Genomic DNA, 115343 nt, shown 5'->3' with positions numbered 1-115343 from the left:
ATTTAAGTCTTTGCTTCTACTCTTTGGCTCGCTAATTTTGCTTAGTGGTTGTTCTAACGTAGAAGTTTTAAACCCAAAAGGGCCGATGGCAAGCGATACGAAGTTTTTGATTATGTATTCAATCATCTTCATGCTTGTTATTATTGCCGCTGTTGTTATTTTATTCACAGTTTTCCTATATAAATATAGAATAGGAAATACAAAAGAATCAGGAAAGATGCACCACAATTCTTTAATGGAAACAATTTGGTTTATTATTCCTGTAATTATTGTAATTGCTTTAGCTATCCCAACGGTTAATTCGCTTTACAATTATGAGGAAAAACCACAGAAAGAAGACGATCCACTTGTTGTTTATGCGACAAGCGCTGGTTATAAGTGGTTCTTTAGTTATCCTGAACAAAAAATCGAAACAGTTAATCATTTAACTATTCCGAAAGATCGCCCTGTTGTCTTCAAACTCCAATCAATGGATATGATGACAAGTTTCTGGATTCCACAATTAGGTGGCCAAAAATATGCGATGACAGGTATGACAATGGACTGGACATTAACAGCTAGTGAAGAAGGTACGTTCAGAGGACGTAACTCAAACTTCAATGGTGAAGGCTTCGAACGTCAAACATTTGACGTTAACTCTGTAAGCCAAAGTAAATTTGAGGATTGGGTAAAAGATGCGAAAAGCAAAAAAGTATTGGACCAAGATACATTTGATAAGCAACTTTTACCAACAACTGAAAATAAAAACTTAACTTTCAGTGGTACGCATTTAGCATTTGTTGATCCTGCAGCTGATCCAGAGTATATTTTCTATGCTTACGATCGTTACAATTATGTGCAGAAAGATCCAAACTTTAACACTAAAGACGAAATGAAAGCTGATGTGTTAGATAAACCAGATAAACCTGCACGTAAGCCACAAATCACAAATACAAACTATGAGCGTCATGGAATGAAAGCCATGATTCTAGGCAATAATGAACCATATGATAGTGAATTCAAAGATAATGAATCACATAATATGGACGAAATGGAAAAAATCTCTGAAGGTGTTAAAGATGAAAAAGCATCTAAAATAGAGAAAAAAGACCATGAAAATGGAGGTGGACATTAATGAATTTTCCATGGGATCAATTACTCGTTCAAGGTAACTGGATGATTACGATGGCACAAATTGGTGCACCATTTGCAGTCATTGCTGTGATCGCAGTAATTAGTTATTTTAAATTATGGAAATATCTATACAGAGAATGGTTCACATCTATTGACCATAAAAAAATTGGTGCGATGTACTTAATCTGTGCGGTATTAATGTTCGTACGTGGCGGTATCGATGCGTTAATGATGCGTACACAATTAGCAATTCCAGATAACACATTTTTAGAAGGAAACCATTACAATGAGGTCTTTAGTACACATGGTGTAATAATGATTATCTTTATGGCAATGCCTTTCATCTTTGGTTTATGGAATGTCGTAATACCATTACAAATTGGTGCACGCGATGTTGCATTCCCTGTATTAAATAACGTAAGTTTCTGGCTATTCTTCTCAGGTATGATTTTATTCAATCTTTCATTTATAGTCGGAGGTTCACCTGCAGCTGGTTGGACAAACTATGCACCACTTGCAGGAGAATTCAGCCCAGGACCTGGGGTTAACTATTACTTAATAGCAATACAAATTTCTGGTATCGGTACATTAATGACCGGTATTAACTTCTTTGTTACTATACTTAGATGTAAAACACCAACTATGAAATTCATGGAAATGCCAATGTTCACGGTTACTACTTTCATTACGTCATTAATCGTTATCTTGGCTTTCCCTGTATTAACAGTTGCATTAGCACTATTTACGACGGATAGAATATTCGACACTGCATTCTTCTCTGTCGCAAATGGTGGTATGCCGATGCTATGGGCTAACTTCTTCTGGGTATGGGGGCACCCTGAAGTGTATATCGTTATCTTGCCAGCATTTGGTATCTACTCTGAAATTATTCCGACATTTGCACGTAAACGTCTATTCGGTCATCAAAGCATGGTCTGGGCAACTGCAGGTATCGCATTCTTAAGTTTCTTAGTTTGGGTTCACCATTTCTTCACTATGGGTAATGGTGCATTAATCAACTCATTCTTCTCAATCTCAACCATGCTGATTGGTATACCAACTGGTGTTAAAATCTTTAACTGGTTGTTCACGCTTTATCAAGGCCGTATTACCTTTGAATCACCTATGCTATTTGCTTTAGGTTTCATACCTAACTTCTTAATAGGTGGTGTAACTGGTGTAATGCTTTCTATGGCAGCAGCAGATTACCAATACCATAATACGTACTTCTTAGTAGCGCATTTCCACTACACATTAGTGGCTGGTGTTGTATTTGCTTGTCTAGGTGCTTTAATTTTCTGGTGGCCTAAGATGACTGGATTTAAGTTAAACGAAACATTAAATAAATGGTGTTTCTGGTTATTCATAATCGGATTTAACGTTTGTTTCATACCACAATTCATTCTTGGTTTAGATGGTATGCCACGTCGTTTATATACTTATATGCCAGAAGATGGTTGGTGGTTACTAAACGTAATTTCAACTGTCGGTGCCCTAATGATGGCATTAGGCTTTATGTTCTTAGTTGCAAGTATCGTTTACAGCTTCTTCAAAGCACCACGTGAAGCTACTGGCGATAACTGGGATGGTTTAGGTCGTACTTTAGAATGGTCAACTGCAGCTGCAATGCCACCTAAATACAACTTCGCTATCACTCCAGATTGGAATGACTATGACACATTTGTTGATATGAAAGAACATGGTCGTCATTATTTAGACAACCATAACTATACTGATATCCATATGCCAAATAACACACCTGTTGGTTTCTGGATGGGAATTTTCTTCACTATCGGTGGATTCTTCCTTATCTTCGAAACAATTATTCCAGCAGTCATTTGTTTATTAGGTATCTTCGGTACAATGATTTATCGTAGTTTCCAAATAGACCATGGTTACCATATACCAGCGTCTGAAGTAGCAGAAACTGAAAAACGTTTACGTGATGCACGTATTAAAGAAAGGGAGGCTGTAAGTCATGAGTCATGATGCAAACACAATTGATCAACGTTCGCATGAAGGTAATTTAAATAGACTTGGCTTTTGGATTTTCCTTACAGCAGAATTCTCATTATTCGGTACGTTATTTGCAGCATTATTAACACTTCAACATGGTGGCGATTATGCCGGCAAAATGACTACTGAATTATTTGAATTACCACTTATATTAATAATGACATTTGCATTATTAATTAGTTCTTACACTTGTGGTATAGCAATATACTATATGAGAAAAGAAAAAGAAAAATTAATGATGATTTGGATGATTATCACAGTTCTTTTAGGTGCAGTATTCGTAGGCTTTGAAATATACGAGTTTGCGCATTACGTACACGAAGGTGTTAATCTAACTATTGGTTCTTATTGGTCTAGCTTCTTTATTCTATTAGGAACTCATGGTGCCCACGTATCATTAGGTATTGTTTGGATTATTTGTTTATTAATTCAAGTTGCAATGCGAGGATTAAATAAAGACAATGCTCCTAAATTATTTATAGTAAGTTTATATTGGCACTTTTTAGATGTTGTATGGATTTTCATCTTTACTGCCGTATATATGATAGGGATGGTGTTTAGCGGATGAATACAATTGTAAAACATACAGTAGGTTTCATTGCCTCAATCGTTCTAACAATCTTAGCAGTATTCGTAACCTTATACACATCTATGGCACTTAATGCTAAGATTACCATCATCTTTGGTTTCGCTTTTATACAAGCTGCAGTTCAATTATTAATGTTCATGCATTTAACTGAAGGTAAAGATGGGAATTTACAAGGATTCAAAGTTGTATTTGCGATTATCATTACTTTAATTACTGTCATCGGTACTTATTGGGTAATGCAAGGTGGACACTCAAGTCACTTATAATCTTAAAAAAGGCTTCTCTTCGGAGAAGTCTTTTTTTATTAATATCTTTAAAAGTTAAATTACATTACTCTCCCCTTTTCTTATTTCTATTATATTTAATACATTTTTTAAGCATTTAAACTACAAAAATTGTAAAATAAATATACACCCTATTTACTTAAAGGAGGTTAATTAATAATGAAACAACCTATAATTATAGACACTGATCCAGGTATCGATGATGCCGCGGCAATCAGTATAGCTTTAAATCACCCTGCATTTGATCTAAGAATGATTACTACTGTTAATGGAAACGTAGGAATTGAAAAAACAACAGCAAATGCATTAAAACTTAAGCAGTTTTTCTCAAGTAATGTCCCTATACATAGAGGTGCTTCCCAACCCTTACTTTCAAACATAGTAGATGCAAGTACAGTCCATGGAGAATCAGGCATGAACGGATATGACTTTCCCGAACCTAACTATAATGATTTAACTTCAGTGCATGCTGTGGAAGCCATGTATAAAGAATTAAAGACAAATGAGAAGCCCGTAACACTGATTCCTATTGGTCCGCTAACGAATATTGCGCTATTACTATCTACATATCCTAAAGCTAAAGATTATATTAAAGAAATTGTATTCATGGGTGGTTCCGCTGGTCGAGGTAACATAACGCCATCTGCAGAATTTAATATTTATTGTGATCCAGAAGCTGCACAAATTGTATTCAATTCAGGTTTGCCTTTGACTATGGTTGGCCTTGATGTTGCAAGAAGTTCCACATTAAGTCATAGTACAGTAAATGAACTTCAGGCATTAAACCAAACTGGATATATGCTACATCATCTTTTCAAACATTATAAAGGTGATGATTTTGAAAAAGGTATTAATGTTTATGATGTTTATACTGTACTGTATCTGCTTCATCCTGAAAAGTTTGAAGTAGAAGAAGCAGACGTTCAAGTTGAAACTAATGGCACATTGACGAAAGGCGCAACAGTTACAGATTTCAAATCCGCTTTCCCTAATTGTAGTGTAGTCATGTCTATTGAACCTAAAGTATTCAAAGAGATTTTTATAGATGCACTCAAGTATTGTAAATAACCCACTGTTTATTAGTATATAAAAAGACACTCCTTTTATGCTATTTAATCTATAAGTTTTAAACTTTGATTAAATAGTAAAGGAGTGCTTTTTTATATAAGTTTTACTTTAATATTTTTGACCGACAATATTATAAGGCCCGCCTTGTTTTAAGATGTCATAATAAATATGCTTGATTTTCTTTTCATTATTAGTCTGGCTATTTTCATAATTAGTGCCTAATACTATTATATATTTGTTGTTAAAATAAGCTGTGAATACTTGTCCAAAAAAGCCACCATTAATTCTATTTTTATCTGGAAGTGAATAAAAACCATATCTATATGGTTCAGGATACTGTGATGTTAAACTTTCATGTAAAAGTGGTTGAGTTATTTTATCATCAAAAATTTCGTTTTTTTGTAAGCTTAAAATTAATTGGCCCATATCGTATGGCGCCATAAAGAGGTTACCGGCACCATAATACTGGTCTAATATATTAGGTGTTTGCTTTACCGGATTACTAGATGCTTTATCTTTTTTATAACCAATTGCCATATTCTTTCGATAATCTTTATCATTGAAAAATGCTGTAAAATTCAAATTATATGGATTAGCTAGTCTATTTTCAAAGTTCTTTACATATGACTTACTAGTCGCCTCTTCAATAACACGTGATAATACTAAATAATTCGCATCGTTATATCTATTTTTATTATAATATTTGGGCTCTATTCCTTTTTCCTGTATAGCATGTACAGCTTCATCTAAACTCTTATATTGAGGTGAAGCACTATATTTATATAAACCACTTTTATGCTGCATCAATTGATTTAATGTGATAGGTTGAGCTGTTTTAAACCAAGGTAAGTATTTTGTGACTGGATCATTCATATTTAGTTTCTTTTCATTTACTAGTTGCTTTAGCATTAATCCGGTAGTGAATTTTTGAGAAGAACCAATTAAATATAAAGTATCCGCCCTATTCTTTTCATCTTCTTTAAAATTTTTCATACCGTAGCCTTTATTTAGTTTTAATTGTCCATTTTCAAATACAGCAGCTGTACCATTAAACTTGGTCTGCTCTAAATATCTATTAATTTCTTCTATGTCATGATTATTTGAATCAACAACGGTTTTTAATTCACCTATTTTTTTGTGATCTTTTGATGTCTCTTCATAAGTTTTAGTAGTATTATATTCTTGATTATAGCGTTGATAATGTTTATATATGATTAAAAATGTTATTGCAACAAGCAGTATGGTTAAAATAATCGTTACTCGTTTTAGTTTTTTCGTAGTCATCTTTTTTCCTTTGTTGTGCTCAGTCTATATGATTAATATAGTCTTTTTCAAATTGACCTGTTATGGCATCAATGTCATTTACATTAAGCGAGAAATATAGTTTGATTTTTGGTTCTGTTCCAGAAGGTCTTAGTGCAATAAAACCCTTGTCAAATATAAACCTAATTAAGTTAGTATTAGGCAATGATAATGATTCAGTTGTTCCCTCTTTCACATTCCTAATTTTACCAATTTGATAATCCTCAATTTGTTTGACATCCATACCACAAATTGAATCAATATCTTTATTTCTAAACTGGCTCATTATTTTAGAAATTTTTTCATTACCTTTTGAACCTTCAAAGCTTGGCGCGATTGTTCTATCTTTAAATTCACCAATATTTTGATAAATATCATTAATTGTATCTTTAAATGTTAAACCATTTTTGTTTAATAAATTTTTATATTTAATTAGAAGTGGTACCATTTGAATTGCATCTTTATCTCTGGATATTGGTTTTGCTAGGTATCCATGACTTTCTTCAAATGCTAACAACAATTGCTTATTAGATGTGTTATCATTTTTTTCAATTAAGTCCGAAATAAATTTAAACCCAGTTAATACATTCGCAACTTCAACGTCTAATGAGCTGGCTAATCTCTCGGCTAACTCACTCGTAACAATCGACTTTATAATATATTGAGGTTCATCAGATTCTACTAAATCTTGAAACCTCAATTTCATAAATAATAGCCCTATTTCATTGCCATTAAAATACCTATAATCGTTATCTCCATAACGTTCGATAAATCCTAATCTATCTGCATCTGGGTCTGTAGCAATAATGAGCTGTGCATCTGTTTCATCTGCCAATTTTTTCCCTAGTGCAAACGCATCTTCGTCTTCCGGATTAGCAATTGCTATAGTTGGAAAATGACCATCTGGTTTTGACTGATTTTCTTCTATTACATAATTATGATAATCCAACTCTGATAATATATCTGACATTAATGGTAAACTCGTACCATGTAAACTTGTGAGTATAACTTTTGCATCTTTTTCTTCGATTGTCCCTACTAATGATTTAACTTCAGCTTTGTATTTATCTGTCACTTCATTAGACATTAATTGAATTTTCTCTTCATTTAGCAATGTTTCAAAATCACCTTTTTCAATTAATAGTGGCGATTCAATTGAATTGATATAAGAACTTAACACTTCTGATGCTTCTGGTAATAGTTGTCCACCATGATCATCATAAATTTTTATACCATTATAGTTTTTAGGATTATGACTAGCAGTTATCATGACGCCAGCACTTACATTTAATTCTCTTACAGCAAAAGATAACTCTGGAGTAGACTTATAATTTTCTGATACTATTGTATTTACACCATTTTCAGCTAATACACTTGCCATTTCTCTAGAAAATTCCTTTGATAATAATCTAGTGTCAAAATGGATAACCACTGACGGCTCGATACTAACCTTATTTTTTAGAAATTGTGCTAACCCTAATGCAACTTTTCGGACTGTAAAAGCATTTAACCTTCCAGGTCCTAAACCAAACGTACTTCTTATACCTGCAGTACCAAAAGATAAAGTAGTTTCAAAACCTTCATTTTTTTCTTCTTCTGTTTGTAATTGATAAAATTCTTTAACTAAACTCTCATCAATTTTCTCTAACCAAGCTTGTTTCACGTTACTGTTTCCTCCTTATAGCTTTCAAAATAAAGACATATCTAATTTTTAAAAAGCTAATTCTTAATAAATCATCTCATACATTTTCTAACCAACTAAAACCTATTAATTATTCATTAAAATTGATATTGTCTACAAGTTTATATTTCCAATGTATATTATATCCTATGTTTTAAAATAAATCATTTTTAATCAAATGACATAAATGTAACGTCTATACCTAAACCTTATCTAATCAAGTCTTAACTATCACGAATATCTTTATATTTTACTTCAAATTTGTAAATAACATATTGATAGTTGATATTTTTTAATTATAGTAATAAAATTATAAGTTATAGTACATTTTCTTCTTTACAAATATTTAACAAAGTTAAAAAGTATAACAACTTCAAAAAAATGATAGTTATATGTACCAAATCTTATTACATGGGGAGCTCCAAACATGAATAAATTTTTAAAATATTTTTTAATATTCCTATCTTTACTTCTTGTGGTTGTTCCAGTGATATTTGCCGTTATACTATTAAAATCTTCTCAAGGTGCTTTTGAACATTCTTACAATGATCAAGATTCAGCGAGACAGTCTAACATTCGTGAATCAAAAGTTGATCCTTCAAAAGATCCTATCTCTATCTTATTCTTAGGTATTGATGATAATAGTGGTCGTGAAAAAAACGGGCAAAGTACTGAACAATCAAGATCAGATGCAATGATTTTCTCTACACTCAACACCGAGAAAGAACAAATAAGAATGTTAAGTATCCCACGTGATACTGTCAGTTATATCCCTAAAGTAGGTTATTACGATAAAATCGCTCATGCACATGCTTATGGAGGTCCAAAATCATCAATGGACTCTGTAGAAGCGACGTTAAATGTGCCTGTAGATTACTATGTAAGAATTAATATGGAAGCTTTTGTCGATGCTGTAAATGAACTTGGCGGTATCGAATACGATGTCCCTTATGACATTGACGAGCCAAATACTGATGATTCAGGGAAAATAAAAGTTAAAAAAGGTCACCAAAATTTAAATGGTGATGAAGCATTAGCCGTTGCGAGAACAAGACATCAAGATTCTGATTTAAAGCGTGGTCAACGTCAAATGGATTTAATAAAAAAACTATTTGCTAAAGCTCAAAAAGCAGATTCAATTAGTAAATTAGATGATGTTGTTGAAATTGTTGGTAAAAATGCCAAACACAATTTAAGTTACAAAGAAATTAAAGTACTTGCAACATCATATCTAAAAGATGATATTGATATTAAGAGTACGCAGCTAGAAGGTAAAGATGACTACTTAAATGGTATATACTATTACAATCCTGATATAAAAAATATTCAAGATACTTCAAATCTTTTGCGTGATGACCTAGAATTACCTAAAATAAAAGATAAGTTAGAATTTTTAAACCAACGTGTTATTGATTTTTATGGTACACTCATACCACAAACTGAGATAGATAGTTCATTGCTAAGAAAATCTCAGAACGACAGTACGAGTGATGATGATAATCAATCGTCAGATTCTAATGCTACTGATTCAAACAATCAAGAAAATAATAATAATAATGATAATAGCCAACAACCTGAAGCTAATCAATATGAAAATCAGCAAGATAATTCGAATCAACAAGACAATTCGAATCAACAAAATAGCGAACAAAACACACAACAACAGATTGATCCAAATCAGCAACAGCCTGATCCAAATCAACAACCAAATTCACAAGAAACACCTACAAATCAATATTAACTTTAGAGAGGAGCTCACTGTATGTCACGTAAAACATATGACAAACTTAACCAAATTAATGGTATGTTTAATGTATTAGAACAACAATTGATTCACAGCAAAGATATGGCACTTTTCAGGAATGAATTTTTCTACGTCAATCATGAACATCGGGAGAATTATGAAGCACTACGAATTTATTATAAAGATAGTGACAATAATCCAATTGTTGATGGTGCGTGTTATATTGTTGCGCTTCCAGAAATTTTTGAAAAAGTTGATGTTTTTGAATCAGAACTCCCCTTCACATGGGTTTATGACCAAAACGGCATTACAGAAACAATGAAACAAATTAGTGTGCCAATTCAATATCTAATTGCTGCTGCTTTAGAAGTAACTGATGTAAACTTGTTTAAACCCTCCGGCTTTGCCATGGGAATGAATAATTGGAACATCGCGCAAATGCGTATTTTTTGGCAATACACTGCAATTATTAGAAAAGAAGCGTTATAAATACATTACCCTACCATATAATTTATGGTAGGGTATTTTTAATAATAAAAAATTGAAATGAGGATTATTTATGTTTGAAATTGTTACAACTCAAAATATGATGGAAGAAGCTCACAATATACGAAAGAAAGTCTTTGTTGAAGAACAAGGTGTGCCTTTAGAAAACGAAATAGATCAATATGAAACTATTGCGACACATGTAATTGGCTATGACCAAAATAATGTGCCATTTGCTACTGGTAGACTACGTCCTATAGCTAATGGCGTAAAAGTAGAAAGAGTGGCTATTTTAGCTTCGCATCGTAATAAAGGTTACGGAAAATTGTTAATGGGATTTTTAGAAACTGTAGCAATAAATAAAGGTGATGAAAAGTTAATGCTCAATGCACAATGTCATGCACAATCATTTTATGAATCACTTGGGTATGAATCTTTTGGAGAAATTTTCATGGAAGAAAATATCAAACATATTGCAATGTCAAAAATAATATAATATTATTCGTCTTATTTTTACAGTAATATTTCATCTAAGTTTTGTAATATACTTCAGTGTGTATTTTTTCAATATATTGTGAATAAGGCGTTATAACGCTTTAAATAGTATGTTAAATCTTTCCCAAAACTTAATAAGATTAATTTTATATTACAAATCGGTAAAAACACGTCGCTCAATCCATAGTCGTATTATAATGAAATTAAATTTATAAAGTTAAAGGGGCAGTTTAATGGCTAAGAATAAAAACACTTATAAGGTACCTTCAATTATAGCACTTACATTAGCAGGTACAGCTTTGACAACTCATCACGCACAGGCGGCAGATAAAACACAAGATCAATCGCCTAACAAGAACTTTTTAAATGATGATAAAGCACTTAATCAAAGTGAAGAAATTAAGTCTGAAATCAGTAAATCAACAACAAATATTTCAGGAACACAAGTCTATCAAGACCCTACACAAATCAAACAGACATCTATAGATTTAGAATCAAACTATGATGCTCAAATTGATGAGTTAAACAGTCAAACCTCTAATCAAACGCCAACTCAAGATACATATAACCAAAATGGCGAAGATCAAGAAGCGCAACATGATGATAATCACAATGTAGAAACAAATCAAAACACTGTTGAAAGTGATGTTAATTCTGGTGAAATAACTAATAATGATAGCACGTCAGATAATATGACAGAACAAGATACTGATGCTAGTCAAAATAATAGCGCTGTTACTGATAAAGATGATGTTACTTCTGACGACAATCAAGATGTAGCTAAAGACAGCGACAATTCTGATACTACTTCTACTGTACAAGATACTGACGCTGTTCAAGAGGATAACACAGACACTTCTGATAAAGATGACGTTACTTCTAACGACGACAATCAAGATGTAGCTAAAGATAGTGACAATTCTGACGCTACTTCTAATGTACAAGATACTGACGCTAGTCAAGAGGATAACACAGACACTTCTGATAAAGATGATGTTACTTCTGACGACAATCAAGATGTAGCTAAAGATAGCGACAATTCTGACGCTACTTCTAATGTACAAGATACTGACGCTGTTCAAGAGGATAGCACAGACAATTCTGATACTACTTCTACTGTACAAGATACTGACGCTAGTCAAGAGGATAACACAGACACTTCTGATAAAGATGGCGTTACTTCTGACGACAAACAAGACGTAGCTAAAGTCAGCGACAATTCTGACGCTACTTCTACTGTACAAGATACTGACGCTGTTCAAGAGGATAGCACAGACACTTCTGAAGCAGCGAATGTTGCTTTCTATAGTGCACAAGCGACACCTAAACTTAGAATGGCTAGAAGTGCTGATTCAACAGTCGCAACACGTTCTGCAATTACACAAGAAGCAACAACACGTTCAACATTACCAAAATATTCGCCAAAAGTAAGTTCTTCAATTAACAATTACATCCGTAAGAACAACTTTAAAGCACCTAGTTACGAACAAGACATAGCATCATATTTACCAAAGTATAATTATCGCTATGGTAAGCCAGAAGGTATCGTTATGCATGATACTGCAAATGATAATTCAACAATTACTGGCGAAATCAATTATATGAAGAATAATTATCAAAATGCTTTCGTACATGCCTATGTAGATGGTAACCGTATTATTGAAACAGCAAATACTGATTACTTAGCTTGGGGTGGCGGAGCTGTAGCTAACCAACGTTTCATACATGTTGAATTAGTTCATACTCATGACTATGATTCATTTGCACGTTCAATAAATAACTATGCTGATTATGCAGCAACAAATTTACAGTATTATGGTTTAGTCCCTGATAGTGCTGAATATGATGGAGCTGGAACTGTTTGGACGCATAAAGCCGTGAGTACTTACTTAGGTGGAACTGACCATACTGATCCTCATGGTTACTTAGCTGCACATAATTATAGTTACGATGAATTATACGACCTTATTTATGAAAAATACTTAATTAAGACAGGTCAAGCAGCTGCATGGGGCACATCTTCTTCAGGTAGTACGAGTGGAAATAACTCAAATAATACAGGTTCAAGCAATACTGGTGTAACTTCCCCTACTAAAACAGGTAGCGTAAAAGTTACAGCGAACAATGGCGTTGGACGAATTAATACTACTAACGATGGTTTATATACTACTGTATACGACCAAAATGGTAAGAAAACTGATCGTACAAACCAAACACTTAAAGTTACAAAATCAGCTACTTTAGGCAATGAAAATTTCTATTTGGTTTCTGATTTTAATAAAGGTACATTAATTGGTTGGGTACATCAAGGCGATGTTAATTATAATACTGCTAAAACAGCAACTAGCATCAATAAAACTTATCAAATCAAACCTGGAGAAACGATTTATACTGTTCCTTGGGGTACAAGTTCTCAAAAAGCAGGTACAGTTTCAGGGAAATCTACACAAACGTTTAAAGCAACAAAACAACAACAGATTGGTAAGACTAACTATATTTATGGAACTGTTAACAATTTAACTGGTTGGGTAAGCTTAAGTAAGTTATCTTCAACTAGTAATACAGCTACATCCCCTACTACAAATTCAGGGAAATTAACTGTAAATACACTTACAAATCAACAAGGTACTGTTGCCAAAAACAATCACGGCGTATATACAACTGTATATGATAAACAAGGTGTCCAAAAACCATATGTTAGTGGCCAAACATATAAACTAAGTAAAAAAGCAACACTAGGAAATAATGCATTTTACTTAATTACTGATAATAAAACCAATACTAATTTAGGTTGGATGCAAACTGGTGACATTACAGTTAAAGAAGTAGCAAAAAAAGCGACTACTAACCCAACACAAAGTGTAAATAAAATTGGTCAGTTAAACACTAAAAACTCTGGCATTAAAGCGACAGTTTATGATCAAAAAGGTAAAGACGCAACAAAACTAGCCGGAAAAACTTATAACGTTACAAAACAACGAACTGAAGGAAATAACACTTATGTATTAATACAAAATGTTAATCAAAATACGCCAATAGGCTGGATTAATACAAAAGATATTAATACTCGTAATTTAAGTCAAACTAATGCTAAAAATGGTCAATATACTGTTAAAGCAACTAATAATGGTCTATACGCAGTGCCGTGGGGTACAAAATCACAACAACTTGATAAACTAAATAACCTTAAAAATAATCAATTCAATGCATCTAAATCTGTCTATGTTGATAAAGACGAATACGTTTATGGTATTGTAAATAACAAAACTGGTTGGATAGCTGCTAATGATTTGAATAAGGTACAACCATCTAATAATGCTAATGTTACAAATTCACAAAGTGTTACTAAATCAGCTGTAACACCGTATAAATACGATTATGTGATTATTAATAGAAATGGTAACTATTATTTAGATCCTACATCTAAGACTGCATCAGGTTCACTTAAAGATTTCTATGAAAGTATTTTCACAGTATATGAAACTCAAGTGATTAATGGTACTACTTGGTATCATGGTAAACTATCTAATGGTAAAGTCGTTTGGATTAAAGAAGCTGATTTACGTAAAGAATTAGTAAAATACTATGATTCAGGCATTACTTTAGATCAAGCTGTTGCTATCCAAAAAGGATTAACTGCTAAACCACAAATTCAACATACACCTGGAAAATGGGAAGATGCTACAGCAAATGAAATCAAAAATGCTATGGACTCAAGTAAGTTAATAAAAGATGAAACTCAAAAATATCAATTTTTACGTTTAGATAAAACTCAAAACATTGGTGCAACTGATTTAGATAAATTACTTATTGGCAAAGGTATTTTAGAAGGTCAAGGTGCGGCTTTTAGTGAAGCAGCTCAGACTTATGATATCAATGAAGTGTATTTAATCTCTCATGCACTACTTGAAACTGGTAATGGTACATCAAAACTTGCAAATGGTGGCGATGTTGTAGACGGTAAAGTTGTTACTGATGGTAAAAACAAATATTATAATATGTTTGGTATCGGCGCAGTTGATAGTGACGCTGTAAAACAAGGATTTATAACAGCTAAAAATAATGGCTGGGATACAGTTAAAAAAGCTATAGTTGGCGGTGCTAAATTTATATCTGAATCGTATATAGATAAAGGTCAAAACACACTTTATAAAATGCGTTGGAACCCTGAAAATCCAGGTGTTCACCAATATGCAACAGATGTAGCATGGGCCTCTCATAATGCTACTCGTATTAAAGGGTTCTACGATTCTATGGATAAACTAGGTAAATATTTCGACGTAGATACGTATAAATAGTATTAGTTTAAAATATTGAATCAATTAAAAGAAGCGTACTAATGACAATGCTTAACGCAAGTTATTGTCATTATGTACGCTTTTTTTTATTAATTATCTAATGCATATATACTTGATGTACATTTAACTTATATAATAATTGATTTAAATTTTCTATATCTTTAGATGTAAGGTTTTGACAACGCGCTTCAATCAAAGCTACTCTAACCTCATTAATTTGCTGTACTAATTCTTTCGCCTTATCTGTAACCATCAAATCCTTACATCTCATGTCTTTATTAGATTGCTTACTCGTTATATACCCCATATGACATAACTTTTTTATCCAACGTGAAACAATCGATTGTTCTTTATTAATTTTCATAGTCAAATCATACTGAGATAACACTTCATAGTTATATAATATTCTTAACATTTCTAATTGTTCAGAAGTCAAATCAGTTCTCTGACCAAATCTTCTACTTACTAAATTTAAATCATTACCTGTAAGTGTAATTAACTGTTCTAGTTGTTTGTACATGTTGCTCATCTCCACTATCATTAATTTAACTTAGATAAAACCATAAGTTTTTCACACAATTTTATTCCTTAATATTATAATAGCATCCGTCATTATATACAATAATAAAAGACAAATTGTACTCTTTTGTTGCATTTCTCATAGGTTTTATAATAGATTAGAACTAGTGTATATAAAATTTATCGTACTACTTAAAGGAGAAAACGAATGTCACAATTGAAAGAAAGAGATTACTTTTTCGATAATGCTAGAGCTGTGCTGATTTTTCTTGTAGTCTTTGGCCATCTATTACAGCCATATACAGAAGCCAGCCCTCATTTATCTTCATTGTATTTAACAATATACAGCTTTCATATGCCAGGATTTTTATTTATTTCAGGCTATTTTGCGAAAAAAGCAGGTCAAGCTGGGTATTTAGAAAAAGTATCAAAAAAACTATTAGTTCCATATGTTATATTCTTTGGCTTTTTCTCTGTTTACTATTACTTAACTGGTAAAGAAGATAGTGTTCAGTTTGATCCTTTTGATCCGGTGTTCGCGTTATGGTTTTTACTCACATTATTCTTTTTCCATGTCATATTAGTAATAGTTAAGGATTATAAACCGTATTATGTACTACCTATAGCAGTAATCATTTCAATATTCGCTGGCTATTCAGAGAATATTGACAATTACTTAAGCTTTTCTAGGACGATTATGTTTTTCCCAATATTCTATATAGGCTATTTATTTACAAATAAACATACACAGCTTTTAAGAAATAAAAAGTTTCTACCTATAGCTATCATCACTTTACTAGCCTTTTATGTTATATACACCTATCATCCGATTAACTCCAATTGGTTGTTAGGCGATTCGCCCTATATGTCACTTGAAGGAAAGCTAGATTTCTACAGCCCAATCAAGAGATTGTTATTATACTTCATCGTTTTAATTTCGATGTTTGCTTTCTTTAATTTAATACCTGAAAAAGAAAAGTTTTTTACGTATATAGGTCGTAGAACCATGCATGTATATTTGCTACATGGTTTATTCATTGGTTTTATCCGTGGTTTTGCGATATATCCATTTAAAGATCATATCAGTATCTTAACTTATCTTTATTTAGTTATCGTTACATCTATAATTGTGTATATATTAACAACCAGATTAGTATCTAAATGGACAAACCCAATTATAAATTTACAATCTCCTTATAAATTCAAAGGGTAAATAAGTATTAAACCGAATTGTATTGATTTTAAATATGTTATGATAAATATTGAAGTACTTCCAATCAATCTATACATACAATAAATACAATTCGGTATTTTTAATTTTTGAGGTGAAAATATAATGCAACTTTCATTAAATAACAATTCTAAACATTTAACAGCCCCTAGCATCCGTCAATTTTCAAATCGCATTAAAGGAATTGAAGATTGTATTAACCTAACTATAGGTCAGCCGGACTTCCCTATGCCTAAAGAAGTTAAAGCTGCTTACATAAATGCTATTAATGAAGATCAAACGAAATATTCACATAATAAAGGATTAATTGAAACAAGGCATGCTGTGAGCCAATATTTTGAGCAACGCTATGGCTTTACATATAATTCAGAAGAAATCATTATCACTAATGGTGCCAGTGAAGCCTTAGATACTGCTTTAAGAAGTATCATAGATGAAGGAGATGAAATATTAGTTCCTGGTCCAGTATATGCTGGCTACATTCCACTCATCAAGACACTTGGTGGTATACCAGTTTATATTGACACGACAATATCTGACTACAAAGTAACACCTGAAGCACTTGAAAAACATATAACCAAAAACACCAAAGCGATACTACTAAACTATCCTACTAATCCAACTGGTGTAATATTGTCTTACAATGAAGTACAAGCTATTGCTAATATATTGAAAGATAAAGAGATTTTTATTATTAGTGATGAAATCTATGCTGAAAATACTTTCACTGGTAAACATACTTCTTTTGCCGAATTTGAAGTAATTCGCGATCAATTATTACTTGTTGGCGGATTAAGTAAATCTCATTCTGCTACTGGCATACGCATTGGTTTTTTAATTGGACCAGAGTATTTAATTGAAAAATTAACTTTTATGCATGCTTATAACTGTATTTGCGCCAATGTTCCTGCTCAAATTGCATGTATCGCAGCTTTAAATGAAGGTTTAGAAGCGCCGCAATACATGAATGAAGCCTATATTGAGCGACGGGACTTTTTGATTAATAAATTAGAGTCAATGGGATTTGAACTAGATGCTAAACCTGAAGGTGCATTCTATATTTTTCCTAGTATCAAGAATTTTACTGACAATGACTTCGACTTTTGTGTAGATGTATTAGAAAATGCACATATCGCTATTGTTCCTGGTTCTGCTTTTACCGATCTTGGTAAAGGACACGTACGTATTTCTTATGCATATGAACTTGATGCATTAAAAGAAGCTATGAGAAGACTGGAACAATATTTAGCCCTAAATTATAATTCATAACAAAAACCACCAACTAAATGTAAGTTTGAAATATGCCCTTGAAATTTCTTTTTAATAATTGATCTGGTGTAGATAAACTTCAACATTGATGTTGGTGTTTTCATTTTTAAATCGATATAATTATTAATTTACTTTGTTGTACTTATTAAATATAACTTTCATTTCTAAAGTTGCTCACTCTCATCTTTAGTATAGATATTTTTCTCAGCAAACGTTCTTAATATTCGATAATAAGCTAATGAATCTTCTTTCTCCATATCAAATTGCTGAATCACTTCTTCTGAAATTTTAGAAAATTCTTCCTTTAACTTTATCCCTTTTGTAGTTAACATTACTTTCACTCTGCGTTCATCATCTTCTGTTCTAAGACGACGAATCAATTCTTTTTTCTCTAGCCTTTTAATGATTGGACTAATTGTTCCTGAATCTAAGTACAATTCATCACACAACGTTTTTATGTATACTGGAATTTCGTTTTCAATATACAGCAAAACAATATAGTTAGGAAAACTTATATCATATCGTTTCAAATACTTATTAAATCTATTTACAATATCTTTGCTTGTTATATAAAACAAGTAACACATTTCTTTTCTCATTTGATCATACATATCTGTTGTCATATTTTCCTCCTCATCCCTTCTCAATTATAATATTAATCTAGGTTTTAATTTTAGTCAAATACAATAATTAAGTGTAAAAAAGTTTTCACATTAAAAGTTTAACACTATATATTAGAGAGAGATTAGATTTATATTAACTTATCTATAATTTTTTGTATCTCTTATCATGTTACGTTGATAAAGTTAATAGTAAATAAATTTTTAACTTATATCACTTTTCTTAATAATATGTATCGTTTTACCTTTTTTACAAAAAAAACTAGGTGAGGGATAGCCTCACCTAGTTAATCGGAATCTCATTATTGATTTTTAATATTACTTTTCATTCAAATTCTATGGGAATTTTGGAAATTGGTCAAAGTCTGGATCGCGTTTTTCTTTAAACGCATCTCTGCCTTCTTTTGCTTCATCTGTTGTATAGTAAAGTAAAGTAGCATCACCAGCCATTTGTTGAAGTCCAGCTAAACCATCAGTGTCTGCATTCATAGCTGCTTTCAAGAATCTTAAAGCCGTTGGTGAATGTTGTTTCATTTCTTGACACCATTGTACTGTTTCATCTTCAACTTGATCTAATGGAACGACAGTATTTACTAAGCCCATGTCTAAAGCTTGTTGAGCATCATATTGACGACATAAGTACCAAATCTCGCGAGCTTTTTTGTGTCCTACTATACGAGCTAAATAACCTGAACCGTAACCAGCATCAAATGATCCAACTTTAGGGCCAGTTTGGCCAAAGATTGCATTGTCTGCTGCGATTGTTAAGTCACAAACGACGCTAAGTACATGCCCTCCGCCGATTGAATAACCTCTCACCATTGCAACTACAGGTTTAGGAATAACACGGATAAGTCTTTGTAAGTCTAATACATTTAAACGAGGAATTTGATCATCGCCTACGTAACCACCGTGGCCACGTACTTTTTGATCCCCTCCTGAACAAAATGCTTTGTCCCCTTCACCAGTTAAGATAATAACAGAAACACGTTGGTCATCACGCGCTCTTGTAAACGCGTCTATCATTTCTTGTACTGTATTTGGTGTAAATGCGTTACGAACCTCAGGACGATTAATCGTTACTTTTGCAATACCGTCATATATTTCATATTTAATTTCTTTATATTCTTTAATTGTTTCCCACTGTCTAGTCATTTTGCTCCTCCTTATGAATAAAACCTAATACTATTCTATCAAATTCTGCAAATTCTTCCACATGTACTGTATGACCACTTTGTTCTACTTCATTTAACTCCGAGTTATGAATCATAGTTTCCATTTGTTTAGCAATCTTACAGAATTTACCATCTAGAACACCTACTATAATACAAGTCGGTACTTTAATTTCCTTTAACTTTGGCCATAAATTAGGCATTTGTCCAGTACCGTAATCACGCAATGCCTTCGCTAAACGCAATGGATTTTGACGTAAGCGCATATCACGTATTTCTTTCTTAATAGATTTATCTAATTCATGCTGTGTATAGAAAAGCGGTAACTTTTCCCAATCATTAACAAAAATTTCTAAACCTGCAATTTCTAGTACTTTAGCTCTAGCCTGATCAACCAATTGCCTTTCATTACGGTCTTCTAATTCTTTAATTCCTGGTGATGTACTTTCTATAATCAATCCTGCTAAAGCGACTTGCCCTTCAATTCCATAATACAATGCAATTCTACCACCCATTGAATAACCGTGTAAAAACAATTGATAGCTTTGGAATGTTTTTAATAGCTCATCTAACTGGTCTGTAATAAATGGGAAATTCCATGTTTGATTTATATCTGAGTCATCTTGGCCGTGTCCAGGTAAATCTACAGTTAAAATATTCAACTTTTCTTGCAAGACATGCACATGTTTACTAAAAGCCTGTTGGTCACTGATAAACCCATGTAACATAACCAATAATTCATCTGTATCGCATTTTGATTGATAAAATTTATAATTTAACATTAACAATATCACTCAACTTTTTATAGAGTTTTAGATGCTGTTGTTTATTTTCTTCACGTTGTGTAATTATTTCGTAAATATGTGCACCAAATTTTGATAAATCAGCATATTTAAACGCTTCGATTGATTCATATCTATCAAATGCAAAATCATATAGCAAAGCTGTATGTTCAAAATTAAGTCCTGTTGGTGTACCAAACAAGCGTTCAAAATAATCTTCAGCTGATTCCTTTTGAGGTAAATATGAAAAAATGCCACCACCATCATTATTGAGTAGAACAATATTTAAATTAATATCATTCAATTTAGACATTAATAAGCCATTCATATCGTGATAAAACGCTAAATCTCCTATTAATAGAGTTACTTTTTTATGAACTGCCATGCCTAATGCTGTTGATATTACCCCATCGATACCGTTTGCGCCGCGGTTCGCAAATACTTCCGCATCACAATCGATAAAGAGATTATCAACATCACGGATTGGCATACTATTACTAACAAACAAGGCATCTGAAGTTGTTAATTTGTCTAATACATTCGCGACGTATGCAGCTTCATCTGTTGCCGTTCTTACATAATCTCTAATCTCAACAATAGCATGTTTCTCTAATGTCTGCCATTTCTCTAACCAACGCTTACGTTCGACAATTGGCGTTTCTGACAATTGTCTAAAGAAATCATTGGCTGACATTTCATAGGAAACATGTGGTGTGATTGGAAATGCATCCGGTTTATCATTATTTTGAATTAAAATTTGAAATGCTTCTGTTTCTTTTAACCATTGATTTAATTTTTTAGAAACAACTGGTTTACCAACTCTAATAATAAAATCAATATCTAACTGTAACCCTGCTCTAAATAATAAGTCATAGCTCGTCACAACATTAGGATGATGTTCACGTCTTAGTTGACTCAATGGATCAGCTAATATTGGTACATCATGTATCGTTGAAAAAGTTAGCACTTGATCAATATCTTGATGTTGCATGTCTCCAACGATAATCAAGCCCTTACTCTTTTTAATAATCGAACTAATTTCATTTAAACTAGTTGTTTTTTGATAATGTGGTAAGATTTTCATATCTGATGTTAACCATTCAACCTTCTCCATATTTGGAATTAATGGTTCTCTGAATGGTAAATTTAAATGAATTGGACCACGATGGGGTCCATATAAAAATTGACTCGCTTTTTGCAGTTGGAATTTGACGGTTTTCGTCATAAAATCTTCCGCTTCATTCGTATCAACTATTGGAAAATCAAATTGATATTGCACATAATTTTGAAACATATTCGTTTGGTTGATCGCTTGAGGCGCACCAATATTTCGGAGTTCATGTGGGCGATCACTTGTAAGCACTACTAAAGGTAAATGACTTAAACTACTCTCTGAAACAGCGGGTGTATAGTTTGCAGCAGCGCTACCTGAGGTACACAGAATAGCAACTGGACGTTCGCTTCCTTTCATTAATCCCATAGCAAAAAACGCAGCACTTCTTTCATCTGGATGAATCCAAGATTTTAATTTAGGATGTGCCTCAACTGCAATTGCCAATGGTGTTGACCGTGAACCTGGGCTTATTACTACTTCTCTTATGCCATAAGCATATAATTCTGAAACAAAAGTAAATACTTGTTTCGTTAGTGCATCTGTATGATTATTCATATTCCTCGACTCCTAAAGCTTTCATCATAGGGTTAAATTTAACTGCCGTCTCTTCTACTTCACTATCTGCATCAGAATCACTCACAATACCACAGCCGGCATACAATGTGGCTTGGTTGTTTTTAATCAACATCGAACGAATTGCCACAATAAACTCACAGTTGTCATACATATCAATATAACCGACTGGTGCGCCATAAAGTCCGCGTGTACCGAATTCATTTTGTTCAATATATTCTAATGCTTCAACTTTCGGATAACCTCCTAATGCTGGTGTCGGGTGCAGATTATCCAATAAGCCTATATAAGATTCATATTTTAATTGACCTTTTATTTTTGTATATAAATGATATAAATGGTCATTTGTTAATATTTGTGGTTCTTCGTTATAAGCAACGTCTTCTACATAAGGTGATATATCATTTAATATACTTTCAACAACAAAGCGATGTTCATTCAAATTCTTTTCATCATTTAAAAAAGCTTGGATATTTTCATTATCTAATTCACCTTGATGTGTGCGTTTTATCGTCCCCGCCACTGCTTTCGTCGATAGTATTTCATCATTTATTTCCATTAATTGTTCTGGTGTCTGTGAAAAGAAAACACTATCTTGTGACTCTAAAATAAATAAATAACTATTATGTTCTCCTTGAGAAGCCTTTTTCAAAATATAAGGTATTTTAATCTGTTTATCAAAGATTATTAAACGTTTTCTCGCTAATACAATTTTTTTATTTTCATCTAATATGTCAATCGTATCTTTTACTAAATCACGCCACTCATCTTTATATATGTCTTCAATACGCTTAATATCCCCTATTTCAAAGTCAGGATAAATATTTGTTTGAGTTAATTTATCTATAATCGATACAAACGTACCAATTTCAAATTGATCTGCTTTCACTGTATAAGTTATATAGGTATATCCTTGCTCCATTGTTACTAATACTTCAGGTAAGATAAAATGATTAATACCAAATTCGCGCCATTCATCACCAGATTTATGCGTAGAGAACTGGAAGCCTCCACATATTTTCAAATGATGTTTATCAGAATTTGGATGAATTAATTCAATGTCATTTTTATATTTTTCCCATTCACGGAAAATAGATTGTTTATTTTCAAAATCATTTTTAAATCTTGTAATAGCATGATAGCCAAAGAATGAAGTTTCGTTGTCATTTTTCTTAAAATAAAAACGGTCTCCCGCACAATCTTCCGTTATATGAAATAATATTGTAGGATCTAATTCATAATTCAATTTTGCTTCTACAGAGACCCAAGTATGATTACTTTCGTATACCGCTTCGACAATTTCACTTTCCTTGACGTCAAAAGTCATCTATTTCACTTCTTTCATTTATCAGTTTGTACTCATTATGATATTGTACCACTTTTCACAATGTGTGTATGGTTTCTAGCTTATTTCATTCATACATTTTTACGTAATTTGACCTTTCTAACTTCTTCCATTAAAATATATTTGATAAAAAATATTATAAATTAAAAGAATACGAGGTAAATCATTATGGCATCTCAATATCAACAATATTCTACTGTCAAAAAATACTGGCAGTTAATGCGACCACATACTTTAACTGCTGCAGTGGTGCCTGTACTTGTCGGTACTGCTACTTCAAAAATCTTTATCCTTGGTAGTGAAAACCAACTAAATCTTAGTGTTTTTCTAGCAATGTTAATCGCATGCTTACTCATTCAAGCTGCAACAAATATGTTTAATGAATATTATGATTTTAAGAAAGGACTCGACGATCACACTTCTGTAGGTATTGGTGGTGCAATCGTTAGAAATGGCATGAGTCCTAAGTTAGTCTTGAACTTAGCCATTGCATTTTATATCATAGCTGCAATACTAGGCATATTTATTGCCATACAAAGTTCATTTTGGTTATTACCTATTGGTCTTGTGTGCATGGCTGTTGGATATTTATATACTGGTGGTCCATTCCCCATTTCATGGACTCCTTTTGGCGAATTATTTTCGGGCGTATTCATGGGTATGATTATCATTTTAATTTCTTTTTTCATTCAAACAGGTAATTTACAAAGCTTAGTTGTTTGGATAAGCATCCCAATCGTTATTACTATCGGGTTAATTAATATGGCGAACAATATCCGTGACCGTGTTAAAGATAAAGAAAGTGGTCGTAAAACGCTACCTATCTTACTTGGCAAAAATAATTCTATTCGTTTCTTAGCACTAATGTATATTGTCGCTTATATACTAGTTATATATATCACTTTCTTCCAACCTGGTGGTTCAATCTTTTATTTACTAGCATTGTTATCATTCCCTATGCCTATTAAAGCAGTGCGTAGGTTCAAGAAAAATGACACACCACAAACAATGATGCCTGCCATGGCCGCAACTGGTAAAACTAACACGTTCTTCGGTTTATTATATGCGCTAGGTATTTATATCAGTGCAATATTAGGCGGTATTTAATAAAGTACGTTTTATGTTAAATCCCTATTAAATATACTTTATTATCGACCTTCATTAAATGAAGGTCGATTTTTTATTGTTTTTTATCACTGATTGGTAAGATCATGTGATAATGCATATGACCATATAAGTCAAACTCGCTAACAATTTGGAATCCTAGTTTTTTATAAACGTAAAGTGCCCCATCATTATGAACATCACAATTTAAACTCCACTTTTTATCACTGTATGCCTCTATAACATGTTGTACTAACTGCGTTGCTACACCTCGACCGCGATATTGAGGGAAAGTCGCAACAGTTTCGATATACCATTCATCATCATTCGCTTCTTTCATCGGCATAGGAGTTCCGTATGCACGAATATCATCATCTAGATCCATATCCAACCATGCCTGTTCAAGCGCAATTTCTTTGTCCCCAGGATATGCGATTAAGCAACCAGCTACCTCGCCTTCTATTTCATAGACCCACGTGTTACTATAATGTCCTCTATAAGGTACTTCAATCATACTCTGTTCCATAATTTTAAGCAGTCGTGATTTATCTATATCTTCAACCATTTGTATATCAAGTTCACTCCAAATGATATAACATAGTTCAGCAATTTTCGGTGTATCACTTGGTTTTGCTTTTCTAATCATCAGTAACGCTCCCCTTATTCATAAGTTCTTTGATTCTATTATATACGAATCAACTGAAAAATTCGAAGTAATCATGATACTACATACTGATTTTTATAGGAACAATAGTTTTTTATTGTTGTAAACTTAGATTTAAGAGATAATTAAAGCAATTAATTTAATACGAAAGGATATGGGCACATGAAAGTAAACAAAGTAATCTATGTTGTACTCGCATTCATATTAGGTTGGTGCGGAATCCATAAGTTTTACTCTAATCAACTTTTACAAGGCATTATCCATCTCATTTTCTTCTGGACGGGGATTCCATATATTATTGCAATAATAAGTGGAATTATTACTATTTTCTTTCATAAGGCTGATGAAGATGGTTTAATTACTTTTGAAAAATAATACGCATTGTAGAAAATAATTCATAAATTTACAAAAACATCTATATTTCACTTAGAACAGGGTAAAGAAAATATAATCCAAATTAAAATTTCGAAATGTAACTTAGGAGGTTTAAAATGAAAAATATAATTCAACGCATATTTAGAGCATTAGCTGTAGGCTATATTGTTAGAGCGATTAGAAATCTAATAAGTAAAAAATAAAAATTATCTCATTATATAATTAGCCACTTAATAAAAGTGCAGTATACAAATTATCAAAATAGAAGGGAGTGAGACATTATTTAAAGTCTCACTCCCTTCTTTAATTTGCGTGTAATAAGTCTCTCATAAAATTAATCCTAAAATCGCCATATAAACAATCATTACTTTTTTGAATTAAAATACTCCTCTAAAGGTAGTTTACTTTTGCATTTGAAGTAACTACCCTTAGAGGAGTTTAATATTTATATAAAAGTTCTAAGACATGTACTAAAAAATGTTTGTCATTAAGTAAAACAGTGACCTATCAGCACCTCGATTTACTATTTAAAGAAGCTTACTACAATAAAAAACACTAATAGAGTAGTTTTTAACTATTAATTTGCGCTCTATATACGTGTCCTTTATCTACAAAAAATTGAACAGTTTTATTGCCTACTTTATATTTATAAACTTTACCTACAGCAGTTTCAACGGGTTTCTCTACTGGTTGACCATAAACATTTATTAATTTTTGTGGCGTTACAGTTCGTCCATCTAGGTTAAATGCGACTTGATCTGCTTTATGATTACTCACTTTGTAAAAAATTTGATCATACACTTTTACTTCATTAGATGCGTCTGACTTATTGCTAGTAAGTTTATAACCATTAATCTTTACATTATCGTATTTCAATGCTGTTTTAAAATTCTTATCTAATACAAAATTACTACTTGGAGCTGTGTAACCGTTATAATTATACCATGGTGTTTGTGCAGCTTCTGCTTGCTTCTCTATACCTTCTCCATTTACAACATTAGCACCTAAGACAGTCCCAAAAACAATACTACTTGCTAAAACAATTTTTGATAATTTCTTCATTTCAAAGTTACCTCCTCAGTTTTTGTTTTAAATCTTTAACTCACACTATTATATTACGATAGCATTACAAATATTACAACTATTTTTATAATATTTATCACAATATTTTAGAATTTCTAATATAAATTTTTAAACTGAATACTTACAGACTTCTTTATTTTATTGTTGTGAAATTTACTTTTATTTAAATTATCAATATCTTAACTTAAAAATCCATAAAAACATAGCACAATATATAGTAATGACTGATAAATTAGGGATTATCGTACTTAAAGATATCTTAAATGCTATTATCACTACCATTAATATTATTATTGATGCTATCTCTAAGTAACAAATCTAATTAGTTCTTTTCATTTCAAAAAGGCTAAATCAGAAATCACTCTGATTTAGCCTTTTTATTTTTATACAATAACAATTATAATAAATAAGTAATTTCACCCTATTTTTTAAAATTTAGAAATAAAAAAACAAACCAAAGCTCCTATATTAGCTTTTAGTTTGTTTTGTTTTTGTAATATCAAGTAACAAAAACGTAACATTATAGTAATGTAATATTGCTACTTAACAGATATATGTAGATGTCTGAAGTCCACTTGCTATAGCTTATCACATTAATTATATTAACCAAATTAGGGAATCTCCTTATTTTTAAATAGAAAAACTCATCATATTAGTAAAAATCACTTTCAATAGTTATATAATACATGCTCATTGGCATATAATAAACAGTAGTAATGTCTTTAAAATACAAAAAAACCATCCCAAAGGATGGCTACGAAAAGATACTTTCAGGTGGTTAAGGGGGGACACCATATACACCCTACCACTAATACGAAAACTCTCATATTAGTATATTCCCTTAACTTTTTAACAATTAATAATATAAACTCATCAAAACAAAAAACTCCCGTTAAACCAACGCTTCATTTACGTCAATTTAACGAGAGTTCTTTTCTTACGGAAACGGAGGGATTCGAACCCTCGCGCCGCTTTCACGACCTACACCCTTAGCAGGGGCGCCTCTTCAGCCAACTTGAGTACGTTTCCAATGGCTCCACAGGTAGGACTCGAACCTACGACCGATCGGTTAACAGCCGATAGCTCTACCACTGAGCTACTGTGGAATAATCAATGCCTTTAATCAAGCACAAATACTATTATATCAACTATCTTTAATTTTTCAAGAGGTATACAAAAAAAATATGCGGAATATTTACACTAAATTAATATAATATTCCACATATGTCTTTTTTACATTTTTTATTTACTAATTTTTGCTATTTCGATTCAAACAACGAATATTTAGCCAACGCTTCATATATATTTAATTGTGGTTTAGTATAATCAATTGGCGAATCAGGATCAAATGTAGCGACTCTTGCTGCCCTATCCATCATGTAATAATAATATATACCATTTAAATATTGATGATGCATGCTATGAGCAGAAATGTTAGCTACAATACTTTGATTATCTACAAAAGTAACCTTACATTTCTTTTCTTTAAGTGGTCTAATATTATGTACATAATGGATATTAATCCAGGTATTATCTGCTTTACGATCAGAGTGTGTGGGAAAGAAATAAGTGGGAAATAATGGAGTGAATAGAATGGGTGGCTTACTGCTTATACCTGTAATACGCATGGTATCTTCTTTTTTAAATACATAACTGCTACCATAAAACCTACATGAACGGTCGATTATTTTTGATACTCGTTCTTTAATAATTTGACTGTCGGCTTTATACCTTAGCAAGTAACTACCTTCATAATGTCCAGTAGCTAAATTGCATGGTTGTAAAACCATATCACCTTTTTTAATAATATATGGTTGAATCATTGTTGTTACCTCCTTCATAACTTTTGGTGATACTCAAATAATATATCATCAACATCTTAAAATCAATAAATAATATAAATACTTTTATAAATTTCCTGCAATTAATTTTTAGTATAATGCTTTTTTCGATTTCTCATTTTCAGTAAACTTGCATGTAACACTATTTTTTCGGAAAAATCAGAATATTCATTGATTTAAAAATTAAAACCTTGTATACTATATGTAAATAAAGATAGAAAGGCTGTGACGTTTATGAAACACAATACACATGTAAAATACAATACTTTAGAATCATTTGTATCAACAATTAACGACTTAGGTATTGAATTAATCATCGATGAATCTTTACGCAATGTTCGCAAGCAAGAGTTGGAACGACTTATCGATAATGCGCTTAAAAATAAAAACGAGAATGATTTCAAACGTTATACTGAAGAATATAGAAACTTGGAGGAATTCCTCGTTGGTTAATTTAAAGGCTTGTTATTTAAAATAAGGTCTATTCCCTACTTATCAATTAAGTTAGTGAATAGACCTTTTACATTTTCAAAATTATTTTTATCTAAAGTTTTATGACATGAGTCTAATTAGTTCATGCCGATCGATATCTCCAAAATAATGATAAATATCATAATTTGAAAGCGCCTCTTCAATACTATCAAATTCATGCATTGTACCTTCTAACGCATTTTCTAATTCCGTAATATCACCTTCACCAAAGAAATCACCGAAAATTTTTGCGTGTTCAATACGTCCTTTCTTTACATCTAATTTAATCTGTACGAAACCTTTTTCAAATTTTTCTTCTCTTTCAAAGTTATATTTCGGGTTTCTTCCATAATTCCATTCCCAGGTACGATATTTTTCATTGCTTAGCTTTTCTATTTTTTGCCAATCTTCATCTGTAAGTTTATATTCTTCTACTTGAGTTTCGCCAAAAATACTTTTTAGAATTATTTCTTTGAATTCATCTATATCTATTGGCTCATCTAAGAATTCAGAAATATTTGCAACTCTACTTCTTACAGATTTAATACCTTTAGACTTAATTTTTGCTGGGTTCACTTTTAAAGCATTCTGAACTTCATCTAGTTCACTATTCAACATTAAAGTACCATGACTAAACATACGATCTTTTACTTTTACCATAGCATTTCCTGATATTTTAGCTTCACCAACTTGTATATCATTTCTTCCACTTAATTTTGCATCAACACCAAGCGATTTCAACGCTTCAACAATTGGTTCAGTAAATTTTTGGAAATTATGGAAGCTATTGCCATCATCATCCGTAACAAAACTAAAATTTAAATTCCCTGTATCATGATAAACTGCGCCCCCACCAGATATACGTCTTACAACATCGATACCTTGTTCATCAATATATGATTGGTTCACTTCTTCAATAGTATTTTGATTTTTGCCAATAATAATGGATGGTCTATTTATATAAAATAAAAAATAACTATCATCTTTAGGCATGTTTTTTAATACATACTCCTCCATTGCTAAATTAAGCGTTGGATCTGTAATATTATTGTTACTAATAAACTTCATTTACTACACTCCTTTTCCATATTATATACCCTTACCTTATTTATGCTATATTTTCACAAAAATTGCCAATCATTCACTTTGAGAATAAAGTAAAATTTATAAATTGTCTTATATCAAGCAATTTAATGGTTATTTGTTTATTTGTAAGAGGATTTTTTGTATAATATTATCTAGTTAGCATTTCTAGGGAGGACTAAAAATGACTGTTGCAGAAGTTGGAAATATCGTAGAATTTTATGATGGCTTAAAGGGTCGAGTAGAAAAAATTAATGACAACTCAGTAATTGTTGATTTAACAATTATGGAGAACTTCGAAGAACTAGACTTGCCTGAAAAGACTGTCATTAATCATAAACGGTATACAATCGTTGAACAAGAAGGATAGTTAAAATGAATAGACTTTCTAAGGCATTAATATGGTTTATTGTAAGTTTTCTTGTATTCCACATTATCTTATATGTTATGTGGGGCGAAAAACAAGAATATTGGTATCTATATACCGGCATCATGCTAATCGCAGGTGTTAGTTATGTTTTTTATCAAAGAGATATAGAGTCTAAACGGCTACTGACGTCTTTAGGTATAGGTATCATTACAGGTATTGTGTTAATCGTTATTCAACTTATTATCGCAGCTATAGCTACCGATATTAAATATGCTGAATTAATAAAAGAACTAACACGTACAGGTGTGTATTATAAATGGCAAATGCTAGTTACATTAGTTTTTGTAATACCTTGCCATGAATTATATATGCGTACTGTATTACAAAAAGAATTACTAAAATTAAATTTACCTAGTTGGTTAGGTATTATAATTACAGCATTTTGTTCAGCTTCTTTATTTTACTACCTAGATAATTTATGGATTGTATTCTTTGTGTTTATTGTACAAATCGTACTTTCATTAAGTTATTTTTATACACGTCGAATCGCCACAACGGTTATTGCACAAATTGTAGCTGTTGTCATCTTATTAATATTTAACGCATAAACCTTAAAAAAGCATTATTTGTTTTAAAAACAGGGAGATTCATTATAAAATGAATCTCCCTGTTTTTTTATTTTATGACCTCAAATGTTTGTTTTTGTTGAATCTGATAGTCTTGATTTTTTAAATTACGCGAAATTAACTCTACCATTGTGATTTCACCAGTTTCATGAATCACAGCATCTTCTAAATACTGTCTATAATTTCTATAGCAGTAATCTGTCATACTTACACGATACATATGATCTAGTCTAATATTTTTAAGAGTAACACGGTTAAACGGTTCGGCATTCATATCTATAATGTAATCTACACCTTGCCAGAATGTACAAAGTGTCTCATCTACAATAGTTAGGCTAAGCTCTCCTTGGCTAAACTCAATATGACCATAACAATATTCTAAAATATCTTTAATTTGTTGACCTTTAATCGTTAAATCAATTGGAATATCAGGATGAGGGTGCGCATTATATAGTTCCTCATTCGTAATTGTACCTGACAATCCCTTTTCACCGCTTATAGGTAAATGTACACATGAAATATCGTAATCAAATGCTAATCTTATACTATCATGTAAGAGCTGTGTAAACTTATGAGGTTTTGTGATAACATCGCCTAACCCCTCAACTTTAGCGTCAATATCTGTGTTCGTTAAAACTTCCTTACTCCAATGTTCAACCGTTTTCCTATCATAAAAAGTTAAATTTAATAAATCCTTATCTTCATGATATTCATTCAAATCAATAATTTGAGATTGGATATCTTCTAATTCATATGAAGTTGTGCGCTTTTTAAAATTAATTTTCACATGAATTAACTGTTCAGCATTTTGCCCTGCTTGAACATAAACCGTTTTATCATTTTGACCTATAAACGTTTGATGTTGGTGTCCAGTAATCAATAAATCTATAACTCCTAATGTCTGCATTAATTTTTCCGCTTCATTCACATTCTGTTCATGCTCATTAGCTGACTTATTTAACTGATTAAGTCCACCGTGATAAATCACTATAAGAAATTCTGGTTTCTCTGTTTCATGTATAAAACGAATCCAACGTTTAGAAGATAATAAAGTTTTTTCAATTTGAACATCTTTTTCCATTTCAAAATGTTCTCTTTCCATTAATCCATCAGAAGTTAAACCTACTATAGCAATCTTCACGCCTTCAATTTCTTTAATAGTATATGGCGTAGAAAAATAAGGCTCCCGTGTACGCTTATATTCAATATTTGCTGATAACCAAGGAAACCTAGATAGCGACACTGCTCTTGAAAAGAATGACAAACCAAATTTAAATTCATTTGGACTAATACCACTTGCATCATAGTTCATTGCATTCATCAATTTTATCATTGGATGACGTTTGTACGGTGCAACTACCGCATAATAGAATGCTGCTAAAGAACCTGCTAAACTACCGCCACTATCTAATAGAATGACGTGGTCGTTTTCTTCTCTTATCGATTTAACATAAGTACCTGCTCTATAAATATTTGAGCTATAATCTCCATTAAGAAAATAACTATGCATATCTGAAGTTGTGATAACGTCTATTGCAATCTTTTCACTTTTTTTCATATGCCTCTCTCCTCATTAACCACAGTTTAACATGTTTTGAAAATACCATGATACTAAAATACCATTTTTATAACCTCAAATAGTTTAATTTTAATTAAGTAGCTTTATTTTCTAAAAGGTCTATTTTACATATCAAATAACAATATCAATTTAGTATTAAATTTTTAAAATTTTACTTATGAGTCACTAGCTCAATTTTTTGAGAGTGGTCGTTCGTTCACCTGAGCTTTCGCTCATGCGTAAGAGTCACTAGCTCAATTTTTTGAGAGTGATTGTTCGTTCACCTGAGCTTTCGCTCATGCGTTAGAGTCACTAGCTCAATTTTTTGAGAGTGACTCTAAAAAAGGTCCGAAGCATATATCTATGCCCCGGACGCTCATACAATAGTTATTTCATTACGCTACTTATCTCACTTTGATTAACCAATCTGTACACGCTCTTTTGGATAATGATATTTATCTGGTTCACGACGTCCACCAATCATAATGATGAAACTAATTAATCCAACACGACCGATAAACATCAATATCATAAGTGCCGTTTTTGACATATCATTAACATCACCTGTTACCCCTAAAGATAAACCGCATGTACCAAATGCTGACATTACTTCAAAAAATGCTTGTAAAAATGTTATTTTTCCATTCTCCACAACAAGTATAAAAATCATACTTGCAAAGGTTAATATTCCTGCCATCGTAAATACTGCAAATGAACGTTGAACATCTGTAGTATGAATTTCACGATTAAATGCTTTAATTGATAATTTTTCTGTATTATTTCTAAAGTTAAATAGGAATAATATTAAAATGGCAAATGTTGTTGTTCTGATTCCTCCACCTACTGAACTCGGAGATGAACCAATAAACATTAAAATACTCATAACCACATTTGTACCTTCACCAAAATGGCTTACATCAATGGTCTGCAATCCAGCACTTCTAGTAGTTGCCGATTGGAATAACGCATAAAATAATGATTTATGCCAACTCATATTTTGAAATGCATGATTATATTCTAGCAATAAAATCATAATCACTCCGAATACAAATAAAACTAAATATGTAACGGTTGTGATCTTCGCAAATAATGAAAACCTAAAATTTGGGATCCTATTTTTAATATAAGCCTTTACTTCAATCAAAACTGGAAAACCAATTGAACCTAAAATAATCAAAAACATTACAATCGTTTGCACAAAATAATCATTTGCATACGGTATTAAAGATTGACCAGTTATATCCAAACCACCATTTGTGGTTGCAGACACGGCAACGAAGAATCCTTGCATAATAGCATATTGTAAATCTGGTGTATCTCTATAGAAATAGAAAGCCAGAAGTGCTGCACCTACTACTTCAATAATTAAAATCGTACGTACAATATCCAAAATGAGTTTAACTGTACCACTCATAGTGTCTTTGTTATTATCTAGCATAATCAATTGGCGTTCCCGCATACCTATATGTTTCCCTAATACAACCCATAACATGGTTCCTATCGCCATTACGCCGATACCACCAATATTAAGTATAATCATAATAATGATTTGACCAAATGTTGTATAAGTTTCAACTATATTAACAGGAGAAAGACCAGTAACACTTACACCAGAAACAGCAACAAATAATGAATCTATTGGATCTACCTTTATACCTGGTTTATGAACAAAAGGTAAATTCAGCAATAAAAACGCTACAATAATTGCTATAATATAATACATCACAATACCTTGTTGAGGGCTTGATTTTTTAAATAATTGATTGAAAATGGACAACGTTTATTCACCCCAACGCTACTTCAATTTAATATTAATATCTTGTACTTTTCCATCTCTATATACTTTTGCGGTTAGTGTTTTTAAATCATCTTTATGACTAAATATGATTTGTCTATATCTAAGATTATCTTCTACTTCTTTACCATCTAATTCTACTATTACATCATTTTTTTGCAACCCAGATTTTTCTCCAATAGAATCATCTTTGACATTCCCAATCAACACCCCATTATTTACATCATCAGGTAAGTTGATTGATTGTCTTGTCGTATCATCAATATCTGCAATATTAGCCAATTCTACACCAGTATTAGGATATATTACTTCACCTTTAGCTTCAAGTTGTTTCGCAATAGATTCCGCATCATTAACTGGGATAGCAAACGCAATACCTTCAACATTATCCATGTCAATTTTTAGTGATGCAATACCAACTAATTTACCATTTTTATCAATTACACCTCCACCAGAATTACCTGGATTTACAGGCGCATCCATCTGGAAAGCACTCATTAATACATCGTATTTATCGTCTTTATCAATATCTACTGGCACATGTCGATTTAATCCAGATACAATACCTTCTGAGACACTACCTTTAAAATCAACCCCTAAAGGATTACCTACCACAATAATAGGTTCTCCTAGTACTAATGTACTTGAATCTCCCATTTTAATGGCTTTCACGTCGCTATCAGATTTCACTTTCGCTTTGATGACTGCAATATCTGAAAATCTATCTGTACCAATCACTTTACCTATTGAATAGTCATTATTACCGTATGTAATCTTTTGTTCTTTTTTATCACCAACAACATGTGCGTTTGTCATAATAAAAATAGAGTCGCCTACTTTTTTGTAGACGACACCTGAACCTAATTCGTTTTCTTTACCTGCTTCTTGTGTCTCTTTCTCTGCAGATGATGATTCATTACTTGTATCATTTTCTACTGTTACAACTGAATGAATCGCACTATTTGCACTTTTCATTGTAGCAGTATAAGTCTTATCTTTATCACTATTGTTTTGAAATACATGATCTTTTGTGTTTCCATTATTATCTACATTATTAAAGATTGCTTGAATTAATATCAATAATAATACAACTGCAACAACAATTAATATTTGTGCCCATTGTTCCATAAAAAAGTACTTAACTCTATCCATAAATGACTGTGGTTGCTTATCATTTTGTTGGTAAGCCGTTTTTCTATGAGAATTTGATTCATCGCTCACACCAATATTGAGTTGTGTTTTACTTTCATTTTCGTCTTCTATATAGTTATTTACACGTGATTGTTGTGCTTCTTCAGAGTAAAAATGGTCGTCTTGTATATTTTTCGGTTCATCTTTGTTTTCTGAATGATCGTATTTTGCTTCATTATTATGTTTTACTTTATCATTTGAATAATCTGTAGTTTCTGTAATATTATCATTTAAAGATGTATCAGATGTTTTTGTTGATTTAACTGTAGCATTTGTCTCTTTCTGTTGATTTTCATTAGATGATTCATTAATTTGATTTTGGCTACTTGTAACACCATTATTATTGCTACGTGCTTTCATAACTTGTTGTTGCTGTTGAATCTCTTCCTGAGTCAATTTCTCTATACGTGCTTTCCTCAAATTTTCTTTCACACGCTCTTCATTATTCTTAGCTAGTTCTTCTGCTTTTTTTGCACGTTGTTTTCTTGCTTTACGTTCAAATTGTACACGTTGTTCCCGTTCTTCATTATGAAAATACTCGCGTCTTTTACGGCCGTATTTTTCTTTTGGGATTACATGTTTTTTATTATCTTTCACCATTACTCCCCCTAAAACTGCATGTTTCATTAACTTCCATTATGACATATCACATAAAATATTTCTGCTTTATTTTTATTTTATTACTATATATATGTGATTATAAGCACTTTGAGTATATATTTCTATCATTAACATGTCTTTACGCTTAAATTATTATAAAAAAACTCCTCCCAAAATTTCCACTATTATAGTGTCCACTTTAGAAAGAGTATTTTAATAAGTTAGCTCTCTATTTTGTTATCAAGTTTATTTTTCTTGTTGTTTATTTTTACGAACAGAACCTAACCATCCGATAAGAACTAATAAGATCATTATCGACCAGAAGATGGACTGCCATAAAACTCCATGTGGGAAATGCTCATCTAACACTCCAATATCAGGGTGAGCAAGCACCATAACAACTAATTTGACGCCTACCCAACCAACAATCGCAAACGCTGCACCTTCCAAACCAGGATATTTATTCAATAAGTTTACAAACCAAGTTGCAGCAAAACGCATAATGATAACACCTAACATACCACCTAAGAACATAACTATAAATTGGCCTAAATCCATGCCACCAAAATGGATACCCACTGTCGGCAAGGTAACTGCTATAGCAAGTGCCGCAAGCATTGAGTCAATTGCAAAAGCTATATCGGCAAATTCTACTTTTAACACAGTGCCCCAAAATGATTTAGCACTTGCATGTATCTCTTTTCCAGATTCATCAAAGTGATGATCATCATTTCCTTCGTTGTTATCATGATCTTTTTCGTTAAAGAAGGATATCAAATTCCGTATAGACATATACAATAGATATAAAGCACCTAGTGCTTGTATCCACCAGAAATGTGCGATAACACTAATTAAGAATAAAGATATGAAACGGAATATAAAAGCACCAAGCAAACCATAAAATAACGCTTTTTTTCGTTGTTCCGGCGGCAAATGTTTAACCATTACTGCCATTACGACTGCATTATCTGCAGCTAATAAACCTTCTAAAAATACGAGCACTACTAACACCCATAGGTAAGGTAAAATCAAACTCGGATCCATATAGGACATCTCCTTTAGTTTTTTTACATAAAAATAGAGACCTAAGCTAAGTCAATGCATGTGGCACCTCTTCATCGTATTTTAATAAACATATAGTAAATTAAATACAATTCACAGATAATATACACTGTTAGCAAAGGTCTCACTCGACAGTTTTATTCTGCCCATCTTACCGGAAGTATTATACTTCGTAATGACGATAAAAATGACTAAGTTAAAAAGTATATATCAATATGCATTCAACTATATATAGGCAATACTTGCATGCTTCATATATCAATTTAACTTTAGTTAAGTTACTCCCCTCTGACTACATAGTCATAGGTATTCTATTAATATGGTCATTATACACAAAAACAAAATTTATAACAATCCATATAATTTAATTTCTGGAAATTTCTCTTCGAACCATCTTGTAGCAAACTCATTTTCAAATAAAAATACATAGTTATCATATACGTCTTTTACTAAAATAGAACGTGTAGAACTCATCTTATCTTTGATGTCTTCTTCGTTTTCTATCCAGCGCGCAATTTTTTGACCAACTGACTCCATAACAACATCCACATTATATTCATTTTTCAAACGGTGTTCGAACACTTCGAACTGTAACTGTCCTACAGCGCCGATGATAATTTGATTCGTGTGTAATGCTTTATAATATTGGATTGCGCCTTCTTGTACTAATTGCTCAATACCTTTATGGAAGTGTTTTTGCTTCATCACATTTTTGGCTGATACTTTCATAAATAATTCTGGTGTAAACTGTGGTAATTCTTGGAAACTAAATTTTTGATTGCCACCAACTAGCGTATCACCAATTTGATAATTCCCTGTATCGTATAGTCCGATAATATCACCAGCCACCGCGTGATTTACAGTTTCTTTATCGTCCGCCATAAATGACGTTGAACGAGTAATTTTTTGCTTTTTGTTTGTTCTTTGCAAGTTAACATCCATGCCACGTTCAAATGCACCACTAACAACACGCATAAAAGCGATTCTATCTCTATGTTTCGGATCCATATTTGCTTGGATTTTAAATATGAAACCTGAAAAATCTAAATCAAACGGGCTTACTTCTATATCTTCTTTTGTTTGACGTGCATTTGGCATAGGCGCGTGGTCTACGTATGCGTTCAAGAAATTTTGAACACCGAAGTTTGCTAATGCCGAACCAAAGAATACAGGAGTTAAATCACCTTTTAATAATGCTTCGTTATCAAAGTTTTCACCCGCTTCTTCAACTAGCATAAGCTCATCAATTGCTTGGGCAAAGGCACTATCATTTTTCATAGCGTGGTCTTCTTTGAGTTCATAATTATCGTCTAAGTGTAGGATGTTTTCTTCATCTCTAAACGGTTCAATTGTATGGGATTCTCTATCAATAATTCCGAAAAAGTTTTGACCCATTCCAATTGGCCAATTCATAGGATATGTTTCTATATCTAATGTAGATTCTATTTCATCTAACAATTCAAACGGTTCTTTCCCTACTCTATCCAATTTATTAATAAATGTAAAAATAGGGATACCTCTCATTTTACAAACTTTAAATAGCTTTAATGTTTGTGCTTCAATACCTTTTGCACAGTCAATAACCATAACTGCGCTGTCTACCGCCATCAAAGTTCTGTATGTGTCTTCAGAAAAATCTTCGTGACCCGGCGTATCTAAAATATTTATTTTGTAATGATCATAATCAAATTGCATTACTGAACTGGTAACAGAAATACCACGTTCCTGTTCAACTTTCATCCAGTCACTTGTAGCAAACTTCCCACTTTTTTTACCTTTAACCGTACCTGCTTCTCTAATTGCGCCACCAAACAACAGTAATTTTTCTGTTAGTGTTGTTTTACCAGCATCTGGGTGAGAAATAATTGCGAAGGTTTTTCTTGATTCTACTTCTTCCTTTATATTCATTTATAATCTCCTTTAATTCTCAAATATCCATTTAACGATGTCATCAGCAAAATGCGAAGCTGTTGACTCGTCAAGTAATGTAAATAAGTGTATCACAAGTTCCTCTTTCATATCATCTTCATTTAAAGTTGATTCTACTTCTAATGACCAATTTATTTCAGGCATTGCTATAAGAAACAATTGCTCAACTACATTTTCATATATATACACATTAGCCTGAATGTCATTGAAATTGATTTTCTTAACCTTCATGGGGACCTCCACCAAATTTTTTATAAGCAGCTTCTAATCCAATAAGGTCATCACGATGCGGTACTTTGATGTGGCCAGGCATAATTTGATATGGTTCTCGACCTTTTGAAGCCAATACCACAGTATCTCCTGGCTCAGCAATATCTATAGCATGTCTTATGCCCTCTGCACGATCATAAAATTCAATATAGTTATCATGTGTTGCGCCTTTAGCTAATTCTTGTGTTAATTTTTTAGGATCATCGTCTGCAGGGTTGTCGGGTGTATAAATAACATAGTCTGCTCGGCATGCTACACGTCCCATTTCAGGTGTCTTAGTCAGATCACGTTCACCTGCCATACCACATAAGAAAATTAATTTCTGTTTAGCAAATGGCTTAACCGCATCAATTAATTTATCCATGCCATCTGCTGTATGTGCATAGTCTATGATTAGATCAATTGGTAATGAAGGATCTAATACTTCTAATCTTCCTTCTACAGGTTCTAAATTTTCAACAGCTTTTACAATTTCACTTAACTCAATACCTTTACTCCACACAGCGATCATAGCAGCCATAATGTTAGAAACATTAAACAGACCTACATAAGGTGATTGGACATGAAATTTTCCTTCAGGCGTATTAAAGATAAATTTGACACCTTGTAATGATTCTTCGATTTGTTCCGCTGTAAACTGTGCATCATTATTGACACCATAAGTAAATACTTCATAAGGTGTTACAGAGCTTAGATATTCTGAAAAAGCATCATCATTATTCAACACCACGTATTTATCTTGTGATAAATCTTCACCTAATTGGCTAAATAGTAATGATTTAGCATGTCCATAAGACTCCATTGTGCCGTGAAAATCTAAATGATCTTGTGTTAAATTTGAAAAAATAGCTACATCAAAATCTACACCACGAAGACGACCTAAAGATAAACCATGACTAGATACTTCTAATGTCATTGCTTCAGCGTCCGCTTCAACTGCTTCATTTATTTTCTTTGTTAATAATACAGTTTCAGGGGTGGTATTTGCACCTTTTGATTTAACCTCATTTATTTGAAACCCATTTGTTCCTAAGTAAGCACTGCCTTTATTTAATTTTCTATAGATATGATGTATCATCGTAGCGATTGAAGTTTTACCATTTGTTCCTGTCACACCATATGTTACGAGTTGCTTACTAGGATAATTGAATAACATATTAGCTAACAAACTTGCTACACGTAAAGTGTCTGGGACAACGACTTGCGTTACATCTCCTAGAACTTGTTGTTTTTGGTTAACAATGATAACCTCACACCCCTGATTCACCACATCTTGGCAATATCTATGACTGTCTACTGTATAACCCTTCGATGCTACGAATATACTACCTCGTTGTGCAGTACGAGAGTCAGTTGTTATATCTGTTATATTTCTATCTAACGTGCCGAAAACTTGTTTCACTCTAATTTTTTCAAACAACACATTTGCTTCCAACATATATCGCTCCTTTATTTCCAATACTTCTATTATACACATTTCCGACTGTTTTTATAGAATCTAATGGTTTGATATTTATAATTTCTTCCTATTGTATTAAGTTGATTATTCATTTAAATATACTCAAGTACTATTTACCTAAGTTTTATAATCCTTATTTTTAAGAACATTAACTATATGTTATCAAAGTGTTAATTCTTTCTATATATTTTGTTATTTGCAGAATATAAGCTTATAGTCCTGGCGAAAGTGGTATTATATAGATATATAACAACTTTATTTTATTAAATTTTAATTTCCCAATTTAGTATGAATCATTTCACAAGTGTTTGTAAAATGATATAATCAAAATTAATTGTGTGTTTTTTCTTTCACACCTCAAGTAAATACGTTAAAATTACCTTGAGCTAAATATAAACTATTGGAGGGTGGCTTTTAATGGTTACTCAAAATAAAAAAATACTGATAATTACTGGATCTTTTGGTAACGGGCATTTACAAGTTACGCAAAGCGTAGTAAACCAATTTAACGAAATGAATCTAGACAATTTAACAGTTATTGAACATGATTTATTTTTAGAAGCACACCCGATTCTGACTTCTATTTGTAAAAAATGGTACATTAATAGTTTTAAATATTTTAGGAATATGTATAAAGCTTTTTACTATAGTCAACCAGACCAATTAGATAAATGTTTCTATAAATACTATGGACTTAATAAATTAATGAATTTACTTTTAAAAGAAAAACCAGATCTTATTTTACTAACTTTTCCAACACCGGTTATGTCTGTATTAACTGAACAATTTGATATGAACATACCTATAGCAACAGTCATGACAGACTATCGCATGCAAAAAAACTGGATTACACCACACTCACATAAATATTACCTTGCTACAGAGGAATTAAAAGATGAGTTTGCAAGCATTGGCATCCCTCGAAATAAGTTAAAAGTAACAGGAATTCCAATTTCAGACAAATTCGAAGCGGATATCAATCAAGAAGATTGGTTGCGTCAAAATAAGTTGGATCCTAGCAAACCTACTATATTAATGTCTGCAGGTGCATTTGGAGTTTCAAAAGGATTCGGTCAAATGATACAAGAAATTTTGAACAGAAGTCCTCATGCACAAGTAGTTATGATTTGTGGTAAAAATAAAGACTTAAAACGTTCGTTATCTAGTCAATTTAAAGCTAACGATAACGTACTTATTTTAGGTTACACAAAACATATGAATGAATGGATGGCTTCAAGTCACTTGATGATTACAAAACCAGGTGGTATCACGATATCAGAGGCATTAACGCGTCAAATACCAATGATTTTCTTAGACCCCGCGCCCGGACAAGAACTTGAAAATGCAGTTTATTTTGAAGAAAAAGGCTTCGGAAGCATAGCGCTTACACCTGAGGCGGCAATAGAACAAGTTGCTACATTAACAAATGAACCAGCTAAATTAGCTGCAATGTCACAAGCAATGGATTCTTCTAGAATCCCGTATTCAACATATAAATTATGTAAAGATTTATTAAACTTACTTAATCATTCATCTCGATACGAGGAAGTTTACGGAAAGGTTCCTTTATATGCAAAGCTCTTCGTTAAATAATCATGGTACAAGTAAAAATTTTATAATCATGTTAATCATCTTATTCTTAATGGAATTTGCTCGAGGAATGTATATTTTGAGTTATTTATCGTTACTGCCAACAGCAACTTCAATCGCAGTAGGTATAACATCTATCGCTATTTCTATACATTTTATTTCGGATGCAGCTACAAATTTCGTTATTGGTTTCTTACTTAAACGCTTAGGTGCAAAATTGGTACTAACTTTAGGGTTTTTACTTGCTTTTGCTAGTTTATTTTTAGTGGTTTGGTTCCCTACTTCACCAATAGTATTAATCATAAGTGCAATCTTGTTAGGTATTGCTGTAAGCCCAATATGGGTAATTATGTTAGCAAGCGTTGATGAAAAGAATCGCGGTAAACAAATGGGCTACGTATATTTCTCTTGGTTGCTAGGCCTACTAGTAGGTATGGTTGGTATGAATATTATATTTAAATTTCATCCGACGCAATTCGCATTTCTAATGTCTCTTGTTGTATTAATTGCATGGATATTATATTATTTTGTAAAAATTAGACTCACAAATTATAATACTCGCCCTGTTAAACAGCAATTAGGTCAGATAGTAAATGTTACAAAACGACATTTAATTCTGTTTCCTGGTATTTTGCTACAAGGTGCTTCAATTACTGCCCTTGTTCCTATATTACCTACATATGCAACAAAAGTTGTCGGTGTATCCACAGTAGAATATACGATGGCAATCGTATTTGGTGGTATTGGCTGTGCGATTTCAATGTTGTTCTTATCTAAAATAATTGATAATCATGGCACATTATTTATGTATAGTGTAATATTTGGCGGCTTTGTACTCTATACACTCATGATATTTGCTTTATCACTAATTACAGAAATTACATTAGTTTGGGTTTTAGCAGTATTGATTGGTCTCATGTATGGTATCTTGCTGCCAGCATGGAATACATTCATGGCAAGTCATATTCATTTGGATGAACAAGAAGAAACATGGGGTGTATTTAATAGTGTTCAGGGTTTTGGATCTATGATAGGACCACTAGTCGGCGGTTTAATTACTGAGTTTTCAAATTCAGTAAACAACACATTTTACTTTTCAGCTTTTGTATTCTTATTCCTAGCTGTCTTTTATGGCATCTATTTTATCAAACTTAGAAAGCACACTTAAATTATTCATAAATTTTAATGTTTATAGAAAAGTATTATTGAGCATATACAATTTATTATAAAAATTATTAGCCACCCTCAAACTTAGATGTACACATGAGTTATAATAATAAAAAAAATTGAGAACATGAGACATAAAAAATCGTTAGTAAAAAGCATCAATTTCTATTAAAAACTTATAGAAATTGATGCTTTTTAGTTTCATGAAACCTTGTTCAGGCACACGAAGGGGATACACTGAGAAAATTATACTATTTTAAATACAAAAGAGAGCTAACCTAAGTTGATTAGCTCTCTTATTTGGGAGATGGGCATTTATTCCACAAACCCTATATTTTTAATGTCTAATCATGCTATGTTTAGACATTAATCAAAATGGAACACGTTTATGCTAAATTAAAGTCTTCTAAAACTTTCCATTTATCTTCTTTTTCATCGTAATAAACTAATGAAAGTTGCTCAATAGTTTCTTTATAGTCAATCCCCGCTAACTTCAATTGTCCATAGATATCTTCAAATTCTTGACTCGTTAATCCTTGGGCAATAGTAAAATGTGGAACAAACGAATGATCTGCCACCCCATAAAAATCGCCTTTGTTAAATTGATTAAATAAGTTTTCTAAAGTTTCTGTTTTTTCAACTTTAAAATAAATAACGTTTGTTATCGGCGCAAAATTAGATGCTTTTGTTGCGTGAACATCAACTGTTGGAATGCCTTCGATTCTTGATTTGATTGTCTCTTTTACAGACTCTAAATCACCATCGTTTATTTTAAATTGCCCCTTTATCGTAATATGCGGCATAATAGACGCATAATGAGCATCATAACGCTTACGATATGCATTCACTTCATCTTGAAATGCTTTTGACGGAATTAATGCCAATCCTAAAATCATTTAAATTCCTCCTTTGTTTAACATAATTACATTATATCAAATTTCTGAAAAATTCGTTACTCTAAAGTCAATTTATTTCAGAATATTAAAATGAAATATTATCAGATAAAAAATATTTTAACATTTCATCAAGCAAATATTGCCATGACTTCCATCTATGTCCACCTTCAAATTCTAAATAGTGATACGTAAAACCGTTTGCTTTAATAATAGAATTTAATTCGCGATTTGGCGTTAAAAAATCTGCCGTTTTACCGGTTGTAGGTAACTTGAAATCCCCTTCTTCTAATCCTATCGCATGCCAAATTGATAGCTGATCTTTAAATTGGCAACGTTCAATTAATGTTTGAATAGCCTCATCATGTTGCGGACTTAATAAGCCTACCTGGCTAAATACACGCGGGTATGACAATGCAGTAATTAATGCAGCACTACCAGCTAAACTATCTCCTAATAAAACACGCCCATTACCTACTTTGAATGTTGGGAAGGTCTTATCTATAAACGGCAATATTTCATTAGCCATAGCTTTCACAGTCAATGGTGTACGAGCGCCTTGCGGATGAAATTCTGCCCTTCTTTTATCAACATCTTCATAATGAAAACCTACAAAAATTGCTCGCTCAACTTCATTGGTTTCTCTTAACTTTTCATAAGTACGATGAATCCTGCCAAAAGCAAAAAAGTCTGCGCCATCGAAACAAAAAACAACTTTATATTTAAATAATGCTGTAAAATCCTTAGGTAAATAGATAGATAATGTCACATCTCTATCTAAAATATCGCTAGGAAAATTAATCTTATTGATATTTCCTGGTTGAAAGTCATACATAAATCATGCGCCCCCTAGTAGTCTTATAGACATTGTACCAAGAGACGCATGATTTTAAAATATTTCAACTTAATTTTTACAAATTGAATAATGAGTTAATCATCAATTTTTTCTTTTTTTAGTCGCTGTGGGTAATCTTTTAGCCAGAAAACAGCATTCGGTACTTTACTAGGATCTGGTTTATAAATTGCTCGTTTACCTGATCCAAGTTTTTTCTTTTGCTTCTCATAATCTTTCAGTGCATTGATTGCTGGCTTATGTAGTATCCAAATAGCAATAATATTTAACCAAGCCATCATACCTACACCCAAATCACCCATCATCCATGCTAAATCCGCAGTTTTAACTGCACCATATACTGTAGCTAAAATCAGAACGATTCTTATAAAATTAATATATATAAAAGTAGTTCTCTTCGAACTTCGTCTAGTTAAGTACGTAATATTGGTTTCAGCAATATAATAGTATGCCAGTATTGTTGTAAAGGCAAAGAAGAATAACGCAATTGCAATAAAGTATGATCCAAATCCTGAGAATGTAGGATCAAAGTGATATCCACTGCCTTGGAAGGCTTTATCAATACCAGCTTGTGCATACATTGCTGTACCTGAATAATCCTTATCACCATTGGACATTTCTACAAATATACCATTGTCTTTAATCATACTCGCTTTACCGTCTGACATCGAACCACCATCAGTGACATTATATGTACCTGAAAGTAAAATAATTAAAGCGGTTGCTGTACAGACAAATAATGTATCTATATAAACTGAAAATGATTGTACTAATCCTTGTTTAGCTGGATGAGATACTTCTGCTGCTGACGCAGCATGTGGACCTGTACCTTGTCCTGCTTCATTTGAATATAGACCTCTTTTAACACCAATTTCAATCATAGCCCCTACAATACCTCCAAAGGCTGCTTCAAAACCAAATGCAGATTTAAATATTAATGCAAATAAAGCTGGAACTTGTTCAATATTTATGAATATAATTATTACTGCCATTAAAATGTACGCAATTGCCATAAATGGTACTACTGCAGTTGCTGCATTTGCAATCCACTTAATACCTCCAAATATGATTAAACCAATTAAAAGCGCCAAGAATATTGCCACTATCCAAGGTTCTAAACTGAATGCATTTTTCATCGAGCTTGAAATAGCATTAGACTGTACACCTGGTAATAATAACCCCACTGATATAACAGTAACGATTGCAAATATTAAACCGTATATCTTTCCTAATTTCCCCTTAATACCATATTCAATATAGAATGCTGGACCGCCTCGATATTGACCTTTCTCTTCACGTTTATAAATTTGTCCAAGTGTAGATTCAATAAACGCACTACCTGCCCCTAAAAATGCTGATGCCCACATCCAAAATATGGCACCAGGCCCCCCAATAAATATAGCTGTCGAAACACCTACAATATTACCAGTCCCTACTCTCCCTGCTAAAGATAAAGCAATTGCCTGGAAACTAGAAATACCTGTCGGTGATTTTTCCCCTTGAAACATTAAGCGTATCATTTCTTTAAAATGCCTAATTTGGAAAAAGCGCATCATAAATGAAAATAATACTCCTGTAAGCAATAAACCATAAACTAAAGGTTTGCTCCAAACAATATCATACAACCACGTAAGTAAGCCCTCTAACATAACGTATCCCCCTTGTTGTACCATTATGTAAAATGATATATTTTTCATTATTATACACATATATAATATTCCGCGCAACGTATTCATTAAGTTATACTTTTCACACTTTATATATTATATAAAATAATTTATATTAAATTTCCAGATAACTATATTATAATATCGAAATAGTTTTACACTATTTAACACAAATAACTCCGAATTATAACAATAACTTTCTATTTTTTTATAATTGTGCCACAGAAATTATTGAATTCTATTTTCATCTTTTGTTCTTTGTTTATTTGAGATATACTTAATAGTACTTAAAAAAGAATTTAGGAGGAACTGTCCTATGCTAAATAAGGTTTGGTTTAGAACAGGCATCGCTTTATTAATCCTGTTTTTACTAATCAAATTAGTCATGGAAGTCCATAGTGTATTTGTACCTTTTGTAATTATTATTCAATCGGTCTTATTACCATTGTTATTAAGTGGCTTCTTATTCTATATTTGCTTACCTTTTCAAAAAATATTGGAAAAAAACAAAGTCCCACGTTGGGCTAGCATAACAATTATCTTTATCGCTTTATTCATCATTATCGGTATCATTATTAGGTTTATCGCACCACCAATTGCAGAGCAAATTGAAAACTTAATCAATCAAATACCAGCATTACAGCATGAAATTCAATATATTATCAACTTTGCTTTAGATCAAATGGAAAGATTACCTGCTGATGTAACAGATAGAATAAATAAAATGGTTCAATCTATGAGTAATAGTACTGCAGATATATTATCTAATTCATTTAGTTATTTAACTTCATTTATCTCAACACTATTTTTACTTATCATGGTGCCATTTTTCTTAATTTATATGTTAAAAGACCATGAACGTTTTATACCTTTTATTGCTAAACTATTTAAAGGTGATAGAAAAGTTTTTATTGTTGATTTATTAAAAGATTTAAATCATACAGTACAGTCTTATATTCAAGGTCAAGTAACAGTTAGTATTATTTTAGGTGTTATCTTATATATCGGATATTCAATTATTGGTTTGAATTATACATTATTATTAGTTATGTTTGCCTGTGTAGCTAATATGATTCCATTCCTTGGTCCATGGATGGCATTTGCGCCGGCAGCCATTATCGGAATTATTCAAAGTCCAACTACATTTATATGGGTATGTATTATCACATTAGTTGCTCAACAATTAGAAGGTAATGTTATTACACCAAATGTTATGGGTAAATCTTTAAATATTCATCCATTAACAATCATTGTTGTCATCTTAGCTGCTGGTAATCTCGGTGGTTTCGGCCTAATACTTGTAGCTGTCCCACTTTACGCAGTAATTAAAACGATTGTGCGTAATGTTTTCCAATACAGACAGCAAATTATCGAAAAAGCTAATAGTGATGTTAAAGAATAGCATAAAATAATAGCTTAATTATGATATCAGTGTTAAATTTCGACTTATAAATTAAAGCACCTAGACAAATCGTCTAGGTGCTTTAATTTATATATTGAGGTCATAATAAATGCCTGCCCTGATCTCAATTTTTTAATACAAAAACCTCTAATACTAAGTATCAGAGGTTTCAGGCTGTCGACATAGGTCCACGACTTTGTTGGCAGTTTTTTTATGCATGTTTTCTGTAGATACTGTCTTACCTACAGCTTCATATAGCGCCCTTCCCACAGAAGTCGCCCCATATCAACGCCAAATTTTATAATATATTAACTGTAGTGTTATTTATTATGAGATTTCATAATATTATTTAACGATATGATAACCGCTGTCTACATGAATATTTTCTCCGGTAACACCACTTGAAAAATCACTCAATAGATAAGCTGCAGTTTTACCAACTTCTTCTTGATCGACATTACGTTTTAACGGTGCACGTTCTGAAATTTCATTTAAAATGGAATTAAATCCACCTACACCTTTCGCACTCAATGTACGGATAGGTCCAGCTGAAATCGCGTTAACACGAATATTTTCTTGTCCTAAATCTAATGCTAAATAACGAACATTTGCCTCTAAACTTGCTTTTGCAACACCCATTACATTATAATTTTGAACTGCGAATTCGCCACCTAAATAAGTTGTAGCTACAATACTACCACCTTCAGGCATAAGTTTTTTGGCTTCACGTGATACAAGTGTTAATGAATAAGAACTTATATCTTGTGCTAATAAGAAGCCATCTCTTGATGTATCAATAAAGCGACCACGTAAATCTTCCATATTTGCAAATGCAATCGAATGGTAAACGCCATCTATGTTGCCAACTTCTTTTCCAATTTCAGCAAAACCATTTACTACATCTTCATCACTTTGAACATCAATTTGATACATATGATGTGTTTCTTGATTTAATTGTTCAACTAATTTTTCTAATTCTTTTTTACTACGGTCTTTACGGTATGTAAATACTAATTTTGCACCAAGTTGGTCCAATACTTTAGCAACGCCAAAACCAATACTACGTTTGTTTGCAATACCCATAATGACGAAAGTTTTGTTTTCTAAATTTAACATGAAAATAACTCCTTTATTTAAATTTTCATTTTTTACTGGTTCGAATTCAGATGACACAGATATATACTTTTTTACTCGATACCAATATCAACATTCTTTATTTTAACATTGGTTATAATGAATAAACAATTTATTTTAATATCAATTGAATTTTTTATGCGTTTACATGGCTAAATTGAAATATTCATCTTATAAGGAATATGATAAAAAGATACGAACATACATTTATGTAAGATGAATTTAATAGTCATTCTCACAAAATACTACTTTTATAAAATTTGTTTTAATATAGCGAAGGCTAAGACATTTCTAGATGATATGCCTTAGCCTTCGCTTTTAAAAGTTAAATATATGATTTGTTAGATAATATGAGATAAAAGATGAGTTATTGTCCTGATCTTTTAATAATAAAACTCTAATTCACGTTTCAATTCGTCAACATATTCTTTAGAACCTGTAACAATAACGCGGTCTCTGTATCGTAGCTGAGTATCGCCATGCGGGACAATAGATTCGTTATTTCTAATAATACGAACAAAGATAATATCCCCACCGAATGGGAAATTGCGCAGTTGAATTTGGTCATATTGATGATTTAACATCGCAATTTCATATAATGATGTTTCGACATTACTTAACAAGTTAAGCATATTAGGCGTTTCTATTAAGCCTTTTAATAAAATCTTATTACTCATATAGCTACTAAACACTTCAATACCTTCTCTATTTAGAGCCTCATCATTAGAGCTAGATTCTAATCTGCAAATAACTCGTTTCACACCATGAGCTTTCGCCATTAATGCTACTTTGCGGTTAATGTTGTCATCGTTTGTCGAACATACAACAATATTACGCTTAAATAAGCCAAGACGCTCAAGTAATCCTTCTTCATAATCTGCAATTTCAATCATTGAAATCGCATCAGATAATTTACGTTTATCACTTAAATCATTTCGATAATACAGGGAAACTTGATACAGTTGTGAAGATAAATTTTGAGCAATTGGGATAGTTAATTGATTCTTTCCTATCAAGCTTACTTCAATCTGTCTTGTTGCTTCGTCAGGCATTGGGAACATTTTCTTAAAGACAATTGGTACAAATACACAAGTGATAACGGCACTTAATATCAAAATACCAGATATCTCTGGCGAAATTGTGCCAAGTTGTTCTGCAATTTTAGCAGAAGCAATGACTAATGATAATGTAGATGTTAGTAAAAATGCAGAAGAAATTGTAGTTTTCATATCGAACCATCTACGTATATAAAATACTGGTATCAATTTAGATATTAGAAAAGCTAATATTAGAAACGGAATAATCAGCAATAATGCCGGTTCCTTAATCAACTCAGGGATATTTAAATCTACACCGACCATAATAAAGAAGATTGGAATAAAGAAACCATATCCAAACGAATCTAACTTTTCAACCATATCTTCATCTGGATTAAGAAGAGAGACTACAACCCCCGCTAGAAACGCGCCAAGTATGTTTTCTGCACCAACACCTTCAGCTAAAGCCACTAATAATAGGATAAGTGCAAAGACAGCACGTATACCGATTTGAGTGGTACCATCCATTAATTTTTGCAAGAACTGTGCTTTCTTGAAGAAACCACCTAAAAAGTAAAAAACAATTGTAAATACCACTAAACTACCGATTAACCACAAGGATGTATTACCTGAAGCATGTAACGTTCCGTATGCTGTTAATAAGATCATTGTTACTAAGTCTGCTAATACAGCGACCAACAAGATAAATTGTCCAATTGTCGTACGCATGATATTCATTTCTTTTAATGTTGGTACAACGACACCTAATGAAATCGTAGATATAATAATAACCATTAGTAAAACATCATCTATTAAGCCGAACCATTTGAACATGTATGCAAAGACAATAGATATAATCATAATAAACAAAAATACAACTATGGCAAGTTGTAAATGACCTGGTTCTTGCTTTTTAGCTTTTTCTTCTTTTTTAGTTGAACTTTTGTCTCTTTTAAAGGCTTTAAAATCAATTTCCAAACCACTTAAAAACATTAAGAATATAAAACCTAAAGTCGATAATATATTAAGTATTGAATCACGTTCTACTAAATTCAAAAAAGAATGACCTATAATAATACCCATTAATATTTCAGCTACTACTATAGGTAAAAATGTAATCCTCAGCCTATTGACTATAATTGGTGTGAAAAATGCCGCTAAAACTACGACAACAAGTGATACAAATTCCATATAACCCCCTTATGTTAAGTAAGACATAAATGATGTTGCTAATCCAAAATAAATCAACATACTGACAATATCATTAATTGTAGTGATAAACGGACCACTTGCGACTGCAGGATCAATTTTTAATTTGTTCATAACTAATGGGATCATTGAACCTACTAATGTACCCACTGTCATCGCGATTGTTAAACTACTACCTACAATAGTTGCTAAGATTGGTTGGCCATATAAGACCATAATAATGATAAATAACAAGATTGCGCAGACCAATCCACTTAAAAATCCACTACCAGTTTCTCTTAATGCAACTTTAAATTTACTTTGTTCATCAATTTCACCTGTTGAAATATTACGAACAGAAACGGCAAGCGATTGTGTGCCTGAGTTTCCGGACATCCCACTAATAATTGGAATAAACGCAGCTAATAATGCAACTTTTGATAGTGTATCTTCAAATGACCCTAAAATTGTCGCGGTAATCATTCCTAAGAATGTAAGTATAATCAACCATGGCAACCTTTTTCTAGCTGTTTTAATTACAGAATCATTTGTAGCATCAACGTCTGAGACACCGGCTAAACGAGAGTAGTCTTCGCTTGCTTCTTCGTCCATAACATCTAAAATATCATCGATTGTGATAATACCAAGCAAATGGTCTTGGTAGTCGACAACTGGCATCGCAATGAAATCGTAATCTCTCATTTTTTGAGCTACATCCTCTTGGTCATCGGCTGCATTTGCACTAATGACACGTTCACTCATGATATCTTCAATGTATGCATCATTTTCAGCTACAATTAAGTCTCTAAGTGAGAGCACTCCGGCTAGTTGCTTATCATCATTCACTGTAAAAATAACATAAATCGTTTCTGCATTAGGGGCTTGTTCTTTTACATGAATAAGCGCTTCTTTTACAGGCATTGTCGCTTTCAATGAGATATATTCAGTAGTCATGATACCACCAGCAGTATCTTCATCATAATGTAATAATGCTTTGATTTCTTTAGCGTCTTCACGCTTCATTAATGTGAGGAGACTAACTGTTTTTTGTTTAGACAACTGATTCATAATATCTACGGCATTATCGTAAGACATGTCTTCTAGGATCTTACTAGCATAATTAGCATCCATCGTATCAAATAATGCTTCGTATTCATCTTCATCGATTTCTAATTGTTCAAAGAAGTCGGCAACTTCTTCTGGTGATAGTACTTCAAAGATACGTTGTCGAATATCTTCATCACTATCTTCAAAGTATTCACTTTGTTCATATGTATGCATAGATAAGAATTCATCTCTAAATTCGTCTATATGGTTATTAACCAACAAATCATCTAGCAATACTTTATCATAAACTTTCTCATCCTCTAATGTAATTGACTCTTTTTCATTAGCCATTAGCCCCACCTCCATAGTTCTTTTAAATTATATCATATTGAATATAGTTTCAATCGTGTCATATCTATCGTTTATTATAATTTTTTGCTTTTTAATTGGGTGAATAAAAGATATTTGGATACAACGTAATAATTGATGATGATAAGTTTCATCTTTACCGCCATATAAATCATCACCTACTAAGGGGTGACCAATGTGTTGAAAATGCACACGTATTTGATGTGTTCTTCCTGTCAGCAAAGTCACTTCACATAAGGTGTGATTGCTAGTATGTTCAAGTGCTATATATCTAGTCTGTGAGGCCTTTCCTAACCCACTGACTTGGCGCTGTATAATACTATCTGGATGTCTTGCGATGGGAGCATCAATTAAATCTTCGCCATCTAATATACCTTGACAAATACATAGATATTTTTTATCGATTTTAAGTTGGCTCATCAAATGATGAATAAATCCATGCTTTGCTAACACAACAATCCCTGAAGTATTACGGTCTAAACGCGTAACAATATGTGGGGTCAATGATAACTTTCTATCATTAAAATAACCTAACACTTGCTCTACTAAACTAAAATGTAAGTGATCTCTAGAAGGTGCACAATTTTGTTGGGCAGGTTTCGATACAATAATTAAATATGAATCTTCATATAAAATATTTAATGCGTCGCTATATGGTTTTAAATTAGAGCTTGGTGTTTCATCACTTAAAAATACTTCCAATTTATCATTTATAGCTAATTGCTTTCTGACAGTAACTGGTTGTCCATTAACTAATAAAGCGCCATTATGCTTAATGGCGCTTATCGTCCGTTTAGAAAAGTTTTGTTGCTGTAAAAATGTGCGCAGCATTTCTGGCCGCTGTATTATATAAGTAAATTTCATTATTCATCTTCTCCACTTGAAATGAACGAGTCATGAACTCTTTTCCAAAATGGAAATGGTCTAAATCTAGCAAATCTAATCTTTTCATTGGCTACGCGATATTGTATCGCATTGACATTTTTATGTTTTATACTAACGTGGTCAATCGTCGTTAAAATAGTATCATGATTGACTGGTGTTATTAAACAGGTATGGTGTTTTGGCAATACTAAAGGAGAACCCACCGTTCTAAATACACGGTTGTTTATTGATGCAATTTCAGCAATTTGCATTGCTTCTAATGAGGGATGTATCAGTGCACCACCTAACGCCTTATTATATGCTGTAGAACCTGATGGCGTAGAAATACACAAACCATCACCTCTGAAGCGTTCAAATTGGTTACCTCTAATATTCACATCGACAACTAAAGTAGAACCATTTTCAGTTTTCATAGTAGCTTCATTTAATGCTAAATGACGTGTCTCGTATCCATTATCATTATAGCGCACAATAATTTCTAATAAAGGATATTCAATGACTTGGAATTCAGAGTTATTAATCTCAATTATGAGTTTTTCAACTTCATGTGGCACCCAATCAGCGTAAAAGCCTAAATGCCCTGTATGAACACCTACAAACGCACAGCGTGATAGCATATGACTATACTGATGAAAAGCCTGTAACAGTGTTCCATCTCCCCCAACAGAAATGACGATTTCTGGATTATCCGGGTCTTCAACCATCTGGAAATCTTTCATATGGTTAATCATTTTATGTTTTAAAGCATTCGATTTTGAATCACCTTTAGATAAAATCGTATAACGCATCGTAACATCCCCTAGTCATTATTATGCTTTTTCGCACGCTTTTTAGAATAATATTTCTGAGCTTCTTGAATTTCTTCTTTAATTTCTGACATCTCTTCATCTAGCAAAAATGCCGCTTCTGCAGCTCTTTCCAATCGATGTTGAATCTCTGGTGGATAATCTCCATCATATTTATATCTCAAAGTATGTTCTATCGTTGCCCAAAAGTTCATTGCTAACGTTCTAATTTGAATTTCTGCTAATATTTTCTTTTCCCCATTTAATGTTTCAATAGGATATTCAATAATAACATGGAATGAACGATAACCACTTTGCTTGGTATTACTAATGTAATCCCGTTCTTCTACAACTTTAAAATCTTGACGCTGTCTTAATAAATTAACCACAATATCAATATCATCAACAAATTGGCACATTAAACGTAAACCTGCAATGTCGTACATTTCTTCATGTAAGCGATCAAAAGAAATTTGACGTTTATTAGCCTTATCGATAATGCTTGTCATGGGTTTGACTCGCCCTGTTACAAATTCTATAGGAGATGCATTATCTTCTACTTCATATTGTTTTCTAAGTCCTTTTAATTTAATTTTCAATTCGTCTACTGCTTGTTTATATGGAGATAAAAACTGATCCCATTGATTCATTGTGCCTCACTCCGCTTCAATCTAATTCGAAAATATCCTCTACAACGGAAACAAACTCCTTACCATAATTTGAATTCCCTTGAATATTATCCAGTATGTAATTAAACTCATTTTCGAATTGTTTTAATTCTAAGTCGTCATTAACAATAATTTTTTTACCTTTGTTTTCATGTAACATAGACCACGTTTCTTGAACAAATATCAAGTAAGAATAGTTTTGACCGTCGTCTAAAATATATGCAAAGCTGTAATTATCACTATCAACAAGCATTTGTCCTGCTTCTTGAAAACCTTCTGTAGATTGTTCTGTATAGCAATTAATACTATCTTCTGTAATTTTTATTTCATTCACATAAATACGCATGCTTGTTCCTCCTTATTCTTCATCATTTTAACATAATTTCACACTACATAACACGTTACAACATAATGTTATATCAACATCAATACATCAATTTCATCTATTTATGTCATCATAAATGCAGTTCAATTTAAATTAAATAAAAAGTGTTTTAAAATAAAGTAATATACGCACCAGAAGGAGAGATTATAGTGGCCACAAATAATGAGATTGAATTCAAACAATTGTTAACAGAAAAACAATACAATGTTATCCATAAAACTTATTTCAACGAAATTGAACCTTTTAAACAAACAAATTTCTATATTGATACGCCAGACTTTGATTTAAAAGACCACAAATCAGCTTTAAGAATTCGAGTGAAGGATGAATACTTAGAGATGACATTAAAAATACCAGCTGAAGTTGGTCTTACTGAATACAATTTTGAAACACATGTCGTTCCAGAATTAAACAAACCTATTCCAGAACAATCATTACCTTCTGAAATTGCAGATCAACTTACAAAGATGGATATTGATTTAACTAAATTAATTATTCTTGGTTCACTTAAAACGGAACGCTTAGAGAAAGAAATAAATGGAAACTTACTTGTACTGGATAAAAGTACTTATCTAGATTTTGAAGATTTTGAATTAGAATACGAAGTCGAAGATTATGATGAAGGTCTAATTCAATTTAAATCAATTCTTGAAAAATTTGATATGAAACATGAAATTCCAGCTAATAAAGTACAAAGATTTTTTAATCGTAAATCAAATTTATATCATAATTAATCACATGCAATTGTAAGAAGTCGAATTACTTCCAAATGTAAAAATTCATGTTATATTAGTATTATATTAACAGGATACGGTGATATTATGACGCAAACACCATATGAAATCATTGGCCAAGAAGCCTTATATGATATGATTGATTACTTTTATTATTTAGTAGAACAAGATAGTAGAATTAGTCACTTGTTTCCTGGAGATTTTCCAGAAACAAGCAGAAAACAAAAACAATTTTTAACACAATTCTTAGGTGGTCCAAATCTTTATACACAAGAACATGGTCATCCAATGTTGAAAAGACGTCATTTAGATTTTATTATAACAAATCATGAACGTGATGCTTGGCTAGAAAATATGTATAAAGCTATACAGCATGCTGATTTTCCCGAAGGTGTCGGTGATTATTTATACGAGAGATTACGTTTAACAGCGAATCACATGGTTAATTCCGAAAATTAATTGTAGGTGGAATAGACATGACTGAAGAATTAAGATTAATACAACCCAATAGTCGTGAAGATGTAAATCTTTCACCTGTTAGTAAGATAGAAATTTATTCCTTTTTTGATCCATTCAGTAAGGAATGTTTTAAATTATCTGCAATCCTTTCTAAATTACGCATTGAGTATAAACAATATATAAGCATTAGACATATATTGAACCCTTCATTACGCGTTTTGACAAAATGCCAAGCGCAAAGTACATCTGATCTAGATAATATCGCACTTGCATATAAAGCCGCTGAACTTCAGGGGCGCATACGTGCGGAGCGATTTATACATCTTGTACAAAATGAAATTATACCCAAGCGAGATATTATTACAGAATCGATGGTTAATAATTGTATCAGTAACGCAGGACTAGACTACGAAGTTTTTAAAGAAGATTTGCAAAGTAACTATTTAAAAGATAGCTTACAAGTAGATTTGCATATCGCACGAGAAATGGAAATCGAAGAAGCCCCTTCCCTCGTATTCTTTAGCGAGGACGTACATGAAGAAGGATTAAAAGTAGAAGGATTATATCCTTATCATATTTACACTTATATTATTAACGAACTCATTGGTTCAACAATTGAAAAAGAATTACCACCGAGTCTTGAAGAATATATTCAACAACAACAATTAGTTACTAAAGAAGAGTTATTAACAATATATGAGTGGCCAGAGAAACTAATGAATAAAGAACTTAAAAAATTAGCAATCCAACAAAAGATTGAAAAACTTAAGTCTCCAGATGGTAAATTTTGGAAAGCTAAAAATTAATGATTCTAAGTTTTAACCTTATAACCAATTAGTCTTTATTAAATTAATATAGACATAAATTGAACTACTTAAATTAAAATCGATGATTTTTACTACAATACTGTAAAAATCATCGGTTTTTTTATATTTTCCTACTCAAAGTTGATTGAATAGTTATTCAATCGTACTCATTTTTAAAATAATTATTAAAAAAGGGTATAAAAAAAACGCCGTGTCTGATTACACGGCGCTAAACAAAGGGGATGGGAGAAATTTTTCACTTCAAACAAAGGGGTATGTTTGTTATGTGATTAATTTCATGTTTATAATATAACACGGTAAAATACACCTTTCAACCTTTTAAATTAAATAAATTTGGTTTGTCACAAACTTGTCATATTGTAAACGAATACATTCATACTAAGCTTTCATTAACTTTTCAAAAGCATCTAATTTTTGTTCAAATACCTGGCAAGCTTGTTCAATTGGTTCAGGTGTTGTCATATCTACCCCAGCATTTTTCAAGATTTCAATTGGGTAATTTGAGCTACCTTTTTTCAAGAATTCATTAATATATCTATCCACAGCTGGTTGCCCTTCAGTTAATATCTGATGACTTAAACTTTGTGCAGCACTATAGCCTGTTGCATATTGATACACATAATAGTTCATATAAAAGTGAGGGATTCTTGACCATTCTTTGCTAATATCTTCATCTGTTTCAACCGAGTCACCAAAATAAACACGATTCAATTCAGCATATTCTTCGTTCATACGATTTGCTGTTAATGGCTCTCCCGCTTCTTCTATTTGATGAATTTTGTGTTCAAATTCAGCAAACATCGTTTGTCTAAATAATGTGGCACGGAAACGCTCAAGCTCTTGGTTTAATAACAACAACCTACGCTCATCATCTAAATGTTTATCCATATAATCGCTTAATAACGCTTCATTACATGTAGATGCTACTTCCGCGACAAATATTGTATAATCACTTGAATTAGATGGTTGATTTTTACGACTGAAATAACTATGCGCTGAATGACCAAATTCATGAACTAAAGTATATAAATCAGACACAGTATTTGACCAATTTAATAAGATAAATGGATTTGTTAGATGTGCTCCTGAAGAATAACCGCCTGAACGTTTACCTTTATTTTCATATACATCTACCCAACGATTAGTTAATCCTTCATTTACTACTTCCATGTACTCTTCACCCATAGGTTGTAAAGCTTTAACCATCCAATCTTTTGCTTCCTCGTATGGCATTTCAAACTTCACATCTTTAACTAAAGGTGTATATAGGTCGTACATTTTCATATCTTCAAGACCTAATAATTCTTTACGTAATTCTGTATAACGGTGTAATAACGGTAAATATTTATGGACTGTTTTTACTAAATTGTCGTAAACAGCTTCCGGGATATGATTATTACTTAAAGCTGCTGCTCTTGCTGATTCATAGTTATGTGTACGTGCATTAAATACATTCTTTTTAACTTCCCCTGCTAATGTAGCACTTAAAGTATTATTATAGGCTCCATAAGCTTTATATAAATTTTCAAATGCAGATTTTCTTAATATACGATCATCTGATTCTAAACATTTTATGAATGTACCTTGGGTAAGTGAATGACGATTGCCATCCTTATCGATTGCATCTTCAAACTCTAAATCAGCATTGCTGAACATACCATATACATTGTCAGCTGTTGATAAAGCATCTTGTGCTTCTGTAAGTAACTTTTCTTTATCCGCACTCAAAACATGTGGACGTTTTTCATTAATTAATTTCAAATCAAATGCATATTGCTTTAAATTGTCATTTTCATCAATAAATGATTGGATCTTGTCTTCATCAATTTGCAAAATTTCAGGTACTAAGAAACTCCAGCCTGAACTAAACTTAATTATTAATTGATGCGCACGCGCTTCATAACCTGTGTATTTATCATTTGCTGTATCTTGATCTTGTTTTAAATGTGCGTATACATAAACTTTCTCTAATTTAGAACCTAATTCATCTTCTAAAGCTAGCGCTTGGTATAGAGTATCAGCACTATCAGCTAAATGACCTTTAAATTGTTGTTCTTTCCCTAAATTTTGTTCTGCTTCTTTAAAAGCTTCTTCAAAAGCTTCATCCGATTCAAATATAGTAGTTAAATCCCATGTATACTCAGGATATTTACGTTCTTGTTCTTCTCTTGTTAATTGTTGTGTCATAATTTTAGTAAACCTCCTATTAAATTCAATACTATAATTTTCTCATGTAAGGCTCAATTTTGCACGTTATTATACCCAATATTTTGACATGATTTTTGAAACTTGCGGATAATTGCTTGAACTATTACTGGACTATTAACATCATAATTATAAAAATGATTATATCTAATAATATCTAAAAATACCCTTTTATTAATCTTATTTTTATTTATCATATTCAACAATTGCAATTGCCAATAAATAGGATGTGATTGTATGAATATTTGTTCTGGATATACCATACCTAGATTTTCACAAACCCATGATTCCTCTAGTTGTAAATTATAAATGACACTTAAACTAGGCTCATGAACAGTGCCTTGACGCCTACAATTCTTGATATATTGTTTTATAGTAGACTTCGTTAATTTAAAATGACATGGTAACTTCGCAGAGTCACTATTAATAAAATAATATGTAAATTGTTTGTACGAAATTTGTTCCCTAATCGCTATGTAACGATTTCCACCAATAAATTGTATTATTTTATATCTATATAATATAGATGTGTCACTATGCCATGAAAAGAGTTGTCTTTTCTTCAAATTAATATAAGTACGTTCACACTTATTTAAAAATAAAATTTTTGTTCTTTGGTTATATTTCAACTTACCGATAATCCAAATAACGTCAAAACCAATATTAGCTAATCCATTACTTCGTTTTTTTATATTATCTATAGTTATATTTGAAAATTGTATTTCAATCGCAAATTTATTATTAATGATTAAATCAGGATATTGGTAGCACTGCGATATATAAGGTTCAATTGTGACGTGATAATCTAATTTATTTAACTGCTGTGCCAACTCATGTTTAAACATATAATGTTCATAAGTTTCGCCTTTGTTACAAAAGTTTGAATCTCTGTGAGCATGAGCAAAATGCGATGTTTTTATTGATCCTTTTTTTAGAATGACTGTATTTTGACAATGTGGACACTTATAAGCACAATATTTATTAGCGTTATACGCAGTTATTAATTTCCCTTTGCAATCTTTAGCATACAACATGTCTTAATCACCTCATTTAATATACACGGTAATCTTTCATAAATTACTTTAGCAAAATTATAAATTCCTCTTACCTGATATAAAAAAGCCGACAAAGTCTATACTTTGTCGGCTTTAAATCTTTTTCAAAAACATAACCCTTACTATAAATTGCAAATCAATTCTAGAAATGGTTATATCATTCAATTTATTTTATTCATATTAATTATTCTACAGTGTTTGGGAAATAACGACGCACTTGTGACGCGACATTATGGCTCATGATTATTTTAGCATAGTCATTTAAATATACTTCAGATTTATCAGTAGGATATGCGAACTCAAGTAATTGACTATAACTATCATTAATTGTTTCTTGATCTACATTTTCGTCAAAATGCACAGCATAATAATAAATATTGTTAAGACTATATAATAAATCTTCAAATGCATCTGTCACTTGATCGTTGTGATGTGCATAGTCGATTACTTCTTCTAAATCACTAAATTTAACAATAACAGTACGTGTATTTTGCTGTTTATGGTCATTTCGTTCTTGGCTATGGTTACTTTCTTTCTGTTGTTGACGTTGCTCAAATAAATCTTCTAAACTATCATCTTGATCAAACGTCTGTGATAATAAATCGTTCACTTGATAATCAAGTTGTTCATTATCTTCATCTGACATGTTAATTAAATCTTCATTTTTAGATTTAGATATCGTTACCTCAACACCTTTTTCAAAAGCGTGTACTTGAATCCATAACGGGCCTTCAACAACAAAATCTTCTTCTTCATTGATTTCTTCCATCATATTCCAAAAGAATTCTTCTCCACGTTTGCGATTAGTCCACAAATCTTCACGTTTAAAACCTCTTGCTTCAATATCACTATATGTTATAAATAATTTAACGGTAGTATCGTCAACGCGCTCTATTCTCATATCATCTCACTCCTTACAGTCGATGAATAGTAATCATATTGTATTAGAACATAGCAATAATTACAATTGATTTGTTTGATTAAATTTCACTAAATTCCAATTAGTACCTTATATTAACACATACCCTTATATTAGCCAAAAAAACAGCACTAACCATTCAAGCGTGCTGCTTCAAAACTAACTTAACTCTATATTAAATCGATTTTTTCAGTCAGACAACCTTTTTGTTTGACCAAAGCCCATGAGTTTTTGTTATGTTGAATATAATAAAACCATAAAGCAATTTTTCAATTCATTACTTTATGGTTTACGATTTATTTATTTCACTTGTAATTTGTCTTAGTCAACCATACGTTGCGCTTCTTGCAATTGGAACGTACGAACTTTTCTAGGTAAGAAACGTCTGATTTCATCTTCGTTATAACCAACTTGTAGACGTTTTTCGTCTAAAATGATTGGACGACGTAATAAACCAGGGTTATCTTGAATAATTGAATATAAATCTTGAAGTGGTAACGCATCAATATCTACGTTTAATTTTTGATAAGTTTTAGAACGTGTAGATATAATTTCATCAGTACCGTCTTCAGTCATTTTTAAAATTTGTTTGATTTCGTCAATTGTTAAGTGTTCTGAAAAAATGTTACGCTCCGTATACGGAATGTCATGTTCTTGTAACCATGCTTTCGCTTTACGGCAAGATGTGCAACTTGGTGAAGTAAATAATGTTACCATACATCTCACTCTCCTATTTTTCATGAATGTAAATTCATTTGATTTCAATATTTATATGATTAGGAAACTTTATAGTTTTCTTCGCCTTCCTTAACCTTACAATGAAAGTATACCCTTTCAACATTAAAATTAAATGAGAATTCTCTAATTTTTTTCAAAAAATTTAAAATAAAAGTATTTCTCAATAAATTCAACTAGAAATATTGATGTACATGTAGTTTAACATAACTTACAAATGATTGAAATACTGTTATAATATACGTATTGTGTATTAAATTAAATTTCAGAAAGTAGGCATCATAAAATGGAAACATTATTTTCAGGTATCCAGCCTAGTGGGATTCCAACAATTGGTAATTACATTGGCGCATTGAAACAATTTGGTGAAGTACAAGATGATTACGACTGTTTCTTTTGTATCGTTGACCAACATGCAATCACGGTACCCCAAGATCGATTAAAATTACGTAAACAAATTAGACAACTTGCTGCAATCTATTTAGCTTCTGGTATAGACCCAGAAAAATCAACACTATTTATTCAATCTGAAGTTCCTGCGCATGTTCAAGCAAGTTGGATGCTCACTACGATTTCTTCAATTGGTGAATTAGAACGTATGACACAATTTAAAGATAAAGCAGGAAAACAAACTGAAGGTGTACCAGCAGGATTGTTAACATATCCACCATTGATGGCTGCTGATATCGTTATTTATAATACTAATATCGTGCCAGTTGGTGATGACCAAAAACAACATATGGAGTTAACACGTAATCTAGTAGACAGATTTAACTCCCGTTATAATGATGTATTGGTCAAACCAGAAATCCGTATGCCAAAAGTTGGTGGCCGTGTGATGAGCCTTCAAGAACCAACTAAAAAAATGAGTAAAAGTGACGATAACCAAAAAAACTTCATCTCACTACTTGATCAGCCAAATGTTGCCGCTAAAAAAATCAAAAGTGCTGTAACCGATTCTGACGGTGTCATTAAATTTGATCGTGAAAACAAACCAGGAATTTCTAATTTATTATCTATTTATTCAAGTTTAACTGATGAATCTATTGACTCACTTCAAGAAAAATATAAAGATTCAAACTATGGTGTGTTTAAAGCAGACTTAGCAGAAATCGTGAAATCATTCTTAACTAATTTCCAAGAAAAGTATGACTATTATTTTAATTCTGATGAGCTTGATACAATTTTAGATAATGGTCGAGATAAAGCACAAAAAGTGTCATTTAAAACTTTGAAAAAAATGGAAAAAGCTATGGGCTTAGGTCGTAAAAGATAAGTACCGAGCTTGAAATTTCCACAACATAAAAAGGAGAATCCAATACGTCGGATTCTCCTTTTTTAATACTTACTTTTCTTTCTTTTTACCAGTTTTAGGGTCGATACTCTTATCAATTTTCACATGTTTTAATGTCGTGTCTCCACCAATTTGATGATATACCAAACCTTTAACTTGAGGGTTAGTTAAATGCGCTTCCCCTTTTTGATAAACTGGTGCAACTGGGGCTTCTGCTAGCAATAACTCTTCTGCTTTCTTCATTGCTGCATTTCGTTCTTCAGGTTTCTTCAATAATTTGCCATTAGCATCTTTAACTAATTTATCGAATTCTTTATTACCCCATCCTGTATTATTAGATGGATTACCTGTAGTCATAATATTCAAGAACGTTAATGGATCTGGGTAATCTGGTCCCCAACCAGATAATGATGCTTCAAATGTTTCCGAATGTTCTTGGTTCACTCTTTGTTTAAACGGTAATTGTTTAATATTCATTGTAACTCCTGGCAAATTAGTTTCAATTTGAGATTTAATAAACTCTGCTGAAATTTTTGAACTTGGAGTATCTTCCGTGTTCATTGTAAATGTTAATTCTTTAATGCCTAAATCTTTTTTTGCTTTCTCTAAATGTTGTTTTGCTGCTTTAGGATTATATGTTAATGGCGAATCAATTGATTCGGTAAAATCCTTACCATCTGGTGATTTAGCTGTTAGTTTAGATGTAAAGCCATCTGTAGCTTCTGAACCGTCATTTTTAACTGAATTTACATAGCCCTCTTTATTAATTGCTTGAGAAATTGCTAATCTTAAGTCTTTGTTTTTAAATTCCGGCACATTGTCTCGATTTAACTTAATATAAAATGTACTTGCTAATAAACGTTTCTTTAATCCCGGATTGTCTGCATATTTATCAACTTGATCGGCAGTTATTACTGTATCATCTACAGAACCTGTGTCATATAATGACGCCCCTGCTTGCTGATCTTTCAACACTTTGTAATTTACACGATCTAAATTCACTGCCTTTTTATCCCAATAATCATCATTTTTCACAAGCTGTATTTTATCTTCAACTTTCCAATCTTTTATTTTAAATGGCCCATTATACACTGTTTTATCAGCTGTAGTACCATATTGTTGTCCAGCTTTCTTTACAGCTTTTTCATTTTGTGGCATAAACGTTGCAAAGGCTAGCATCTCATTCATATATGGTATAGGTTTTGTTAATTCTACTTTTAAGGTATGGTCATCAACCGCTTTAACCCCTAGCTCATCTACGTCCTTTTTGCCCATATTTATTGCTTCAGCATTTTTTAAATCATACATAATATAAGCATATTCAGATGCTGTGTCAGGATTAACGACACGTTTCCACGCATATTCAAAATCATGCGCTGTAACTGGATCACCATTAGACCATTTTGCATCTTTACGCAAATCAATCGTTAAGGTTTTACCACCATTACTTTCTTTTGGCATAGCTTTTGCCACACCTGGTTTCGCTTTATCATTTTTATCTAAGGTATATAATCCTTCATATACCTGGTTATATATATCAAATGAAACGGTATCAGTAGCTAAGGCCGTATCTAAAGAAGAAATATCTTGTGGTATCACTTTTCTAAATACATCTCCTTTATCAGAATAAATTCCTTCAGCATTGCCACAACCCGCTAACACAACGGATAGCGCTACTAAAATAATTAAAAACTTAAATTTTTTCATCATTTGCCCCCCTTTCCCTGTTAAACAGAAGCCTCATGTGTTTGAGATTTTAATTCTTCAGCTTCTTCATCTGTAGTAAATACATAATGATTCGCTCTAATTTCATGTAATGAGCGTTGATTATTCTTAGTGTCATCCTCTTTAAATTGAGTTCTTTTTCTAACTCTTTCACTTTCAGGGTCAGGCTGAGGTACAGCAGAAAGTAATGACTTCGTATAGGGATGCATTGGGTGATTGTATATTTCATCCGCACTACCTATTTCTACAATTTTACCAAAATGCATAACCGCAATTCTGTCCGAAATGTATTTAACCATTGATAGATCATGAGCAATAAATAAAAACGTTATGCCACGCTCTCTCTGTAATTTTAATAATAGATTAACGACTTGTGCTTGTATTGAGACGTCTAACGCCGAAATAGGTTCATCAGCAATAATAAACTCAGGCTCAACTGCTAGTGCTCTTGCAATCCCGATACGTTGGCGTTGACCACCTGAGAATTCATGAGGATAACGATTGGCATGCTCTTTGCTTAAACCAACAGTTTCTAACAAATCATAAACACGTCTTTTTCGGTCTTTTACCCCTGTTGAAAGTTTGTGTATATCAATACCTTCAGCTATGATATCCATTACCTTAAGTCTTGGGTTTAAAGAAGCATAAGGATCTTGGAAAATCATTTGAATCTTTTTATTGAATTTCAAAGAATCTTTACGATTTTTAATTTTTTGGATATCCACGCCTTCATATAAAATCTCGCCATCCGATATTTCGTTTAATTTAATAATTGCTTTTCCTGTCGTTGACTTTCCACATCCTGATTCACCAACAAGTCCAAATGTTTCACCTTTATAAATATCAAAAGAAATGTTTTCAATAGCTCTAACTTCGTTTCTTTTACCTTCGTTAAAATATTGTTTTAAATTTTTCACTTGCAATAATAACTCATTACTATTCTCCATTGAAAGACACCCTTTCTACCTGTTGTGGTTTATCAAAGTTATTTGGCATATTACGCAAACGTTTTTTAACCATTTCGGGTGGTTCTACGCTAGGTGCACGATCGTCCAGCAACCATGATTTCACAAAATGTGTTGGCGATACTTGATACCACGGTGGTGGTGTCTTAAAATCAATATCTAAAGCAAATTGGCTACGATCCGCAAACGCATCACCTTTTGGCGGATGTAACAAATCAGGTGGTGTACCAGGGATCGCTAGCAATTCTGTCTCAGTGCCAGTTGTTAAGTCTGGCATTGAAGAAAGTAAGCCCCAAGTATATGGATGTTTTGGATCATAGAATATTTCATCTACATCACCTGTTTCTACCATTTGACCGCCATACATTACAGCAACTCTATCCGCTATGTTTGCTACAACACCTAAATCATGTGTAATAAATATGATAGACGTACTGATTTTATGTTGAAGCTCTTTCATAAGCTCTAATATTTGCGCTTGCATTGTCACATCCAGTGCAGTGGTAGGCTCATCTGCAATAAGCACTTTCGGTTCACATGCGAGTGCCGTTGCTATAACGATTCTTTGTCTTTGTCCACCTGAAAATTGATGGGGATACGCATTAAATCGTTTTTCAGCATTTGGTAAACCAACTAGATTTAGAATTTCAAGCGCTCTTTTTTTAGCGTTTGCTTTATTATAATTTTTATGTTTAATTAGCGGTTCCATTACCTGTTTTCCAATTTTCATTGTTGGATTTAACGATGTCATTGGATCTTGGAAAATCATTGAAATATCTTTACCACGTAATTTAATCAATTCCTGTTCTGATTTTTTCGCTAAATCTTCACCTAAGAAATTAATTTGCCCTTTTTTAATTCTTCCGCTGTCACCTTGGAATAATTTCGTAATAGCTTTTGTTGTCACTGATTTACCCGAACCAGATTCACCAACAATTGCTAATGTCTCTCCTTTATCGATAACAAAGTCAACGCCTCTTACCGCTTGTACTTCCCCTGCGTCGATATCAAAGGAAACATGCAAATCACTAACTTCTAATATTCTTTCTGACATATCTGTTGCCTCCTTTTATTATCTACGCATTTTCGGATCAAATGCATCACGTAATCCATCACTAAATAGATAGAAGAATAAGATTAGTAAACTCAATACTAACGCTGGTATAAATAATTCATGCGGGTGGATGAGCAACATAGCTCTTCCTTCATTTACCAAGGAGCCCAATGATGTTCTTGGTGCAGGTACTCCAATACCAATAAAGCTTAAAAATGCTTCAAAGAATATTGCGTTAGGCACTGTAAACATTGAAGTGACTACAATAACACCTAACGTGTTAGGTAAAATATGTTTGAAAATCAGTTTAAATTTTGATGCACCTAATGTTTTTGAGGCCAATACAAATTCTTGGTTTTTCAACTTTAAAAATTCTCCACGCACGACACGACTCATACCAATCCATCCAGTAATAGCCATCGCTAAAATAATCGTCCAAATAGATGGTTCAAAGATCAGCACAAATAAAATCACAACGATAAGTGTTGGAATAGAAGCAACAACTTCTATTATACGTTGCATAACATTATCTATTCGTCCCCCAAAGAATCCTGATATAGCTCCGTATATGACGCCTATAAATATATCTAGTAAAGCAGCGACAACGCCAATAAATAATGATACTTGGGCACCTTGCCAAGTTCTTGACCATAAATCTCTACCTAATTGGTCTGTACCGAACCAGAAGTTCTCTTTAACTCCAGCTTCTTTATAAGCATCAACGCCTTGTGCACCCTCACCATCAAATGGTAAGAATGAAATTTGGTCTAGCACTGGTATCTTAGCCGGTAGATTACGACGCTCAACATCTTGTTCAGCATAATCATGTGAACTTAGCAGTGGCCCTATTAACGCTAATAACACAATAAAAATCAAACCAATCATCCCTACTACTGCGAGTTTATTGCGTTTCAATTGTGTCCATGCATCTTGCCAAAAGTTTTTACTCTCTCTTTGCATTTCAGGTTCTTTTTCAATATCATTGTTACTTCTAATAAAATCGGATGCTGGAATAGCTTCAGAGGTAGTAGTCATCACTGCATTTGAATGATCATCATTTAATTTTTCATCTCTTTTATCAGCCATTATTTTTTACCCCCTTGTACACGTATACGTGGATCAATAACACCATATAATATGTCTACAAGGAAAATGGAAACAATAAATAGTGTACTGAATAAAATCGTCGTTGCCATGATAACTGGGAAATCATTTGTTGTTATTGATCTAACGAATTGGTCCCCTAAACCAGGCACACCAAAGATATTTTCAATTGTTAATGTACCTGTCAGAATACTCGCTAACATAGGCACAATAATTGTTATAACTGGAATTAATGCATTCCTTAATGCATGCCCAAATAGCACTCTCATTGTTGAATTACCTTTGGCACGTGCTAACAAGATATAATCTGAACTTAATACTTCAATCATTTCCGCTCTTATGTATCTAGCCACGGTTGCCAGTACTGCTGCAGATAAAGCTAGTGAAGGTAACACTGCTGTTGATAGCCCTTCCCAACCCGCAACAGGAAACCATTGTAGTCTTACCGAAAAGACATACTGCAATAATACTGCTAATACAAATGATGGTACTGAAACCGCAATAACCGAAATCACTGTTGCAGAATAATCCACCCAGGTGTTTTGCCGCACTGCTGCTATGACCCCCAAAATCAAACCTAGTATTACACCGATAACCATCGCTGTCATCCCCATCTCGAACGACGGTAATAACCTCGGTTTTATTAAGTCCCAAACAGGTTGATTGTCATATTGGAATGAATTACCAAAGTCCCCCGTAACAACATTCTTTAAATAACTGGCATACTGTACAGGTACCGGATCATTCAGACCATATTTTTCATTTAAAATTTGTTTCTGCTCTTCATTTAATTTTTCATCATTAAATGGCGAACCTGGCATTAACTTCATTAAGAAAAACGTGATCGTTATGATTATGAATAATGACAAAATCATATACCCTAAACGCTTCATAATATACTTAAGCATATTTTATCCCCCTTTAATTTCAGAATAAACATTCCCTTCAAAATATTCAGAAATATTTAATAACATTATACTTTTAGTTCATATTTTAATCAACATTGTTTTACTTTACATTATTAAAGTAATCATTTTTTAAATAATTTTATAAATCTTATAAGTATTGTTATAAAAGAAATTCCATCAATTATTATTCATTTCCAAGTAATTTTAAGTTACAATAAATTTATTAATTAAAGGAGACAAAATAATGAAAAACATAACTTCTATATTAGGTTGGGCGCTTTTAACACCAATTCTATCTTTGCTATTTTGGTTTTTTGTTTCGCATACTTTGATATACTTCATTAATATTTTCTTCTATATATCGATTTCGTTAACTATATTCTTTTTTATTATTATTATTGTGCAAGAAGGTATTTTCGATCCTACGAGTTATGGCTTTAGGCGATTAAAATATCAACTTTCTAGTAAAAAACACAAAGATACCATGGAAAATGATGAATTTTTTAAACCTAAACAAGTTAAAAAGGATGACTATTTTGTATCTTCATGGGTAAAGATTGCATTTAGTTTTAATTTATTTTATTTAATACTCACAATTGTCATATCATTTTCAATTTAAAATCTGACCTAATTAGTTAATTTAATTAAAATAGTAATACCTTTTTATATAATTTGTAATACTGTCAACCATTGAAACAAAATTTAGTCCGAGACACCTACTTATGTCTCGGACTAATGCGTTATAATATCACTAAATGATTATAGTTTTACTGCTAGTTAGCTTTGCTAAAAATAGATTAATACAATTAAATCATTTTAGCTAAAATTGATTTCTTGCTCTCTTTTTCCATTATTGTGTTTCAATGTTTGGGTTACAAAACAAAGCATAATATAACAACACAAAGCCTATTAAAACAACGATTGCAACGTATACCGACATCATCCATGGTAAAACAAAAGCCCCTATAATCAACCCAGAACGTGCTAATAAGTTACCACCATAAAATGAAATCATACCAAATGTATTATATGTACTTCGTTTATCATCTGGTATCATTAAAAACCTTTGTGCGTTTTGTATAGGCGAATATATCAATTCTCCTAGTGTGGCAATAACTGAGAATAAGCATAAAATCCAAAATGAACTCGCAGATGTCAACACACTATAACCAATGGTATATAATATAATACCTAAAATAAATGCAATTCTTTTGGATGTTGATTCCACGATTCTATTTACTGTAAAAGTTAAAGTAGCTACAACAAGTGTGTTGATTATCATAATAACAGTAAACATTCTCACTCCATCTATGTAAAACCCAAAAAAGCTTAATGGTTCAAAATCAGACTTCAATCTAACCACAACATAAGAATTCAAACTTAATTCCGCCATAATTACTAACATGAAACCTAAATTTAGCATCATAAAATATTTATCTTTTATAACTGTATGATAACTATTAATAAAATCTTTAAATTTTGATGTTAATTCTTCTTTTTGCTTATAAACTTGCTCTACATCGTAGTATTTCTCAAAAAGGTACCAACTTATGAGCATTGCTAAGAAAAATATCATAAATAATAATCGTTTATGACCTAAATAGAGTAAAGCACCTAGCACCATACCAATTGCTGTACTAATATTAAACATCCAATAATTTAGTTGATAAACGTATTCACGAACTTCTTCATAAATTGCATCCATAATTGCTGCCTCAAAAATAGGTTCGCTCGCAGCAAACATAATTTCAAAAATAAAAACTGTTATACAAAAAATAACTAATCCTATACCGTCCATAGTAACGGTTATACTTAAAATAATGAGACAAATTGCATAAAGAAAATGAATATAATTTACTACTTTCTTCCTGTTATAATTATCCCCTATATACCCACCAATGAAAGACACAATAAAACTTACAATAAGATTTGTTATTAAGAAAACACCCGCAAACACTGCATTCACTTTACTAGTTAAATATAATGCCAAAAAAGGTAAAATTGCTTGGCTCGCAATGATTAAGATAAAATCAGCTAAAAGTCGTGTTTTTAATGTTGTAGATAGTGTCAAAAATCTTTTCATCTTGTGTCCCCTTTTTTAATTATATGAATGCTCACTATTATACATTAAATATATAATATGAATAGATGATTACTAAATATATTATATTTTTAAATACTAATATTGCCAATAAGCAAATGTTTTAACTCTTTAAATTTTCATAACATTTTATTTGCTTATATAAGTATAATATATAGTAATAAGTGGCGTTCATAAATATTAGACTGCTTATTTTGAATAAAAATCAAATAGATATTAAATTTTCCGGTAAACTTTTGAAATATCTCCGAACACAAAAATAAACCAAACACTAAAAACATAGCGTTTGGTTTATTTTTTATTTATAACTTAACCGTATAAAATACTATACAATTTTAGTCATTAAATTTTTTCAATACAATTACTGCATTATGTCCGCCGAAACCTAAACTGTTACTCATTGCATAAGTAATATCTAAATCTTCTGCTTGGTTAGGGACGATATCTAAATCACACTCCGGATCTGGTGTGTTTGCATTAATTGTAGGTGCAATGCGACTATCTCTAATTGAAAGAGCAGAAAAGATTGCCTCAATACCACCTGTTGCACCAAGTAAATGGCCTGTCATTGATTTAGTTGAACTTACTTTTAATGTAGAAGCAGCTTCACCAAATGTATTTTTTATAGCTTGGATTTCAGTCAAGTCACCTACTGGCGTACTTGTACCATGCGCATTAAGATATTGAACATCTTTAGCTTCAATACCAGCATCATCCATAGCAGCTTGCATAGCACGAGAACCACCTTCACCTTGTGGTGCTGGAGCTGTAATATGATATGCATCTCCCGTTGAGCCATATCCTACAATTTCTGCATATATTTGGGCACCGCGTGCTTGCGCTGATTCTAAAGATTCTAATACTACAATACCAGCGCCTTCACCCATGATGAACCCATCACGGCCTTCTTGGAAAGGACGGCATGCTGTTTCTTTATCAACGTTTGTAGATAATGCACGACTAGCACTAAAGCCTGCGATTGCCATATGTGTAATTGGCGCTTCAGCTCCACCCGTAACCATTGCATCTGCATCGCCACGTTGAATAATCTTAAACGCTTCTCCAATTGAGTTCGTACCAGTTGCACAAGCTGTTACCGTCGAACCGTTTGGCCCTTTGGCACCAATATCAATAGATACTTGACCAGTAGCCATATCAGGTATTAGCATGGGTACAAAAAATGGGCTCACTTTTCTTGGACCACGATTAATTAATTGGCTATGAGAAATTTCAAATGTTTCCATACCGCCAATCCCTGAACCAATCCATACTCCAATTCTATTAGCATTATTCTCATTAATTTCAAGTTTAGCATCTTGAACCGCTTCTCTAGCAGCTACTACCGCATATTGCGTGAAACGATCCATTCTGCGTGCTTCTTTTTTCGAAATATGGTCTTCTATATTAAAATCTTTTAATTCTCCAGCTAAATGAACACTGTAATCTGTTGTGTCTACTCTTGTAATATTATCAATACCACTAACACCTTTTAATGCGTTATCCCACGATGTTTTAGCATCGTTGCCTAGAGGTGATAATGCGCCAACTCCTGTTATTACAACACGCTGTTCTTTGCTCATAATTTATCCTCCTATTTTCCCCATCTTAGTGTGATAGCGCCCCATGTTAAGCCGCCACCAAAACCGACTAATACAAGGACATCGTCATCTTTAATTTTGCCGTTTTCTAATTCTTGACCGATACTTAATGGAATAGATGCTGCTGACGTATTTCCGAATCTATCTACAGAAACACTCATTTTTTCTTTGGGAATACCCAAACGCTCTCTAGCAGACTCCATTATTCTAATGTTTGCTTGGTGTGGTACAAACATGTCAACATCATCAGGTGTTAAATTTGCTTTAGCCACCGCGTTTGTTGACGCTTCTCCCATGATTCTTACAGCAAACTTAAATACTTCACGACCGTTCATAAATATTTTGCCATTTTCTGGGTTTAAAAATAAGTGTTTTGCTCCTGAGCCATCTGAACCTAGTTCATAACTTAAAATACCGCGCCCTTCTGATACTTCACTAATAACTACTGCGCCAGCACCGTCTCCGAATAAAATAGCTGTTGAACGATCTGTAAAGTCAGTGATTTTAGATAATTTATCTACGCCGACAACTAATATATTTTTATAATCACCAGATTGTACAAATTGTTTTGCATTAATCATTGCATACATAAAACCACTGCATGCTGCAAGTTGATCCATGGAAGCAACTTTCCCCACGCCTAATTTTTCTTGTAAAATATTAGCTACTGTTGGAAAAGGAAAATCACCAGTCGATGTCGCTACAATAATCATGTCGATTTCTGAAGCTTCAATCCCTGCATCTTTGATTGCTTTTAAGCTCGCTTGATAAGCCATGTCAGAAGTTTCTTCATTTTCATCTGCCCATCTACGCTCTTTAATACCAGTCATTTGTGAAATCCACTCATCTGAAGTTTCTAAAAATGATTCAAAATAGGTATTTTTAACAACTTTTTCAGGTGCGTATGCACCAAAACCTTTAATACCCACATCCATGGTTGTACACCTTCTTAATCTTAATTTTTATTTGAATTAAACTTTTAATACCAGGTATTAATTTAACATAATACACATTTCAAATACAAGAACAACACATCGAAATTTTAAATATTACTTCTCTCTATACAAACTACACTTAATTATTTATAATGAAGTTATATATATTATATTGGAGGCATTACATAATGAAATACCTCGCAGTTTTATTTTGGTCTATTGTTTTATTACAAATGATTAATTTCGTACTTAATAGCTTGAATGGTGGCGGTGAACTTAACTATGTAACACCAATCTTTGGAGCGATTGCTTTTACAATTATTATCGCTTTATTTGATATGATGATCAAACCTAGTAAACATGAGGCCAAAGAACATCACTAAATATGGCGCAGGACAATAATCTTATGATTCCATTGTCTCATTCCGTCAAAGATTACTATAACATTAAACAAGTCCAAGACATTTATATGTCTTGGACTTGTTTTTTTTATATAAAAATGGGAACGCCTCAGAAAACAAATGCTTACTTTGCTTTCAATTACGCGTTCCCCACTAAATTATTTTAATTAAAGAAATTGTATTCTATATTAATAGTATTTGTTAAATTGCTTCGGGTTTATTTTCAGAAAATGTTAAACCATCATCAGTCAACTCTATATCAATAGTTGTACCTTCAGGTAAATTTTCTCTTATCATTTTACGTGCCAATGGCGTTTCAATTTGTCTTTGGATAAAACGTTTCAATGGTCTTGCACCGAACTGTGGTTCATAAGCTTCTTCACCTAACCAAGCCTTCGCCTCTTCTGACACATTGATTGAAATACGTTGTCCCATTAATCTTATATTTAACTCTGTTAATAATTTATCAACAATTAAACTCATGTCATTAATAGATAACGGTTTGAATAAAACAATGTCATCCATACGGTTAATGATTTCAGGTTTGAAATATTGATTTAAACTATTCATCACAGCTTTTTCTGTTGTTTCAGTTATCACACCTGAGTCTTTAACATTTTCTAATAATATTTGCGAACCTATATTACTAGTCATTATAATAATTGTATTTTTAAAGTCTACTTCACGCCCTTTAGAATCCGTCAAGCGACCTTCTTCAAGTATTTGTAATAATACGTTAAATACATCACTGTGAGCTTTTTCAATTTCATCTAATAAAATTACAGAATATGGATTACGGCGAACTGATTCAGTTAATTGACCACCTTCGTCATGACCTACATAACCTGGAGGCGCCCCAATTAGTCGAGAGACAGAATGTTTCTCCATATACTCACTCATATCAATGCGAATCATGTGTTTCTCTGAATCAAATAATGTTGATGCTAATGATTTAGCTAATTCTGTTTTACCTACACCTGTAGGACCTAGGAATAAGAAGCTACCAATAGGTCTGTTAGGATCCTTGATTCCTGCACGTGCTCTTACAACTGCATCAGAAACTAAATCTACTGCTTTATCTTGTCCTACAACACGTTCATGCAATATATCTGATAGATTTAACAGTTTCTCTCTTTCAGTTTCAACAAGTTTCGAAACTGGAATACCTGTCCATGAACTAACAATATCTCCAATCTCTTCATCAGAAACAATTTCACGAATAATACGTTCATTATCTCCATTTTGTTCATTTTGGAATGCATCCTCTAATTCGCGTAATTCTTTTTCTAATTCAGGAATTGTACCATGTTGTAATTCAGCTGCTCTTTCTAAGTTGTAATTATTTTCAGCATCTTCTAATGCCTTTCTGTTTTCATCTAATTCCGTACGTTTTTCTTGTAACTTAGCAATTTTTTCTTTCTCTTCTTCAACACGAGATTGAATTGCGTTTTGTTTTTCTTTTTCATTAGATAATTCTTGTTGTAACTCTTGTAAACGCTGTTTACTTGCATTATCGGATTCATTTTTCAATGCGCTTTCTTCTATTTCTAATTGCATTACACGACGATTAACTTGGTCTAATTCTGTTGGGTTGGACCCCATTTCAGTTCTGATTGTCGCGCACGCTTGGTCAACTAAATCGATTGCTTTATCTGGAAGAAAGCGATCTGTGATATAACGGTCTGAAAGTTCTGCGGCTGCTACTAACGCCTTATCTTGTATACGTACACCATGATAAACTTCATAGCGTTCTTTCAAACCACGTAAGATTGAAATTGTGTCTTCTACATCTGGTTCTGATACATTTACTTTTTGGAAACGACGTTCTAAAGCTGAATCTTTTTCAATATATTCTCTATATTCATTTAGTGTTGTAGCCCCAATACAGTGCAATTCACCTCTAGCAAGCATAGGTTTCAACATGTTACCAGCATCCATTGCACCTTCAGTTTTACCAGCACCTACAAGCATATGAATTTCATCTATAAATAATAAGATTCTACCATCTGAATCTTTCACTTCTTTCAAGACTGCTTTCAGTCGCTCTTCAAATTCACCACGATATTTTGCACCTGCAACAAGTGCACTTAAGTCTAATTCAAATATCGTTTTATCTAATAATGACTCAGGTACGTCTTTTCTAACAATTCTCTGCGCTAAACCTTCAACAATAGCTGTTTTACCTACACCTGGTTCACCGATAAGCACAGGATTGTTTTTTGTTTTTCTACTTAAAATTCTTACGGTATTTCTTATTTCTTCGTCACGTCCAATCACTGGATCCATATTACCTTGACGAACTTCTTCAACTAAATCTCTACCATATTTTTCTAATGCTTCATAATTTGCCTCTGGATTTTGTGTCGTCACATGGTTTCCCCCTCTTATTTTTTTAATAATTTCTACGATAATTTCTTTTTTATTATCTACGTATTGTTTTGTTGTATCATCAACATCCATTGCAGCTAATATGATATGTTCCATTGAAATGTATTCATCTTCATATGATTTCATATATGATTCTGAACTATTGAATAATTCATTTGCTTTTGGACTGATATATTGTCCGTATTGAACGTTATCTCCTTGTACGGTTGGATAGTTTTTCAATTTATTAGTATATGCATTGCTTAAATGTTCAGTATCAATATTAGCTCTTTCTAACACACTTTTAAATAAACTTTCGCTTTCTTCAAGCGCTGCTTTTAATACAGCTTCAATTTCTATATTTTGGTTTTCATTTGCTTTTGCTAATTCAACAGCTTTTTGTAAAGCTCCTTGAACAGCATAGGTCATTTGATTAATATCCAAAATGATTCACCTCACCATTTAGTATTTGATCAAACGTCATTAAGTTTGACTTTGACTTTCTTTGACCTTAAGTTAATTATAATCCTTTCAATGTTACTTTTCAACACTTATGATTATAATCCTTAAATTTTTTTAACATTATTAAAGCTTGTTATATTAATGTTTTCCCCATTATTTAAATTAAATAAACACCCCTTTACCTCCATAATTTTTACAAAATTATATCATTAACTATTTTATTATTAATAAAGTACTTAACGTTTTAGTAGTATTTTAATAAGTTTTAATTTAATGAATAATTAAAACTTAAAAAAGCGAGAACACACTATTCCATTTTTAAAAATGAATAGATATTCTCGCCAAGCTATGCTAGTAAACTAGCTTTAAAATTGAAATGAGAAGTTATTACTTACTAACTTCAAATAATAATTCTTTATAATAGATTCAACCAACCCTACTGTCATTCTCTTTTGTATAGTCATGCAAACTCTATTTATCTTTTTTAGGAGTAATATGTTTTAATATTTCATCTATCATTGCTTTGATACCCGCATTTTCTAAATGTATACCATCAGGTGCAAAATATTCTGAATGACCTTCAGATCTTTTGTACCAATCAATTAAAGTAACATTATCATGTTCTTTGGCAACGTCCGACATCAACTCATTAACGTGACTTTCATAACTTCTAGGTACTCGAGTATTCACTAAATATACTTGAGCATCACCGAATTTTTTAATTAATTCATTTAATTGTTCTTCAGAAAAATCTCCATTTGTTCCCAACTCTAAGATAACTTGGTCTGACTTTTGATTATAGTTTTGATATTTTTGATCAACTAATGGTGCCGCTTCATATAAATTCCTACCAACTTGGCCATCAATATTAGCATGTGGCACTTTCATTTTAAAACTTTCCCCAATATCAACCATTACAGAATCTCCAATTAGCAATGGTTTTAAATCTGTATACACTTCATTATCCTTATCTTTTTTAGAGTCAGAACCTCCTAAAAAGTTAACATCATCAACTGGAATTGGTCTGACCAAATATTTATCTATTTCATTCGTATTGTACGATGTTGCTTTGTGATTTATATCATTTTTCCCTAGTTTGTCAAAGCTGCCTACAAAGACAAATATTGCAGGCAATAAAAATAAAATTAACACGATTGATCTAATTACTGCCTGTTTATTTCCACGTGAGATACTAAATGCTCTTATGCCTTGTTTTCTAAACGGCGTCTCTATATAACGATAAGATATTTCTGCCAACACAATAGTTAAAATAATATCAATAACATAAACATAAGCAGGTAATTGACCATCTACATAATATGAATGTATAAAGCTAATTACAGGGAAATGCCATAAATATAAACTATAAGAACGTTCCCCTATGTATATAAATAACGGGTTACCTAATATTTTAGCAAAATAACCAGATGGATGTACTGCGCTAATAATTACAAATAACGTCAGTAAAGAAATTAAATAAAAACCACCATGATATATCCAATTACTATTATCATTCACTTTAAAGAACAGCATTAACAATAGTGCGATGGCAACAACGCCTATGCTATCAATGATAGTTCTCAATATATAGTTTGGATTTCTCTTTAATTTAAACGGAGGCCAAACAAATGCAAAAATCACACCTAATAACATGGTCTGTAACCGTGTATCAGTGCCAAAATAAACGCGTGAATGTCCTGTTTGATATTGGCTTATAATAATCATTGCTAATAAAGAAATCAAAGAGATTATCCAAAACACTAAAGTTACATTTCGATATTTCTTTATTGTGAGCAGTAATAAAATAAATACGATAGGAAAAATAATATAGAATTGCTCTTCAATTGCAAGTGACCATAAATGTTTTAATGGCATAAAAGCAAACTGTTCAAAATAATTAACATCTGTTGCTATATACCACCAATTCGAAACATAAAAAACAGCTGCAAACACATCTTGTTTAATATTTACAATTTCACCAGGTTTAAATATTAACGTTGCTACCGTTACTACTATCACGAGGACTAACATGGCTGGAATTAATCTTCTAATACGCCTTAACCAAAATTGTTTTAAATTAATAATACCCGTGGACTCATATTCAAAAAGTAATAAGCTAGTAATCAAATATCCAGAGATCACAAAGAATGTATCTACACCTAAAAAGCCACCAGTTAACCATTGTTTGTTTAAGTGATAGATTATAATACCGATCACCGCAATTGCTCGCAATCCATCTATGCCTGGCATATAGCGCGTGCTATACTTTAACTGCTTATTCTTATTTAAATTATTGTTCATTTCTATTCATTCTTTCATCCCCAAAATAAATTATTTCATATTACTCCTTATCATTCACCCAATCATTGTAATACTTCTGTAATATAACTGCAATTATTTTAATGAATTGCACTACAGAAAAAATATATTTTTAAATACTACACCCCCTAAATTTCCAGATAAAAAATAGCCCAATGTACAATTAAGTACATCAGACTATTTTATAGTTGCTATTTAATTTGTTTAGCCAATACCTAAAGCAATTTTAGCGTAACGAGACATCATTTCTTTGCCCCATGGTGGACTCCAAACAATATTCACTTCTGTATCTGAAATCTCTGGAATTTCTGCTAATACCATTTTAACTTGGTTTACTATTTGAGGGCCCATTGGACATCCCATAGATGTTAATGTCATCTCTACAGTACATAAACCTTCGTCATCTACATCTACATTATATATTAAACCTAAGTTTACAATATCAATACCTAACTCAGGGTCAATAACCATTTCCAAAGCATTTAATATGCTATCTTTTAATCCTTCATCCATACATTTCACCTCTTCGTAATTAATCATACTAACAATATATCAAATATCTTACAAAACGCCAATAAAATGCTATGATATTCATACGTCAATTATTAAACATTAAGGAGAATTCAATGGAACCTTATTTAATTTGTCTAGATTTAGACGGAACACTTTTAAATGATGAAAAAGAAATCACACCTTATACAAAACAAGTATTAACTAAATTACAAAATCAAGGGCATAAATTAATGATTGCTACTGGTAGACCATATAGAGCTAGCCAAATTTATTACCATGAACTAAATATGGACACGCCGGTTGTGAATTTTAATGGTGCATTCGTACATCATCCTAAAGATGATCAATTTGAAATAAAACATGATGTATTAGATTTAGACCTATCTAAAAATATTATAAAAAGTTTGAATGATTATGGTGTATCTAATATTATTGCAGAAGTCAAAGACTACGTATTTATTAATAACTATGATCAAAGATTATTCGATGGCTTTTCAATGGGTAATCCAAAAGTAGAAACTGGAGATTTACTAACTTCATTAACTGAATCCCCTACATCCATTTTAGTTGAAGCAGAAGAATTCATGATTCCTAGGGTTAAACAAATGTTAACACGCTTTTACGCAGAAAATATAGAACACCGTAGATGGGGATCACCATTTCCAGTCATCGAAATTGTTAAACAAGGGATTAGCAAAGCACGTGGTATAGATTACGTAAAGACTCATTTGGATATCGACAGAAATCATATTATCGCGTTCGGTGATGAAGATAATGATTTAGAAATGATTAAATATGCTAAATATGGTATTGCCATGGACAATGGCTTGGACGAACTTAAACATGTTGCAAATCAAGTTACATATTCTAATAATGATGATGGTATTGGACGCTATTTAAATGATTATTTCCAATTAAATATGCCTTATGAAGAAACTATAAAATCTCAAATTTAATTTAGGATTTTAATTTAAGGAGGCCTTATATTATGACTAAAATTGTAGTCGTTGGTGCAGTTGCTGGAGGTGCAACTGTATCTAGTCAAATAAGAAGATTAGATCAAGAAAGCGAAATTGTTGTTTTCGAAAAAGATCGTGACATGAGTTTCGCTAACTGTGCGTTACCTTACTATTTAGGCAATGTCGTAGATTCACGCGATAAAGTTCTTGAAGCAACGCCAGAAGCTTTTTATGATTCCAAAAATATAATTGTAAAAACGTATCACGAAGTGACATCTATCAATGATGATTCACAAACGATTACAGTTTACAATCGCGTAAATAATACTTCGTTTGAAGAACACTATGATACTTTAATATTAAGTCCTGGCTGTAGTGCAAATTCGTTAAACTTAAATAGTCCTATAGCATTTACATTAAGAAATATGGAAGATACAGATGCAATTGAGACTTTTATTGAACAACAAAATGTAAATAAAGCGCTTGTTGTAGGTACGGGTTATATAGGCTTAGAAATTCTAGACAACCTTTATGAACGGGGTATCACGCCTACCCTAATCCATCGCTCAACGCACATTAATAAATTGATGGATCAAGACATGAACCAAGCGATTATTGATGAAATGGATAAACGTCATATCCCATATCGCTTTAATGAAGAAATAACAAAAGTAGATGGTAACGAAGTATATTTCTCCTCTGGTAAAGTAGAAACATTTGATTTAATTGTCGAAGGTGTAGGCGTAAAACCAAATTCAGAGTTTATCAAATCATCGAATATTACTTTAGACGACAAAGGTTATATCCCTGTTAATGACCAATTTCAGACTAATATATCAAATATATATGCGCTTGGTGATATCATAACATCACGTTACAGACACGTTGATTTAAATGCACACGTGCCTCTTGCATGGGGAGCACATCGTGGCGCAAGTGTCATTGCTGAACAATTGGCAGGTAATCCTAGTGTGAAATTTAAAGGATTTTTAGGTTCAAACATCGTAAAATTCTTCGATTATACCTTTGCTAGTGTAGGTTTATCGCCACAAGAATTAGAACATTTTGATTATGGAATAGTCGAAGTTAATCAAGGGGAACATGCGGGATATTACCCTGGAAATAAAAAATTACACTTACGCGTTTATTTTGACAAAGCTAACAGACGTATTATTCGTGCTGCTGCAGTTGGAGAAAAAGGTGTAGACAAACGTATCGATGTCTTATCGATGGCAATGATGCAAGTTAACAATTGATGAACTGACAGAATTTGAAGTTGCTTATGCACCACCTTATAGCAGACCTAAAGATATCATTAATATGATAGGCTATAAAGCTCGAAATAAATAAAATCAACTTTATTTTACTAACACGAAAACAATAAGAGGCTATGACAATGAAGTCATAGCCTCTTTTATATAACTTATAAACCAAACATTTGTGTAATTGGCCCCATCGGTAAAATAATACCAATAATGATAGTCAGGATGATAACTACAACAGTAGTCCATAACAAACTATGACTTGGTTGGCCTTTTTTACGTTTAGTAATTGTCACTTCCATCAATGCAACGACTGCTACACCGCAAATCATTTTCAATGTCAGTAACATATGTCCACCTGCGTTATCAGATGAGAATGATTGAATCCATACCCAAAAACCTGAAATTAACACAAGTAACATAAATAATCTTAAAACCATATGAATTGGTTTAAAATAAGGTGAAGCACCTTGTTTTTCAGAAAAGTTAAAGTAAGCTGCAAAAAATAAAATAATTAATAATACCCAACTTGCTATATGCATATGTAACATATAATATAACCCCCACACATTTTTCACTTCAAAAGTATATAAAACAGAAGTATATTGTAGTCTTTTAATTATAAAATCAAAAGATTACTTACCTTATCATACTTAAAATCACTTAATTTTTCAAAAAGAATTCTATATAACTCTACTAAAGAGTAAGTAAAAAGAGCGGGATACAAATCAAAATTTAATTTTTGATACATATACCCGCACTTTATATTATCTTAATATTTTTATTTATCAGCAATAAAATTAGTTAATGTACCAATATTATCGATAGTAACTTTAACCTCATCACCTGGTTGTAAAAATTTAGGTGGATTCATACCTGCACCAACGCCTGCTGGTGTACCAGTCGCAATAATATCCCCTGGATGTAGTGCCACAAATTTAGAAATTTCTTCTATCAATTCATCTATTTTAAGAATCATTTGACCTGTATTACCATCTTGACGGATTTCATTGTTTACTTTCGTAACAATGTTCACATCTTCTGGTGTAGGTAATTCATCTTTTGTAACAATATAAGGACCTATCGGGCAACCACCAGTTAAACTTTTAGATAAGAATGCTTGGTCTTGTTCATTCTGAGCTTTACGGTCTGTAATATCATTAATAATAGTATAACCATATACGTAATCTAGTGCTAAACCTTTAGGAATTTTTTCACCAGATTTACCGATTACAATACCAAGTTCACCTTCGTAATCTAACTGTTCAGTAATATCTTTATGGTTAGGTATCGTGCTATTATCACCAGTTAATGACGAAGCAGCTTTTGTAAACACATATAATCGTTGAACTTCGTGATTTAGCTCACTAGCATGATCCTGATAATTACGTCCAAAGGCGATCACATTATTTGTTGGCGTAACTGGCGGTAAAAACTCTATTTCACTAAATAGTACTTTATAATCGTCACCTTTGCCACTATCTTCTGCTGCAACAACAGCTTTACGAACTTGTTCTTGAAAATCGACAACTTGGTTTTGTTGAAGTCCGTTTAATAATGTTTTCGGGTGGAATTCGCCTTCAGCAAAATCTGCAAAAACTTTTTTCAAGTCCCATGCAGCCTCTTCACGTTTAACTTTCACACCATAAGATGTCTGTCCTTCATGTCTGAATGATAGGAATTTCATTCAATATCAGCTCCTCATCTATATCTTATTACATATTATAACTATATTTACCCATAAATAACAAATAAATAACTAGCGCTTACAAAAATTCTCCTGAACTCAATGAAAACGCATTTATTTGTTGCATGTAAAATTTGATTACAGCTTCAACTTATTATTTTTCCTTTTAAATATTAGAAAACAATTTTTAAAATTAACAAGTGAGAGTAGAACAGTAATCTAATTTATTTAAGGTAAGTGACCTTTCGCCATATCCATTCAAATGGTCCCATTTTAAAATATTTTAAATAGAAGTAACAGCCTGCAAGTTGTAGGCCATAAACAAGTAATGCAATGGTATAAGATTGGTATAGTGACAATTGGTTATATAAACCTCCCCCTATACCTAAAAATACAATTGATAAGACAATGCTCTGGGTTAAATATACAGATAGACTTAATTTACCTGGATATGTAAATACTTTGAGCACCTTTGCAAGATGTGCACTTTGGTACATAGCAATAAAAATTAATATATAGCCAGCAGCAACAATTGGGCCCCCAACAATATTGATATTTTGGTACGCACTATTTGAGAAATCAAGTGCAAAAGGTATTTTAACTATATAACCTGTAATAAGGCATATTATTCCCCATTTAATTGCACTTTGTTTTCGTAATTGAATTTTCTTAACTAGTTTTAGTTTTTGTGCAGCTATACCTAAGAGAATGTACGGTAAAAATTCCAAATAGGCAGATCCTGTCACAACATCTAGCACATTATATAAATTTTCTAGTGCGTTTATTTTCAGAAATTCAGTATAAAGTCCTTGTTGTTTAATTTCTATCAATTTAGCTAAGGATACACCACTAAAATTATGCTGGGTATATGGATCATTTAATAAAGAAAATACTACAAATGGTATAACTAGCAATAAAATTTTTAGGATAAACAAGATAATTGCTGCTTTTATTAAACGCTTGGCTTTAGATTTAATAAACAACACCGCTATTAACCCTGTATATGCATAGCCAAATAAGATATCTCCTGAAAACACAAAAAATCCATGTAACACACCCATAATCATAAGAAAAATTAATCTTCTAAGTATTATTGGGTAATAGTTAATACCTTTCATCTGACAATTGTCGTACATAATGCTCAAGCCATAACCAAATAAAAACGTAAAAATTGGGTAAAATGAACCAATAATTAATAAAGTAATTCCATGTAATAAAGTAGCATCGAACCCGTGCACAACATCAGACAATACGCTCTCCTCATACGGAAAACTAAAAACTAATATATTCATTAAAATAATACCTAGCAAACTTAATCCACGTAATGCATCTATTTCATATAACCTTTGCTGCGATGACACAACAAGCACCCCTTATAGTCTAGTTTTATTCATCAATAGAAAGTTGTCCAAATTTAAAGAAATATAAATAGCCTTTAACATTTGTTTTCAGTATAGTTTCTAAAGTGTTTCGATAGTATTCCATTTGAACCTTATAGCGTTCTCTTAGCTGTGCACCTATTGCTTCGTCTGACATATTACGACGTCTATTAAAGGCATCTGTCTTATAATCTACAAAGTAATATTGGCCATCCTTCTCAAATATAAGGTCAATCATACCTTGTATAATAGAAGCATCTTCTTCCATATTTTCAATACGATCTACTTTAGCTTGATTGACGACAAAGGGTAACTCACGATATATACGTTCACTCATAGCAATCGTTGAATATAATTCACTTTCAATAAACTGATAAATATCTTCAAGTCGAACATCGTTTTTAGCATCTTCGTCAATAATATGCTTGTCTATTAACTGATTGATAAGTACATCCACATCACTACGAGACAGCCCTTCTTTTTTAAACGGTAAATGTTGCATTACCGTATGCATAAGCGTACCAATTTCATTTGCTTTTCGTTTCGTAGTATGGCTTAAAAATCCTGGTCTATCATATGAAGCTGAGCCAATTCGGTATTGTCTAACTCTATCGTAGTTAGTGTCAGCTTGTTCTGTTTCAAGTTGTCGTTTCAGTTCTGATACGGATTGTTTTGATGGCTTTTCAATCGCTACTTGATGTGGGTATTTAAAACTTAATTGTTTATGAATCTGCGCCTTAAGCTCATCATTATTAGTCTGAGCAGACTGTATATCCACTAACGTACGTTGTTCACTTTCAGCTATAACGATTTCTGATGCTATATCTTCATAGAAGTCTGTTTTCAACTGTACAAAAGGCTTCATTGAGTCATCAATGTCATTGATTGTTGCTTCAAACCGTAATTCTTTTGGCAGCGATGTAGATTGATATTTAGCCAATATTGGATAAATCATATCAATTGGTCGTTGCGCGGTTAAACGATAACTCACGGGTAAATGCGTCTGCGACACTGAAACCTGTTCAAATTGCGTTAATTCTTTTTCGTCTTTTACGCGCCCTATTAAAAACAATTGTTCTTTAGCACGTGTCAATGCAACGTAGATTAACCTCATTTCTTCTGATACCATTTCTTTTTCGGCTATCGCTTTATACGTAACGGAGGATAACGATGGATAAGACAAGCGACTATCAACATCATAATAGGTCATACCCAAACCATAGCTTTGATTTAAGATTACTGGTCTGTGTAAATCATCTCTTCTAAAACGTCTTGATAATCCAGAATAAATGACGAATGGGAATTCTAACCCTTTACTACTATGAATGGTCATCATTCGCACAACGTCATCATTTGGTCCGACAATATTTTCTTCACCAAAATCTTTACCTCGCTCGATCAATTCATCTATAAAACGAATAAATTGATATAATCCACGGAAACTAGAATTTTCAAATTCTACTGCTTTATTGAACAGTCCGTATAAATTTGCACGTCTACCTTTACCACCAATGATGCCACTAAAATATTGAATAACATAATGATCATTATAAAACTTATCAATTAATTGATAGACAGGATGACTTTGGCTATAGTGTTGATACATTTCAATATCTTTCAAGAATGATTCGAGTTTAACGACTAATTTTTTATTAGCAGCGTTGTTGGCTATATAGTGCTGTATCGATTGATAAAAATAATCATCATTTGGACTAAATACTCTGATATTTGATAACTCATCCTCAGTAAATTGATAAATTACAGAACGCATAAGCCCAACTAAATAAATATCTTGTAAAGGATTATCTACTGTTCTTAAGAAAGATAATATGAGTTGAACTTCAGTCTGTTCAAAGTATCCCTCTTTACTATTTACATGAAAGGGAATGTTATGATCTTTAAACGCTTGTTGTATCTTGCGTGCCTGGCCATAAGAACGTTCTAAAATGACAATATCTTTATAACTTGGTTTACGATACTGCTCAGTTGTCATATCATAAATCTCATGTTCTGACATAATCTTTTCCACTTGTTGAACAATATATTCTGCTTCTTGTTCTGAACCATTTAAGTCCGAAGAAGCATCTTCAACTAACATGTTCAACTGGACATTATGTGGCTCATTATCGAAAGTAGCACCATAATAAAGTTGGGCAGCATCGTCATAGACGATTTCTCCAACCGCTTCATCCATCATATGCTTAAATAAATAGTTCGTTGTAGTCAAAACTTCTTTTCTAGAACGGAAATTTTGCGATAAATCAATACGCATACCATTCTCTGAACCATCTAATGTAAAACGATTATACTTCCCTATAAATAAACTAGGATCTGCTTGCCTAAATTTATAAATAGATTGTTTAACGTCACCTACCATAAATAAATTTCCATCTGTCTCGTTACCCCGTTTAATACATGCAATAATTTGCTCTTGTACACGGTTGGTATCTTGGTATTCATCGACAAGTATTTCTTTGAACTGTTCACGATACATATCAGCAATATCTGATGGTGTACCATCTTCGTTCATCAATACGCGCAATGCAAAATGTTCATAATCTGAAAAATCGAGTAGGTTTCTACTACGCTTCTTCTGATTAAATAGCTCAATTACATCCCCTGTTATTTGTGCTAAATATGCTACTCTAGGCGCTAAGCGCTGCATATCTATTTTTAAATCTTCAGCATTACGTGAAAAATAATCTTCTTGTACCTTAGTCACCAATGCTTTGTATTGATCGTAGTGTTTTTTTCCATCATCGTATGCATCTAACATCATTTCATTGGCTTCTTTTATTTTTTTATTCTTAGCTGGAAAACGTGCTTCAAACTGGTGTTCTGCAATAACTTGTGTGTTTAACGTACCACCTTCCATTGCTTGAGCAATAAAACGACGCTCTTTTTCTAACACTTCAACTTGCTTATCTACTTCTTCAAGCATCATGAATAAATCATAACTTTTATTCAACGCTTCTAATGCAGAATTCATAAAAATCATAGCTAAATCATTTAATAATTTTAATAAATCTGCTTGCTTTGTAACATCATCATATGGTGCTGATAGCTGATTCAACCAAGCTGTTGGATTTGGATTTGCCACACTAAAATAAAACATTTCTTTAACAGTGTTACGCAGTTGATTATCATTACGATCTGAAGATAATTGTTCAGTTAGATCAATAAAATTAGGATCAAGTTGGTCGTAATGTTTTTCTAACACTTCATCTATTGTCTGTTCAAGTAGCAGTATATTTTCAGCTTCGCTACTTGTTCTAAAGTTAGGATCAATATCTAGTACATCATAGTGGTGTTGAATTAATTTTAAACAAAAACTATGTAACGTAGAAATTTGTGCTTGATGTATCTTCACACGCTGATTCTTTAAATGTGTATTGTTTGGGTCCTCATTTGAGGCTTCTTGAATCCTTTGGTCTACACGGTGTTTCATTTCTCTCGCACTTGCATTCGTAAATGTAACAACAAGCAGTTTATCCACATCAATTTCATCTTTAATAATACGTTGTATAATGCGCTCTACCAATACGGCAGTTTTACCAGAACCTGCGGCAGCCGCAACAAGTATATCCTGACCTTTTGCATAAATACTCTTCCATTGGTTATCTGTCCATCTCGTATTCTCAGGTTTCACTGGTATTTGACTCATTCTCCATCGTCCTCACTTTCTAAAACTACATTTTGCACTGCTTCTAATGGATCAATAGATTCGTCAACTGTACGATAGCGTTTACTATCTATCATACCGTCTACATGACAGACTGATTTATAGCTACAAAAATCACACGGTAAAGTCTGATTGTATTTCATTGGTGCCACTTCTGTATGTCCATCCATGATATTTGATGCCGTTTCAATAAAGTTTTGTTTATTATGATGAATTAATTTGTAAATGGTGTCCTCGTCTGCAACCTTACTATTACTCTTAATACCGCCATCCTTTTTCATTCCTAAAGGCACAATATCAGAATTATAACTTGGCTCCAGTCTAGTATCAAAAGCATCTAATACTGATTTATCACTATTTAGTAAGCCGCTCAATTTGAATGACTGGATAAATTCAGAGTCTCTTTTTTCTTCCGACAATTGATTCCATGCTAGTTTAATGCGCGGTTCATGTACATGAAAGTATAATAGCCCACCAGGCTTAGTTAGTTCTGTTAATCCTAGACGTGATTTATTTTGAAGTACGATATCCATATATGTCATCATTTGCATTTGCATACCATAATAAACTTTTGTTAAATCCAACGTACCACTATATTTAGATGACTTATAGTCAATAATATTTACAAAACTCTCTTCCCCATTTTTATACGTATCTATCCTATCAATTTGTCCACGTATATTTATAGGTATACCTTGTTTTGTATGTAACGGTTCAGCTAATAATTCACTATTATCTCTTGGTTTTCTTCTAAAACCAGCTTCAAATCGTTGTGGTGTAAATTTAGTATAATTACCTTGATATTTTAATGCCGTTAAAGTCGTTTCTACAATTGCACCAATACGTTGAGATAAATAACGGTAATAAGCTGTTGAATTTAATAAGTTGAATTGGACTTCAGGCAATATTTCACTTAATGCTTCAACTGTTAGCTTATGAATTTTTTTGGGGTCTAAATTCTTAAAATCACCATTTACTTTTTCTGAGATAAATTTCAACACTTGATGGAAGATATCTCCTAAATCAAAGTTTTCTAACTTGTATTTTGTACGTTCATTTAAACGTAAACCATGTGATGCAAAGTGTTTAAATGGACAAGCTTGATAGCCTTCAAATCTAGAAACACTTGCGTTAATCGTAGAACCATACAATTCTTTAGATAATGATTCGTTTAATTGAACCGTTTCATTATCATAAGTTAAAGCAGTTAATAAGTAGTCTAAACCATCATTTAAGCTTTCATCGTCTCGCATCACTTGATATGTATCTAACCAAGTTTCTGCAACAATTTCATCATCTAACCAAGCTTTTAACGATTCAAATAAAGCAATTTTAGTTTGATGTGGATGTTCCATTAAAGTAAGTGGTTGTGCTTGATGCTGATGATTTATATTTTGAATTTCTAGATTAGTAAATAATTGTTGAATTTGGTTTAAAAATGGACTCGGTTCTTTTTGATCTCCACTAGAACCCATAAGCGAATATGAAAACGTAACCTGTTTACAACTACGCGTCATTGCGATATAACATACAAATGCTTCATCCATTTGCAATATATCCGCTGTAGGACTTAATTCTATAGAGGATTGTTCTTGGAAATATTTCTTCTCGTCGTCTGTAATTAAACTTGAAGATGAAACGGTTTGTGGTATAACACCATCATTCGCTCCTACTAGATATACATGTTGTTTGTTATCTACTTTTGCTAAATCCATAGTACCAATACTTACCTGATCAAGCGTTTGAGGAATCATAACAAATTCTAATTGTTCTAAGCCAATATCAAACAATTCAAGAAAACGCGATTTAGACATTGTTTGCTCACCAAATACCGTAACTAAGTCGTCCAACGTTTGAATAAAGCCATGCCATATCTGGTCAATTTCCTCAGCAGCTCTATGTTGACCGTTAAAATCTAACGTATCACGTTCAGTCATTAATTGGCTTGGTAAGTCGAATGCTTCCATCGATTCGTAGAAAGCAGTGGCAAATTCAATAGCTGTAGTTGCACGGTTCATACTTTCTTCAAATAACATCACTTTATTGATAACATCTGTTTTCATTTGAATAACACGCTCAAAGGTCTCGCGTTCTTCATCTGATAATGGTTGACGTTTTAGCCCCATTTTTCTAAATTGCTCAATATCAAAATATTTTTCATCCAACCAGCGTTTGCCATAAATACCACGTTCTAGAACGAAATTTTCTAATATATCTATCAAGTAATTACTATCTTTAAATTTCTTCGATAGAATATCTGTTTTAAAGAGTCGCATAAGCGGATCAAAATTCCAATTGGTCTGTATTACTTCAATCAGTGATCTTATCATTTCCATTATAGGATGATGTGTCATTGACGGCTTCACATCGATGTTATACGGTATGCCGAATTGTGGCAAGATTGATTCCATGAGATAGGCATAAGCTTCATCTCTATATAAAATTGCTATATCTTGAAATCTATAACCTTTCTCACGTGTTTCTCTTAAAATACGGCGAGCAACTTCATTTATTTCTTCTCTCATCCCACTCGCTTCTAAAATCGCTATATCGCCATTTGCAACTGTAGGCTCAAATTGTAATGCATTAAAATTACGTTCTAGGTTGGCTAGGTCAGCATTATCAAAGCGATATACTTCGTCAAAACGCTTCGTATGTAATTGTATATTGAGATCGTTCGCAATTTCTTCTATGTGTGTCAGTGATTCCGAAGGTTTTCTAAATAAACTAAACATATCTTTATCACCATCAGTTGTTAATACGACCGTAACTTTTTTAGCGTATTTAACCAAACTACGGATAATTTGATATTCTAATGTCGAGAAGTTATGAAAGCCATCAATATAAATTTCCGCTCGTTTTAACCATTCAGATTGATCCATCATCGTAATGAATCTTTGTAAACTATCTTCAGTGGATACATATGTGCCGTCAATTCTATCTTCTAAATGTTTATAAACTAAGGCAATATCTTGTAATTTATGCTTTGTTCTTGTTTGTAAGTCATTTTCTGAAATATAATCACTTAATTGTTGAGGCGTTACTGCATATTTTTTAAAATCTTGTATTTGTTCATAGAGCTTTTCACTGAATCCATAATACTTAACTTGAGAACGATATAGTTTCAATTCTGATTGATGTTGTTGTATGATGTCATAAATCATCATTTCAGTGCCTGCTTTAGATAAGTGTTGTTCTATCAAACCACCAACTTCCTGGAACACACGATAACTTAATCGTTCAAAGTGTAAAACTTCTGTTCTCAAACTACCATTTAATGATTCATCGCTTACGAATGATTGTTCAAGCTGAAAAGTATTTTGTGTAGGCGCAATTAAGACAATAGGATCGCCTAATGGATCTTCTCGCATTGCTGTTTTAATTTCTTCAATTATTGTTTTCGATTTACCTGTGCCTGCTCTGCCGATATATGCATTTAATTCCATGGTTTACGCCAACTCCTTTGACTCACATTTTAACATATATATGGTTGTGTATAACTATTCTTACACCTTGAATGTCGAACAAATTAAAATATGACTTTACTATAAATTTAATGATGTGTTTGTAGTTTATAATAAAAAGAGGCCCGAGACACAAATAGTTATCTCGATCCTCTTTCTATACTCTTTACAAAAGTAACTGCATTATGAATATTCTTGTTAATCAATAAACGTTGTTCTAATTTTAGATATTTTACGTTATTAATAAAGTAAGGCAATGAAATCTTATTTGATTAATAAAATTTCATTGCCCTACGCTCATTGCTTTATTATTCATATTTTGTGTCTGGATTAAATCCAAATTTCATTTCGCTTAACGGCCAAAAACTAAATGACACTTTACCAACAACTTGGTCTTCGTCAATTAAACCGAACGAACGACTATCTTTACTTACTTCACGATTATCTCCAAGTACAAGTAATTTACCTTCTGGAATTTTATTTTTATCTTTTACATTATCTGTACCTTCAGATTGTTCGTTCATTTCTTTCGTTGTAAAACTACCAGTTATATAATTATAATCTTTATGTTTTTCATTATAATCTAAGTATGGTTCATCTACTTTTTTACCATTAACAAATAACTTATCTTCTTTATATTCAATGTTATCCCCAGCTGTACCGATAACACGTTTGACATAATCATTATCCTTAGTTGCATGGAAGACAATCACATTGCCTTTTTCAACATTTCCAAATCTTTGTCCAATTAAATTGACAATAACGCGTTCTCCGTCTTTTAATGTAGGATCCATAGAGTCACCTTTAACTGTATATGATTTCCCCACGAAGTTAACAATTAGCAATACTAAAGCTATTGCTACAACGATGGACACAATCCATTCTACGATTTCTTTTCTCAATTCCTTCACCTCGTTTATTTAATTAAAAGTCACTGTAAATTTTTCAAACGGATAATACCTTAAACTTGTGTTGCCAATGATATCTTTCTCATGCACGAAACCCAATGTTCTAGAATCGTTTTTATTATCACGATTATCATTAAGTACAAAATAAGCATTCGGCGGAATAATATCACTTTCAGAACCTTTGATGTTTCTAAGTGACAAGTTATTGATGCTGTTATTTGTATATGGTTCATTCACTTCTCTATCATCTCTGTACAATGAGCCGTCTTTAAATGAAATAGATTGTCCAGGTTTTCCAATAATTCTACTAAATTGGATTTCTTTTCCATTACGATACATAATAATATCATTATTATCTAAAAAATTAAATGTCGTTTTTATTTTATTAACAATAACACGATCACCTTGTTTTAGATTTGGGGCCATTTTATCATCTTTTATAACTGATCCTGTAAGCACAAATGCCTGAATCAATAGTACAATAATAAGCGCAAATATTATGGAAATCAAATGTTTTAATAATTTTCGCAAGTTGTCACTCCTCTGACGAATGCATAAAATATTTCTCTAGTTTTCTACCAACGAACCATACTATAGCAATTACTATCACTATTGTTATCAGCCTTATCGGATTAGTAAAAAGTGTTGTAATATCGTTACCTAACCAACCTACAAGGCCAATCATTATAAATTTAGATGCTATTAGTACAATTAGATAGGCATGCGCTTTAATATGCGATAAGCTTGCCACAATATTAACTAGAGCACTTGGCGTAAACGGAAAGCACATTAAGATAAAAATAGGTATAACCCCTTTTCTATCAATAAAATGTATTAAGCGTTTAACTGATGTCCGTTGCTGAATTTTTTGCATATATTTTGTATGTGTTAACCTTCTAAAAAATAAGAATACAATATAACTTCCAACCACAGTGCCTAACCAAGCTAATAAGGTACCAACGAACCAACCAAATGCATTAACGTTTACAATTACAAACACAATGATTGGTAAAATAGGAATAAAAGCCTCAATAAATGGCAATAGAAATCCTGCGATGTATCCTAAACTCCCGAATATATCAAACCAATACTGTACTTGTTCCTCTGTCATCAAACCCATCCTCGTCATCACTATTCATTATAAGTATAAGTGTAAAGTTGCTTTTTTAAAACTATAAAGCGTTTCATATAATATAAATCAGTCTTAAGAACGACATGCTTTTGAAACCATAATTGAAAGACTATCCACGCTTTCAATGAGCATTAATTCTAAAGGTTGATCAAAGTCTTACTATTGTAATATGAACTTTGATTTACTAGAGTTACGAAACGGTCGTATGTATTTGTATTATAAAAGAGAATAAGAAAGGAATCTAATTTATTAAAAAAGTTTCATCTTCCTACCTTGATTAAGATGTCTAAAGTTGAAAGGGATAAAAACTTACCTGAGTCGCATCTTATGCATCAGCCCATGTCACACTATCTCTATATAATAATTAAGGCTGAGACAATTAATTGTCCCAGCCTACTCAAAATATAAATTTAACATCAACTATTTATACGAGATATAACACTATGTTGAAAAATTATAAGCGTTTTTCCAATTCTTCTTTTTTATCTTCAAAACCTGGTTTACCTAATAATGCAAACATATTTTGTTTATATGCTTCAACTCCAGGTTGGTTGAATGGATTAACACCTAATTGATAACCGCTCATAGCACATGCTAATTCAAAGAAGTAAACGATATAACCAAATGTCTCTTCATCTAAACGAGGAATATTAACAACAATATTAGGCACGCCACCATCAGTATGAGCTAATAATGTACCTTCAAATGCTTTCGTATTTACTTCGTCTATAGATTTACCAGCTAAATAATTTAAACCATCTAAATTATCACTGTCTTCTTCGATAGTAATATCATGTTTAGGATTATTAACTTTCACAACTGTTTCAAATAAGAAACGACGACCTTCTTGAACATATTGTCCAAGCGAATGTAAATCAGTTGTATAGTTAGCGCTAGAAGGATAAATCCCTTTATAGTCCTTACCTTCTGATTCACCAAATAATTGTTTCCACCACTCATTAAAATATTGCATTGATGGTTCATAGTTAATCAACATTTCAGTGTCATAACCTTTTGCATATAAAACGTTACGAATCGTTGCATATTGATACGCGATGTTATCTTCTAAGTCTTCAGAAGACAATTCTTGACGTGCTTTTGCTGCACCTTCCATCATTGCTTTAATATCAATACCCGCAACAGCGATTGGTAATAAACCAACTGCAGTTAATACTGAATAACGACCACCGATATCATCAGGTACGACAAATGTTTCATAACCTTCATTCGTTGCAAGTTGCTTTAACGCACCTTTTTCTTTATCTGTTGTAGCAAAGATACGATTTTTCGCTTCTTCTTTACCATATTTATTTTCTAATAATTGTTTAAATAATCTGAATGAAACTGCTGGTTCAGTCGTAGTACCTGATTTAGAAATAACATTCACTGAAAAATCTTTACCATCTAAATAATCAATTAACTCTTGTGTATAAGAAGAAGATAAATGATTACCTACGAAGACGATTTCTGGGAATTCATTACTATTTCTAAATGTTGATGTTAGCATTTCGATAGCTGCACGTGCACCTAAATAAGAGCCACCGATACCAATTACTACAAACACCTCTGAATGTTCTTTGACACGTTTTGAAGCTTCTAAAATACGCGAGAATTCTTCTTTATCATAGTCTACAGGAAGATCAATCCAACCAAGGAAGTCACTACCAGCACCAGTTCCTTCATGAATTGTTTTGTGAATTGACTTAACTATATCTTTTTGTTGCTGTAATTCATGTTCGCCGAAAAATTCTAAAGTTTTACCATAATCTAATTGAATATGAGTCATTTTGAATTGCCTCCAGTGTTTTTAATTTCATCATTATTTTACTAAGTTTATTTTGAGTATTCAAACAACTAGCCTATATTATAGTGAAAAGTTAACTATTAAAATGCTAAACCACTCAATAAACGGAATTTAATATTCAACTTTTTATACATAAAACAATTATCCCCAAAGTCCAAAAAACCTTTTAAAACAACGATAAACAATACAAATAAAAAGAACGACATTATATTTTTGTATATTTATGTATAAAAATGGTTTTATTTTCATTTGTTTTCTGTTATACTAATCAATATCAAATTCTTATTAATAAATTATAAAAATTCAATTGAGGTGTAACTTATGAAAGAGAAAATAGTATTAGCATATTCAGGTGGTTTAGATACAAGTGTGGCAGTAAAATGGTTATTAGATAAAGGTTATGACATCGTAGCTTGTTGTTTAGATGTCGGCGAAGGTAAAGATTTAGACTTAGTACATCAAAAAGCGCTCGATATGGGTGCAATCGAATGTCATATCATTGATGCTACAGAAGAATTCAGTGAAGATTTCGTGTCATACGCAATTAAAGGTAACTTAATGTACGAAGGTACATATCCTTTAGTTTCTGCATTATCAAGACCTTTAATTTCAAAAAAATTAGTTGAAATTGCGAGCAAGACAAACGCAGTTGGTATTGCCCATGGTTGTACTGGTAAAGGTAATGACCAAGTACGTTTCGAGGTAGCAATTAAAGCCCTAGATCCAGAACTAAAAGTTTTTGCACCAGTAAGAGAATGGGCTTGGAGTCGTGAAGAAGAGATTGATTATGCAATCAAACATAATATCCCTGTTCCAATCCAACATGATTCTCCTTATTCTATCGACCAAAATTTATGGGGAAGAAGTAACGAATGTGGCATACTTGAAGATCCTTATGCTGCACCTCCAAAGGATGCATTTGACTTAACAAACGAACTTGAAGATGCACCGGATGTAGCTGATGAAATTGTACTTTCATTTGAAAAAGGTATACCAACTGCGCTAGATGGCAAACCTTATAAACTTAGCGAACTTATCTTAGAACTCAATAAACTTGCTGGTAAACATGGAATTGGTAGAATCGACCATGTTGAAAATAGACTTGTTGGTATTAAATCGAGAGAAGTTTATGAAACACCAGCTGCAGAAGTAATTGTCAATGCTCATAAAGCACTTGAAACAATTACACTTACTAAGGATGTTGCACACTTTAAACCAGTAATTGAAAAACAATTCTCAGAACAAATTTATAATGGTTTATGGTTCTCACCTTTAACAGATAGCCTAAAAATATTTGTCGATAGTACTCAAGAACATGTAACTGGCGATGTACGTCTTAAATTATATAAAGGTAACGCTACTGTTAATGGCAGAAAATCACCACATACACTTTATAATGAAAAATTGGCTACTTATACAAAAGAAGATGCATTTAATCAAGAATCAGCAGTTGGCTTTATTGATATCTTTGGCTTACCAACTAAAGTAAACTCAATGTTACATGGCGGATATAAAGATGAGCAGTAAAGCTTGGGGTGGTAGATTTAGTGAGCAACCAGAAGCATGGGTTGATGAATTTAATGCTTCTATACACTTTGATAAAACATTAATTAAATATGATGTTCAAGGTAGTATTGCTCATGCAATCATGTTAGCCAAAAAAGATATTATTTCTGATTCAGACTGCGAACAAATTATTGAAGGTTTAAATGCAATTTTAGCTGATTATGAACAAGGTAACTTATCTCTTGATGTTTCATTAGAAGATATTCATTTAAATATCGAACATGAATTAATAAAACGTATTGGTGATGCTGGCGGTAGATTACATACAGGACGTAGCAGAAACGACCAAGTTGCAACTGATATGCATTTATATACAAAAGCAGAAGTATCTCAATTAATTGATTTAATTATTTCGTTTCAACAGACAATTGTAAAAATTGCTGAGTCTCATGTAGACACAATCATGCCTGGTTATACACATCTACAAAGAGCTCAACCTATTTCATTTGCGCATCATATCTTGACGTACTATTGGATGCTAGAAAGAGACAAATCACGTTTTCAAGATAGTTTGAAACGAATTGATATCTCTCCACTTGGTGCTGCTGCGTTAAGTGGTACTACTTATCCAATAGATCGTCACGAAACGCAGTCATTGTTAGACTTCTCTGCTGTTTATGAGAATAGTATGGATGCCGTTAGCGATAGAGATTATATAGTTGAAACACTGCATAATATTTCATTAACAATGGTTCACTTGTCACGTTTTGCAGAAGAAATTATTTTCTGGTCATCTGCAGAAGCAAACTTTATTACATTATCAGATGCATTTTCAACTGGTTCATCAATTATGCCACAGAAAAAAAATCCTGATATGGCCGAACTAATCAGAGGTAAAGTTGGACGTACAACAGGTAATTTAATGAGTATGTTAATGACACTTAAAGGATTGCCTTTAGCATATAATAAAGATATGCAAGAGGATAAAGAAGGTCTATTTGATGCAGTTCATACACTAAAAGGTTCTTTACGTATCTTTGAAGGTATGATAGACACAATGACAGTAAACGTAGAACATTTACAAGAAACTGTATACAATGACTTTTCTAATGCAACAGAACTTGCTGATTACCTAGTCAATAAAGGGGTTCCTTTCAGAAATGCTCATGAAATTGTTGGTAAAATAGTACTTTGGGCTATTCAGCATAACGTCTATTTATTAGATGTGCCTTTAGAACAATATCAAAGCGCACACGAAAGCATTGAACCAGATATCTACAGTTATTTAAAACCTGAAAATTGTATCAGCCGTAGAATAAGTCACGGTTCTACAGGACAAGAAGCTGTAAAAAAACAATTAGAAATTATAAAACAAAACTTAAATTAGAATATTTGCACGGATGCCCTATCTATAGTTAGATAGGTGTATCTGTGCTTTTTTGTATGACAATTCAAACACAATATTTCTAAGTAGTGAAAACATTGTTAATGAATTCATTGATTGTATGTAATGTTTAAATTAATTTTTTATAGTTTAAATTAGAATATTGTAAATACTATTTTCAATTTAAGTTTTTTTATGTACTGTAAAAGTAAGTTCATAAAAAGGAGTGACAGCTTGTGAAAAATTCGAGTAAACTTTTGATTTCAAGTATAGCAATATTGTCTTTATCTGGTATAGGAAGCTCAACCATTACTGAAGCATCCAGTAACACCAACGGTATAAATAATCAAAATGGAAATACTTCAGTTCAAACAGTTACTGGGGATAATAAATCAGATCAACAAAATTGGATACATAATTTAACGGGCGAGAAATTCACAACAATTGCACATAGGGGTGCTAGTGGCTATGCTCCAGAACATACATTTTACTCATATGACAAAAGCCATAATGCTATAGGCGCATCATATATTGAAATTGACCTACAAATGACTAAAGACGGTCAACTAGTAGCCATGCATGATGAAACAGTAGATAGAACAACTAACGGTACCGGTCGGGTTGATCAATATACACTTGAGGAATTAAAACAACTTGATGCAGGAAGTAAATTTAATGAGCAAAATCCACAATATGCTAATTCAAATTATAAAGGTGCAAAAATACCAACATTAGACGAAATATTAGAGCGTTATGGTACTGATGCTAATTATTATATAGAAACAAAATCTCCTGATGTGTATCCTGGTATGGAAGAAAAATTATTAGATACACTTAATAAACACCAATTATTAAATGAACAGTCTCTCAAAAAAGGTCATGTCATGATTCAATCTTTTTCACAAGAAAGCTTACTTAAAATGAAAGATTTAAATTCAAATGTGCCACTTATACGATTATTAGACAAAGGCGAACTACCGAATATGACACAACAAGATTTGGATTATATTAAAGAATATGCTATCGGTGTCGGTCCTGAATATACAGATTTAACTAAGCAAAATGTTGCCAATCTTAAAGATACTGGATTCCTGGTTCATCCCTTCACCGTGAATGAAGTAGCCGACATGGAAAAACTTAATGAATATGGAATAGATGGACTATTTACGAATTATCCTGATTTATATAAGCAAGTCATAAATGAACAATAATTGATAACTTCCATTGAGCAATTTATTTATAAAATCCAAAAAAGTCCGAGACATCTGTTGATGTCTCGGACTTTAAACTTACTACTATTATTCAAATATTTATGCCCATCCACGGTAACGTGCTGCCTCTGCAGTACGCTTGATACCAACTATATAAGCTGCTAAACGCATATCAATCTTTCTGTTTTGAGCTAATTCATATATTGTGTCAAATGCAGTTGTAAGTTTTTCACGTAGTTTCGTGTTTACCTCTTCTTCAGTCCAATAATAACCTTGGTTATTTTGTACCCATTCGAAATAAGAAACCGTTACACCGCCGGCACTAGCCAATACATCTGGTACTAGTAGTTTACCACGTTCAGTTAAGATACGTGTACCTTCTGGTGTCGTTGGTCCATTTGCCGCTTCAACCACAATATCGGCTTTAATGTCATTTGCATTTTCTTCAGTAATTTGATTTGCAATTGCTGCCGGCACAAGAATGTCGCAGTCAATTTCAAACAACTCTTTATTAGAAATTGTTTCATCAAATAAATTAGTCACAGTTCCAAAGCTATCTCTTCTATCTAAAAGATAATCAATATCTAATCCTTCTGGATCATGTAAAGCACCATAAGCATCTGAAATACCAACAATTGTTGCTCCCATATCATACAAGAATTTCGCTAAGAAACTACCCGCGTTACCAAATCCTTGAATAACAATACGAGAACCTTTAAGTTCTAAACCTCTTCTTTGTGCAGCTTGTTCAATAGCAATAACAACACCTAATGCAGTCGCGCGGTCACGTCCTTGCGAACCACCTAACACGATTGGTTTACCAGTGATAAATCCTGGTGAATTGAATTTATCTAATGAACTATATTCATCCATCATCCATGCCATAATTTGAGAGTTTGTAAATACGTCTGGCGCTGGAATATCTTTTGTTGGTCCAACGAATTGAGAAATTGAACGCACATACCCACGAGATAAACGTTCTACTTCGTGAATACTCATTTGACGTGGATCACAAATGATACCACCTTTACCACCACCATATGGTAAATCAACAATGCCACATTTCAATGTCATCCACATTGATAATGCTTTAACTTCTTCTTCGTCCACATCTGGATGGAAACGTACGCCACCTTTTGTAGGTCCAACAGCATCATTGTGCTGTGCACGATAACCAGTAAAAGTTTGAACAGTACCATCGTCCATGCGCACAGGAATTCTAACTTGAAGGAATCTTAAAGGTTCCTTTACTAAATCATACATCCCATCATCAAATCCCAGTTTGTGCAATGCTTCTTTAATAATTTGTTGCGTCGAAGTAACTAAATTATTATTCTCAGTCATGATTCATTTCGCCTCTTTTTCGTTACTAATGATTTCGCTTTCATGATAATTGTAACATAAGATTTTCCTTTTTAAAGGGTTTTCAAAACATATATTACAGAACTGTGAATTTACTCAAAAACGCTTCTAATTTTGTCTAATGCAAAGTCTAATTCTTCTTTAGAAATAATAAGTGGCGGTGCAAATCTAATGACCGTATCATGCGTTTCTTTACATAATAAACCTTTTTCTTTTAATGATTCACAATAAGGTCTCGCTTCCTCATTTAATTCAACCCCAATAAACAAGCCACGTCCGCGTACCTCTTTAATTGATGGATGGTTTATTTTTTCTAATTCTTCTTTGAAATAGTTACCTAATTCCAATGAACGCCCTGGTAGATCTTCGTCAATTATTACATCTAATGCTGCGTTTGAAACCGCACAAGCAAGTGGATTACCACCAAAAGTAGAACCGTGAGATCCTGGTGAGAACACACCAAGTACTTCTTCGTCAGCTAATACTACAGATATTGGTAATACGCCACCACCTAATGCTTTACCTAAAATGTATACATCTGGTTTAACGTCATCCCAGTCCGTAGCAAATAATTTACCTGAGCGTCCTAAGCCAGCTTGGATTTCATCAGCAATAAACAATACGTTATGTTCATCACATAGAGCTCTTATTTCTTTTAAATAACCTTCAGGTGGAACATTAATACCCGCTTCCCCTTGTATTGGTTCAATTAAAATTGCTGCTGTATTTTCAGTAATAGCATTTTTAACAGCTTCAATATCGCCAAAATCTACTTTACGGAACCCATCTAATAATGGACCATAACCGCGTTGATATTCTGGTTCTGATGATAAAGATACAGGTGCCATTGTACGACCGTGGAAGTTACCATTGAAAGCAATAACCTCTGCTTTATCTGGGTCTATTTTTTTAACATCGTAAGCCCAACGACGAGCTGCTTTTAAAGCCGTTTCAACTGCTTCAGCACCCGTGTTCATTGGTAAAGCTTTAGCTTTTCCTGAAAGCTTACAAATTTTTTCATACCATTCACCTAGATTTTCACTATGAAATGCACGTGAAACTAAAGTAACTTTATCCGCTTGGTCTTTCAATGCTTGAATAATCTTTGGATGTCTATGACCTTGGTTTACAGCTGAATATGCTGACAACATATCCATGTATTTGTTACCTTCTGGGTCTTTAACCCAAACACCTTCAGCTTCCGATATAACGATAGGAAGCGGCACATAGTTTTGCGCTCCATAATGATTTGTTACTTCAATGATTTCTTCTGATCTTGACATGATATCTCCCCTTTGTAAAAATTTAAGAGTAAAAAGACTCTTAAGTAATACTCATTCAATAGCATAACGTATTTAGCGATTAACTGAAACCATTTTCTAAAACTGCTTAAGTTTCATGTTACAAACGCCGTCAAATCAGTTAAATTAACGTAAATAATATAATGAGTAAGCACCAATTTTCCAGTGTAAACCCTTACATATATAATGCCACATTTACCAATACTAATACAAGACTATATTAACATTTTAAAAATTAATTATATTTTATTAGTATTGCGCTAAATCGCATATTTAATCACAGACTTCACCGTTCTATTTATAAACTTTACTTTTACAAATAGAACGATGAAGTTAGAAATATTTTATAACGTTATATAGTAATCGAGGCCGAAACATCAACTAAATGTTTCGGCCTCGATTACTATGACAAATATTCTATTTATTATCTGTTCTTGGTAATGGATAAAATCCTTTATTGAATTGTTCCCAAAGTTTAGGTGGTAAATGATGTCTATCTTCTCTATTTGGATCGAAGTGTGAAATAATTTCATCTTCTTTACCATCTTTAATTTTGCTTATAAAGTTATGGTCTAATAATATTTCTCTGCCTAATGCAACAAGTTCAACGTTAGTAGATTCAATCGCTTCAAGAGCTTGTTCCGCAGTAAAAATAGAACCAATACCTACTAAAGGCATACGACCATCAATCCACTCTAATAACAATTTAATACGTTCTTGCCCTTTATATTTACCTTCACGCGTTTCTGAATGTATATCCATTAGAGAAACATGTAAATAGTCTAAAGGTTTATCAATTAAGTGTTTAACTAATGATTCTGTAATTTCCATGCTTATACCAGGTGATTCTGCTTCTTCAGGTGAAAATCTATAACCAACAATAAAATCTTCATTACCATGTTGTTGTACTGTTTCTGTTACTTCATCAACAACGTTTAATGCAAATTTCAAACGATCTTTGCCCCACTCATCTTCACGACGATTATAATAAGGTGAAACAAATTGATGAATTAAGTAGTGATTTGCACCATGGATTTCGACACCATCGAATCCAGCTTCTATAACTCTACGAGTCGCTTCTCCGAAAGCTTTAATTGATTGTTTAATTTCATCTTCAGTAATTTCACGTGCGTGATGTTCTTCTTGCTCACCAAAACTTTTTAGTGAAATTGGTGTTGGTGCAGCTACATCTCCATTTGGTGTTAAATTTGGTAATGATTGTGCCCCACCATGATGAATTTGAACGACAGCTTTTGCGCCGTTTTTCTTCATAGCTTGAGCTAAGCGTTTTAAGCCATCAATATTTGAATCATGTGCTACTGATGGTTGGCCAGGAAATGCTTTGCCTAAATCCGTAACATTACTAGCTGCTGAAATAGCTAAGCCAACATCTTTCGAACGTTGTTCCATATAAACAACTTCTTCATTTGAAATAGATCCGTCGTCATTTGATGAAACATGCGTAAGTGGTGCTAAAACAAATCTATTATCTAAAACAACTTTATTAGGTAATGTTAATTTTTCAAAAAGTGGTTGGAACTTTTTATTCATTTTACTTTTCCTCCTATGCGTTAAAACATTCGAAAATTATAAAAACACTTATAGTTTGTAGTGCTTTTATAATTCTAACTATAATAATCTGATAGATAAATAAATATGCTCACGCATATATCATTGCGTTTTTTCCAAATTCATTTTCTAAATAGTTATTTCTTTTATGCATTTGGTATACCCATAATATAAATAAAGATTTCCCTCTAAAAAGCATGGCCCATTGCTAGGACAATATAAGCCTACTAAAAAACAACATTATTAATTCCTGACGCTCTAAAAAGTTACGCTTTAGTTCGTCTCATATGAAAAAAATTAACTTCTTAATCTAACAATACTTAGACTAATCGAAGTTGTCCAATAAAGTGTTAACGGTCCAAACATAACCACTAAAAATCACACTATAAAACACTTAAGGCTGAGACATAAATTTATGTCTCAGCCTTAAGAAAAGATGACTTTATTCATCTTTGATCGCATTTTTGGACTGTTTAATCCAAACCGGTAAGCGTTCTTTAATTGTTTGAAACCCATATCTTTCGGTTTCTTTAATTTCATCTAATACTGATTGCTTTTCTTTCTTACGCTCATAATTTTTAAAATAGTCATTATCTTTTAATGAAAGGTTTAATTTCCCTTCATCATCAATTGAAATTACTTTCGCTCTTACAATTTGTCCTTCTGATAAAAACTTTTTCAAATTATGGACGTAATCATCCATAATCTCAGAAATATGGATTAATCCTTCAGCATTGTCAGGGGTTTCTACAAAAGCGCCATACGGTTGAATACCAGTCACACGAACTTTAATATGTTGACCTACTTTATAGTGATTATTCAACGTGATAACCCCTTAATTCGTTTTACTTAACACTATTATAATAGCATACATTATAGTAAGGCACTAACATAAACACAGAAAAATTTCACATTTTACATTTTTATGTTGCTAAAACTATTACTAAATACAGCGTATAAACGCTCGATATTGTATTTTATAGAATTACTTAATAAATTATGACTTCTTAATTAGCTAATACTAATTATATTTACTTATATTAAAATTGTTAGTTAAATATTCCAGCTTTTATAAAAATCCTATTTCTTCCTATTCAAAATAAGTTCCAGTTGGAATTTGCAACGATTCATTTTTAACTATTTCATTCCGCATCATTTTAAAACATCTCTAAAAAAAGGAGAAGAGTAAAAATCAACATCAAATTGATTTCTAAGCTCTTCTCCTATAGTTTAGATTAAATAATTAATCAGCTTATTCGTACTGAAATTAGATATTTATCTAGAGATTCATATATTCTGTTAATTATTCAACAATATCAATTGAGTCAATTGTAATATCATATAATGGCTTGTCTTGTGGACCTACTTTTGTATTAGCAATGTCCTCTAATGTAGTTTTACCTTCAATTAATTGACCAAATACAGTATGTTTTTGATCTAACCAAGGGGTACCACCAGTTTCGCCATAAGCTTTTACAATCGGTTCTGGCCAACCTCCGTCAGCTAATTGACTAAGCATTGATTCTGGCACTTCATTCATTTGAACAATGAAGAATTGAGAACCATTTGTATTTGGTCCTGCATTTGCCATTGAAAGTGCTCCGTAGATATTAAACGCTTCTCTTGAAAATTCATCTTCAAAAGGTCCACCATAAATACTTTCGCCGCCCATACCTGTAGCAGTTGGGTCTCCACCTTGTACCATAAAGTCATTAATTACACGATGGAAAGTAACACCATTATAATAACCATTTTTAGCATGTGTAACAAAGTTTTCTACTGTTTTTGGTGCAACATCTGGTAATAATTTAAAAGTCATGTCTCCCTTGTTTGTATGCATTACCATTTTAATTTCATTGTCATTTATTTCTGTGTTCAACTGAGGATAGTTCGTCATTTTTATTCTCCATTTCATGTTAAGATGATATATGTATTCTAACACAAAAGAAGGGATGTATTGAATTATGTTATACCGTTTTTCACATAAAACTGGCAGTTATGGCGTAACAATTAAGGAAGAAAATGAAAATAGCGTTCTCGTTCAAGTTGAACAAGTGATTAATCACCCTAAACAAGGTGATTTACACAATCCCACAGAAACTGAAAATGTGTTTTTCCATGAACGTAAAGCACTTAGTCATTATGAAAAGCGCTATACTACAAAGTCACACCTTAGAGAGTTCAATGCAGAAATTATGCCTTACACTGAATCATTACAGCGTGCGATATCAAAATTAGAAGCTCAATTAAAAGGTCAAGATACATTGCACGCAACTATGTCACTCGACAATTTACAAAGATTAAAACATGATTATTCCATTCAATATAAACAAAATTTTGAATAAAAATACCGTGTTTCTTCTTATTTAATAAAACATCTAACACAAGTGTTTCAAGGCTTCCTGACGTTTTTCAGAATAGTCTACTTCATGTATAATGGTTTTATAATACATTTTTAAAGGAGGATAAAATAATGAGTTTGTTACATATATCGGTACTTTTACCGTTCGTTTTCGCACTCATTATTCCAATTGTATATCGTTTTTATAAACGCATACATTTAGGATGGTTTGTGTTACCTATCCCCGTCGTCTTATTTATATATTTCCTATCATATATTTCGACAACCATGTCAGGAAATAACATAATGCAAAAAGCCAATTGGATGCCTCACTTCGGTATGAATTTCAATTTATACGTTGACGGTTTAGGCTTATTATTTAGTTTGTTAATAACTGGCATAGGTAGTTTAATTATACTTTATTCTATAAGTTATTTAAGTCGACAAGAGCAACTGGGAAATTTTTATTGTTATCTATTGCTCTTTATGGGTGCTATGTTAGGTGTTGTATTATCAGATAATTTAATTATCTTATATTTATTTTGGGAATTAACTTCATTTTCTAGTTTCTTGCTCATCTCATTTTGGCGTGATAAGCAAGCATCTATATATGGTGCTCAAAAATCCATGCTCGTTACGGTATTCGGAGGGTTATCGCTTTTAGGCGGTATTATATTACTTTCAATTGCCGGTGGGACAACAAGTATTCAAGAATTAATTCAGAATGTTTCTGAAATTCAAACTAGTCCTTTTTTTATTCTTTCAATGATTTTAGTTTTAATTGGGGCTATTACTAAATCGGCGCAATTTCCTTTTTACATATGGTTACCAGATGCTATGGAAGCACCAACACCAGTAAGTGCTTACTTACACTCAGCAACAATGGTTAAAGCTGGTCTTTATTTAGTTGCCCGAGTGACACCAATTTTCGCTGTTTCACAAGGTTGGATTTGGTCAGTAACTTTGATTGGTTTAATAACATTATTATGGGCATCGTTTAATGCCACAAAACAACAAGATTTAAAAGGTATTTTAGCGTTTTCTACTGTTTCACAATTAGGTATGATCATGTCTATGTTAGGTATCGGAGCAGTTAGCTATCATTTTGAAGGCTCTGAAAGTCAACTTTATGTTGCTGCATTTACTGCTGCTGTTTTTCACTTAATTAATCATGCCACTTTTAAAGGCGCATTATTTATGGTAACTGGGGCAATCGACCACTCAACAGGCACACGTGATGTAAATAAATTAGGCGGATTATTAACTATCATGCCGATTTCATTTACGATTACAATCATTACTTCATTAAGTATGGCTGGTATACCGCCATTTAATGGATTTTTATCTAAAGAGTCATTTTTAGAAAGCATGATTGAAATTACAAATGCTAATATATTTAGTTTAAATACGCTTGGCATATTAATTCCTATTATCGCAATTATTGGTAGTGTATTTACATTTGTTTATTCTGTCAGATTTATTGGTCAAATCTTTTTAGGTAGTCATAAGGCTGAAGAATTACCTAAAAAAGCTCATGAAGTATCTATACTCATGCTAATTTCACCAGCGATTTTAGCTGTATTAGTTATTGTATTCGGTTTCTTCCCATCAATATTAACTGGCACAATCATTGACCCTGCAGTAAATGCAATTAGCCAAACAACTGGTACAACTGCAGAATTTCATATGTTCCATGGCTTTACGCCAGCATTCTTCTCAACATTAGTTATTTATGTTGTAGGTATTTTGCTCATATTTACTTTTGGTTATTGGATTCGTTTATTGCATTTACAACCTACCAAACTCACATTAAATTATTGGTATGATAAATTTGGTAAAGTTATGCCGAATTACTCAGGTAAATTTACCGACTCTTATGTCACTGGATTTACGCGTAATAACTTAATTATTATCTTCGCTTCATTGATAGTAATTACGTTAGTAACGCTTTTAGTTACACCATTTAATATTGACTTTAAAGATGTCAGTGCTGTACGTCCATTTGAATTAATCATTGTAGTATTGATTATTACCGCTGCTTCTATGATTATATTTGCTAAATCTAGGTTATTTAGCATTATCATGGCAAGCGCTGTAGGTTATTCTGTTGCCATATTCTTTATTTTCTTTGGTGCACCAGATTTAGCTCTTACACAATTTGTAGTTGAATCTATCTCAACTGCATTGTTCTTATTATGTTTCTATCACTTACCTAATTTAAATAGACATAAAGAAACACGTTCTTTTAAATTATTAAATATTGTTATTGCAGTCTGTGCGGGTATCGTAGTAACTGTACTTGGTTTAATTGCTTATGGTAATAGACATTTCGGCTCTATTGCTGAATTTTATAAATCAAATGTTTATGACTTAGCCCATGGTACCAACATGGTTAACGTTATCCTTGTTGACTTCCGTGGTACCGATACTTTATTTGAATCTGCAGTACTTGGTATTGCCGGTTTAGGTGTGTATACAATGATTAAATTACGTACAAATAATAATAAAAATGATGAAGGAGGTAAAAACGTTGAACAGACAGAAAAATAATTTAATCTTTCAATATTCAGCTGTTGTTATCTTCTTTCTCATCGTGATGTTTGGACTATATTTATTTTTAGCCGGACATTATACACCAGGTGGTGGTTTCGTAGGAGGTTTATTACTTTCTAGTGCACTCGTGATTATTACAGTAGCTTTTGATATAAAAACGATGCGTAAAATTTTCCCTTGGGACTTTAAAAAATTAATCGGTATTGGCTTTTTCTTTTGTCTAGCTACGCCGATGGCAAGTTGGTTTTATCATAAGAACTTTTTCACACATACACCATTTGAAATTCCACTAATAATTTTAAAACCAATGGAAATGCATACTGCTACATTTTTTGATTTGGGTGTATTATGCGCAGTTGTAGGTACAATAATGACTATAATATTAGCGATTGGAGAGAATGAGTAATGGAAATAGTTATGATTTTTGTTTGTGGTATTCTCACTGCGATGAGCGTTTATCTCATTCTTTCTAAAAGTTTGATACGTATCATTATTGGGACTACTTTACAAACACACACAGCCAATTTATTTTTAATTACTATGGGCGGTCTTAAAAAAGGTGAAGTCCCTATTTATGAAAAAGGAATCACTTCATATGTAGATCCAATTCCACAGGCTTTAATACTTACAGCTATAGTAATTTCGTTTTCTGTAACAGCATTTTTCTTAGTGTTAGCTTTTAGAAGTTATAAAGAATTAGGCACAGACAACGTAGAAAGTATGAAAGGAGTGCTGGACAATGATAGAGAGTAATCTCATTATTTCATTACTCGTCATACCAATGATTACTATTATCGCACTCATATTCATTGGTAAGCGCCCTAGGATAAAGCGCTACGTTGCCTTATCAGGTACAGCTATTACATTGATTTTTGCAATTATTAATTTCCAAAATGTGCTTAGAGATGGCCCTATTATATTAGAATTAGGTTCATGGGAAGCACCTTATAGTATTGTCTTTGTCCTTGATATATTCAGTGCCTTACTTGTCATCACAAGTTTGATTATAACGATGTTAATCATCCTTTATTCCTATCAATCAGTAGGCATAGAGCGCGAAACATACTACTATTATTTCGCAGTAATGTTTATGGTTACAGGTATAATTGGGTCGTTTATTACTGGAGATATATTCAACTTATTTGTATTCTTTGAAGTGTTCCTTTTAGCTTCATATATCTTGTTAGTTATAGGCGGAACTAAAATACAATTAAGCGAAACTATTAAATACGTACTTATCAACGTAACTTCATCAGCATTCTTTGTTATAGCTGTAGCTATGCTCTACTCTGTAGTCGGGACTTTGAATTTAGCTGATATTAGTGAAAAGTTAAGTCAACTACCTGCTGAAGATAACGGTATAATAACAATCATATTTATCATGTTTATCTTTGTTTTTGCAACTAAAGCTGGTGCATTCCCAATGTATATTTGGTTGCCAGGTGCATATTATGCCCCACCGATTGCAATTATTGCATTCTTTGGTGCTTTGCTAACAAAAGTAGGCGTATATGCCATTGCAAGAACAGCTAGTTTATTCTTTAATGATTCATCGGACTTTTCATTTTATACAATATTGTTCCTAGCATTACTTACTATTATTTTCGGTTGTGTCGGCGCTGTTAGCTATTTTGATACTAAAAAAATCATACTTTATAACATTGTAATTGCTGTAGGCGTTATCCTAGTTGGTATTGCGATGATGAATCAATTAGGTATGATGGGTGCGATTTACTATACACTACATGATATGTTAGTAAAAGCAGCACTATTCTTCCTAATTGGTGTTATGTATAAAATTACGAAAACACATGATTTACGTAAATATGGTGGTCTGATTAAAGATTATCCTGTTTTAGGATGGACGTTCTTCATCGCTGCACTAAGTCTTGCAGGCATACCGCCACTAAGCGGCTTTTATGGTAAATTTTATATCGTACAAGCTACATTTGAAAAAGGATTTTACTTAAGCGGTATTGTTGTTTTACTATCAAGTTTAGTAGTTCTTTATTCTGTTATTCGTATTTTCTTATTAGGCTTTTTCGGAAAATCTGAAGGTTATCAAGTAAATCCTAAGTTGCAGTATAAAGGAATACTTACAATATCAATCATTTCAGTCATTATCACAGTTGTTTTCGGACTTTCTGCAGATTGGTTGCAACCAATTATTAAAGATGCTGCTGAGACATTCTACAATCCTAGTATCTATAGAGACGCAGTATTGGGAGGTAAATAATATGGCAGTTCAAATATTAGTAAATTTGATGCTTTCTGTATTTTGGTTATTCGTCACAGGCAGTTATACATTTAATAACTTTATTTTAGGTTACTTATTCGCACTTTTATTAGTTTATTTAATGCGCGATGTATTACCTGGTAGATTTTATATCATCACTGTCTACAAAATTGTGAAACTATTCTTAGTGTTTTTAATAGAACTAGTAAAAGCAAATATAGATGTTATACGTATTGTAATTAAACCCAAGATTGATAATGAGCCGGCCTTCTTCACGTACCATACAGATTTAAAAAGTGACTGGCAAATCGCATTATTATCTAATTTAATCACACTAACGCCAGGCACAATTGTATTAGGTATTAGTGATGATCGTACAAAAATATATATACACAGTATCGATTTCACTACAAAAGAAGAAGAAGTAGATAGTATCAAATCATCCCTTGAAAAAGTGGTCAGAGAGGTAGGCGAAAATTAATGAACTATAATATTATATTAATCATTGCGCTAGTTATTGTAGCTTTATCAATGCTAGGCATGCTTGTTCGTGTAATTATCGGCCCTTCTCTCGCTGACAGGGTCGTCGCACTTGATGCAATGGGTATTCAACTCATGGCTATTGTTGCACTATTTAGTATTTTCTTAGGTACAAAGTATATGATTGTGGCCATTTTATTGATAGGTATTTTAGCTTTTCTTGGTACGGCAGTATTTGCCAAATATATGGATAAAGGTAAGGTGATTGAAAATGATAACGACGATCGTCATTAGTATTGCACTTATCTTGGTCATTTTAGGCTCACTTATCAGTGCCCTAGCGGCTATTGGTCTATTACGCTTGGACGATGTATACGCTAGAGCTCACGCAGCCGGTAAAGCTGCAACACTAGGCTCAATGCTATTAATTAGTGGTGTGTTCTTATATTTTATTGGTCGAGAAGGTTATGTGAATATGCAATTACTTGTGGGTATTTTGTTTATTTTAATTACTGGACCTTTAGCAAGTCATTTAATTATCAAATCAGCGTATAATTTACAAACGCCTGCTTCAAAAAGAACGAAGCATGATGAAATTAAAGAAGATTTAAAAGATACAAAATTATAAAAGCAGCTTACTTGGATTTAGTTAAGAACAATTTCTCCTAGTGCTGTTTATAAATTATTTGTGGGAGAGACATATGTCTCTCCCACTTTTTGTTTACTATACATTTCATAATTTATATACGAAATCAGTTGTTATAAAGTTTATTACATGATATATTAAATCGTAATTATTACGATTTAAATAAACAGGAGTGTTTTTATGACAACTTGGACTATTATCGGCGGTGGACTACATGCTGTAACTATCGCTATTAAGTTAAGATCTTTAGGTTTAAAGGCATCACAATTATCAATTATCGATCCAAACCCTAACTTGTGTGCTCAATTTGATAATTTCTCAAAACGTATCGACATGCCTTATTTACGTTCACCATGTGTACATCATGTTCATCCTAACCCTTTTCATTTAAATAAATATGCTAAAAAAATGCATTATACTAATGCTGCATATGGACAATATAAACGACCTAACCGAAATATGTTTATGGAGCATACACATGATTTAATTCATTCATATCATTTAAATTCATGTCATATTCAAGGATATGTCAGTGATATTAAGCAGAGCAAACAACAATGGCACGTGCAATTGAATAATAAAAACTGGATTAGTTCAGACCATGTAGTAGTTGCATTTGGTTGTAATCATGAAATATACATTCCTGAACTTTTTCAACTTCAACCTGACATTTCTCACATTTTTGAAAATGAACAAGATACTTATACCGAAACATCTCATGTCATTGGTAGTGGTATTTCTGCAGCTCACCTCACGTTAAGGCTTTTAAAAGAAAACAGTAATAATCAGATTCATTTATGGATGAATAAAGCAATAGATGTTCATGACTTTGATGCAGACCCTGGATGGCTAGGACCTAAAAACATGAAAAAATTTAGTGCTATGCAATCTTCTATTGATCGCTTAAACACAATTAAAAATGAGCGACACAAAGGTTCAATGCCAAAAGAACTAGAATTAAGACTTAAAAAGTATATTAAAGCCGGTCGTCTTAAAGTACATATTAACGAAATAACAAATATAGTTAATCACCATATTTGTACTGACACGTATTGTATACATTACGACCATATATTATTAGCTACAGGCTTTAAAGAAACGATTATGCAACAGCCTTTAATTCAACAATTAGTAACAAAATACCAAGCCCCGGTAAGTAGCTGTGGACTACCTTCAATTACACCAACGTTAGAATGGCTCCCTAATCTTTATGTTAGCGGTGGCTTGGCTGATTTGGAGCTCGGACCATTTGCACGGAATATTATGGGAGGTCGTGAAGCCTCGTTAAGAATCGGTGAAGCTTTTGAACACAAACAGTACAATCAATCACAGCATTATTATAATAGCGAGGGCTTGTACACCAATCAAAGCATAGGACAATAAAGTTCTTGGACAAGTAAAAAAAGACAATTTCTATATAACTAATATAGAAATTGTCTCAGAACCTAGACAAACCTTGCGCAAATTAATGCGTAAGGTTTGTTTATTTTTATTTATATAGTTATTTTTCAAAAAGCAGTGGTCTTTCAGACCATTATTGGCCCT

Annotated in this window: 96 protein-coding genes, 2 tRNA genes and 1 pseudogene (1 of these 99 running past the window's edge); 39 read left to right on the top strand and 60 right to left on the bottom strand. The window is 32.4% G+C overall.

Going from position 1 to position 115343, the window contains the following annotated elements; translation table 11 throughout:
• From qoxA to rihC, 5 genes are all read left to right on the top strand, one after another.
• A protein-coding gene (gene qoxA / locus BTM19_RS10140) for a cytochrome aa3 quinol oxidase subunit II (protein WP_099265850.1) crosses the window boundary here: on the top strand, window positions 1–1114 show its 3' portion. The gene continues 8 nt to the left of window position 1, outside the view; only the last 1114 of its 1122 coding nucleotides appear in the window; its start codon lies off the left edge, out of view; its stop codon occupies window positions 1112–1114.
• The gene (qoxB, locus tag BTM19_RS10135) at window positions 1114–3102 is read left to right on the top strand and encodes a cytochrome aa3 quinol oxidase subunit I (protein WP_029379102.1); all 1989 of its coding nucleotides are present in this window, start codon (window positions 1114–1116) and stop codon (window positions 3100–3102) included. The genes qoxA and qoxB overlap by 1 nt, the downstream gene beginning before the upstream one ends.
• A complete protein-coding gene (qoxC, locus tag BTM19_RS10130; RefSeq protein ID WP_029379103.1) occupies window positions 3092–3697 on the top strand; it encodes a cytochrome aa3 quinol oxidase subunit III in 606 nt (201 codons plus the stop codon). Before qoxB ends, qoxC begins: the two co-directional genes overlap by 11 nt.
• The gene (gene qoxD / locus BTM19_RS10125) at window positions 3694–3984 is read left to right on the top strand and encodes a cytochrome aa3 quinol oxidase subunit IV (RefSeq protein ID WP_017724109.1); all 291 of its coding nucleotides are present in this window, start codon (window positions 3694–3696) and stop codon (window positions 3982–3984) included. Before qoxC ends, qoxD begins: the two co-directional genes overlap by 4 nt.
• Before the next feature lie 177 nt (window positions 3985–4161).
• Window positions 4162–5070 carry a ribonucleoside hydrolase RihC gene (rihC, locus tag BTM19_RS10120; protein ID WP_029379104.1) on the top strand — a complete coding sequence of 303 codons (909 nt, stop codon included), beginning with the start codon at window positions 4162–4164 and terminating at the stop codon, window positions 5068–5070.
• 108 nt (window positions 5071–5178) lie between these two features.
• Here rihC and BTM19_RS10115 read toward each other — a convergent pair whose 3' ends face one another.
• Window positions 5179–6354: a serine hydrolase domain-containing protein gene (locus tag BTM19_RS10115; protein WP_029379105.1), complete on the bottom strand. Its 1176-nt coding sequence runs from the start codon at window positions 6352–6354 to the stop codon at window positions 5179–5181.
• Between the two features lie 19 nt (window positions 6355–6373).
• Window positions 6374–8035 carry a phospho-sugar mutase gene (locus BTM19_RS10110; RefSeq protein ID WP_081224918.1) on the bottom strand — a complete coding sequence of 554 codons (1662 nt, stop codon included), beginning with the start codon at window positions 8033–8035 and terminating at the stop codon, window positions 6374–6376.
• A 445-nt stretch (window positions 8036–8480) separates the two neighbouring features.
• On the opposite strand from BTM19_RS10110, the gene BTM19_RS10105 reads away from it, so the two are divergent.
• The 4 genes from BTM19_RS10105 (at window position 8481) to BTM19_RS10090 (ending at window position 15076) form a co-directional block, all read left to right on the top strand.
• Entirely contained in the window at window positions 8481–9794 is a 1314-nt protein-coding gene (locus tag BTM19_RS10105; protein ID WP_038678252.1) for an LCP family protein, read from the top strand.
• A 21-nt stretch (window positions 9795–9815) separates the two neighbouring features.
• On the top strand, window positions 9816–10286 hold the full coding sequence (locus tag BTM19_RS10100) for a DUF2538 family protein (protein ID WP_017724104.1): 471 nt from the start codon (window positions 9816–9818) through the stop codon (window positions 10284–10286).
• 70 nt (window positions 10287–10356) lie between these two features.
• On the top strand, window positions 10357–10779 hold the full coding sequence (locus tag BTM19_RS10095) for a GNAT family N-acetyltransferase (RefSeq protein ID WP_029379108.1): 423 nt from the start codon (window positions 10357–10359) through the stop codon (window positions 10777–10779).
• 232 nt (window positions 10780–11011) lie between these two features.
• Complete coding sequence (locus BTM19_RS10090; RefSeq protein WP_099265849.1) at window positions 11012–15076, top strand: GW dipeptide domain-containing protein; 4065 nt, start codon at window positions 11012–11014, stop codon at window positions 15074–15076.
• 97 nt (window positions 15077–15173) lie between these two features.
• Here the strand turns inward: BTM19_RS10090 and BTM19_RS10085 are convergent, their stop codons facing one another.
• Entirely contained in the window at window positions 15174–15596 is a 423-nt protein-coding gene (locus tag BTM19_RS10085) for a MarR family transcriptional regulator (protein ID WP_029379110.1), read from the bottom strand.
• Between the two features lie 207 nt (window positions 15597–15803).
• On the opposite strand from BTM19_RS10085, the gene BTM19_RS10080 reads away from it, so the two are divergent.
• On the top strand, window positions 15804–16808 hold the full coding sequence (locus BTM19_RS10080) for an acyltransferase family protein (protein WP_081224915.1): 1005 nt from the start codon (window positions 15804–15806) through the stop codon (window positions 16806–16808).
• 123 nt (window positions 16809–16931) lie between these two features.
• Window positions 16932–18095, top strand: coding sequence for an aminotransferase class I/II-fold pyridoxal phosphate-dependent enzyme (locus BTM19_RS10075; protein ID WP_029379112.1), 1164 nt, complete (start codon window positions 16932–16934; stop codon window positions 18093–18095).
• 164 nt (window positions 18096–18259) lie between these two features.
• Here BTM19_RS10075 and BTM19_RS10070 read toward each other — a convergent pair whose 3' ends face one another.
• From BTM19_RS10070 to BTM19_RS10050, 5 genes are all read right to left on the bottom strand, one after another.
• On the bottom strand, window positions 18260–18718 hold the full coding sequence (locus BTM19_RS10070; protein ID WP_029379113.1) for a MarR family winged helix-turn-helix transcriptional regulator: 459 nt from the start codon (window positions 18716–18718) through the stop codon (window positions 18260–18262).
• Window positions 18719–19051: 333 nt separating this feature from the next.
• Window positions 19052–19870 (bottom strand): 1,4-dihydroxy-2-naphthoyl-CoA synthase, encoded by an 819-nt coding sequence (menB, locus tag BTM19_RS10065; protein WP_029379114.1) that lies wholly within the window; start codon window positions 19868–19870, stop codon window positions 19052–19054.
• Window positions 19863–20669: a 2-succinyl-6-hydroxy-2,4-cyclohexadiene-1-carboxylate synthase gene (menH, locus tag BTM19_RS10060; RefSeq protein WP_029379115.1), complete on the bottom strand. Its 807-nt coding sequence runs from the start codon at window positions 20667–20669 to the stop codon at window positions 19863–19865. Before menH ends, menB begins: the two co-directional genes overlap by 8 nt.
• Window positions 20656–22338 (bottom strand): 2-succinyl-5-enolpyruvyl-6-hydroxy-3-cyclohexene-1-carboxylic-acid synthase, encoded by a 1683-nt coding sequence (menD, locus tag BTM19_RS10055; protein WP_081224914.1) that lies wholly within the window; start codon window positions 22336–22338, stop codon window positions 20656–20658. Before menD ends, menH begins: the two co-directional genes overlap by 14 nt.
• Window positions 22331–23683, bottom strand: a complete 1353-nt coding sequence (locus BTM19_RS10050; RefSeq protein ID WP_081224913.1) for an isochorismate synthase — start codon at window positions 23681–23683, stop codon at window positions 22331–22333. Before BTM19_RS10050 ends, menD begins: the two co-directional genes overlap by 8 nt.
• Before the next feature lie 186 nt (window positions 23684–23869).
• On the opposite strand from BTM19_RS10050, the gene BTM19_RS10045 reads away from it, so the two are divergent.
• Window positions 23870–24808: a 1,4-dihydroxy-2-naphthoate polyprenyltransferase gene (locus tag BTM19_RS10045; protein WP_029379118.1), complete on the top strand. Its 939-nt coding sequence runs from the start codon at window positions 23870–23872 to the stop codon at window positions 24806–24808.
• A gap of 73 nt (window positions 24809–24881) precedes the next feature.
• Here BTM19_RS10045 and BTM19_RS10040 read toward each other — a convergent pair whose 3' ends face one another.
• Window positions 24882–25451, bottom strand: a complete 570-nt coding sequence (locus tag BTM19_RS10040) for a GNAT family N-acetyltransferase (protein ID WP_029379119.1) — start codon at window positions 25449–25451, stop codon at window positions 24882–24884.
• Between the two features lie 180 nt (window positions 25452–25631).
• On the opposite strand from BTM19_RS10040, the gene BTM19_RS10035 reads away from it, so the two are divergent.
• Window positions 25632–25844: a TM2 domain-containing protein gene (locus tag BTM19_RS10035; RefSeq protein ID WP_029379120.1), complete on the top strand. Its 213-nt coding sequence runs from the start codon at window positions 25632–25634 to the stop codon at window positions 25842–25844.
• Between the two features lie 570 nt (window positions 25845–26414).
• On the opposite strand, the gene isaB is transcribed toward BTM19_RS10035, so the two are convergent.
• The 4 genes from isaB to BTM19_RS10015 form a co-directional block, all read right to left on the bottom strand.
• Window positions 26415–26906, bottom strand: coding sequence for an immunodominant staphylococcal antigen IsaB family protein (gene isaB, locus BTM19_RS10030; protein ID WP_058625864.1), 492 nt, complete (start codon window positions 26904–26906; stop codon window positions 26415–26417).
• Between the two features lie 961 nt (window positions 26907–27867).
• Window positions 27868–27956 (bottom strand) — tRNA-Ser (locus BTM19_RS10025).
• 2 nt (window positions 27957–27958) lie between these two features.
• Window positions 27959–28033 (bottom strand) — tRNA-Asn (locus tag BTM19_RS10020).
• Between the two features lie 153 nt (window positions 28034–28186).
• Window positions 28187–28750 carry a competence protein ComK gene (locus BTM19_RS10015; RefSeq protein ID WP_029379122.1) on the bottom strand — a complete coding sequence of 188 codons (564 nt, stop codon included), beginning with the start codon at window positions 28748–28750 and terminating at the stop codon, window positions 28187–28189.
• A gap of 252 nt (window positions 28751–29002) precedes the next feature.
• Between BTM19_RS10015 and BTM19_RS10010 the strand changes: the two genes are divergently transcribed.
• The gene (locus tag BTM19_RS10010) at window positions 29003–29221 is read left to right on the top strand and encodes an IDEAL domain-containing protein (RefSeq protein WP_029379123.1); all 219 of its coding nucleotides are present in this window, start codon (window positions 29003–29005) and stop codon (window positions 29219–29221) included.
• 99 nt (window positions 29222–29320) lie between these two features.
• Here BTM19_RS10010 and BTM19_RS10005 read toward each other — a convergent pair whose 3' ends face one another.
• On the bottom strand, window positions 29321–30307 hold the full coding sequence (locus BTM19_RS10005) for a lipoate--protein ligase (protein ID WP_029379124.1): 987 nt from the start codon (window positions 30305–30307) through the stop codon (window positions 29321–29323).
• Between the two features lie 199 nt (window positions 30308–30506).
• On the opposite strand from BTM19_RS10005, the gene BTM19_RS10000 reads away from it, so the two are divergent.
• Together BTM19_RS10000 and BTM19_RS09995 are read left to right on the top strand one after the other, a co-directional pair.
• Window positions 30507–30692 (top strand): YkvS family protein, encoded by a 186-nt coding sequence (locus tag BTM19_RS10000; protein WP_002483735.1) that lies wholly within the window; start codon window positions 30507–30509, stop codon window positions 30690–30692.
• A 5-nt stretch (window positions 30693–30697) separates the two neighbouring features.
• The gene (locus tag BTM19_RS09995) at window positions 30698–31300 is read left to right on the top strand and encodes a CPBP family glutamic-type intramembrane protease (protein WP_029379125.1); all 603 of its coding nucleotides are present in this window, start codon (window positions 30698–30700) and stop codon (window positions 31298–31300) included.
• Between the two features lie 67 nt (window positions 31301–31367).
• Here BTM19_RS09995 and BTM19_RS09990 read toward each other — a convergent pair whose 3' ends face one another.
• The 7 genes from BTM19_RS09990 to BTM19_RS09960 form a co-directional block, all read right to left on the bottom strand.
• A complete protein-coding gene (locus BTM19_RS09990) occupies window positions 31368–32876 on the bottom strand; it encodes a bifunctional metallophosphatase/5'-nucleotidase (protein WP_029379126.1) in 1509 nt (502 codons plus the stop codon).
• 418 nt (window positions 32877–33294) lie between these two features.
• Window positions 33295–34653 (bottom strand): TrkH family potassium uptake protein, encoded by a 1359-nt coding sequence (locus tag BTM19_RS09985; RefSeq protein WP_029379127.1) that lies wholly within the window; start codon window positions 34651–34653, stop codon window positions 33295–33297.
• An 18-nt stretch (window positions 34654–34671) separates the two neighbouring features.
• A complete protein-coding gene (locus BTM19_RS09980) occupies window positions 34672–36459 on the bottom strand; it encodes a S1C family serine protease (protein ID WP_029379128.1) in 1788 nt (595 codons plus the stop codon).
• 249 nt (window positions 36460–36708) lie between these two features.
• Entirely contained in the window at window positions 36709–37506 is a 798-nt protein-coding gene (locus BTM19_RS09975; protein WP_029379129.1) for a TerC family protein, read from the bottom strand.
• Window positions 37507–37869: 363 nt separating this feature from the next.
• On the bottom strand, window positions 37870–39432 hold the full coding sequence (locus tag BTM19_RS09970; RefSeq protein ID WP_029379130.1) for a peptide chain release factor 3: 1563 nt from the start codon (window positions 39430–39432) through the stop codon (window positions 37870–37872).
• Between the two features lie 12 nt (window positions 39433–39444).
• Entirely contained in the window at window positions 39445–39684 is a 240-nt protein-coding gene (locus BTM19_RS09965) for a YueH family protein (RefSeq protein WP_029379131.1), read from the bottom strand.
• Window positions 39674–41158 carry a UDP-N-acetylmuramoyl-L-alanyl-D-glutamate--L-lysine ligase gene (locus BTM19_RS09960; RefSeq protein WP_029379132.1) on the bottom strand — a complete coding sequence of 495 codons (1485 nt, stop codon included), beginning with the start codon at window positions 41156–41158 and terminating at the stop codon, window positions 39674–39676. The genes BTM19_RS09965 and BTM19_RS09960 overlap by 11 nt, the downstream gene beginning before the upstream one ends.
• A 441-nt stretch (window positions 41159–41599) precedes the next feature.
• Here BTM19_RS09960 and BTM19_RS09955 point away from each other — a divergent pair, with 441 nt between their 5' ends.
• Both BTM19_RS09955 and ltaA read left to right on the top strand, forming a co-directional pair.
• Complete coding sequence (locus BTM19_RS09955; RefSeq protein WP_029379133.1) at window positions 41600–42775, top strand: diglucosyl diacylglycerol synthase; 1176 nt, start codon at window positions 41600–41602, stop codon at window positions 42773–42775.
• Window positions 42753–43940: a lipoteichoic acid biosynthesis MFS flippase LtaA gene (gene ltaA / locus BTM19_RS09950; protein WP_029379134.1), complete on the top strand. Its 1188-nt coding sequence runs from the start codon at window positions 42753–42755 to the stop codon at window positions 43938–43940. The genes BTM19_RS09955 and ltaA overlap by 23 nt, the downstream gene beginning before the upstream one ends.
• Before the next feature lie 385 nt (window positions 43941–44325).
• On the opposite strand, the gene BTM19_RS09945 is transcribed toward ltaA, so the two are convergent.
• The 3 genes from BTM19_RS09945 to BTM19_RS09935 all read right to left on the bottom strand — a co-directional run bounded on the left by BTM19_RS09945 (window position 44326) and on the right by BTM19_RS09935 (window position 47334).
• Window positions 44326–44835 (bottom strand): YjcG family protein, encoded by a 510-nt coding sequence (locus tag BTM19_RS09945; protein WP_029379135.1) that lies wholly within the window; start codon window positions 44833–44835, stop codon window positions 44326–44328.
• 85 nt (window positions 44836–44920) lie between these two features.
• Window positions 44921–45667 (bottom strand): esterase family protein, encoded by a 747-nt coding sequence (locus BTM19_RS09940; RefSeq protein WP_029379136.1) that lies wholly within the window; start codon window positions 45665–45667, stop codon window positions 44921–44923.
• 95 nt (window positions 45668–45762) lie between these two features.
• Window positions 45763–47334: an alanine/glycine:cation symporter family protein gene (locus BTM19_RS09935; RefSeq protein ID WP_029379137.1), complete on the bottom strand. Its 1572-nt coding sequence runs from the start codon at window positions 47332–47334 to the stop codon at window positions 45763–45765.
• Window positions 47335–47668: 334 nt separating this feature from the next.
• Between BTM19_RS09935 and cozEa the strand changes: the two genes are divergently transcribed.
• Window positions 47669–48754, top strand: a complete 1086-nt coding sequence (gene cozEa / locus BTM19_RS09930) for a lipoteichoic acid biosynthesis protein CozEa (protein ID WP_029379138.1) — start codon at window positions 47669–47671, stop codon at window positions 48752–48754.
• Between the two features lie 345 nt (window positions 48755–49099).
• Here cozEa and fabI read toward each other — a convergent pair whose 3' ends face one another.
• The 7 genes from fabI to BTM19_RS09895 all read right to left on the bottom strand — a co-directional run bounded on the left by fabI (window position 49100) and on the right by BTM19_RS09895 (window position 56213).
• Window positions 49100–49870, bottom strand: coding sequence for an enoyl-ACP reductase FabI (gene fabI, locus BTM19_RS09925; protein WP_029379139.1), 771 nt, complete (start codon window positions 49868–49870; stop codon window positions 49100–49102).
• Between the two features lie 401 nt (window positions 49871–50271).
• A complete protein-coding gene (locus BTM19_RS09920; RefSeq protein WP_038678243.1) occupies window positions 50272–52116 on the bottom strand; it encodes a monovalent cation:proton antiporter family protein in 1845 nt (614 codons plus the stop codon).
• 9 nt (window positions 52117–52125) lie between these two features.
• Entirely contained in the window at window positions 52126–53511 is a 1386-nt protein-coding gene (gene mgtE / locus BTM19_RS09915; protein ID WP_029379141.1) for a magnesium transporter, read from the bottom strand.
• Window positions 53512–53538: 27 nt separating this feature from the next.
• A complete protein-coding gene (locus tag BTM19_RS09910; protein ID WP_038678240.1) occupies window positions 53539–54393 on the bottom strand; it encodes an RluA family pseudouridine synthase in 855 nt (284 codons plus the stop codon).
• Window positions 54393–55202: an NAD kinase gene (locus BTM19_RS09905; protein WP_029379143.1), complete on the bottom strand. Its 810-nt coding sequence runs from the start codon at window positions 55200–55202 to the stop codon at window positions 54393–54395. Before BTM19_RS09905 ends, BTM19_RS09910 begins: the two co-directional genes overlap by 1 nt.
• An 11-nt stretch (window positions 55203–55213) precedes the next feature.
• Window positions 55214–55849, bottom strand: coding sequence for a GTP diphosphokinase (gene yjbM, locus BTM19_RS09900; protein ID WP_017722299.1), 636 nt, complete (start codon window positions 55847–55849; stop codon window positions 55214–55216).
• A gap of 16 nt (window positions 55850–55865) precedes the next feature.
• A complete protein-coding gene (locus tag BTM19_RS09895; RefSeq protein ID WP_029379144.1) occupies window positions 55866–56213 on the bottom strand; it encodes a UPF0738 family protein in 348 nt (115 codons plus the stop codon).
• A gap of 188 nt (window positions 56214–56401) precedes the next feature.
• Between BTM19_RS09895 and BTM19_RS09890 the strand changes: the two genes are divergently transcribed.
• From BTM19_RS09890 to yjbH, 3 genes are all read left to right on the top strand, one after another.
• Window positions 56402–56986, top strand: a complete 585-nt coding sequence (locus BTM19_RS09890) for a CYTH domain-containing protein (protein ID WP_029379145.1) — start codon at window positions 56402–56404, stop codon at window positions 56984–56986.
• An 87-nt stretch (window positions 56987–57073) separates the two neighbouring features.
• Window positions 57074–57445, top strand: a complete 372-nt coding sequence (locus tag BTM19_RS09885; protein ID WP_029379146.1) for a truncated hemoglobin YjbI — start codon at window positions 57074–57076, stop codon at window positions 57443–57445.
• A gap of 17 nt (window positions 57446–57462) precedes the next feature.
• On the top strand, window positions 57463–58251 hold the full coding sequence (yjbH, locus tag BTM19_RS09880) for a protease adaptor protein YjbH (protein WP_029379147.1): 789 nt from the start codon (window positions 57463–57465) through the stop codon (window positions 58249–58251).
• A 399-nt stretch (window positions 58252–58650) separates the two neighbouring features.
• On the opposite strand, the gene pepF is transcribed toward yjbH, so the two are convergent.
• The 4 genes from pepF to spxA all read right to left on the bottom strand — a co-directional run bounded on the left by pepF (window position 58651) and on the right by spxA (window position 63168).
• Entirely contained in the window at window positions 58651–60459 is a 1809-nt protein-coding gene (pepF, locus tag BTM19_RS09875; protein WP_029379148.1) for an oligoendopeptidase F, read from the bottom strand.
• 53 nt (window positions 60460–60512) lie between these two features.
• Window positions 60513–61511, bottom strand: coding sequence for a competence protein CoiA (locus BTM19_RS09870; protein ID WP_029379149.1), 999 nt, complete (start codon window positions 61509–61511; stop codon window positions 60513–60515).
• A 205-nt stretch (window positions 61512–61716) separates the two neighbouring features.
• A complete protein-coding gene (mecA, locus tag BTM19_RS09865) occupies window positions 61717–62433 on the bottom strand; it encodes an adaptor protein MecA (RefSeq protein WP_029379150.1) in 717 nt (238 codons plus the stop codon).
• A 339-nt stretch (window positions 62434–62772) separates the two neighbouring features.
• Window positions 62773–63168: a transcriptional regulator SpxA gene (spxA, locus tag BTM19_RS09860; RefSeq protein WP_002483765.1), complete on the bottom strand. Its 396-nt coding sequence runs from the start codon at window positions 63166–63168 to the stop codon at window positions 62773–62775.
• A 304-nt stretch (window positions 63169–63472) separates the two neighbouring features.
• Between spxA and trpS the strand changes: the two genes are divergently transcribed.
• On the top strand, window positions 63473–64462 hold the full coding sequence (gene trpS / locus BTM19_RS09855; protein ID WP_029379151.1) for a tryptophan--tRNA ligase: 990 nt from the start codon (window positions 63473–63475) through the stop codon (window positions 64460–64462).
• A 69-nt stretch (window positions 64463–64531) separates the two neighbouring features.
• On the opposite strand, the gene BTM19_RS09850 is transcribed toward trpS, so the two are convergent.
• From BTM19_RS09850 to opp3b, 5 genes are read right to left on the bottom strand one after another with little or no spacing between them, the layout of a single operon-like run.
• Window positions 64532–66187 (bottom strand): peptide ABC transporter substrate-binding protein, encoded by a 1656-nt coding sequence (locus tag BTM19_RS09850; protein ID WP_058625861.1) that lies wholly within the window; start codon window positions 66185–66187, stop codon window positions 64532–64534.
• 20 nt (window positions 66188–66207) lie between these two features.
• The gene (locus tag BTM19_RS09845; protein ID WP_029379153.1) at window positions 66208–67152 is read right to left on the bottom strand and encodes an ABC transporter ATP-binding protein; all 945 of its coding nucleotides are present in this window, start codon (window positions 67150–67152) and stop codon (window positions 66208–66210) included.
• Window positions 67142–68224, bottom strand: coding sequence for an ABC transporter ATP-binding protein (locus BTM19_RS09840; RefSeq protein ID WP_038678235.1), 1083 nt, complete (start codon window positions 68222–68224; stop codon window positions 67142–67144). Before BTM19_RS09840 ends, BTM19_RS09845 begins: the two co-directional genes overlap by 11 nt.
• 18 nt (window positions 68225–68242) lie before the next feature.
• Entirely contained in the window at window positions 68243–69310 is a 1068-nt protein-coding gene (gene opp3C / locus BTM19_RS09835; protein WP_042362992.1) for an oligopeptide ABC transporter permease, read from the bottom strand.
• Window positions 69310–70236: an oligopeptide ABC transporter permease gene (gene opp3b, locus BTM19_RS09830; protein ID WP_017722312.1), complete on the bottom strand. Its 927-nt coding sequence runs from the start codon at window positions 70234–70236 to the stop codon at window positions 69310–69312. The genes opp3C and opp3b overlap by 1 nt, the downstream gene beginning before the upstream one ends.
• 244 nt (window positions 70237–70480) lie before the next feature.
• Here opp3b and BTM19_RS09825 point away from each other — a divergent pair, with 244 nt between their 5' ends.
• Complete coding sequence (locus tag BTM19_RS09825) at window positions 70481–70855, top strand: DUF3899 domain-containing protein (RefSeq protein ID WP_029379156.1); 375 nt, start codon at window positions 70481–70483, stop codon at window positions 70853–70855.
• Window positions 70856–71086: 231 nt separating this feature from the next.
• On the opposite strand, the gene BTM19_RS09820 is transcribed toward BTM19_RS09825, so the two are convergent.
• From BTM19_RS09820 to BTM19_RS09810, 3 genes are all read right to left on the bottom strand, one after another.
• A complete protein-coding gene (locus tag BTM19_RS09820) occupies window positions 71087–72319 on the bottom strand; it encodes an MFS transporter (protein WP_058626074.1) in 1233 nt (410 codons plus the stop codon).
• A gap of 353 nt (window positions 72320–72672) precedes the next feature.
• On the bottom strand, window positions 72673–73917 hold the full coding sequence (gene fabF / locus BTM19_RS09815) for a beta-ketoacyl-ACP synthase II (protein WP_058626073.1): 1245 nt from the start codon (window positions 73915–73917) through the stop codon (window positions 72673–72675).
• A gap of 11 nt (window positions 73918–73928) precedes the next feature.
• Complete coding sequence (locus BTM19_RS09810) at window positions 73929–74870, bottom strand: beta-ketoacyl-ACP synthase III (protein ID WP_029379159.1); 942 nt, start codon at window positions 74868–74870, stop codon at window positions 73929–73931.
• 188 nt (window positions 74871–75058) lie between these two features.
• Between BTM19_RS09810 and BTM19_RS09805 the strand changes: the two genes are divergently transcribed.
• Complete coding sequence (locus BTM19_RS09805) at window positions 75059–75253, top strand: YjzD family protein (protein ID WP_029379160.1); 195 nt, start codon at window positions 75059–75061, stop codon at window positions 75251–75253.
• 219 nt (window positions 75254–75472) lie between these two features.
• On the opposite strand, the gene clpB is transcribed toward BTM19_RS09805, so the two are convergent.
• The 3 genes from clpB to BTM19_RS09790 form a co-directional block, all read right to left on the bottom strand.
• Complete coding sequence (gene clpB / locus BTM19_RS09800; RefSeq protein ID WP_029379161.1) at window positions 75473–78082, bottom strand: ATP-dependent chaperone ClpB; 2610 nt, start codon at window positions 78080–78082, stop codon at window positions 75473–75475.
• A gap of 489 nt (window positions 78083–78571) precedes the next feature.
• Window positions 78572–80401: an acyltransferase family protein gene (locus tag BTM19_RS09795; RefSeq protein WP_029379162.1), complete on the bottom strand. Its 1830-nt coding sequence runs from the start codon at window positions 80399–80401 to the stop codon at window positions 78572–78574.
• Between the two features lie 222 nt (window positions 80402–80623).
• Window positions 80624–80932: a metal-sulfur cluster assembly factor gene (locus BTM19_RS09790; RefSeq protein ID WP_017722322.1), complete on the bottom strand. Its 309-nt coding sequence runs from the start codon at window positions 80930–80932 to the stop codon at window positions 80624–80626.
• A 113-nt stretch (window positions 80933–81045) separates the two neighbouring features.
• Between BTM19_RS09790 and BTM19_RS09785 the strand changes: the two genes are divergently transcribed.
• Window positions 81046–81888 carry a Cof-type HAD-IIB family hydrolase gene (locus BTM19_RS09785; protein ID WP_029379163.1) on the top strand — a complete coding sequence of 281 codons (843 nt, stop codon included), beginning with the start codon at window positions 81046–81048 and terminating at the stop codon, window positions 81886–81888.
• Between the two features lie 32 nt (window positions 81889–81920).
• A pseudogene (locus tag BTM19_RS09780) lies at window positions 81921–83241 on the top strand (CoA-disulfide reductase).
• 73 nt (window positions 83242–83314) lie between these two features.
• On the opposite strand, the gene BTM19_RS09775 reads toward BTM19_RS09780, so the two are convergent.
• The 9 genes from BTM19_RS09775 to BTM19_RS09735 all read right to left on the bottom strand — a co-directional run bounded on the left by BTM19_RS09775 (window position 83315) and on the right by BTM19_RS09735 (window position 97191).
• Entirely contained in the window at window positions 83315–83704 is a 390-nt protein-coding gene (locus BTM19_RS09775; protein WP_029379165.1) for a YisL family protein, read from the bottom strand.
• A 230-nt stretch (window positions 83705–83934) separates the two neighbouring features.
• Window positions 83935–84840 (bottom strand): fumarylacetoacetate hydrolase family protein, encoded by a 906-nt coding sequence (locus BTM19_RS09770; RefSeq protein ID WP_029379166.1) that lies wholly within the window; start codon window positions 84838–84840, stop codon window positions 83935–83937.
• A gap of 224 nt (window positions 84841–85064) precedes the next feature.
• Window positions 85065–86201 (bottom strand): DUF418 domain-containing protein, encoded by a 1137-nt coding sequence (locus tag BTM19_RS09765; RefSeq protein ID WP_099265848.1) that lies wholly within the window; start codon window positions 86199–86201, stop codon window positions 85065–85067.
• 25 nt (window positions 86202–86226) lie between these two features.
• Window positions 86227–89883 carry a helicase-exonuclease AddAB subunit AddA gene (gene addA, locus BTM19_RS09760; protein WP_099265847.1) on the bottom strand — a complete coding sequence of 1219 codons (3657 nt, stop codon included), beginning with the start codon at window positions 89881–89883 and terminating at the stop codon, window positions 86227–86229.
• Window positions 89880–93347 carry a helicase-exonuclease AddAB subunit AddB gene (addB, locus tag BTM19_RS09755; RefSeq protein WP_038678224.1) on the bottom strand — a complete coding sequence of 1156 codons (3468 nt, stop codon included), beginning with the start codon at window positions 93345–93347 and terminating at the stop codon, window positions 89880–89882. The genes addA and addB overlap by 4 nt, the downstream gene beginning before the upstream one ends.
• A gap of 326 nt (window positions 93348–93673) precedes the next feature.
• Window positions 93674–94267 (bottom strand): signal peptidase I, encoded by a 594-nt coding sequence (gene lepB / locus BTM19_RS09750; RefSeq protein WP_029379170.1) that lies wholly within the window; start codon window positions 94265–94267, stop codon window positions 93674–93676.
• Window positions 94268–94285: 18 nt separating this feature from the next.
• Entirely contained in the window at window positions 94286–94804 is a 519-nt protein-coding gene (gene lepB / locus BTM19_RS09745) for a signal peptidase I (RefSeq protein ID WP_029379171.1), read from the bottom strand.
• A 4-nt stretch (window positions 94805–94808) separates the two neighbouring features.
• The gene (locus BTM19_RS09740; RefSeq protein WP_099265846.1) at window positions 94809–95384 is read right to left on the bottom strand and encodes a TVP38/TMEM64 family protein; all 576 of its coding nucleotides are present in this window, start codon (window positions 95382–95384) and stop codon (window positions 94809–94811) included.
• A gap of 475 nt (window positions 95385–95859) precedes the next feature.
• A complete protein-coding gene (locus BTM19_RS09735; RefSeq protein ID WP_038678222.1) occupies window positions 95860–97191 on the bottom strand; it encodes a glucose-6-phosphate isomerase in 1332 nt (443 codons plus the stop codon).
• Window positions 97192–97530: 339 nt separating this feature from the next.
• Between BTM19_RS09735 and BTM19_RS09730 the strand changes: the two genes are divergently transcribed.
• The 3 genes from BTM19_RS09730 (at window position 97531) to BTM19_RS09720 (ending at window position 101310) form a co-directional block, all read left to right on the top strand.
• Window positions 97531–98736, top strand: a complete 1206-nt coding sequence (locus BTM19_RS09730) for an argininosuccinate synthase (RefSeq protein WP_029379174.1) — start codon at window positions 97531–97533, stop codon at window positions 98734–98736.
• Window positions 98726–100102: an argininosuccinate lyase gene (gene argH / locus BTM19_RS09725; RefSeq protein ID WP_029379175.1), complete on the top strand. Its 1377-nt coding sequence runs from the start codon at window positions 98726–98728 to the stop codon at window positions 100100–100102. The genes BTM19_RS09730 and argH overlap by 11 nt, the downstream gene beginning before the upstream one ends.
• 233 nt (window positions 100103–100335) lie before the next feature.
• Window positions 100336–101310, top strand: a complete 975-nt coding sequence (locus BTM19_RS09720; RefSeq protein ID WP_029379176.1) for a glycerophosphodiester phosphodiesterase — start codon at window positions 100336–100338, stop codon at window positions 101308–101310.
• Between the two features lie 99 nt (window positions 101311–101409).
• On the opposite strand, the gene BTM19_RS09715 is transcribed toward BTM19_RS09720, so the two are convergent.
• The 5 genes from BTM19_RS09715 to BTM19_RS09695 form a co-directional block, all read right to left on the bottom strand.
• The gene (locus tag BTM19_RS09715) at window positions 101410–102654 is read right to left on the bottom strand and encodes a Glu/Leu/Phe/Val family dehydrogenase (protein ID WP_029379177.1); all 1245 of its coding nucleotides are present in this window, start codon (window positions 102652–102654) and stop codon (window positions 101410–101412) included.
• A gap of 110 nt (window positions 102655–102764) precedes the next feature.
• A complete protein-coding gene (locus tag BTM19_RS09710; protein WP_029379178.1) occupies window positions 102765–103955 on the bottom strand; it encodes an ornithine--oxo-acid transaminase in 1191 nt (396 codons plus the stop codon).
• 435 nt (window positions 103956–104390) lie between these two features.
• Complete coding sequence (locus tag BTM19_RS09705) at window positions 104391–105524, bottom strand: NADH-dependent flavin oxidoreductase (RefSeq protein ID WP_029379179.1); 1134 nt, start codon at window positions 105522–105524, stop codon at window positions 104391–104393.
• 460 nt (window positions 105525–105984) lie between these two features.
• A complete protein-coding gene (gene ygs / locus BTM19_RS09700; RefSeq protein ID WP_017722342.1) occupies window positions 105985–106365 on the bottom strand; it encodes a S1 domain-containing post-transcriptional regulator Ygs in 381 nt (126 codons plus the stop codon).
• A 480-nt stretch (window positions 106366–106845) separates the two neighbouring features.
• Window positions 106846–107439, bottom strand: a complete 594-nt coding sequence (locus BTM19_RS09695; protein ID WP_029379180.1) for a peptidylprolyl isomerase — start codon at window positions 107437–107439, stop codon at window positions 106846–106848.
• Window positions 107440–107506: 67 nt separating this feature from the next.
• Here BTM19_RS09695 and kapB point away from each other — a divergent pair, with 67 nt between their 5' ends.
• From kapB to BTM19_RS09650, 9 genes are all read left to right on the top strand, one after another.
• Window positions 107507–107887: a sporulation phosphorelay system protein KapB gene (gene kapB / locus BTM19_RS09690; RefSeq protein WP_029379181.1), complete on the top strand. Its 381-nt coding sequence runs from the start codon at window positions 107507–107509 to the stop codon at window positions 107885–107887.
• 128 nt (window positions 107888–108015) lie between these two features.
• Window positions 108016–110433, top strand: coding sequence for a Na+/H+ antiporter subunit A (locus BTM19_RS09685; RefSeq protein ID WP_069796402.1), 2418 nt, complete (start codon window positions 108016–108018; stop codon window positions 110431–110433).
• Window positions 110414–110842, top strand: a complete 429-nt coding sequence (locus tag BTM19_RS09680; RefSeq protein ID WP_029379183.1) for a Na(+)/H(+) antiporter subunit B — start codon at window positions 110414–110416, stop codon at window positions 110840–110842. The genes BTM19_RS09685 and BTM19_RS09680 overlap by 20 nt, the downstream gene beginning before the upstream one ends.
• Window positions 110842–111189: a Na+/H+ antiporter Mnh1 subunit C gene (gene mnhC1, locus BTM19_RS09675; RefSeq protein ID WP_017722347.1), complete on the top strand. Its 348-nt coding sequence runs from the start codon at window positions 110842–110844 to the stop codon at window positions 111187–111189. Before BTM19_RS09680 ends, mnhC1 begins: the two co-directional genes overlap by 1 nt.
• Window positions 111176–112672: a Na+/H+ antiporter subunit D gene (locus BTM19_RS09670; RefSeq protein ID WP_038678215.1), complete on the top strand. Its 1497-nt coding sequence runs from the start codon at window positions 111176–111178 to the stop codon at window positions 112670–112672. Before mnhC1 ends, BTM19_RS09670 begins: the two co-directional genes overlap by 14 nt.
• A 1-nt stretch (window position 112673) precedes the next feature.
• A complete protein-coding gene (locus BTM19_RS09665; protein ID WP_038678213.1) occupies window positions 112674–113153 on the top strand; it encodes a Na+/H+ antiporter subunit E in 480 nt (159 codons plus the stop codon).
• On the top strand, window positions 113153–113446 hold the full coding sequence (locus BTM19_RS09660; protein ID WP_038678212.1) for a Na(+)/H(+) antiporter subunit F1: 294 nt from the start codon (window positions 113153–113155) through the stop codon (window positions 113444–113446). The genes BTM19_RS09665 and BTM19_RS09660 overlap by 1 nt, the downstream gene beginning before the upstream one ends.
• The gene (locus BTM19_RS09655; protein ID WP_029379187.1) at window positions 113424–113780 is read left to right on the top strand and encodes a Na+/H+ antiporter subunit G1; all 357 of its coding nucleotides are present in this window, start codon (window positions 113424–113426) and stop codon (window positions 113778–113780) included. The genes BTM19_RS09660 and BTM19_RS09655 overlap by 23 nt, the downstream gene beginning before the upstream one ends.
• Window positions 113781–113978: 198 nt before the next feature.
• Window positions 113979–115181 carry an NAD(P)-binding domain-containing protein gene (locus tag BTM19_RS09650; protein ID WP_069796403.1) on the top strand — a complete coding sequence of 401 codons (1203 nt, stop codon included), beginning with the start codon at window positions 113979–113981 and terminating at the stop codon, window positions 115179–115181.
• Window positions 115182–115343 lie beyond the last annotated feature (162 nt).

Origin of the sequence: Staphylococcus xylosus (genome assembly GCF_002732165.1) — a bacterium.
Taxonomy (GTDB): Bacteria; Bacillota; Bacilli; order Staphylococcales; family Staphylococcaceae; genus Staphylococcus; species Staphylococcus xylosus.
The sequence above is the reverse complement of the archived record's forward strand: the minus strand, read 5'-3'. Positions and strand labels throughout refer to the sequence as shown.

What these genes read in the sequence shown, in the direction of transcription:
- menB (WP_029379114.1), bottom strand. Translation starts at nt 19,870, where the DNA reads ATGACTAGACAGTGGGAAACAATTAAAGAATATAAAGAAATTAAATAT.
- qoxD (WP_017724109.1), top strand. Translation starts at nt 3,694, where the DNA reads ATGAATACAATTGTAAAACATACAGTAGGTTTCATTGCCTCAATCGTT.
- BTM19_RS10040 (WP_029379119.1), bottom strand. Translation starts at nt 25,451, where the DNA reads ATGATTAGAAAAGCAAAACCAAGTGATACACCGAAAATTGCTGAACTA.
- argH (WP_029379175.1), top strand. Translation starts at nt 98,726, where the DNA reads ATGAGCAGTAAAGCTTGGGGTGGTAGATTTAGTGAGCAACCAGAAGCA.
- BTM19_RS09970 (WP_029379130.1), bottom strand. Translation starts at nt 39,432, where the DNA reads ATGAATATAAAGGAAGAAGTAGAATCAAGAAAAACCTTCGCAATTATT.
- BTM19_RS10080 (WP_081224915.1), top strand. Translation starts at nt 15,804, where the DNA reads ATGTCACAATTGAAAGAAAGAGATTACTTTTTCGATAATGCTAGAGCT.
- BTM19_RS09710 (WP_029379178.1), bottom strand. Translation starts at nt 103,955, where the DNA reads ATGTCAAGATCAGAAGAAATCATTGAAGTAACAAATCATTATGGAGCG.
- BTM19_RS10090 (WP_099265849.1), top strand. Translation starts at nt 11,012, where the DNA reads ATGGCTAAGAATAAAAACACTTATAAGGTACCTTCAATTATAGCACTT.
- mecA (WP_029379150.1), bottom strand. Translation starts at nt 62,433, where the DNA reads ATGAGAATAGAGCGCGTTGACGATACTACCGTTAAATTATTTATAACA.
- BTM19_RS09810 (WP_029379159.1), bottom strand. Translation starts at nt 74,870, where the DNA reads ATGGATGTGGGTATTAAAGGTTTTGGTGCATACGCACCTGAAAAAGTT.
- BTM19_RS09975 (WP_029379129.1), bottom strand. Translation starts at nt 37,506, where the DNA reads ATGGATCCGAGTTTGATTTTACCTTACCTATGGGTGTTAGTAGTGCTC.
- BTM19_RS10075 (WP_029379112.1), top strand. Translation starts at nt 16,932, where the DNA reads ATGCAACTTTCATTAAATAACAATTCTAAACATTTAACAGCCCCTAGC.
- BTM19_RS10010 (WP_029379123.1), top strand. Translation starts at nt 29,003, where the DNA reads ATGAAACACAATACACATGTAAAATACAATACTTTAGAATCATTTGTA.
- BTM19_RS09790 (WP_017722322.1), bottom strand. Translation starts at nt 80,932, where the DNA reads ATGGATGAAGGATTAAAAGATAGCATATTAAATGCTTTGGAAATGGTT.
- BTM19_RS10115 (WP_029379105.1), bottom strand. Translation starts at nt 6,354, where the DNA reads ATGACTACGAAAAAACTAAAACGAGTAACGATTATTTTAACCATACTG.
- BTM19_RS09850 (WP_058625861.1), bottom strand. Translation starts at nt 66,187, where the DNA reads ATGAAAAAATTTAAGTTTTTAATTATTTTAGTAGCGCTATCCGTTGTG.
- opp3C (WP_042362992.1), bottom strand. Translation starts at nt 69,310, where the DNA reads ATGGCTGATAAAAGAGATGAAAAATTAAATGATGATCATTCAAATGCA.
- spxA (WP_002483765.1), bottom strand. Translation starts at nt 63,168, where the DNA reads ATGGTAACATTATTTACTTCACCAAGTTGCACATCTTGCCGTAAAGCG.
- ltaA (WP_029379134.1), top strand. Translation starts at nt 42,753, where the DNA reads ATGCAAAGCTCTTCGTTAAATAATCATGGTACAAGTAAAAATTTTATA.
- BTM19_RS09910 (WP_038678240.1), bottom strand. Translation starts at nt 54,393, where the DNA reads ATGAAATTTACTTATATAATACAGCGGCCAGAAATGCTGCGCACATTT.
- qoxC (WP_029379103.1), top strand. Translation starts at nt 3,092, where the DNA reads ATGAGTCATGATGCAAACACAATTGATCAACGTTCGCATGAAGGTAAT.
- BTM19_RS09670 (WP_038678215.1), top strand. Translation starts at nt 111,176, where the DNA reads ATGATAGAGAGTAATCTCATTATTTCATTACTCGTCATACCAATGATT.
- addB (WP_038678224.1), bottom strand. Translation starts at nt 93,347, where the DNA reads ATGGAATTAAATGCATATATCGGCAGAGCAGGCACAGGTAAATCGAAA.
- BTM19_RS09935 (WP_029379137.1), bottom strand. Translation starts at nt 47,334, where the DNA reads ATGTTAGAGGGCTTACTTACGTGGTTGTATGATATTGTTTGGAGCAAA.
- BTM19_RS10105 (WP_038678252.1), top strand. Translation starts at nt 8,481, where the DNA reads ATGAATAAATTTTTAAAATATTTTTTAATATTCCTATCTTTACTTCTT.
- mnhC1 (WP_017722347.1), top strand. Translation starts at nt 110,842, where the DNA reads ATGGAAATAGTTATGATTTTTGTTTGTGGTATTCTCACTGCGATGAGC.
- BTM19_RS09920 (WP_038678243.1), bottom strand. Translation starts at nt 52,116, where the DNA reads ATGGAATTTGTATCACTTGTTGTCGTAGTTTTAGCGGCATTTTTCACA.
- yjbM (WP_017722299.1), bottom strand. Translation starts at nt 55,849, where the DNA reads ATGAATCAATGGGATCAGTTTTTATCTCCATATAAACAAGCAGTAGAC.
- BTM19_RS09715 (WP_029379177.1), bottom strand. Translation starts at nt 102,654, where the DNA reads ATGACTGAGAATAATAATTTAGTTACTTCGACGCAACAAATTATTAAA.
- qoxB (WP_029379102.1), top strand. Translation starts at nt 1,114, where the DNA reads ATGAATTTTCCATGGGATCAATTACTCGTTCAAGGTAACTGGATGATT.
- trpS (WP_029379151.1), top strand. Translation starts at nt 63,473, where the DNA reads ATGGAAACATTATTTTCAGGTATCCAGCCTAGTGGGATTCCAACAATT.
- BTM19_RS10015 (WP_029379122.1), bottom strand. Translation starts at nt 28,750, where the DNA reads ATGATTCAACCATATATTATTAAAAAAGGTGATATGGTTTTACAACCA.
- kapB (WP_029379181.1), top strand. Translation starts at nt 107,507, where the DNA reads ATGTTATACCGTTTTTCACATAAAACTGGCAGTTATGGCGTAACAATT.
- BTM19_RS09825 (WP_029379156.1), top strand. Translation starts at nt 70,481, where the DNA reads ATGAAAAACATAACTTCTATATTAGGTTGGGCGCTTTTAACACCAATT.
- BTM19_RS09740 (WP_099265846.1), bottom strand. Translation starts at nt 95,384, where the DNA reads ATGACAGAGGAACAAGTACAGTATTGGTTTGATATATTCGGGAGTTTA.
- BTM19_RS09665 (WP_038678213.1), top strand. Translation starts at nt 112,674, where the DNA reads ATGGCAGTTCAAATATTAGTAAATTTGATGCTTTCTGTATTTTGGTTA.
- BTM19_RS10000 (WP_002483735.1), top strand. Translation starts at nt 30,507, where the DNA reads ATGACTGTTGCAGAAGTTGGAAATATCGTAGAATTTTATGATGGCTTA.
- BTM19_RS09805 (WP_029379160.1), top strand. Translation starts at nt 75,059, where the DNA reads ATGAAATACCTCGCAGTTTTATTTTGGTCTATTGTTTTATTACAAATG.
- BTM19_RS10005 (WP_029379124.1), bottom strand. Translation starts at nt 30,307, where the DNA reads ATGAAGTTTATTAGTAACAATAATATTACAGATCCAACGCTTAATTTA.
- BTM19_RS09785 (WP_029379163.1), top strand. Translation starts at nt 81,046, where the DNA reads ATGGAACCTTATTTAATTTGTCTAGATTTAGACGGAACACTTTTAAAT.
- BTM19_RS09650 (WP_069796403.1), top strand. Translation starts at nt 113,979, where the DNA reads ATGACAACTTGGACTATTATCGGCGGTGGACTACATGCTGTAACTATC.
- BTM19_RS10050 (WP_081224913.1), bottom strand. Translation starts at nt 23,683, where the DNA reads ATGACTTTTGACGTCAAGGAAAGTGAAATTGTCGAAGCGGTATACGAA.
- BTM19_RS09955 (WP_029379133.1), top strand. Translation starts at nt 41,600, where the DNA reads ATGGTTACTCAAAATAAAAAAATACTGATAATTACTGGATCTTTTGGT.
- BTM19_RS09870 (WP_029379149.1), bottom strand. Translation starts at nt 61,511, where the DNA reads ATGTTGTATGCTAAAGATTGCAAAGGGAAATTAATAACTGCGTATAAC.
- BTM19_RS09965 (WP_029379131.1), bottom strand. Translation starts at nt 39,684, where the DNA reads ATGAAGGTTAAGAAAATCAATTTCAATGACATTCAGGCTAATGTGTAT.
- fabF (WP_058626073.1), bottom strand. Translation starts at nt 73,917, where the DNA reads ATGAGCAAAGAACAGCGTGTTGTAATAACAGGAGTTGGCGCATTATCA.
- BTM19_RS09995 (WP_029379125.1), top strand. Translation starts at nt 30,698, where the DNA reads ATGAATAGACTTTCTAAGGCATTAATATGGTTTATTGTAAGTTTTCTT.
- addA (WP_099265847.1), bottom strand. Translation starts at nt 89,883, where the DNA reads ATGAGTCAAATACCAGTGAAACCTGAGAATACGAGATGGACAGATAAC.
- BTM19_RS09735 (WP_038678222.1), bottom strand. Translation starts at nt 97,191, where the DNA reads ATGACTCATATTCAATTAGATTATGGTAAAACTTTAGAATTTTTCGGC.
- BTM19_RS09660 (WP_038678212.1), top strand. Translation starts at nt 113,153, where the DNA reads ATGAACTATAATATTATATTAATCATTGCGCTAGTTATTGTAGCTTTA.
- BTM19_RS09770 (WP_029379166.1), bottom strand. Translation starts at nt 84,840, where the DNA reads ATGAAATTCCTATCATTCAGACATGAAGGACAGACATCTTATGGTGTG.
- BTM19_RS09730 (WP_029379174.1), top strand. Translation starts at nt 97,531, where the DNA reads ATGAAAGAGAAAATAGTATTAGCATATTCAGGTGGTTTAGATACAAGT.
- BTM19_RS09695 (WP_029379180.1), bottom strand. Translation starts at nt 107,439, where the DNA reads ATGACGAACTATCCTCAGTTGAACACAGAAATAAATGACAATGAAATT.
- mgtE (WP_029379141.1), bottom strand. Translation starts at nt 53,511, where the DNA reads ATGGCTAATGAAAAAGAGTCAATTACATTAGAGGATGAGAAAGTTTAT.
- BTM19_RS09945 (WP_029379135.1), bottom strand. Translation starts at nt 44,835, where the DNA reads ATGATTTTAGGATTGGCATTAATTCCGTCAAAAGCATTTCAAGATGAA.
- cozEa (WP_029379138.1), top strand. Translation starts at nt 47,669, where the DNA reads ATGCTAAATAAGGTTTGGTTTAGAACAGGCATCGCTTTATTAATCCTG.
- BTM19_RS10070 (WP_029379113.1), bottom strand. Translation starts at nt 18,718, where the DNA reads ATGACAACAGATATGTATGATCAAATGAGAAAAGAAATGTGTTACTTG.
- yjbH (WP_029379147.1), top strand. Translation starts at nt 57,463, where the DNA reads ATGACTGAAGAATTAAGATTAATACAACCCAATAGTCGTGAAGATGTA.
- BTM19_RS10095 (WP_029379108.1), top strand. Translation starts at nt 10,357, where the DNA reads ATGTTTGAAATTGTTACAACTCAAAATATGATGGAAGAAGCTCACAAT.
- BTM19_RS09990 (WP_029379126.1), bottom strand. Translation starts at nt 32,876, where the DNA reads ATGAAAAAAAGTGAAAAGATTGCAATAGACGTTATCACAACTTCAGAT.
- BTM19_RS09795 (WP_029379162.1), bottom strand. Translation starts at nt 80,401, where the DNA reads ATGAACAATAATTTAAATAAGAATAAGCAGTTAAAGTATAGCACGCGC.
- BTM19_RS10045 (WP_029379118.1), top strand. Translation starts at nt 23,870, where the DNA reads ATGGCATCTCAATATCAACAATATTCTACTGTCAAAAAATACTGGCAG.
- BTM19_RS09905 (WP_029379143.1), bottom strand. Translation starts at nt 55,202, where the DNA reads ATGCGTTATACGATTTTATCTAAAGGTGATTCAAAATCGAATGCTTTA.
- BTM19_RS09820 (WP_058626074.1), bottom strand. Translation starts at nt 72,319, where the DNA reads ATGAAAAGATTTTTGACACTATCTACAACATTAAAAACACGACTTTTA.
- BTM19_RS09840 (WP_038678235.1), bottom strand. Translation starts at nt 68,224, where the DNA reads ATGTCAGAAAGAATATTAGAAGTTAGTGATTTGCATGTTTCCTTTGAT.
- fabI (WP_029379139.1), bottom strand. Translation starts at nt 49,870, where the DNA reads ATGTTAAATTTAGAAAACAAAACTTTCGTCATTATGGGTATTGCAAAC.
- menH (WP_029379115.1), bottom strand. Translation starts at nt 20,669, where the DNA reads ATGTTAAATTATAAATTTTATCAATCAAAATGCGATACAGATGAATTA.
- BTM19_RS10085 (WP_029379110.1), bottom strand. Translation starts at nt 15,596, where the DNA reads ATGTACAAACAACTAGAACAGTTAATTACACTTACAGGTAATGATTTA.
- BTM19_RS10035 (WP_029379120.1), top strand. Translation starts at nt 25,632, where the DNA reads ATGAAAGTAAACAAAGTAATCTATGTTGTACTCGCATTCATATTAGGT.
- rihC (WP_029379104.1), top strand. Translation starts at nt 4,162, where the DNA reads ATGAAACAACCTATAATTATAGACACTGATCCAGGTATCGATGATGCC.
- BTM19_RS09775 (WP_029379165.1), bottom strand. Translation starts at nt 83,704, where the DNA reads ATGTTACATATGCATATAGCAAGTTGGGTATTATTAATTATTTTATTT.
- pepF (WP_029379148.1), bottom strand. Translation starts at nt 60,459, where the DNA reads ATGACACAACAATTAACAAGAGAAGAACAAGAACGTAAATATCCTGAG.
- BTM19_RS09655 (WP_029379187.1), top strand. Translation starts at nt 113,424, where the DNA reads ATGATAACGACGATCGTCATTAGTATTGCACTTATCTTGGTCATTTTA.
- BTM19_RS10100 (WP_017724104.1), top strand. Translation starts at nt 9,816, where the DNA reads ATGTCACGTAAAACATATGACAAACTTAACCAAATTAATGGTATGTTT.
- BTM19_RS09705 (WP_029379179.1), bottom strand. Translation starts at nt 105,524, where the DNA reads ATGAATAAAAAGTTCCAACCACTTTTTGAAAAATTAACATTACCTAAT.
- BTM19_RS09685 (WP_069796402.1), top strand. Translation starts at nt 108,016, where the DNA reads ATGAGTTTGTTACATATATCGGTACTTTTACCGTTCGTTTTCGCACTC.
- BTM19_RS09845 (WP_029379153.1), bottom strand. Translation starts at nt 67,152, where the DNA reads ATGGAGAATAGTAATGAGTTATTATTGCAAGTGAAAAATTTAAAACAA.
- opp3b (WP_017722312.1), bottom strand. Translation starts at nt 70,236, where the DNA reads ATGCTTAAGTATATTATGAAGCGTTTAGGGTATATGATTTTGTCATTA.
- isaB (WP_058625864.1), bottom strand. Translation starts at nt 26,906, where the DNA reads ATGAAGAAATTATCAAAAATTGTTTTAGCAAGTAGTATTGTTTTTGGG.
- BTM19_RS09940 (WP_029379136.1), bottom strand. Translation starts at nt 45,667, where the DNA reads ATGTATGACTTTCAACCAGGAAATATCAATAAGATTAATTTTCCTAGC.
- menD (WP_081224914.1), bottom strand. Translation starts at nt 22,338, where the DNA reads ATGAATAATCATACAGATGCACTAACGAAACAAGTATTTACTTTTGTT.
- BTM19_RS09885 (WP_029379146.1), top strand. Translation starts at nt 57,074, where the DNA reads ATGACGCAAACACCATATGAAATCATTGGCCAAGAAGCCTTATATGAT.
- BTM19_RS09895 (WP_029379144.1), bottom strand. Translation starts at nt 56,213, where the DNA reads ATGCGTATTTATGTGAATGAAATAAAAATTACAGAAGATAGTATTAAT.